General features: G+C 61.1%; 76 protein-coding genes and 2 pseudogenes (1 of these 78 only partly in view). 47 read left to right on the top strand and 31 right to left on the bottom strand.

The genetic code is table 11. The annotated features are described in order from the left end of the window. The 3 genes and pseudogenes from G3N95_RS25135 to G3N95_RS25125 form a co-directional block, all read left to right on the top strand. Positions 1 to 137: pseudogene (locus tag G3N95_RS25135) on the top strand (succinate dehydrogenase assembly factor 2); the annotation flags it as partial. 287 nt (positions 138 to 424) lie between these two features. Further along, a complete protein-coding gene (locus G3N95_RS25130; protein ID WP_205972769.1) occupies positions 425 to 1,984 on the top strand; it encodes a methyl-accepting chemotaxis protein in 1,560 nt (519 codons plus the stop codon). Positions 1,985 to 2,537: 553 nt separating this feature from the next. After that, positions 2,538 to 3,866 (top strand): epoxide hydrolase, encoded by a 1,329-nt coding sequence (locus G3N95_RS25125; protein ID WP_205972768.1) that lies wholly within the window; start codon positions 2,538 to 2,540, stop codon positions 3,864 to 3,866. Positions 3,867 to 3,899: 33 nt separating this feature from the next. Here G3N95_RS25125 and G3N95_RS25120 read toward each other — a convergent pair whose 3' ends face one another. Continuing rightward, positions 3,900 to 4,247: a GFA family protein gene (locus G3N95_RS25120; RefSeq protein ID WP_205972767.1), complete on the bottom strand. Its 348-nt coding sequence runs from the start codon at positions 4,245 to 4,247 to the stop codon at positions 3,900 to 3,902. A 151-nt stretch (positions 4,248 to 4,398) separates the two neighbouring features. Between G3N95_RS25120 and G3N95_RS25115 the strand changes: the two genes are divergently transcribed. Continuing rightward, entirely contained in the window at positions 4,399 to 6,102 is a 1,704-nt protein-coding gene (locus G3N95_RS25115) for a methyl-accepting chemotaxis protein (RefSeq protein WP_205972766.1), read from the top strand. A gap of 109 nt (positions 6,103 to 6,211) precedes the next feature. Further along, entirely contained in the window at positions 6,212 to 6,679 is a 468-nt protein-coding gene (locus G3N95_RS25110) for a nucleoside deaminase (protein WP_205972765.1), read from the top strand. A gap of 7 nt (positions 6,680 to 6,686) precedes the next feature. Here the strand turns inward: G3N95_RS25110 and G3N95_RS25105 are convergent, their stop codons facing one another. Beyond that, positions 6,687 to 7,325 carry a GNAT family N-acetyltransferase gene (locus G3N95_RS25105; RefSeq protein WP_205972764.1) on the bottom strand — a complete coding sequence of 213 codons (639 nt, stop codon included), beginning with the start codon at positions 7,323 to 7,325 and terminating at the stop codon, positions 6,687 to 6,689. Between the two features lie 205 nt (positions 7,326 to 7,530). Continuing rightward, entirely contained in the window at positions 7,531 to 7,824 is a 294-nt protein-coding gene (locus tag G3N95_RS25100) for a hypothetical protein (protein ID WP_205972763.1), read from the bottom strand. 109 nt (positions 7,825 to 7,933) lie between these two features. Here G3N95_RS25100 and G3N95_RS25095 point away from each other — a divergent pair, with 109 nt between their 5' ends. Further along, positions 7,934 to 8,899, top strand: coding sequence for a helix-turn-helix domain-containing protein (locus G3N95_RS25095; RefSeq protein WP_205972762.1), 966 nt, complete (start codon positions 7,934 to 7,936; stop codon positions 8,897 to 8,899). 65 nt (positions 8,900 to 8,964) lie between these two features. On the opposite strand, the gene G3N95_RS25090 is transcribed toward G3N95_RS25095, so the two are convergent. The 4 genes from G3N95_RS25090 to G3N95_RS25075 all read right to left on the bottom strand — a co-directional run bounded on the left by G3N95_RS25090 (position 8,965) and on the right by G3N95_RS25075 (position 13,377). Beyond that, a complete protein-coding gene (locus G3N95_RS25090) occupies positions 8,965 to 9,906 on the bottom strand; it encodes an ABC transporter substrate-binding protein (protein WP_205972761.1) in 942 nt (313 codons plus the stop codon). A gap of 105 nt (positions 9,907 to 10,011) precedes the next feature. Further along, positions 10,012 to 11,037, bottom strand: a complete 1,026-nt coding sequence (locus G3N95_RS25085) for an ABC transporter permease (protein WP_205972760.1) — start codon at positions 11,035 to 11,037, stop codon at positions 10,012 to 10,014. A 19-nt stretch (positions 11,038 to 11,056) separates the two neighbouring features. After that, on the bottom strand, positions 11,057 to 12,568 hold the full coding sequence (locus tag G3N95_RS25080; protein ID WP_205972759.1) for a sugar ABC transporter ATP-binding protein: 1,512 nt from the start codon (positions 12,566 to 12,568) through the stop codon (positions 11,057 to 11,059). Between the two features lie 47 nt (positions 12,569 to 12,615). Continuing rightward, positions 12,616 to 13,377, bottom strand: a complete 762-nt coding sequence (locus G3N95_RS25075; protein ID WP_205972758.1) for a GntR family transcriptional regulator — start codon at positions 13,375 to 13,377, stop codon at positions 12,616 to 12,618. Positions 13,378 to 13,529: 152 nt separating this feature from the next. Between G3N95_RS25075 and G3N95_RS25070 the strand changes: the two genes are divergently transcribed. Together G3N95_RS25070 and G3N95_RS25065 are read left to right on the top strand one after the other, a co-directional pair. Next, on the top strand, positions 13,530 to 14,828 hold the full coding sequence (locus G3N95_RS25070; protein ID WP_205972757.1) for an L-fuconate dehydratase: 1,299 nt from the start codon (positions 13,530 to 13,532) through the stop codon (positions 14,826 to 14,828). 25 nt (positions 14,829 to 14,853) lie between these two features. Further along, entirely contained in the window at positions 14,854 to 15,576 is a 723-nt protein-coding gene (locus G3N95_RS25065; RefSeq protein WP_205972756.1) for a haloacid dehalogenase type II, read from the top strand. Between the two features lie 54 nt (positions 15,577 to 15,630). Here the strand turns inward: G3N95_RS25065 and G3N95_RS25060 are convergent, their stop codons facing one another. The 4 genes from G3N95_RS25060 to G3N95_RS25045 form a co-directional block, all read right to left on the bottom strand. Continuing rightward, on the bottom strand, positions 15,631 to 16,659 hold the full coding sequence (locus G3N95_RS25060; protein WP_205972755.1) for an alpha/beta hydrolase: 1,029 nt from the start codon (positions 16,657 to 16,659) through the stop codon (positions 15,631 to 15,633). 31 nt (positions 16,660 to 16,690) lie between these two features. Continuing rightward, positions 16,691 to 17,116 (bottom strand): organic hydroperoxide resistance protein, encoded by a 426-nt coding sequence (locus tag G3N95_RS25055; protein WP_205972754.1) that lies wholly within the window; start codon positions 17,114 to 17,116, stop codon positions 16,691 to 16,693. A 193-nt stretch (positions 17,117 to 17,309) separates the two neighbouring features. Then, entirely contained in the window at positions 17,310 to 17,876 is a 567-nt protein-coding gene (locus tag G3N95_RS25050) for a TetR/AcrR family transcriptional regulator (RefSeq protein ID WP_205972753.1), read from the bottom strand. A 79-nt stretch (positions 17,877 to 17,955) separates the two neighbouring features. Next, positions 17,956 to 18,879 carry a LysR family transcriptional regulator gene (locus G3N95_RS25045; RefSeq protein ID WP_205972752.1) on the bottom strand — a complete coding sequence of 308 codons (924 nt, stop codon included), beginning with the start codon at positions 18,877 to 18,879 and terminating at the stop codon, positions 17,956 to 17,958. A 72-nt stretch (positions 18,880 to 18,951) separates the two neighbouring features. On the opposite strand from G3N95_RS25045, the gene G3N95_RS25040 reads away from it, so the two are divergent. Further along, positions 18,952 to 19,692, top strand: coding sequence for a glucose 1-dehydrogenase (locus tag G3N95_RS25040; protein WP_205972751.1), 741 nt, complete (start codon positions 18,952 to 18,954; stop codon positions 19,690 to 19,692). A 20-nt stretch (positions 19,693 to 19,712) separates the two neighbouring features. On the opposite strand, the gene G3N95_RS25035 is transcribed toward G3N95_RS25040, so the two are convergent. Beyond that, positions 19,713 to 20,789, bottom strand: coding sequence for a substrate-binding domain-containing protein (locus G3N95_RS25035; RefSeq protein WP_205972750.1), 1,077 nt, complete (start codon positions 20,787 to 20,789; stop codon positions 19,713 to 19,715). A gap of 390 nt (positions 20,790 to 21,179) precedes the next feature. Between G3N95_RS25035 and G3N95_RS25030 the strand changes: the two genes are divergently transcribed. From G3N95_RS25030 to G3N95_RS24970, 13 genes are all read left to right on the top strand, one after another. Beyond that, positions 21,180 to 21,605: a RidA family protein gene (locus G3N95_RS25030; RefSeq protein WP_205972749.1), complete on the top strand. Its 426-nt coding sequence runs from the start codon at positions 21,180 to 21,182 to the stop codon at positions 21,603 to 21,605. Positions 21,606 to 21,666: 61 nt separating this feature from the next. Continuing rightward, positions 21,667 to 22,974: an MFS transporter gene (locus G3N95_RS25025; protein WP_241018900.1), complete on the top strand. Its 1,308-nt coding sequence runs from the start codon at positions 21,667 to 21,669 to the stop codon at positions 22,972 to 22,974. A gap of 42 nt (positions 22,975 to 23,016) precedes the next feature. Then, entirely contained in the window at positions 23,017 to 23,667 is a 651-nt protein-coding gene (locus tag G3N95_RS25020; RefSeq protein WP_205972748.1) for a flavin reductase family protein, read from the top strand. Between the two features lie 142 nt (positions 23,668 to 23,809). Further along, positions 23,810 to 24,973, top strand: a complete 1,164-nt coding sequence (locus tag G3N95_RS25015) for an acyl-CoA dehydrogenase (protein ID WP_205972747.1) — start codon at positions 23,810 to 23,812, stop codon at positions 24,971 to 24,973. Then, positions 24,963 to 26,495: an AMP-binding protein gene (locus G3N95_RS25010; RefSeq protein ID WP_205972746.1), complete on the top strand. Its 1,533-nt coding sequence runs from the start codon at positions 24,963 to 24,965 to the stop codon at positions 26,493 to 26,495. The genes G3N95_RS25015 and G3N95_RS25010 overlap by 11 nt, the downstream gene beginning before the upstream one ends. Before the next feature lie 15 nt (positions 26,496 to 26,510). Next, positions 26,511 to 27,305, top strand: coding sequence for a citryl-CoA lyase (locus G3N95_RS25005; protein ID WP_205972745.1), 795 nt, complete (start codon positions 26,511 to 26,513; stop codon positions 27,303 to 27,305). Beyond that, the gene (locus G3N95_RS25000; RefSeq protein WP_241018898.1) at positions 27,302 to 27,784 is read left to right on the top strand and encodes a thioesterase family protein; all 483 of its coding nucleotides are present in this window, start codon (positions 27,302 to 27,304) and stop codon (positions 27,782 to 27,784) included. The genes G3N95_RS25005 and G3N95_RS25000 overlap by 4 nt, the downstream gene beginning before the upstream one ends. Then, complete coding sequence (locus tag G3N95_RS24995; RefSeq protein WP_205972744.1) at positions 27,781 to 28,596, top strand: enoyl-CoA hydratase/isomerase family protein; 816 nt, start codon at positions 27,781 to 27,783, stop codon at positions 28,594 to 28,596. The genes G3N95_RS25000 and G3N95_RS24995 overlap by 4 nt, the downstream gene beginning before the upstream one ends. 1 nt (position 28,597) lies before the next feature. After that, positions 28,598 to 29,347 carry an electron transfer flavoprotein subunit beta/FixA family protein gene (locus tag G3N95_RS24990; protein WP_205972743.1) on the top strand — a complete coding sequence of 250 codons (750 nt, stop codon included), beginning with the start codon at positions 28,598 to 28,600 and terminating at the stop codon, positions 29,345 to 29,347. Positions 29,348 to 29,360: 13 nt separating this feature from the next. After that, positions 29,361 to 30,305, top strand: coding sequence for an electron transfer flavoprotein subunit alpha/FixB family protein (locus tag G3N95_RS24985; RefSeq protein WP_205972742.1), 945 nt, complete (start codon positions 29,361 to 29,363; stop codon positions 30,303 to 30,305). A gap of 30 nt (positions 30,306 to 30,335) precedes the next feature. Next, positions 30,336 to 30,617 carry a hypothetical protein gene (locus tag G3N95_RS24980; RefSeq protein ID WP_241018894.1) on the top strand — a complete coding sequence of 94 codons (282 nt, stop codon included), beginning with the start codon at positions 30,336 to 30,338 and terminating at the stop codon, positions 30,615 to 30,617. Further along, positions 30,614 to 31,984, top strand: a complete 1,371-nt coding sequence (locus tag G3N95_RS24975) for an NAD-dependent succinate-semialdehyde dehydrogenase (RefSeq protein ID WP_205972741.1) — start codon at positions 30,614 to 30,616, stop codon at positions 31,982 to 31,984. The genes G3N95_RS24980 and G3N95_RS24975 overlap by 4 nt, the downstream gene beginning before the upstream one ends. 29 nt (positions 31,985 to 32,013) lie before the next feature. Continuing rightward, the gene (locus tag G3N95_RS24970; RefSeq protein ID WP_205972740.1) at positions 32,014 to 32,421 is read left to right on the top strand and encodes a GFA family protein; all 408 of its coding nucleotides are present in this window, start codon (positions 32,014 to 32,016) and stop codon (positions 32,419 to 32,421) included. A gap of 33 nt (positions 32,422 to 32,454) precedes the next feature. Here G3N95_RS24970 and G3N95_RS24965 read toward each other — a convergent pair whose 3' ends face one another. Next, positions 32,455 to 33,105, bottom strand: a complete 651-nt coding sequence (locus G3N95_RS24965; protein ID WP_205972739.1) for an ureidoglycolate lyase — start codon at positions 33,103 to 33,105, stop codon at positions 32,455 to 32,457. 242 nt (positions 33,106 to 33,347) lie between these two features. On the opposite strand from G3N95_RS24965, the gene G3N95_RS24960 reads away from it, so the two are divergent. Continuing rightward, on the top strand, positions 33,348 to 33,548 hold the full coding sequence (locus tag G3N95_RS24960; RefSeq protein WP_205972738.1) for a hypothetical protein: 201 nt from the start codon (positions 33,348 to 33,350) through the stop codon (positions 33,546 to 33,548). Between the two features lie 538 nt (positions 33,549 to 34,086). Continuing rightward, on the top strand, positions 34,087 to 36,363 hold the full coding sequence (locus G3N95_RS24955; RefSeq protein WP_205972737.1) for a hypothetical protein: 2,277 nt from the start codon (positions 34,087 to 34,089) through the stop codon (positions 36,361 to 36,363). A 169-nt stretch (positions 36,364 to 36,532) separates the two neighbouring features. On the opposite strand, the gene G3N95_RS24950 is transcribed toward G3N95_RS24955, so the two are convergent. Continuing rightward, on the bottom strand, positions 36,533 to 38,242 hold the full coding sequence (locus tag G3N95_RS24950) for a hypothetical protein (RefSeq protein ID WP_205972736.1): 1,710 nt from the start codon (positions 38,240 to 38,242) through the stop codon (positions 36,533 to 36,535). Positions 38,243 to 38,711: 469 nt separating this feature from the next. On the opposite strand from G3N95_RS24950, the gene G3N95_RS24945 reads away from it, so the two are divergent. The 17 genes and pseudogenes from G3N95_RS24945 (at position 38,712) to G3N95_RS24870 (ending at position 60,471) form a co-directional block, all read left to right on the top strand. Next, the gene (locus tag G3N95_RS24945) at positions 38,712 to 41,495 is read left to right on the top strand and encodes a type VI secretion system Vgr family protein (protein WP_205972735.1); all 2,784 of its coding nucleotides are present in this window, start codon (positions 38,712 to 38,714) and stop codon (positions 41,493 to 41,495) included. Next, entirely contained in the window at positions 41,492 to 42,976 is a 1,485-nt protein-coding gene (locus G3N95_RS24940) for a hypothetical protein (RefSeq protein WP_205972734.1), read from the top strand. Before G3N95_RS24945 ends, G3N95_RS24940 begins: the two co-directional genes overlap by 4 nt. Before the next feature lie 35 nt (positions 42,977 to 43,011). Beyond that, positions 43,012 to 44,088 carry an Imm72 family immunity protein gene (locus G3N95_RS24935; protein ID WP_205972733.1) on the top strand — a complete coding sequence of 359 codons (1,077 nt, stop codon included), beginning with the start codon at positions 43,012 to 43,014 and terminating at the stop codon, positions 44,086 to 44,088. Between the two features lie 9 nt (positions 44,089 to 44,097). Next, complete coding sequence (locus tag G3N95_RS24930; RefSeq protein WP_205972732.1) at positions 44,098 to 44,958, top strand: Imm72 family immunity protein; 861 nt, start codon at positions 44,098 to 44,100, stop codon at positions 44,956 to 44,958. A 226-nt stretch (positions 44,959 to 45,184) separates the two neighbouring features. Further along, positions 45,185 to 46,123 (top strand): D-ribose ABC transporter substrate-binding protein, encoded by a 939-nt coding sequence (locus G3N95_RS24925; RefSeq protein WP_205972731.1) that lies wholly within the window; start codon positions 45,185 to 45,187, stop codon positions 46,121 to 46,123. Positions 46,124 to 46,239: 116 nt separating this feature from the next. Continuing rightward, positions 46,240 to 46,887: a DUF2291 domain-containing protein gene (locus G3N95_RS24920; protein WP_241018893.1), complete on the top strand. Its 648-nt coding sequence runs from the start codon at positions 46,240 to 46,242 to the stop codon at positions 46,885 to 46,887. Continuing rightward, positions 46,884 to 48,440, top strand: a complete 1,557-nt coding sequence (locus tag G3N95_RS24915) for a sugar ABC transporter ATP-binding protein (RefSeq protein WP_205972729.1) — start codon at positions 46,884 to 46,886, stop codon at positions 48,438 to 48,440. Before G3N95_RS24920 ends, G3N95_RS24915 begins: the two co-directional genes overlap by 4 nt. A gap of 57 nt (positions 48,441 to 48,497) precedes the next feature. Continuing rightward, positions 48,498 to 49,565: an ABC transporter permease gene (locus G3N95_RS24910; RefSeq protein ID WP_205972728.1), complete on the top strand. Its 1,068-nt coding sequence runs from the start codon at positions 48,498 to 48,500 to the stop codon at positions 49,563 to 49,565. A gap of 3 nt (positions 49,566 to 49,568) precedes the next feature. Continuing rightward, positions 49,569 to 50,657, top strand: coding sequence for a Gfo/Idh/MocA family oxidoreductase (locus G3N95_RS24905; protein ID WP_205972727.1), 1,089 nt, complete (start codon positions 49,569 to 49,571; stop codon positions 50,655 to 50,657). Then, positions 50,654 to 52,579, top strand: coding sequence for a hypothetical protein (locus G3N95_RS24900; RefSeq protein ID WP_205972726.1), 1,926 nt, complete (start codon positions 50,654 to 50,656; stop codon positions 52,577 to 52,579). Before G3N95_RS24905 ends, G3N95_RS24900 begins: the two co-directional genes overlap by 4 nt. Positions 52,580 to 52,710: 131 nt before the next feature. Further along, complete coding sequence (locus G3N95_RS24895) at positions 52,711 to 54,090, top strand: MFS transporter (RefSeq protein WP_205972725.1); 1,380 nt, start codon at positions 52,711 to 52,713, stop codon at positions 54,088 to 54,090. A gap of 51 nt (positions 54,091 to 54,141) precedes the next feature. Beyond that, positions 54,142 to 54,972 (top strand): phosphogluconate dehydrogenase C-terminal domain-containing protein, encoded by an 831-nt coding sequence (locus G3N95_RS24890; RefSeq protein ID WP_205972724.1) that lies wholly within the window; start codon positions 54,142 to 54,144, stop codon positions 54,970 to 54,972. Between the two features lie 48 nt (positions 54,973 to 55,020). Continuing rightward, complete coding sequence (locus tag G3N95_RS24885; RefSeq protein WP_205972723.1) at positions 55,021 to 56,265, top strand: ribulose-bisphosphate carboxylase large subunit family protein; 1,245 nt, start codon at positions 55,021 to 55,023, stop codon at positions 56,263 to 56,265. 7 nt (positions 56,266 to 56,272) lie between these two features. Then, the gene (oiaK, locus tag G3N95_RS24880) at positions 56,273 to 57,655 is read left to right on the top strand and encodes a 3-oxo-isoapionate kinase OiaK (protein ID WP_205972778.1); all 1,383 of its coding nucleotides are present in this window, start codon (positions 56,273 to 56,275) and stop codon (positions 57,653 to 57,655) included. A 113-nt stretch (positions 57,656 to 57,768) separates the two neighbouring features. Continuing rightward, on the top strand, positions 57,769 to 58,473 hold the full coding sequence (locus tag G3N95_RS24875; RefSeq protein WP_205972722.1) for a transcriptional regulator NanR: 705 nt from the start codon (positions 57,769 to 57,771) through the stop codon (positions 58,471 to 58,473). Between the two features lie 17 nt (positions 58,474 to 58,490). Continuing rightward, a pseudogene (locus G3N95_RS40630) lies at positions 58,491 to 58,589 on the top strand (ABC transporter substrate-binding protein); the annotation flags it as partial. Between the two features lie 424 nt (positions 58,590 to 59,013). After that, the gene (locus G3N95_RS24870; protein WP_205972721.1) at positions 59,014 to 60,471 is read left to right on the top strand and encodes a sensor histidine kinase; all 1,458 of its coding nucleotides are present in this window, start codon (positions 59,014 to 59,016) and stop codon (positions 60,469 to 60,471) included. Here G3N95_RS24870 and G3N95_RS24865 read toward each other — a convergent pair. Beyond that, positions 60,468 to 60,965 (bottom strand): thioesterase family protein, encoded by a 498-nt coding sequence (locus tag G3N95_RS24865; RefSeq protein ID WP_205972777.1) that lies wholly within the window; start codon positions 60,963 to 60,965, stop codon positions 60,468 to 60,470. The genes G3N95_RS24870 and G3N95_RS24865 overlap by 4 nt on opposite strands. Before the next feature lie 201 nt (positions 60,966 to 61,166). On the opposite strand from G3N95_RS24865, the gene G3N95_RS24860 reads away from it, so the two are divergent. Continuing rightward, on the top strand, positions 61,167 to 61,619 hold the full coding sequence (locus G3N95_RS24860; RefSeq protein ID WP_205972776.1) for a CBS domain-containing protein: 453 nt from the start codon (positions 61,167 to 61,169) through the stop codon (positions 61,617 to 61,619). 27 nt (positions 61,620 to 61,646) lie between these two features. Here G3N95_RS24860 and G3N95_RS24855 read toward each other — a convergent pair whose 3' ends face one another. The 4 genes from G3N95_RS24855 to G3N95_RS24840 all read right to left on the bottom strand — a co-directional run bounded on the left by G3N95_RS24855 (position 61,647) and on the right by G3N95_RS24840 (position 66,986). Continuing rightward, positions 61,647 to 62,159 carry a helix-turn-helix transcriptional regulator gene (locus G3N95_RS24855; RefSeq protein ID WP_205972720.1) on the bottom strand — a complete coding sequence of 171 codons (513 nt, stop codon included), beginning with the start codon at positions 62,157 to 62,159 and terminating at the stop codon, positions 61,647 to 61,649. Positions 62,160 to 62,741: 582 nt separating this feature from the next. After that, the gene (locus tag G3N95_RS24850; RefSeq protein ID WP_205972719.1) at positions 62,742 to 63,467 is read right to left on the bottom strand and encodes an aspartate/glutamate racemase family protein; all 726 of its coding nucleotides are present in this window, start codon (positions 63,465 to 63,467) and stop codon (positions 62,742 to 62,744) included. After that, entirely contained in the window at positions 63,464 to 64,681 is a 1,218-nt protein-coding gene (locus tag G3N95_RS24845; RefSeq protein WP_205972718.1) for a DUF917 domain-containing protein, read from the bottom strand. Before G3N95_RS24845 ends, G3N95_RS24850 begins: the two co-directional genes overlap by 4 nt. After that, entirely contained in the window at positions 64,671 to 66,986 is a 2,316-nt protein-coding gene (locus G3N95_RS24840; RefSeq protein WP_205972717.1) for a sigma 54-interacting transcriptional regulator, read from the bottom strand. The genes G3N95_RS24845 and G3N95_RS24840 overlap by 11 nt, the downstream gene beginning before the upstream one ends. 397 nt (positions 66,987 to 67,383) lie before the next feature. Between G3N95_RS24840 and G3N95_RS24835 the strand changes: the two genes are divergently transcribed. After that, entirely contained in the window at positions 67,384 to 67,521 is a 138-nt protein-coding gene (locus tag G3N95_RS24835) for a hypothetical protein (protein ID WP_205972782.1), read from the top strand. A 36-nt stretch (positions 67,522 to 67,557) separates the two neighbouring features. Here the strand turns inward: G3N95_RS24835 and G3N95_RS24830 are convergent, their stop codons facing one another. The 5 genes from G3N95_RS24830 to G3N95_RS24810 all read right to left on the bottom strand — a co-directional run bounded on the left by G3N95_RS24830 (position 67,558) and on the right by G3N95_RS24810 (position 73,584). Beyond that, a complete protein-coding gene (locus G3N95_RS24830; protein WP_205972716.1) occupies positions 67,558 to 68,841 on the bottom strand; it encodes a cystathionine gamma-synthase family protein in 1,284 nt (427 codons plus the stop codon). A 151-nt stretch (positions 68,842 to 68,992) separates the two neighbouring features. After that, a complete protein-coding gene (locus G3N95_RS24825) occupies positions 68,993 to 69,253 on the bottom strand; it encodes a hypothetical protein (protein WP_205972715.1) in 261 nt (86 codons plus the stop codon). An 84-nt stretch (positions 69,254 to 69,337) separates the two neighbouring features. Further along, on the bottom strand, positions 69,338 to 70,879 hold the full coding sequence (locus G3N95_RS24820) for an efflux transporter outer membrane subunit (RefSeq protein ID WP_205972714.1): 1,542 nt from the start codon (positions 70,877 to 70,879) through the stop codon (positions 69,338 to 69,340). Then, a complete protein-coding gene (locus G3N95_RS24815) occupies positions 70,876 to 71,952 on the bottom strand; it encodes an HlyD family secretion protein (RefSeq protein ID WP_205972713.1) in 1,077 nt (358 codons plus the stop codon). The genes G3N95_RS24820 and G3N95_RS24815 overlap by 4 nt, the downstream gene beginning before the upstream one ends. Before the next feature lie 12 nt (positions 71,953 to 71,964). Further along, on the bottom strand, positions 71,965 to 73,584 hold the full coding sequence (locus G3N95_RS24810) for an MFS transporter (protein WP_205972712.1): 1,620 nt from the start codon (positions 73,582 to 73,584) through the stop codon (positions 71,965 to 71,967). A gap of 501 nt (positions 73,585 to 74,085) precedes the next feature. On the opposite strand from G3N95_RS24810, the gene G3N95_RS24805 reads away from it, so the two are divergent. Beyond that, a complete protein-coding gene (locus tag G3N95_RS24805; protein WP_205972711.1) occupies positions 74,086 to 74,286 on the top strand; it encodes a copper chaperone in 201 nt (66 codons plus the stop codon). Positions 74,287 to 74,327: 41 nt separating this feature from the next. Here the strand turns inward: G3N95_RS24805 and G3N95_RS24800 are convergent, their stop codons facing one another. The 4 genes from G3N95_RS24800 to G3N95_RS24785 form a co-directional block, all read right to left on the bottom strand. Next, on the bottom strand, positions 74,328 to 74,519 hold the full coding sequence (locus G3N95_RS24800) for a DUF2964 family protein (RefSeq protein ID WP_205972710.1): 192 nt from the start codon (positions 74,517 to 74,519) through the stop codon (positions 74,328 to 74,330). 89 nt (positions 74,520 to 74,608) lie between these two features. Then, positions 74,609 to 75,283, bottom strand: a complete 675-nt coding sequence (locus tag G3N95_RS24795; protein WP_205972709.1) for an antibiotic biosynthesis monooxygenase — start codon at positions 75,281 to 75,283, stop codon at positions 74,609 to 74,611. Positions 75,284 to 75,542: 259 nt separating this feature from the next. Beyond that, positions 75,543 to 76,082 (bottom strand): G/U mismatch-specific DNA glycosylase, encoded by a 540-nt coding sequence (gene mug, locus G3N95_RS24790; protein WP_205972708.1) that lies wholly within the window; start codon positions 76,080 to 76,082, stop codon positions 75,543 to 75,545. A 28-nt stretch (positions 76,083 to 76,110) separates the two neighbouring features. Further along, on the bottom strand, positions 76,111 to 77,106 hold the full coding sequence (locus G3N95_RS24785; protein ID WP_205972707.1) for a GlxA family transcriptional regulator: 996 nt from the start codon (positions 77,104 to 77,106) through the stop codon (positions 76,111 to 76,113). A 463-nt stretch (positions 77,107 to 77,569) separates the two neighbouring features. On the opposite strand from G3N95_RS24785, the gene ilvB reads away from it, so the two are divergent. Together ilvB and G3N95_RS24775 are read left to right on the top strand one after the other, a co-directional pair. Next, positions 77,570 to 79,438 carry a biosynthetic-type acetolactate synthase large subunit gene (ilvB, locus tag G3N95_RS24780; RefSeq protein ID WP_205972706.1) on the top strand — a complete coding sequence of 623 codons (1,869 nt, stop codon included), beginning with the start codon at positions 77,570 to 77,572 and terminating at the stop codon, positions 79,436 to 79,438. Between the two features lie 16 nt (positions 79,439 to 79,454). Beyond that, positions 79,455 to 79,775 (top strand): helix-turn-helix transcriptional regulator, encoded by a 321-nt coding sequence (locus G3N95_RS24775; protein ID WP_205972705.1) that lies wholly within the window; start codon positions 79,455 to 79,457, stop codon positions 79,773 to 79,775. A gap of 80 nt (positions 79,776 to 79,855) precedes the next feature. Here the strand turns inward: G3N95_RS24775 and G3N95_RS24770 are convergent, their stop codons facing one another. The 3 genes from G3N95_RS24770 to G3N95_RS24760 all read right to left on the bottom strand — a co-directional run bounded on the left by G3N95_RS24770 (position 79,856) and on the right by G3N95_RS24760 (position 82,863). Then, positions 79,856 to 80,548 carry a phosphatase PAP2 family protein gene (locus G3N95_RS24770; protein ID WP_205972775.1) on the bottom strand — a complete coding sequence of 231 codons (693 nt, stop codon included), beginning with the start codon at positions 80,546 to 80,548 and terminating at the stop codon, positions 79,856 to 79,858. 337 nt (positions 80,549 to 80,885) lie between these two features. Beyond that, the gene (locus tag G3N95_RS24765; protein ID WP_241018891.1) at positions 80,886 to 82,496 is read right to left on the bottom strand and encodes an alkaline phosphatase family protein; all 1,611 of its coding nucleotides are present in this window, start codon (positions 82,494 to 82,496) and stop codon (positions 80,886 to 80,888) included. A gap of 145 nt (positions 82,497 to 82,641) precedes the next feature. Next, positions 82,642 to 82,863 (bottom strand): hypothetical protein, encoded by a 222-nt coding sequence (locus tag G3N95_RS24760; protein ID WP_241018889.1) that lies wholly within the window; start codon positions 82,861 to 82,863, stop codon positions 82,642 to 82,644. A gap of 371 nt (positions 82,864 to 83,234) precedes the next feature. Here G3N95_RS24760 and G3N95_RS24755 point away from each other — a divergent pair, with 371 nt between their 5' ends. Beyond that, positions 83,235 to 84,356, top strand: the 5' portion of a protein-coding gene (locus G3N95_RS24755; protein ID WP_241018887.1) for an ABC transporter substrate-binding protein. Its footprint extends 453 nt past the window's final position; the window shows 1,122 of its 1,575 coding nt (coding positions 1-1,122); the start codon lies at positions 83,235 to 83,237; its stop codon lies beyond the right edge, outside the window.

Genomic DNA, 84,356 nt, shown 5'->3' with positions numbered 1-84,356 from the left:
ACGTGGGCGCGCTCACGCGCCTGCTGGAACTGAGCGATAACGACCTGATGGACTTGCTGCTCGCACGCAAGGAACCGGAAGGCGACCTCGCCGACGCAGATGTCAGGCGGGTGCTGGAGATGCTGCGCACCGCGTGAACCGCAGTGCGCGCAGGCTGGTTCCAGCAAACAGCAGCGCCTCTCGTCTCTCATCTCGCGCTCGGGCGAGCCTGAACACTCAGCCCGACGCGAGATGCCTCTACTGTGCTTCGACGTTGCTCGTCGATTGCCACGCGTTTCCCCAGAAACCACCAGCGGTAAGCACGTGAAATGCATTTTTGTTGACGAGAGTCGGCAAAAAATGCCGCTAGCCTAAAGCGTCCCCCGATATTGCCGTTAAACCGGTTTAGTCAACTCATCGCCGGCGCAGGCTGGCATCGATCAGCATGCGCAACGTTACGGTACGGGCCAGCCTTCTTGCTTTGCTTGTGGTATTCGCGTCGATGATTCTGCTGGGCGGCGTGGTCGGCATCGGAGCGCTGAAGATCACCAACGGCAATGCGCAGAATCTGCGCGACATGGCGCGTCAGACGATTCTCGTCAACGATGCCTACAAGGACACGGCGCGCACGCGTTCGGCGCTGATGCGCGCTTACACGGCGCTGAAGGAACGCAACGACACGGCGACGCGCGATTCCGCGTTGCAAAGCGCACAACGCACGCTCGATCTGTCGGCGCGCGAGACGCAGGCCTTCGAGAAAGCGCCTGCATTCGACGGCATCGACGCCACGCTCAAGCAGCAGGTGCTCGAGTCGGCGGCTCAGCTCGCCACCGCGCTCAATCGTGCTTGCGACGCACTGCGCAGCGGCGACACGGCGGCATATGCAACGCTCAACGACAGCGACATCACGCTATCGGGTCAGATCTACTCTGCCAACGTGGAGAAATTCCAGAAGCTCGCAAACCAGCTTTCCGACGATGCGCTCGCGAACGGCAACCAGCGCTTTCAGTGGATCGTCGGCACGGTGATGCTCGGCATCGCGATCGCCGTCGGTCTGATCCTGCTCGCGTACCTCGCACTGCAGCGCACGGTGACCGGGCCGCTCGCGCAGGCTGCCGACGCGCTCGATCGCATCGCGTCGAACGATCTGACGGTGCGCGTGCCCGACGCGAGCAAGAGCGAGATCGGTCAGCTGTTTGCCGCGATGCACCGTATGCAGTCGAGCCTCACGCGCACGGTGTCGGGCGTGCGCGAAAGCTGCGAGGCCATCAACACGGCGGCGCGTGAAATTGCGGCGGGCAACCTCGATCTGTCGAGTCGCACTGAAGAGCAATCGGCATCGCTCGAAGAAACGGCCGCGAGCATGGAGGAACTCACGTCGACGGTGCGCCAGAATGCCGAGCACGCACGCGAGGCGAACAAGCTCGCGACCGATGCTGCCGATCTCGCGCAGCAGGGCGGCGAGGTCGTCGAGCGCGCGGTGCAGACGATGGCCGAGATCAGCGCGAGTTCGAGCAAGATCGCGGACATCATCGGCATGATCGACAGCATCGCGTTCCAGACCAACATTCTCGCGTTGAACGCGGCCGTCGAGTCGGCTCGCGCGGGCGAGCAGGGTCGGGGCTTCGCGGTCGTCGCAGGCGAAGTGCGCACGCTCGCACAGCGTAGCGCGGGCGCGGCGCGCGAGATCAAGGCGCTGATCGGTGCATCCATCGATCACGTCGAGAACGGCAACGGCCTCGTCACGAAGGCGGGCGCAACGATGACGGAAATCGTGCGTTCGGTGCGCAACGTCGCGGGCATCATGGGCGAAATCACCACGGCGACGTCCGAACAAAGCGACGGCATCGAGCAGGTCGGCCACGCGGTGAGCCAGATGGATCAGGTCACACAGCAGAACGCCGCGCTCGTCGAGCAGGCTGCTGCGGCTGCGAGTGCGCTGGAAAGCCAGGCGCAGACGATGCGCGAAGCCGTGTCGGCATTCAAGCTGGCGAAGTCGTTCTGATTCTTTTTGCTTCATAGAACCGATCTGTTTTTAGCGGGTATCGCTCTGGCAATAATCTGGAAGTTCTTTTTCGCGCCAGAAAAGATGCCCGCTCACTCTCTCTCGCTCATTCGAAGCCGGGAAAAGTTCCAACGCAACGCGTGATGCAGATTTGCCGTTCGAGCCAATGACATCAAGGTTCGGATGACATCGGCAAGATCTCTGAGATCGCGCGTGTGTCTATTGTGCATTTCATAGCACTACTGTATTTCACTTGACGCACAACCGGTCGTCACAAAACGTCAGACGATCTGAAGCATCGACTAAGAGTTGTTCGACACGATCACAAGTGTTGTTCTGCCGCTGGTATTTACGTGCTGCACCCGCTTTCACATAATCCGCTCAATTGCTGCGAACGGTTGTTCGCAGTGAAGCGGTGGCGGTATGCGCCTTGCCGGATGGCATGACGTGCGAACGCTTGAGATGGGCATTCATTAAGGCGGTATGCCCCGGATATCAAATCGCAGCAGCGATCATCGCTCCACCTAATCGTGCTTTGCCAACAGGAGCTTCCATGCAAAACGATATCCTTCCTCAAGCGCCGTCGCGTCGTCGCTTTATCAGCGTGGCTGCTGCTGCCGTCGCTAGCGCGTCGTTGAGCCGGCTCGCTTTTGCAGAAACGGATCAGGCCGTCACTGAAGTGGCGTCTGCGACGGGCGGCGGTGACAAGACGGCCATTCGCAAACTCCGCATTCATGTGCCGGAGTCACAACTGACTGATTTGCGCAGACGAATCAAGGCAACACGTTGGCCCGCACGCGAGACCGTCACGGACGCATCGCAAGGCGTGCGGCTCGCGACAATGCAGAAGCTCGCGCGCTACTGGGCGACGGACTACGACTGGCGCAAGGTCGAAGCAAGACTGAATGCGCTTCCGCAATACGTGACGGAAATCGACGGGCTCGACATTCATTTCATTCACGTACGCTCGAAGAGCAAAAATGCGCTGCCGATGATCGTCACGCATGGCTGGCCAGGTTCGATCATCGAGCAACTGAAGATCATCGAACCGTTGACCAATCCGACGGTGCACGGCGGGAATGCATCGGATTCATTCGACGTTGTGATTCCGTCGCTGCCTGGCTACGGTTTCTCAGGCAAGCCGACAGAGGCAGGGTGGGATCCACAGCGTATTGCACGCGCATGGATCGTGTTGATGAAGCGGTTGGGCTATACGCGTTACGTGGCGCAAGGCGGCGATTGGGGCAATGCCGTGACGGAGCAGATGGCGCTGCTTGCGCCGCCGGAACTGCTCGCCATTCACACCAACATGCCCGCCACCGTACCCGACGACATCGCGACTGCACTCAAGTACGGCAACCCCGCGCCCGCTGGACTTTCATCCGACGAACAGCACGCATTCGAACAACTGGATTACTTCTACAAACACGGTCTCGGTTATGCGCAAGAGATGGCGAACCGTCCGCAGACACTGTACGGCATCGAAGATTCGCCGATTGGTCTTGCTGCATGGATGCTCGATCACGACGCCGCGAGTCAGGCGATGATCGCGCGCGTGTTCGATGATCAACCGGAGGGACTTTCGCGCGATGACGTGCTCGACAACGTCACGCTGTATTGGGTGACGAATACGGGCATCTCTTCAGCGCGTTTGTATTGGGAAAACAAGCTGGTTTTCTTTGCGCCTAAGCATGTGGCTATCCCCGTCGCGGTCAGTGTGTTTCCCGACGAGATTTACGCTGCGCCGAAGAGCTGGACAGAAAAGGCGTATCCGAAGTTGATGCACTATAACCGCTTGCCCAAAGGCGGACACTTCGCAGCATGGGAGCAGCCGCAAGCGTTCACGGAAGAAGTTCGCGCGAGCTTTCGCCCGGTGCGTTGAATGCGAGCACGGCGGCTTCCGTCGCCGCCGCGCTCAATGCGATCGCCCGTCATAGTGCGTGACGGGCAGTGCATCGATATCGATATCTTCCAGACAGCGCACGTTGATGGCCGCCATCGCATGGCCGTCAGGCGCCGTGCCTTCGCCATGAGTATGTATGCCGCATACAGGGCAAAAGATATGACGGATCACATGCTTGTTGAAGGTGTACGTGCTGGTGTCGTGCGCGGGTGTCGACAGGTGCAGATGCTCGATGGGTACGAACCACATCAGCGAGCCTTTGCGCTGGCATATCGAACAATTGCAGGCCATGACGCTGGTCGGTTCGCCTTCGACTTCGAAAGCGATGCGTCCGCAATGACAGCTTCCCTTGTGCGTCATGGCAATCTCCTTATGCGTGGTTGGCGAGCGTGTCTCGCGTCGATGATAACGACGTACGAACGTTCCATTTGCAGTGTGACATAAAGTCATCTTCAGTCGGTCGTTGGCGTGCCGTAAACAAGTTGTAACCAACCAAAAAGGCACGACCGCAATGAAACTGAGCCAACTGAAGGTGTCGACGCGTCTGCTAGTCGGATTCGGACTGTTGACGGGTTTGCTGCTCGCTGTAGCGCTGATCAGTTTCTATGGTTTATCCGCGCTGAACGATAAGCTCGACGAAATTGCACGCGTCAATGGTACGCAAGCGCGTCTTGCCAACGAGTTACGCGCGTCGATTCAGGATCGCGCAATCGCGATGCGCAACGTCGTGCTCCACACGAGTGCCGCTGACAGGCGCGCCGAAGCCGAACGGATCGCGAAGCAGAACGAGTTGTATGCGGATGCGTATCAGAAGCTCGATCGTTCGTTCGCAGAAGAGGTTGGTACGGACCCGCGCGAGCGTGCGCTGATGGCGGCGCTCAAGCAGGATGAAGCCGCTGCCGTCGCGCCGATGAACAAGGTGATCGAACTCTGTCTGGCGAACGACACGATCGTCGCGACGCAACTCCTGCTTGAACAGGCGCGGCCGACGCAAAGGGTGTGGCTCGCGCGTGCAACGGAACTGGCGAACTTCGAGGATCAGGCGAATCAGGCCGCGCAGCAAGACGCCATTACGACCTACTCGCATATTCGAGTGCTGATTGCAGTGATCGTCGCAGCATCGATTGCGCTCGCGCTTGTCACGGCCACGTTCATCACGCGCAGCATCCTGCGGCAACTGGGCGGTGAGCCGGCCACTGCACAGGAAATCGCCGCGCAGATCGCGCAGGGCAATCTCGCCGTCAAGGTCGATCTTTCGAATAGCGATGCGGATAGCCTGATGGGATCGCTCGACACGATGCGGGGACGTCTCACGTCGATTGTCGCTGACATCAAGACGGCTGCGGAGTCGATTGCGATGGCGGCACGCGAAATCGCGCAAGGCAATACCGATCTGTCGCAGCGCACGGAAGAGCAGGCGGCGTCGCTGGAAGAAACGGCTGCGAGCATGGAAGAACTCACGTCGACTGTCCGGCAGAACACCGAGAACGCGCGCCAGGGCAGCACGCTCGCGGGCAATGCATCACAGACGGCGAGCACGGGCGGAGACGTTGTGCGCAAGGTCGTCGCAACGATGGACGACATCTCGTCGAGTTCATCGCGTGTGTCCGAGATCATTTCGGTAATCGAAGGCATTGCGTTCCAGACGAACATCCTCGCGCTCAATGCCGCCGTCGAAGCGGCGCGCGCGGGCGAAGAGGGACGCGGTTTCGCCGTCGTTGCGGGCGAGGTTCGCACGCTTGCGCAACGTAGCGCAGCGGCTGCGAAGGAAATCAAGGAACTGATCGAGACGTCGGTGTCGCATGTGACGACGGGCTCGACGCTCGTGCACGACGCAGGCGACACGATGGACGAAGTCGTGCGCTCCGTGAAGCGCGTGACGGACATCATGAGCGAGATCGCCGCGGCATCGACAGAACAGTCGACGGGTATCGAGCAGGTCAACACGGCTGTCGCGCAGATGGATCAGGTGACGCAGCAGAACGCCGCGCTCGTCGAGCAGGCGACGGCGGCTGCGCAGTCGATGGCCGATCAGGCGGACAGCCTCAAAGCGGCGGTGGCGATGTTCAGGCTCGAAGGCGGCGAGCCTGTCTCGCTCGCAACGAAGGCGCGTGCGATGCCCTCAAAGCAACAAGCGGTGTCTGCGAAGAAGGCCGTCGTGCAACGCACGGTTCGAAACGACGTGACGGCCGCAGTCGATTGGGAGACGTTCTGATTGGCCGGTTGTTGAGCGCTCGAATTATCGAGGTGTTGCGATGCGACCGCATATACTGCATGAGGAACGTGCGCAGAATAAGGCGCACCCGATAATTCAGGAGCAGCCCATGACCTCACAGCAACGTCATCTCGCCGAAGCCATCGAACTCGCGTATGCGAATGTCGAAAACGGTGGCCGTCCGTTCGGCGCGGTGATCGTCAAGGATGATGAAGTGATCGCGACGGGCGTGAACGAAATCCTACGCACCAACGATCCGACCTCGCACGCGGAATTGAACGCGATTCGTGCGGCGAGTCGGAAACTCGGTTCGCCGAGTCTCGCAGGCTGCACGGTGTATGCGAGCGGCCATCCCTGCCCGATGTGCCTCGCTGCGATGCGGATGGCGGGCGTCGGCGAAGTCGTCTATGCGTATTCCAATGAAGACGGCGCGCCTTATGGCCTCTCTACAGCGGCTGTTTATGCCGATCTGGCAAAGCCTTTCGCCGAGCAATCGATGAAGATCCATCACGAGCCGGTTCGTCTTGAATCACGCGCGGATCTTTTCGCTAGCTGGAAAGAGCGGCAGGGCGCGTAGCGTCTGTTCATGCAGCAAAGCGAACATAGCGCGCGCCCGGCAACGCGATCTGATGTGTCCATGCCGCCAGTGTGCGCGCGACGACGGGCGCCTTGCTGAGAATCGCGCTATCGTAGACTTTGCCTGCGAAGCGCAATGCATCGACGATACGGAATCCCTGCCCGCGATAGAAAGAAACGAGATGCGAAGCCGGGTAGGGTGTATCGAGTGCGAGTTCGGCATAGCCGCGCGTCGCTGCCCAGTGCTCGGCGAACGCGAGAAGTGATTTGCCGATGCCCCGATTTTGCCAGGACGGATCGATCGCAAGCTGGCGAATCGTCGCGACATCTCGCCGATGATAATGCTCGCAGGCCGATTCGCTGTCGCTCGCATAGAGCGTCATGGTGCCGATGATTTTCCCGCCACTGACCACTACGAAGCAGTCGCCGCCGAGAGCGCGACGCATCGTGACGGCCACATCCTGATCCACACACGTGCAATTCAGCCCCATCATGCCAAGACGCGCGAACGCGCGATGCAGCATGGTCGTGAGTTGCTCGTACGAGTCACGCGAAGGATCGAATCGCCGTAGCACGATGCGGCCGATACCACGCTCGATGCGAGCGAGGGGCGAGTGCGCGGCGAGTGTTGCGTGGCGCTTCGACATGATGTGTCTCCAGGCTTCCAGAATGAACTGAAGTCTAGAGTTGGCGTTTATGTGCCACAAGAAAAAATGTCGTAAAGAATTGCGCGTCATTGCGTTTCTTTTTGCACATCATTGGCCTGGTTTTACAGCATTTTTATTCTTGCTGTATCGGCGCCGGCGCGTTGAAGCGGATTCGCTTCAATCACTGAGCCGGCGCGTTTCGGCTTTACGTGTTCTGAATCAGCAGACCCAGCGGCGCCAGCGGACCGACGGGAATCAATTGATACTTCGCAAAGCCGCCGGCAGCGAGCGGCAGCGCATGAACCGCCACTTGCGCTTCGTCGACGGATTCGACGTTCATCAGAAAGATCACGCCCGGCGCATCCTGCCGGTACCAGAACTGTTCGATCTTGCCGTCGAGATATAGCTTGAGTGTAGCGGGCACTTCGTTGGGCATGATCTGCTGACGCTGCTCCGGCGTGAGCGGCTGGGTGATCGAGGCGATAGCGATGACTTTCATGAATCTCTCCTGGTTGGTGGCGCGCGATGTTGCGCGACGCAGTGCAATGTAGTCTTCGGGCGAGAAAACCTGTATCGTCGTATATGACAACTTTAGGGTCATTCACGCCATGCGCATCGCCGTGCTCGCACTCGATGGATTGTTCGATACGGGGCTCGCTGTGACGCTCGACTCGCTCGGCGCCGCCAACAAGCTCGCTGCCCGGCTACCGGGCGTCACACCGCGCTTCGACGTGACTGTGGTCGGCGTACGCAAGCGTGTGCGCTCCGGGCACGGCTTCGCGATTCCCGTGCAGCCGATCACGCCCGATTTGAAGCCGGATTGGGTGATCGTGCCCGCGCTCGGCGCGACGACGCCGGACCTGCTGATTCCCGCCCTCGCGCGTGCGGACGTCAAGCAGGCCACCGCACAATTGCAGACTTGGCACGCCGAAGGCGCGTTGATCGCAGCATCGTGCATCGGCACTTTTCTGGTCGCCGAAGCAGGTCTGCTCGATCACCGGGAAGCGACGTCGACGTGGTCGCTCGCGCCGCTCTTCAGGCAGCGCTATCCAAAGGTCGCGCTCGACGAATCGCGCATGCTGATCGCGTCCGACATCGGCGTGACGGCGGGCGCGGCGATGGGGCATCTCGATCTCGCGCTGTGGCTCATCCGCAAGACGAGTCCGGAACTGGCCACGCTCGTTTCGCGCTATCTGCTAGCCGATATCCGATCGCTGCAGGCGCCTTACATCATCCCGAATCATCTGGCGCAGGCGGACCCGCTCATGCAGCGTTTTGAACGCTGGGCGCGCGATCATCTGAAAGAAGGTTTCTCGCTACAGGAAGCGGCCAACGCGCTGGCGACCAGCGCACGCACGCTGCAGCGCCGTTGTCAGGAAGTGCTTGGAAAATCGCCGCTCGCGTACTTTCAGGACTTGCGGGTCGAGCGTGCGCAATCGCTGCTGCACGGCAGCGGCCTCGATCTCGAAGCGATTGCGGCGGAAGTTGGATATGTCGATGGTGCGACGCTGCGAACGCTGCTGCGTCAACGCCTGGGGCGGGGAGTGAGGGAACTACGCGCGGATTTGCGCTAGTCAAAAGATCCAGGCGACGCGCGATGAAGGAGGCAGTGCATACTTCCTCCTTCATCGCATCGTGCTTAGTCGTAAAGCACGGCAGAGATCTTCGGGTCGTTCATGTTCGACTTGTCGTACCAGTAAAAGCCGGTATCGACTTTCTTGGGCAGCTTCTCGCCTTTTAGCGCCTTCACGGCCGAATCGACGACGCACTTGCCGATGCCGATCGGGTTCTGCGTAATCGCGCCCGCCATCAGGCCGGACATGATGTCTTCCTTCTGCTCCTTGCCTGAGTCATAGCCGATCAGCACGAGCTTTTTGCCAGACTCTTTGACGCCGATCGCAGCGCCTTCCGCCGAACCTTCGTTGGCGCCGAAAATACCTTTGATGTTCGGATTGGCCTGAATCATCGCCTTGGCAATTTCCGCCGACTTCAGGTGGTCGCCCCCACCGTATTGCACGGAAACGATCTTGACGTTCGGATGCTTCGACTTCATTTCATTCAGGAAGCCGTCGCGCCGGTCGATACCCGTGCGGCTCGTCTGGTCGTGCACGATGACGCCGACTTCACCGGAATCGCCGATCATTCCGGCCATCTTGTCGGCGGCGAGTGCGGCGGCCGCGAGATTGTCCGTTGTGCAAGTAGTCAGCGGAATATCGCTGTCGACGCCCGAGTCGAACGCGATGACGGGAATCTTGCCGGACTGCGCGCGCTTGAGCAGGGGAATGGCCGCCTTGCTGTCGAGTGCCGCGATGCCGAGCGCCTGCGGCTTCTTGGCAAGCGCGGCCGACAGCATGTCGATCTGTTTATCGACCATTGCCTCCGTTTCCGGCCCTTCGAACGTGATGCGGACGTTGTGCTCCTTTGCGGATTGCTCCGCGCCAGATTTGACGGCTTGCCAGAACTGATGCTGGAAGCCTTTCGAAATGAGCGGAATGTAGGGCTCGTCAGCGTAAGTCAGACTGCTTGCGCCAGCGAGCGCCCCGACACCGATCGCGATACCGATTAGTCTTCTTTTCAACATGGGGTTTCTCCTCCTAAGGTGGGCTATCGACCTCCAGCCGTTGAGAGAGCCTTGCCGTACCTGCTTTACTCTCCTTTCTTTGATGTTCTACTCCCGCGATGACACTCAACGCTTCTTGCGCCGCAAGATATCGGCATACACGGCAAGAATGATGATGAGACCCGTCACCACGATCTGCCATTCCTGCGCGACCGACATGATGCGCAACCCGTTGGTCAACACACTCATGATGAAAGCGCCGATGATGGTGCCGAGTATCGTGCCCGAGCCGCCGCTGAGCGACGTGCCGCCGATCACCACGGCCGCGATCGCTTCGAGTTCATAGCCCTGGCCTAACGCCGGCTGTGCCGAATTCAGACGCGACGCGATCAGCAAACCGGCGACGCCGCAAATTGCGCCGCCCAGGCCGTAAATCGCAATCTTCCAGCGATCGACATTCACGCCGGACAGCCGCACGGCTTCTTCGTTGCTGCCGAGCGCGAAGGTATAGCGGCCAAGCGCAGTGCGATTGAGCGTGATCGAACTGACGATGGCGAGCACGAACAGAATCAGCACTGCGTTCGGCACGGGCACGCTCGGCAGGAAGTACGCGATCAGCGAGTCCTGCGAGATCATGTAGAAGTTCTCGGTATCCGTGAAATAGATGGGCTTGTCGACTGACACGACGAGGGACAACCCTTTGAGCAGCAGCATCATGCCCAGCGTCGCGATGAACGGCGGAATTTTCATTTTCGCCGTCAACGTACCTGAGATCGTGCCGCATAGCGCGCCTGTCGCGATTGCGGCGACCACGCCGATCCACATCGGCAGATGCCAGTACGTGAGAAATACACCGCAAATCACGGCGGTGAATGTCATCAACGTGCCGACGGAAAGATCGATGCCGCCAGTGATGATGACAAAAGTACTGGCAATAGCGAGCACGCCGTTGACGGCCGTAGCCTGCAGAATGCCGAGGATGTTGTCCATCTGCATGAATGCGGGCGACGCGAAGCTGAAAAAAACCAGCAGCAGAATCAGGCTCGTAAACGCGAGCATCTTTTGCAAAGCCGTCGGCGAAAAGAGCCGGGCTCTGAATCCCGACGTGCGTCTTTCGTTGGACAGCGCCGCGGTATCCGATTGCAGTGTCATTGCTCTGACCTCTCCAGGCTCATGCCGCTTTCAGGGTTTCGCGCTGCGTCGCGAGATGCATGATGCGCTCTTGCGTCGCGTCGCCGGCGGAGAGTTCGCCAGTGATACGGCCTTCGCACATCACCACGATACGGTCGCTCATGCGCAGGATTTCGGGTAATTCCGACGAGATCATCACGATCGCCTTGCCTTGCGCCGCGAGCGCGCGCAACAGCTTGTAGATTTCGCTTTTCGCGCCGACGTCGATGCCGCGCGTCGGCTCGTCGAAGAACAGTACGTCGCAATCGCGCTCCAGCCATTTCGCGATGACGATCTTCTGCTGGTTGCCGCCCGACAGCAGTCGCACCGGTTGGGTTGGCGAAGGTGTGCGGATCGCGAGCAGATTAATGAAGTGCGAAGCGCGCTTGCGTATCTGCATGCGGCGAAGAAAGATATTCAGCGACAGGAATTTGCCGAGGTCGGACATCACGATGTTCGATTCGACATCCATGCCCGTCGCAAGACCGAAGCGCTTGCGGTCCTCGGACAGATAGCCGATGCTGTGCGCGACCGCGTCGCTAGGCCGTTTGATCTGCGCCCTTGCGCCTTTTACGAAGATCTCGCCGGACTCGATGGGGTCCGCGCCGAACACGGCGCGCGCAACTTCCGTGCGGCCCGCGCCCATCAAACCCGCGAAGCCCAATATTTCGCCTTTGCGCAGCGTGAAGCTCACATTTCTCACGAGCGGGCCCGCGTTCAGGTTCTTCACTTCGAGCGCAACTCCGCCTGCGGTGTGCGTGTTCTGATGAGGCTCGACGTCGGCGAGTTTTCGTCCGACCATCATGCCGATGATCGCGGGCACGCTGCTCTCGGCCGTCCCGACGGTAGCCACATATTCGCCGTCGCGCAGCACGGTGACGCGGTCGGAAATCTGTTTGAGTTCATCCATCTTGTGCGAGATGTAGATGATGCCGACACGGCGTTCCTTCAGTTGCCGGATGATGCGAAAAAGCTCGGCGATTTCCGCGTCGTTGAGCGCGGAGGTCGGCTCGTCCATGATGAGTACGCGCGAATCGAACGACAAGGCCTTGGCGATTTCGACCATCTGCTGGCTGGCAACAGTGAGCGAACCGACGACCGTGCGCGGATCGAGATTCACATGCATGCGCGCGAGGATGTCGCGGGCCTGCGCATTCAGTTTGTCTTCATCGAGAAACAGACCGAGACGCCCGCGCGGCTCGCGGCCGATGAACATGTTCTGCGCGACGGTCAGATGATTCATCAGTTGAAGTTCCTGATGAATGATGCCGATACCCAGCGCCTGTGCTTCACGCGGGCTGGTGAAATCGACCGGCTTGCCGTCGTAGAGAATCTCGCCGGAGTCGCGCGTATAGACGCCCGCAAGAATCTTCATCAGCGTCGACTTGCCTGCGCCGTTTTCGCCCATCAGCGCATGCACCTCGCCCGCCATGAGTTCGAACTGCACTTCGTGCAGCGCCCTCACGCCGGGGAAGCTCTTGCTGAGGCGGTTGACGGAAATAAGCGGTGTCATGGCATGGCAGTCGCGCAAGGAAATAGCCGGAGACATTACGGAAGCCCTTATGGTGCAAAGATATCCGGTCGTTCTTTCGCGGACCGGTGCAGCTCGGCAACTACCTCGTCGAGATGGTCGTGCATGGCTTTTGCGGCGGTATCGGCGTTCCCTGCGCGAATGGCTGCGAAGATACGCTCGTGTTCGTCGAGCGTATGCACGAGCCGTTCGGGACTCGCCAGCAATTGCCTTGCGCGATCGAGTGCATTGCGCGACACGGCGACAATTTCTTTCACGCGCGGCAGATTCACCGCGTCGAGCATGATTTCGTGAAAAGCAAGATCGAGTACATGAAACGCGAGACGGTTGCCGTCCTCGAATACGCTGCGCTGCTCTTCGAGGTTGGCGGCGAGCGAGTCGATCGTCGCGCTGTCACGCATCAGCGCAACTGCGCGGACGGTCTCGACTTCGAGCGCGCTGCGTATGAACAGATGCTGACGTATGTCGTGTAGCGCAATGGGTTTAACGCGCGTGCCGCGCTGCGGAAGAACTTCGACGAGTCCGGCATGTTCGAGTCGCGCCAATGCGGCGGACACCGGAAAGCGCGATACGCCCATGCGCTCGCACACGGCCAGCTTGTCGATCATCATTCCGGGTTCCAGCAGCAATGTCACGATCGCTTCTCTCAGCGCCTGTTCCACCGCGTCGGTCAGGCTGCCGCGTTCGCTGCCTTTGACCTTTTGCAGTGCGACATAGGGATTGCTGGCGGCATTCGCTACATCTGACGAAGAGCTCACGGCACGCTTGATTTCCAGAAGACATGCTAGCATGCTAGGAAGCGGATTGAGCATTGTCAACGCGTGCTAACGCCTGGTATATCGCCTGGTACGTCTTATCAGGGTGTACCCGTATCGAGTTCGTGCCGGGCGGTTTGTCTTCGCAAAGCAGGTCAATGTCGATAGCCATCCCTGGAGGGTGTCAGATGACCACGATCACGAGGCTGTCCGTTCGCGACATTCGTTTTCCCACCTCTCGTTCTCTCGATGGCTCCGACGCAATGAATGCCGCGCCGGACTATTCCGCCACTTACGTCACGCTCGAAACCGATTCGCCGCAAGAGCTTATCGGTCACGGCCTCACTTTTACGATCGGGCGCGGAAATGAAATCTGCGTGACGGCGGTGAATGCGTTGGCGCCGCTCATCGTCGGCAGGAAGCTCGAAGATATCGCTGCGGATATGGGCGCATTCTGGCGCGCCTTCACATCCGACAGTCAATTGCGCTGGATCGGTCCCGACAAGGGCGCGATCCACCTCGCCACGGCTGCCGTCGTGAATGCTGTGTGGGACCTGTGGGCGAAATCCGTCGGCAAGCCTGTATGGAAGTTGCTCGTCGATATGAGCCCGGAAGAACTCGTGCGCTGTCTCGACTTTCGTTACGTGACGGATGCGATCACGCCTTACGAAGCGCTGGCAATGCTGCACCGCCATGCAAAAACCAAAGGCGCGCGCGAAAAGGAAATGCTGGCGCAGGGCTATCCGGCTTATACGACATCCGCGGGCTGGCTCGGTTACGACGATGACAAGATCCGCCGGCTTGCGCGCGAAGGCGTCGCGCAGGGATGGACGCATTTCAAGCAAAAGGTAGGTGGCAATCTGGAAGAAGACGTGCGGCGCGCGCGCATCCTGCGTGAAGAGATCGGCGAGAACCTCAAGCTGATGATGGACGCGAATCAGGTGTGGGACGTCGACGAAGCGGTGGCGAACATGCGGCGCCTGGCGGAATTCGATCCGTGGTGGATCGAAGAGCCGACCAGTCCCGACGATATCCTCGGTCATGCGGCCATACGCGAGCGACTGGGATCGATCGGCGTCGCGACGGGCGAGCATTGCCATAATCGCGTGATGTTCAAGCAACTGTTGCAGGCGCAGGCGATCGATTTCTGTCAGGTCGACAGCTGCCGCCTTGGCGGTTTGAATGAAGTGATCGTCGTGCTGCTGATGGCGGCCAAGTTCGGTGTGCCCGTGTGCCCGCATGCGGGCGGCGTCGGATTGTGCGAGTACGTCCAGCACATTTCGCTGTTCGACTACATTTGCGTGTCGGCGTCGCTGGAAAATCGCGTGCTCGAATATGTCGACCATCTTCACGAGCATTTCGTCGACCCCGTCGTCATTCGAAACGGTCGTTATATGCCGCCGAAGAAGCCGGGGTATAGCATTGAGATGAAGGCGGATTCGTTAGACATGCATGTCTTTCCTGAAGGCGAGGCATGGCAACCTTAAAGCCGTTGCGTAACCGATTCGAGTAATGTATACATCAAACGTTAAAGCCCTGGTGTTCGATGTTTTCGGCACGTTGGTCGACTGGCGCGGCGGCGTCGCGCGTGAAGCGGCCGTTTTTCTGCAGCGGCATGGGCGCAGCGCGCAGCAAGCCGATGCATTCGCGGATGCATGGCGTGCGCGCTATCAGCCGGCGATGGAAAAAGTCCGCAGCGGCGAACGTCCTTTCATGAAACTCGACCTGCTGCATCGCGAGAATCTCGATGAGGTCTTGAACGAATCGGGTATCGACCATACACAGGTGCCGGCGGTCGAACTCGACGATCTCAACCTGGCGTGGCATCGGCTGGACCCATGGCCGGATACCGTCGAAGGACTCACGCGGCTCAAGTCGCGCTACATCATTGCACCGCTGTCCAACGGCAACGTCAGGCTAATGATCGATATGGCGAAGCATGGCGGTTTGCCGTGGGACGCGATTCTCGGCGCAGAGGTTGCGCAAGCGTACAAGCCGACGCCGGAAGCCTATCTGCGCACAGTCGATGTGCTGATGCTGTCGCCCGGTGAGGTTTGCATGGTCGCTGCGCACAACAGCGATCTTGCAGCGGCGCAGAAATGCGGCTTGAGAACGGCCTTTATCCCGCGTCCGCATGAACACGGCGCGGCGCAAACAACGGACTTGAAGCCGGCGGGAAACTGGGATTGGGTCGCGCAGGATCTCGTGGATCTCGCGAAACAGCTCGGTGTTTGAATACAGCAAGGCATGATGGCGTCTGCACCATCATGCCTGCATACCTACTGCCGATTATTTCAGGCGCGTTTTGATTTCGTTTGCGAGCTGCTTCGTCGCTGCTTGCGTCGGTGCATCGGCGGCGAGTGCATTGAGAAGGCCGAAATCGTGGATCGTGCCGTTATAGCGCGTCGTCGTGACTTCGTTGCCCGCTGCATCGAGCTTGTGTCCGTACGCTTCACCTTCGTCGCGCAGCACGTCGAATTGCGCAACCTGAATCAGCGCGGGCGGCAGACCCTTCAGTTCATCCTCTGAAGCACGCAGCGGCGATGCGTAGATCTGGGCACGCTGTGCAGGGTCTTGCGTGTAGGCGTCCCAGAACCACTGCATCATCGCGCGGGTCAGGAAATGCTTGTCACGATACGCGAGATACGAGCCGTCGTTGAAGTTCGCATCGGTGACGGGCCACATCAAGCCCTGGAAGCGAATCTGCGGACCCTGCTTGTCCTTCGCCATCAGGCTGACGACGGCCGCCATGTTGCCGCCCACGCTGTTGCCGACCACGGCGAGCCGGCTGCCGTCCACGCCGATCTCATTGCCGTGTCCGGCAACCCATTTGGTCGCCGCATACGCCTGATTGATGGCGACGGGATAGCGGGCTTCGGGCGACGGCGTGTAGTTCACGAACACGGCCACTGCGCCTGATTGTACGACGAGATCGCGCACGAGCCGTTCGTGGGTCTGGAAATCGCCGAGAATCCACCCGCCGCCGTGGAAGAACATGAACACGGGTAGCGTGCCCGTCGCGCCCTGCGGACGCACGATGGTTACCGGCACGCTGATGCCGTCCTGTTCGATCGTGCGGTTCGATACGTCGATGCCCGACAGATCGACTTTCACGCTGTTCTGAGCGTCGATCAGCACCTGACGCGCCTTTACCGGCGGCAGTGTGTTGAGGGCAGGACCCGTACCGCTGTTGAGCGCTTTCAGGAAACCGGTGGTGACGCGATCCGGCGTCGGCTGCGCGGCGGGCGTAGCAGCGGAAGCGATCATGGCATTCGCAGCAAGAACGGCAGCAAGGACGAGGGGCTTGAGGGCTTTCATTTCAGTGCTCCAGTGTTCTAACGATGTTGTTTCAAACCAGCGTCAACGTGACGTCGATATTGCCGCGCGTTGCATTCGAGTACGGACACACGATGTGCGCCTTGTCGATCAGTGCCTGAGCGGCGTCGCGGGGCATGCCGGGCAGCGAAATCTGCAGTTCGACTTCGATGCCGAAGCCGTTCGGAATCGCGCCGATGCCGACATTGCCGTCGATGGATACGTCTGCGGGAATCGGCGTCTTGTCACGCGCCGCGACGAACTTCATCGCACCGAGGAAACAAGCGCTATAGCCGGCCGCGAACAGCTGCTCCGGGTTGGCGCCTTCGCCGCCTGTGCCGCCGAGTTCACGCGGCGTGACCAGCTTGAAATCAAGCTTGCCTTCGGGTACGACCGCGCGGCCGTCACGGCCTCCCGTGGCGTGAGCATGAGCGCGGTACAGAACTTTTTCGATCGACATGATGTAACTCCTGAAAAGCAATGATTGAATGAACCTGCAATAGGGTTTCTGTTTTGCTATCTACTACTAGATAGATATCGGTGCGAACCTTCGCACTGCATCGACATCCTGATTCGTGCCGCTGTTTATCTACTAGAAGATAGGCAACAACGCCCAACAAAAGGCGGTCGACAACAACCGCCTCCACGTACCGCTACTTCGAAACCTTCCATGAAGCCTCGACGTCTTCAAGCCGAGCCTTCGTCTTGAACAGACGGCTGGCCAGCACGCTACCCTGATAAGCGGCGTACAAAGCACGTGCCGCGTTTTCAGGCTTGCCGTTGACGTGCAATGTGCGCTCCTTCACGCCTTGCGCCAGCACCTTCGCGAGCCAGCTCTCGTTGGCCTTGAAGAATGCCTGCACGGCAGTGCGCACGTTATCGGGCAGTGCCTCGATATCGGCGGCGAGCATGCCGCACAGGCAGATCTGGTCGCCTTCGCCCAACGTTCTGCCGAACAGCTTCGTGTATTTGCCGAGCTTCTGATCGGCAGGAAGCGAAGCGTCGATGGAACTCAACGTGCCGAGTATTTCGGTGCTGTACTGATTGACCGCTTCGAGTACCAGGTCGTCTTTCGACGGGAAGTAATAGTGGATGCTCGAAGTCTTCACGCCGACCAGCTCCGACAGGTCGCGATAGCTAAAGCCGTTGTAGCCGCGCAGCATCATCAACGTGATGGCGTGCTCCAGAATCTGATCGCGGACGGTGTTTGTCGGTTCCATGTGCCGAACTTTATCTACTGCTAGATAGACAGTCAAGCACTTTTTTGCGGCCGACTCGAAGGATCGCGCTCCCGCGCCTTTACGACGAGCGCGCCTGCATGAAATCGATGAACGCGCGCAGCTTGCGCGGCACGTGCACGCGGCTCGAATAGTACACGTGGAAGCCCGGGAAACTGGGCCACCATGGCTCAAGAAGCGGAATCAGACGGCCGGTGCGGATATCGTCGGCGATCACGGCTTCGAGCGTGCAGCCGATACCCGCACCACTACGAATCGCGGAAAGCAGCAGATCGCCGTCGTTGGTGACGAGCGGCCCCGGTGTATCGACGGAAAATTCGCGGCCGTCCGTCTGATACGCCCATCGAAACAGGCCGTTCTGCAAGCGCACGTTGAGGCAGCGATGCGCTGCGAGATCGCCCGGTTCGCGCGGCATCGTGCGCCCGCTCAGATAGTGGGGCGCGGCGACCGTTGCGAGGCGTTGCGCGCCACCGAGCGGCACCGCCACCACGTCCTGCGACAGGTTCTCCGACAACCGGATACCCGCGTCGAAGCCGCCGCTCACGATGTCGATCAGCGCGTTGTCGCAATGCAGTTCGACGGTGATGTCGGGATATGCCTCAAGAAACGGCGTGAGATGCGGCATCACGAGAATCTCGGCAGCGATGCGCGATACGTTCAGACGCAGCATACCGGCAGGCTTGTCGCGCATGTCGTGCACGTCGTTCACGGCGCCGTGCAGTGCGGCCAGTGCAGGCTGCGCGCTTTGCAGGAAGCGCTGGCCCAGCTCCGTCAGCCCGACCTTGCGCGTCGAGCGTTCGAGCAGGCGCACGCCGAGGCGCGCTTCGAGCGTGCGCAGCGTTTGGGACAGCGCCGAGGTCGACACGCCAAGCTCATTCGCTGCACGCGTGAAGCTGCGGTGATGCGCGACCCGCGCGAACGCCGCTATGCCCGGAAGCAGATCCGGAAGACTTGCGGCATTGTGAAGCGTGTCTTCATGGTCCATCCTGTTCTGCCGCTTTATCGGGGATTGAGCGCAGCCTACCATACAGTCTGACTTCACAATTAGGAGCAACGGATGAATCGATTGGCAGGCAAGGTCGCGATCGTCACGGGATCGTCGAAGGGCATCGGGGCGGCCATCGCGGAGCGGCTCGCGGCGGACGGGGCGAAGGTCGTGGTCAACTACACGCGCGACGCGACGTTCGCGGATGCGGTCGTCGCGCGTATCGCGGCGTCGGGTGGCGAAGCGATCGCTGTGCGCGCGGATGTCGCGAAAGATGGCGAGCCGAGGGCGCTCGTCGAAGCGACGCTCGAAGCGTTCGGCAAGCTCGATGTGCTGGTGAACAATGCTGGCATCTACGACATCGATTCGCTCGACACGCTGACGGCCGAAAGCATCGACCGTCATTTCAGCGTGAACGTGCGCGGTCTGCTGCTGATGACTCAGGCGGCGGCGCGTGTGCTTCCCGCGGGCGGCGTCGTCGTGAACATCAGTTCCGGCGTCGCGAAGAGTCCGAACCCGATGGCGCATGCGTACTGCGCGACCAAGGGCGCCGTCGACGTGCTGACGCGTACGCTCGGCATGGAACTCGGCGCGCGGCGGATTCGCGTGGTCGGTATTGCGCCCGGATTCACGGAGACGGAAGGGAACCGCCACTTGCCGCGCGATCTCATCCAGCCGTTCATCGCGAAGACGCCGCTTGGCCGAGCAGGTCAGCCGAATGACATCGCGGCGGCTGTTTCGTTTGCCGCATCCGACGATGCGGGCTGGGTGACGGGATCGACAATCGACGTAGCGGGCGGTCTGGTTTTCTAGTTCGGTTTTGCCATGGCGGCTTACGCCTGAACAGTGCGCGTCCGTTTGGACGCACCCGATTTGCCCGGCGCGGAACCCGTATCCTGAACACGATGCGGGCCGTCGGACGAACGGATGATCAACTCGGGCGCCCACACTTCCTGCAGATCTTGCGCCGGCGTGCCCGCCAGCCGTGCGAGCAGCATCTCGGCCATGCGCTTGCCCGCGCGGTGCGTCTCTGCCGAAAAGGTTGTCAGCGCGGGCTGCACATAGCGCCCGATCGGATGATTGTCCCCACCGATGACACCGACGTCGCGCCCCGCCACGCGGCCCGTTTCAGCAATGCCGCGCAACACACCCAACGCAATCAGATCGTGTCCGCAAACGATCGCCGTAGGTGGATCGGGCAGGGCCAGCAAGCGGCGCGCGGCCTCCGCGCCGCCTTCTTCGGATATCGCCGCTTCGACGCAGAGCGACTTGTCGTAGCGGATCTTCGCGGCGCGCAACGCTTCCGCATATCCCTGATGCTCCAGGTGGCTGAACATCAGGTACTCGGGCGCATGAACCAGCGCAATGCGCCGATGCCCCAATGCGATGAAGCGCGCACAACCGGCGCGACCGACCACGTGATGATCGATATCGACATACGGGAAATCGCTGGACGTCTCGCTTCGGCCGAAAGCGACAAATGGAATATCGCGTTCGAGCAGATACGCAATGCGCTCGTCCTGCCTGCGTGTGCGCCCAAACAGCAACGCATCGACGCGCTGACGTTCGATGAGCCGCTTGAACACATCGAGTTCCGATTCGACGCTTCGTGCGGACGCGACGATGACCTGAAGGCCGCTGTTATCCATCGCGTCGTTCACGCCCATCAACATGTCGAGGAAGAACGGGTGCGCGAACGATGTTTGCGGCGGCGATACGACAAAAGCGACGGTGTCCGCCGATTGCCGGCGCAAGCGGCGCGCAGCCGGATCCGGCGAAAAGCCGTGAAGCTCGGCAGCTTCGAGGACGCGTTTGCGCGTCTCGGCACTGACGTCTTCCCTGCCGTTCAAGGCCTTCGATACCGTGCTGACGGAAAGCTTGAGCGAGGCCGCAAATTCTTGAATGTTCATACCAGCTTCTCTCTTCAGGTTCGCGCCTGCGAACTCGCCGAAAACGATGCTCGACATTCTACGCCGCATGCGGCGATGTGAAGAACGGCAAGCGTTGATCAGACAAAAAACGTTTTCGACAATTTATCGGCAACGCTTGCGAGTGAAGGGCGGTTTTCGCGTCGGTGTTTACCCCTTGTGCGGTTTGGTCGAAGGTTCACGAAAAGCGTTCGGATCATCGTCGACGGACTTGTGCGGTGGGGCTGTCCGGCGAATCGAGCGCAAGGTACTTCTCCAAAAACGTTTTCGGAGGAATTTTGCATCACTTGTATTCCTCCAGACCCGCTGCTATCTTTCGTTCGAAATCGTTTTCGAAACAAGCCGGAAATTGAACCGGACAACATCGACTGAATGGTGAATGTTTTGATTGAACATATTCTTACCCCGAGCGCCCCTTTGCCACGCGGACACTATGCGCAGGCAACCAGAGCGAACGGCTTCGTCTTCGTCTCGGGTCAGCTGCCGCTCATGAACGACCACGGCGACGTCGTCCTTGCAGAAGGACTCGATGCGCAGGTCCGCCAGGCGCTCTCGAATATGCGCGAAGTGCTGCGAGCGGCGGGAAGCGATATGCGACAGCTTTTGAGCGTCCAGGTCTATGTTGCCGACATCGAAGCGTGGCCCCGCGTGAATGAAATCTATCGGGAGTTCGTCGGCGATCCTGCGCCGGCCCGCACCGTCGTGCCATGCGGCGAGCTGCATTACGGCGCGCAGGTGGAAATCAGTGCGGTTGCCCTTTGTGGCGATTCGCACCTCACAGGCAGTGGAGGTGCGTAACGCAACAGTTCGAATCGATAGGGCAAACAGGAAAGCATTGCGATGTTCCAACGAGGAGGTCATGGTGCAGGTATTTGATTGGTATCGAGCGGCCGCCCCAGCAGAGCGGCGTACGTTCTGGGGATGCTTCTGCGGCTGGACGCTGGACAGCTTCGACAACCAGGTGTTGGCGTTTCTTCTGCCGACTCTGATGGCTGCGTGGCATTTTTCGAAAGGCGAAGCGGGGCTGATCGCGACGTCGTCGTTACTGGCCGCTTCGATCGGCGGATGGGTATCGGGAATCTTGAGCGATCGTCACGGACGCGTGCGCATTCTGACGGGCTCGATCATCTGGTTCACGGCGTTCAGCGTGATGGCGGGCTTCACGCATTCGTATCATCAGCTGCTGATCGTGCGCGCATTGCAGGGCCTGGGGTTCGGCGCCGAATGGGCCGTCGGCGCCGCGTTGATGGCGGAAGTCATCAATCCCGTGCATCGAGGCAAGGCGCTGGGCCTCGTTCAGAGCGGCTTCTCAGTGGGTTGGGCGATGGCCGCCGTGCTCACGGGCCTGCTTCTCGCCTATCTGCCTGCATCGGTTGCATGGAGGTCTGCGTTCTGGATCGGCGTGGTGCCCGCACTCGTAGTGCTGTTGATCCGCCGATACATTCCGGAGCCGGAACTGTTCCGCGAAATGAAGAAGGCGACGGGCGGCGCAGTCGTCGCGACGTGGCACTCGGCATTTCATAAGGACGTGCGGCGCGCGAGCTTCCTTGCTGCGCTGCTGGTTACGGGCCTTCAGGCAAGCAGCTACGCGATCATGATCTGGCTGCCCACGATGCTCGTTCAGGTCCGTCACTTGCCGGTGTCGACCGTCGCGATGATGGCGACGATGATGAGCATCGGTTCGTTCATCGGGCAAGTCGGTTTCGCGTATCTCAACGACTCGCTCGGCCGCCGCTCCACCGCGATCGCGTTCTGTCTGTTTTCCGCGCTGCTGACGGGCTGCTATCTGTTCTTGCCGCTGGATGCGTGGCTATTGGCGGCATTGGGACTGCCTGTCGGCATGGGCATCAACGGCGCATTTGCCGGTATGGGGCCGATGCTGTCGGAACTGTTCCCCACGCAAATCCGAACGACATGTATGGGCTTTTCGTACAACGTCGGCAAGTCGGTTGGTGCGTTGAGCGTCGCAGCGGTCGGCATCGTCGCGGAGCGCATGGGCATGGTGGGTGCGATTGCCGTGTTCTGTTTTATCGGCTATTTCTGCGCGCTGCTTGCGCTGAGCTTCCTGCCCGAGACGCGCGGCCGCGATCTCACGAACGTGGCACTTAGCGACGATTCATTCGATCGGCTGGATATGCTGGAGCAGGCAAGTCCGACGCGCCGCTAGCCGTTCAACCCGTTTGCACACGCCGCTTCAATGGAGACACGCATGAGTAGCGAATTGGGAGTCGAGACATTGGACTCCGAGTCGGATGTCGCGTTTTACGATCCCGCCGAAGGACACGGTTTGCCGCACGATCCGTTCAAGGCGATCGTCGCGCCGCGCCTGATCGGCTGGATATCGAGCCGATCGGCGAGTGGTCAGTCGAATCTCGCGCCATATAGCTTCTTTGGTGCATTTGCGAGTGTTCCGCCCATCATCGGCTTTTGCAGCGAGGGCCGTAAAGACAGTCTTCGCAATATCGAGGAGACGGGCGAGTTCGTCTGGAGTCTTGCGACGCGACCGCTGGCGGAGCAGATGAACCGCACGTCGGCTCCCGTTGCGCCCGACGTCGACGAGTTTCGGTTAGCTGATCTGACGCCCGTTGCGGGGCGCAATGTGTCGGCACCGCGTGTCGGTGAATCGCCCGCGGCGCTCGAATGCAAGCTGTTGCAAGTCATGCGTCTGCACGATCTGCGCAACAAACCAACCGACAACTGGCTCGTGCTTGGGCAGGTTGTCGGCGTGCATATCCAGAAGGCGTATCTGAAAGGCGGCCTGTTCGATACGCGTGCCGCGCAACCCATCATGCGCGCCGGCTATCTCGGCGATTACGCGCAGATCGGCGAGATGTTCCAGATGTTCCGTCCCACGATCTAGCTGCCGCGCGTCAGCGCGTTAATGCGAGTTCGCCCCAATGTTGTCGAAAACGATTTAGATAATTTCCCTTCGTAAACTTGACTTGATCCGACAAAGGTGAAAGCATTGTTCATCGAAATCGTTTTCGAAAAGTGAGAGCACCATGATCCAGATCGATAACGAAGTAGCCATGATTCGAGAAACCGCACGTCGTTTTGTGCGCAACCGGCTCGTTCCCCTCGAACAACAGATCGAAACCGATGACGACGTCAGCACGGAACTGCTCGCCCAGTTGCGCGCGGAAGTCGCGGCGCTGGGCCTGTATGGCTTCAACCTTCCTGACAGCATCGGCGGCCCTGGCCTGACTGCCGCCGCGAAAGTCGCGATTCTCGAAGAACTCACGCATACGTCCGTGCCGCTGAGCGAGGTATTCGGTCATTTGCCGCTGCAACTGACGCAGGCCGATGAGCGTCAGCGCGCCGAACTGCTGCCCGACATCCTGTCTGGCAAGAAGACCGTCACGTACGCGTTGACGGAGCCCAACGCGGGCTCGGATCTCGGCGGACTGCGCACGCGCGCGGAGAAGGTGACGGGCGGCTGGCGGCTGAACGGAAGCAAGCATTTCATCTCGCACGCCGAAACGGCCGACTACATCATCGTGCTGGCCGTGACGGAGCCGTCGGCGGCGTTGAAGAACAAGCTCACGACCTTTATCGTCCGTGGCGGCAATCCGGGTGTCGTCGGGATGACGCGCTACCGGAAGATGGGTTGGCGCGGTTACCACCTCAATGGCTTTACGCTCGAAAACTGCTTTGTTCCCGACGACGATCTGCTCGGCGAGCCCAATGCAGGTTTTCTCGGCATGATGCAGTCGATCAATCAGGACCGGCTGCTGTCGGCGAGCCGCTCTCTCGGTCTGTCGGCGCGCGCTCAGGCGATGGCCTGCGAATATGCGCTGGAACGCAAGGCTTTTGGTGCGCATCTCTCGCAGCACCAGGCCATCCAGTTCATGATCGCCGACAACGACGTGGAAATCGAAGCGGCGCGCATGCTGATTCGCGCAGCAGCGGAGATGATCGAAGCGAACGATCCGGGTGCGCATGTCGCGGCGTGTCGCGCGAAGCTTTACGCGAGTGAAATGGGGTGCCGCGTCACGGATCGCGTGCTGCAGATCTTCGGCGGCATGGGCTACATGACAGAACTGCCTATCGAACGCTTCTATCGCGACGCCCGCGCTTTCCGTATCGGCGAAGGCACTTCGGAAATGCAGCGCATCCAGATCGCGCGTGCCGCGTTTGCCACTGCGGGAGGCCGTCATGGCGTTTGATCTGCTCGAATCCGGCGACGCCGATCTCGTCGCATTGCATCACGGCGAACGAACGTTGACGCGCGGCGAACTCGCAATCGCAGCGCAACGTGCCGCGACGTTCCTGCATGACCTCGATGTGAAGCGCGGCGATTCGGTCGCAGTGTGGCTGCCTGATGGGGCCGTGTGGATGCAACTGTTCTTCGCGGCCGCGCAACTCGGCGTGTTGATGATCCCCGTCAGCACGCGCTTCAGGCTGCAAGAGGCGCTGCACGTCGTGAAGACCTCGAAGGCGCGCGTGCTCGTGGTGCCGCAGAACTTCCTGGATTTCGACTACGTCGGCGCCGCGAATGAAATCAAGGCGTCTTGCGATCTGTTGCAGCACGTCGTTGAAGTGGCGCAGTTCGATCTTCCCGAATGGAGTACGTGCGAACCGTATCCGGAGTGGGACGGCCGTGACACCGATCTGCTTTGCACGTTCATGACCTCGGGAACGACGGGCCAGCCGAAGCTCGCCGCGCATACAGCCGGCGGGATTGCGCGGCATGCGCGCAACATCGCGCACATCAACGATATGCGCGCGGGCGATGTGGTGCTGTGTGCATTGCCGCTGTACGGCGTGCTGGGATTCGTGCAGGCCATCGCGGCGCTCGCTTCGGGGGCGGCGTGTGTGCTCTTGCCCGTGTTCAAGGCTGAAGCAGCTGCCGCGGCGATCGAGCGCCGGCGCGTCACGCACTTCTTCGGTTCGGATGCCATGTTCGACATGGTGCTCAACGCCGGCAACTACTCGCTCGCTAGCTGGCGATGCGGTGCCTTCCCTGAGTATGCTGGCCTTGGCAAAAGCGTCATCGCCAAAGCGTGGACGGCTTGGGGCGTACGCTTGAGAGCCTTATACGGCATGTCGGAATGCTTCGCGATGACGGCGATGCGCGACGCCGAAGGCGATGCCGAACAACGAGGCATGCCGGGCGGTATCCCCGTTTCGACCGACATCGTCTTCCGGATCGTCGATCCTGCAAGCGGCGAGCAGTTGCCCGACAGGCAACAGGGCGAACTGCAGTTGCGCGGCTATAACGTGATGGCCGGCTATCTGAACAACCCGGTCGCGACGACGGCGGCCTTCACGCCGGACGGATGGTTCAGGACGGGCGATCTAGCCTATGCAGACGGCCACGCGTTCTTCTACGTAGGCCGCATCCGCGACAGTCTCCGTTTGCGAGGCTACCTGGTCGACCCCGGTGAAGTCGAGGTGTTTCTCGCAGAGCATCCGGCCGTGCTCGCGGCGCAGGTGGTCGGCGTGCACGTCGAAGGTGAAGGCGACGTGGCCGTCGCGTTCGTTCTCCGTTCGACGACTCCTGCAAGCGAAGACGAATTGCTTGCGTATTGCAAGCAGGGCATCGCCGGCTTCAAGGTTCCGCGCCGCATCGTCGCCGTCGATGCGTTTCCGCAGCGGGACGGTCCCAACGGCGTGAAGATCCTGAAGAACGTGTTGCGGGATATGGCCTCGCAATGTCTCGGGCTTGCTCACACCCCATCGCTTTAACACGGGAAATCGCACATGAAACAAGCTGAAATTCGCTCGGACATCGCGTGGGCCACGCCGAAGAAAGTCGTCGTTCATGGGCTCGATCTGTGTGAGGAGATCGTCGGCAAGATCGACTTTGGACAGATGACGTTTTTGCAATTGTTCGCCCGTCTGCCCGACGAGCGCGAATTGCGCATGTTCAACGCAATGATGGTCATCCTGGTCGAACATGGCGTCACGCCGTCATCGCTGGCGACGCGCATGACGTATGCCGGCGCACCCGAAGCAGTGCAGGCGGCTGTCGCTGCGGGTTTGCTGGGTCTGGGTTCGGTGTTCGTCGGATCGCTCGACAACGCGGCGCGGCTCTTGCAGGCGTCGCTGCCCGATCCGCACGATGTGCCGGATATCGACGCACTCGCGAACAGCATCGTCGACGACTACCGCGCGCGCAAGGAGATCGTGCCGGGCATCGGGCATCCGTTTCACAAGCCGATCGATCCGCGTGCGCCTGCGTTGTTCAAGGTCGCGCAGGAGACGGGGTACGACGGACCCTACATTCGACTGATGACGGCAATCGGCAAAGCCGCTGAAGAAAAACTCAAGCGCGCGTTGCCCGTGAACGTGACGGGCGCGATGGCGGCCGTCGCATCTGAAATGGGGATCCCATGGCAGATCTGCCGTGGCCTGGCGGTTGCCGCGCGATCGGTGGGACTGGTGGGACACATCCTCGAAGAAATGCGCCAGCCCATCGCGAACACGCTGTATCTGCGCACCGAACACGAGGCCACCGCGCATCTGATCCCACACGAGCATCGGGAAGAAGCATGACTACGCTCGAATCGAACGGGATGTCGTCGGCACGACGCATGAGCGCGCGGCGCGAAGACTTTCGTTTCTGGACGGAAGAGAAGTTGCGCAATGCCGATACGGATCAGTTCAGGCACGTCAACAACGCGGCAATCGCGACCTTCCTTGAAGCGGCGCGCATGGAGATCGTTGCGCCACCCGCCGTTCGCAAGTGGATGGACGGGGCGAATCTGGCGGTCGTCAGGTTGCTGATCGAGTTCGGTGCGGAATTGCGCTTCCCCGGATATGTGAGCGTGGGAAGCCGGGTTGTCGACGTGGGACGTACATCGTTCAGGGTCAGGCAAGGCCTGTTTCGCGGTGCCGATGGCAGCAGTTGCGCAGCAGCGGAAGCTGTGTGCGTGCTCGTACATGGCGAAACGGGCCGCCCTCATCCCGTCGCGCCTGAATTGCGCGCGTACCTGTTGGAGCAACACGACGACGCGACGGAGGCTTCCAGATGAATGGCAACACGGTTCTCTACGAACGGCGCGGAACGATTGCGCTCGTCACGCTCAATGATCCTGACCGTCGTAACGCGCTGTCGCGCGACATCGTGCGTGGCGTGTCGAGTGCGCTGGAGATGGCATTGCGCGATGGCGCGCGTGCAGTCGTGATCGCGGCGGCAGGCACGGCATTTTGCGCGGGCGCCAATATCGACGATCTTCGCAACGGCTGGATGGAATCGCCGGATCCGGCCGACGATCCCGCTGTGATGTTCAGGCGCATCGCCGAATTCGATCGGCCGGTGATCGCGGCCGTTCAGGGCGCTGCCGTCGGCGGCGGAATGGAACTCACGCTCGCGTGCGATCTCGTCGTGGCAGCCGGACCGGCGTGGTTCGCGATGCCCGAACTCGGACACGGCGTAATTCCGAATACGGGCCTTGCGTTGCTCGCGCGTGTCGTCGGCATGCGCAGGGCTTTCGAAATCGTATTGACGCGCCGGCGTGTGTCGTCGGAAGAGTCGCTGAACATCGGTCTGGTCAATCGCGTGTTGCGTGCGAATGAACTGCTGGAGGGCGCGCTGTCGCTCGCTGGACAGATCGTGGAGTCCGTACCGCCCGGCGCGCTGAAAGCGGCGAGGCTCAATCTGCAAGCGCATGCGGCGATCGACTGGGGCCGCGTGCTGCGCTCGCCGCTCGACGTCCCCAGGCACGAGTGGCTGGAAGGACTCGATGCCTTCACGCAGAAAAGAGCGCCGGAATATGACCGCTTTTGGGAGCAGGACGACGGCAGCGCGCATACACCTGCGTTGCAGGGTGTCGAAGGAGAGTGACGTGAAAGTACTGGTAGCAGTGAAGCGATCGGTGGACGCCAATGTGAAGGTTCGCGTGAAGTCGGACCACACGGGTGTCGACATCGCCAACGTGAAGATGTCCATGAATCCGTTCGACGAAATCGCCGTGGAAGAAGCGGTGCGGTTGAAGGAAGCGGGCATTGTCAGTGAAGTGATCGCCGTGTCTTGCGGCGTCGCGCAATGTCAGGAAACGCTGCGTACGGCGCTGGCGATCGGCGCGGACCGCGCAGTTCTTGTCGAATCGAATGACGAGTTGCAGCCGCTCGCTGTTGCGAAGTTGCTGAAGGCGCTGGTGGATAAGGAGCAGCCTTCGCTCGTGATTCTCGGCAAGCAGGCGATCGACGACGATTCGAATCAGACCGGTCAGATGCTCGCTGCTTTGGCTGGCCTGCCGCAGGCGAGTTTCGCATCGAAGGTTGTCGTTGCAGACGGCAAAGCGACGGTGTCGCGCGAAGTGGATGGCGGCGCCGAAACGCTGTCGCTCAAGTTGCCCGCAGTCGTGACGACCGATCTGCGTCTGAACGAGCCGCGCTACGTGACGCTGCCCAACATCATGAAGGCGAAGAAGAGACCGCTGGAAACCGTGAAGCCGGAAGACCTGGGCGTCGATGTCACGCCGCGTCTGAAGACGCTGAAGGTCAGCGAGCCGCTTAAACGTAACGCTGGCGTGAAGCTTCCCGACGTGAAGACGCTGGTCGAGAAGCTCAAGACAGAAGCCAAAGTCTTGTGAAGCGAGGGACGAAATGACGATTCTGGTAATTGCTGAGCACGACAACGCGGCGCTGAAAGCAGCGATGCTGAACACGGTTGCCGCTGCGCAAAAGATTGGTGGTGACGTGCATGTGCTGATCGCGGGCCACCACGCGCAAGGCGCGGCTGATGCAGCTGCGAAGGTGACTGGCGTTGCGAAGGTGTTGCTTGCGGACGCACCGCAACTGGCCGAAGGCCTTGCAGAGAATGTCGAGGCGACAGTGCTGAACATCGCGAAGGACTACTCGCACATCCTCGCACCCGCTACGGCATACGGCAAGAACATCGCGCCGCGTATTGCCGCGAAGCTCGACGTTGCACAGATCAGCGAGATCACTGCGGTAGTCGGCGCCGATACTTTCGAACGCCCGATTTACGCGGGCAATGCAATCGCTACGGTTCAATCTCAAGATGCCATCAAGGTCATCACGGTTCGCGCGACGGGCTTCGATCCGGTTGCAGCCGAAGGTGGCAGGGCGTCGCTCGAGAAGATCGAAGCCGCAGCCGATGCAGGCGTTTCGCAGTTCGTGAGCCGTGAAGTGACGAAGCTCGACCGTCCGGAACTGACTGGCGCGAACATCATCGTCTCGGGCGGTCGAGGTCTGGGCAGCGGCGAGAACTACACAAAGGTACTGGAGCCTTTGGCCGACAAACTCGGCGCGGCAATGGGCGCATCACGCGCGGCTGTCGACGCGGGCTACGTGCCGAACGATTATCAGGTCGGTCAAACGGGCAAGATCGTCGCGCCGCAACTGTACATCGCGGTCGGCATCTCGGGCGCAATTCAGCACTTGGCTGGCATGAAGGACTCGAAGGTGATCGTCGCGATCAACAAGGACGAAGAAGCGCCGATCTTTAGCGTCGCAGACTACGGCGTGGTCGGCGATCTGTTCGACTGCGTTCCCTCACTCGTGCACGAACTGAACGTGCATCGATGAACGCATCGCTCTGTACAACGGGTACAGCCTTTGAATCCGATCGACATCGTCCGTTTGCAGGGACTTGCCGTTGCCAACACCGAGGACGCGTCCTTGTGGCGATGGTTCTCGCTGCTGCTGCAAGACTCGCGCATCAGATGGTGTCTTGCGCACGGCAACTGGCTCGTGTCGATCGATCACCGGCACATGGCCACAGAACCGAGCTTCGACGAAGCAATGCGCGCTGCCAAGGCCCGATTCGATAGTCCACACAAATCCCGGCTCAATGCAGCCATTACCACTCGCACGTCAGAAAGGAGTAGAAAACGATGAGCTTCGTTACTGTCAATCCCGCGACGGGAAAAGTAGTCAAGGAATTTCCGCTGCAATCGGATGAACAGGTGTTCGCCGCACTGAGCGCGGCCGACAAGCGTTATCACGAAGACTGGAAATTCCGGCCGGTCGCCGAACGCGCCGCCATCGTGCGTCGCGCCGCGCGGATCCTGCGCGAGAAGCGCGATGAGTACGCGACGTATCCGACGCTGGAAATGGGCAAGATCGTCCGCTTCAGCTACATGGAAATCGATCTGGTCGCCGATATTCTCGATTACTACGCAGAGCACGGAGAGAAGTTTCTCGCGCCGCAACAAGTGCCGGGTGAACCGGGCGCGACGCTGGTCGCGGAGCCAATCGGCGTCATTCTCGCCATCGAGCCGTGGAATTTCCCGTTCTATCAACTGGTCCGCGTCGCCGCACCGCAACTCGTCGCGGGGAACGTGGTGCTGATGAAGCACGCTGAAAACGTCCCGCAATGCGCGCTCGCTTTCGCGCGACTCTTCGAGGAAGCCGGCGCGCCGGAAGGCGTGTATACGAATCTCTTTTGCAGCATCGAACAGATCGCCCGACTCGTCGACGACTTCCGCGTGCGCGGCGTCGCGTTGACGGGCAGCGAGCGTGCAGGGGCGTCCGTCGGCGAACGCGCGGGACGCAACTTGAAGAAGGCCATTCTGGAACTGGGCGGCAGCGATCCTGCGCTCATCCTTGAAGGTGCATCGCTCGATCTGGCCGTCGAGCAGTGCGTGATGGGCCGCACCTTCAACTCGGGACAGGGCTGCGTGAACATCAAGCGCGTGATCGTGGTCGGCAAGGAGCGCGGCGAGAAGATGCTCGCCGCGCTGAGAGAGCAGTTTGCGGCGATCAAGGTCGGCGATCCGACCGACGAAGCGACCACGCTCGGCCCGCTCGTCAGCGAACGTGCGCTGGAAGGTTTGCTCAGGCAGATCGACGAAGCGAAGGCGGCGGGCGCGCGCATCGTCTTCGGCGGCAAGCGTGTCGACCGCCCGGGTTTCTATCTGGAACCGACCATCATCACCGATATCGCCGAAGACAATCCGCTCTATCAGCAGGAAGCATTCGGACCCGTGCTGTCGTTCTATGTCGTGAACAGCGAGGAAGAAGCGATCAGGCTCGCCAACGCAACGAAGTATGGCCTCGGCGCCTTCGTCTTCGACACGGATGTCGAGCATGCGAAGCAGGTGGCGTCGCGTATCGAAGCGGGCATGGTGTACATCAACTCGTGCTTTGCGGACTCGCCGGGATTGCCGTTTGGCGGTATCAAGAATTCGGGCTTTGGACGCGAACTGTCGGAACTCGGTATCGGCGAGTTTCTCAATCGCAAGCTGGTGCGTGTCGCGCAGTAATCGCTACGCGTCTCACGGGAGAATCGATCATGCAGTACAGAAAGGGCGGCTGTCTGTGCGGGGCCGTGCGCTATGTGTTGAAAAGCGAACCGCAAGCGGCCGCGGTTTGTCATTGCACGCATTGTCAGAAGCAAAGCGGCAGTCTGTTTTCGTTCAATCTGTTCGTCAGCGAAGCCGACTATGAGCAGCAAGGCAAGACGCTCGTCTACGAAACCAGAGGCGATAGCGGTCATCCGTCGTATCGCCATTTCTGCGGAAATTGCGGGTCGCCGGTCATCACGAAGGTCGCGATGATGCCCGGTCAGGTGATCGTCAAGGCGGGCACGCTCGATAGTCTGGAAGGACTGCAGCCGCCTCAAACGGAGATTTACACCGACGGCGCAGCACAATGGCTAGAGCCCTTCGCAGGTGCGACGCGTTTTACGCGGAGCCCTTGACCGCGTTGATGCCTGGTCTTGAACGGCCAGGCATCAGCGATGCACGATGGGCGCTTCGAGCAGGCAGCCGAATTCATTCGCGAACTCGACGGACACGCGCGCATGAACGGCGCCCTGCTTGTCGAAGAAACGCTGGGTTCCTTCGAGCGTGAACACGCCTTCGTGCCAGATGTTCGGATGGATGTAGAGACCGTGCTGTCCATCGAAGCGGAAGCACACGAACTTCTCCGGCGTGATGTCGTCGCCGGGCAGCGCCAACGGCACGTAGAACGGACGTCCGTCGAGCGGGAAGAACAGTTGTCCGCCGTCGGGATGGTAGTTCGCGTGCCACAGCAGCATGCGCTCCGGCGGCATGGCGTGATGTTCGCGCGCTTCGTCCGGCTCCGTCGCATACGCAAGGACATAGTGGCCGCCGACAGCCTCGTTGCGGCCGTAGAGAATGTCGCCGCGCCATTCGCTCACGAACACGCCTTCCGTCGTGCCCGCCTCATCGCCCGTACCGGGATCGATGGGCCGCGTACCCCGTGCCGGCCACTGGACGATCTCGACCTTGCACTCGTCCGGATCGGCGACGAGCCTGCCATAGCCGTCTAGCGAAGCCGGCGTTGCATCGACGACGGGCATGGTCACCCGTTTGAGGTCGCGTGGAAGGTCGGGGTTGAGATAGTCGATCGGAGTGTACATCGTCGCAGTCTACGGCGTCTTCCTGGCTGCTGGTGGATAATCCCGCCCGGCTTTTCGGATTTTCGTTGAACGGGTGAATTTACCGATTAATACGCGAAGGTGGCGAGCGTGAGTGCGAACGCCGCTCTGCCAATGGATCGCGGATTTTCACAATATCGACTGATATTCCTGCTAGTGGTAATCCCGGATATTAAAATTAATCGTCCGCCACAAAGCTGAAACGCATAAATTCTTCGATTCGTATGACGAAAAAAAACCAAAAAAATAACCATATCGATCATAAATTTACTTTTTCTGACCGTGGGATGGTGAATCTTTCCTCATCGATACCGCTTCGTGGAAGCATATCTCAAAAATTTCCCGATATTACCGGCGACATCGCCTTTTCTGGTTCTGGCGGACAACGTTACACGAATGAAACGTTTATAATTCGTCTGCCTTGAAAGTTTCTGTAATTAATACTTTATCGGGGTACGAGTCGCAGTAATTAATACCTGTAGTGCTTGCGTATAGCAAGTTGCCGTTTCGTCTCTTTCGGGCGTGCGTTCGCAGTTTCCGCGTCGTTGCTGACCGCGGTATCGCGAAGCTCGGGGTGCGCCTGATTCATGGATGTGCATCGATTCGTCGAACCGAAAGGGTTCGCGGCGGCATGCTGCTGTCAAAAATCGCAAGCGGGTTGAGTACGCGTTAAGGATTCCTCATCGGCAGGAGTTTTGCGCGACTCACGCGACGCGAACATCCGATCCAACGCCAGATACATACGGACCCCTCCCACCAGAGCGCGAGGTTCCCGGACGTTCCTGGCAAGCGCATGCGAGATTGCATGAGTCAATGCTCTGCTCGTATGCGTATTCAATAGTAAGTAATCCGTAATAAATACATAACGCGGGTTGTATTCGATAACGCCACAGCGGGACGATTTGTGAACGATCTTGCTGGACACCTTCGGGGAAGACGGATTTTCAGCGAGATCAACGGACTATGATGAAATATTGGAAAGTAGTGGGGGTTGCATCGGCAACCGTGCTGACGTCGTTCGGTGCGCAACAGGCGCATGCTCAGGCAACGTCGATTACTGTCTCGGGGCAGACGTATACGCTGTGCGGCAAGGAAAACGGCAATTGCTCGTTCCTTGGAACGGGCTCCGTAGTTTTTGGCGCTGTGCCGCCTAACGCGCCGTCGGTGATGCTGACTGCGCCGCGCACGTTTACCAATGGCGTGGGCTGTTATGTGGGTGCGGTTTCATCGACCGACCCTGCATATGGATATGGAAAGGCATGCTGGGTGCGTGCGGTCGCGGCTACGCCGTCTGCTACGCCTACTCCGACGCCCACCCCGACGCCTACTCCGACTCCCACGCCTACGCCTACGCCTACGCCAACGCCAACGCCAACGCCAACGCCAACGCCCACGCCCACGCCAACGCCAACGCCAACGCCCACGCCGACTCCTACCCCGTCGCCCGCGCCGTCACCCTCGGCCAGTTCGACGCTGTCGTGCGGAACGCCGACGCAAACAGCGGGCGGCACGGCGAGCGGTCTGATCACGGCCGATACGCCGACCACCGACGGTCTGCGCGTTTTCCAGAACAACACACCGTTCAAAGTGACCGTCACGACGAACGCGCCGAACGCGGATACCGTGGTCTGGTCGATTGCGGATTCGAACGGCTCGATCAAGACGCAGGGCAGCTTCCCGGTGAGCGCCGGCGTGCAGACCAACAGCATCTCGTGCACGTCGACGTGGTCGGGCTATGGCGCGATCACGGCCACGCTGCGCGCGAGCGGCGGCACGCTGCCGAATCGCGGCACGCGTCCGACGGGCATCGCGACGTTCGGCGTGCTGCCGAATCTCGCTTCGGCGCTCGGCACGGTGACGTATGCACATCAGGACCAGCATCGCTTCGGCATGCAGGGCTTCAACGGCAACATCGCCGCGCTGCATGCACTCGGCATTACGTGGACGATCGACGATCGCCAGCAGTCGGTGATGGAGCCGAACGGTCCGAACACGTATACGCCGAATGTGAGCGACCTCGATCCGTTCTATAAGGCAAACCCGGACCAGATGCGTATTGTGCGTCTCGACGGCATTCCTGCATGGAACTCGAAGACGGGCCAGTTCACCGACAGCTACTACGCACCGAAGGATCTGAACGAGTTCCAGAACTTCATGGCGAAAGTCGGCACGGACACGAGCCTGATCCGCGCGGCAAACTATCCGAACCAGCAGAACAACTACTATCAGGTCACGTGGGAGCCTAGCCTCGCATGGGCCGATAGCGATGCGAACTTCGTCGCGATGTACAAGGCTGCGTATCAAGGCATCCATTCGACGGATCCGAACGCGATCGTGATGGGCACGGGCAATCCGTTCGCCGCGAACTGCGATACCTGCACGGCAGGCTATCTGAAGAAGTTCGGTGCGCTCGGCCTGTGGAATTACATCGACGCTGTGTCGACACACGGTTACTGGAACGCGGGTACGTACCCGGCGCATCCGCCTGAGCAGTACGATTCGGACCCGAGCGCGGCCAACCAGGCCAACGCACTCGACAACCAGATCGCACAGCTGCGTCAGGTGATGCAAGCCGGCAAGCCGAACATGAAGCTGTTCTTCACGGAAGCGGGCACGAGCTACGACCCGGGTCTCGCCTACGGTCCGACGGTGCCGTCGCAGAACCAGCTGTTCGCGCATGCGGCAGTGGGCGTCCGCTCGCACATCATCACGTTGGGCAGCGGTGCGCAGTTGACGACGCTGTTCTACGGTGCCGACTATCCGGGCGAAGTGGGCTACGGTTCGTTCTTCGACCTGAACAACGCGCAAGGCTCGTACGGTGCGTCGAATCTGTCGCCGAAGCCTGAAGCCATGGCATTCGCAACGATGACGCGTGTGCTCGACGGCACGAACACGCTCGGCCCCATCAAGAGCGCGCCTTCGGGTGTCTTTGCCTACGGCTTCCAGCAACTCGGCAACGGCAAGGTCGTGACGGCAGCATGGACGCACAATAACAGCCAATGGCCCGCCAACGGCACGTATAGCCAGACCTACTCGCAGGCCTATTCGCTGCAGGTGGACAATCCTGGCACGTCTGGCAACGTGACGAAGATCGACGGCTATGGCAACGTCAGCACGGTTGCGTACTCGAACGGTCAGGTGTCGCTGACGCTGACGGAAGTGCCGCAGTACATCGTGTCGAACAACGCAACGGTGGCGAAGAGCAATTCGACCGTGCCTGTTGGTTACACGGGGCAGTAAGCGTTCTATGCGGTAAGCGTCGATAACCCCCGGTTATCACGTTCATGCGCCATCCCTTTTGCGACGATCCGTTGTACTCGCGTACAACGGCGTCGGCGAGGGATGGCGCATTTTTCATTTGAGGCGCACGTTCGCGACATAAACCCCAGCAGCGATGCGGGGTTTGCGTTTACGACCTCAGCGCAAGCCCCGACTTGATTTTGCCTTCCGCGTCCTTGACGGTATCGGCCGGCTTGAGAGTCGGCTCGCCGATGATGTCCGCGATCTTCGTGCGTTCTTCGTCGCGCGTCAGAGGCTTGGCATCGTCGCTGGCCTTCGCAGGTGCACTGCTGCTTTCGTTGCGCGCAGCCAGCGAGTGCTCGCTCATTTTCGACATCAGCATGGCGGCCTCGCCTTTGGGAATGCCTGTATCCGTCAACAGCGTGTGGACGGCTTTCAAATCCGCGTCGCCGCTGATGTGTTCCAACGCGCGCTTCTCGCGCTGCGACCTCGTGAGCCCCAGTTCTTTGTCGACGTTGCCGAGCCGTGCCAGGCTGCCATCGTTCGCCCGCTTCATGCCGTTCTGCACGATGCCGCTGATGTGCTTGTTCGCGAGTTCCTGAGCGTCTGATTTGACCGTCGCGGATTTCCTGTCGTCGATCATGCTGCCGGGGATCCTGAAGCCGAAATTGTTCTGCTGCGCGACGTTGCGGCGCGCGTTCTCATAAGCCACGGCATAGGCGCCGGCTTTGACTCCGATCGGTGCGTCTTCGGGTAATGGCGGCAATCCGTCCATGCGTCGATTGACGTGACGCAGTACTTCGTCGCTCTTCTCGTTACGCATCTCTTGCCGTGCTTCGACAAAGGGCTTCTTCAGTTCGAGCGTTTCCTTGCCACCGAGTCCCGCATGTCCGGCGACCAGCGCAGGCGTGATCGCGCCATGCGTTCCGACGATCTGCGCTGTAGTCGCGGCCACGCCGATCCCCGAGCCCAGCGTCGCCAGCGCGGCGCCGCGTCGCTGTTTGCCCTTGTTCTCCGCGATGCTCATCGTCGCGAGGACATCGCGTGCGTGCGTCGAGTCGGGATGTGAAGTGTCTTTGGCAATCCGGGTGAGTTTTGCCTTGTCGTATTGCCAGTTGCCTTGGGCGTCTTTGGTGATAAGCTGATTTTCGGGGATCGACGGATTGCGCTTGAACGCGAGTTGTTGCGCGGGCGTCAGGTTCTTGTGGTCGACAAGACCTTGATTGAGCGACGCGGCAGGTGTGCCCGCTTTGCTGCTGGCCGTATGAAAGCGCGCCACGTCTCCGGCCAGCATGTCGTCGACCTTGTTTCCATAGCGCTTGCTGATGTTGTGCGCAGCGATCGCGGTGGAACCCGACGCGGCGGCGTTGACCAGTTCGGTCGCGGGCGCGGCATCGTAGGCAAACTTGCCGTGCTCGTTGGATGACGCGGCATTCAAGACGTTATTCATCGGCTTCTTGCCTGCGAGACCGACCGCGTGAACGCCTTTTCTGTTTGCGCCAAGCATGTTGGCAAAGCGGGCGAAGCCGCCACCCGATTCGGCTTTGGGCGGGACGAATGAATGGACGTCGCCGGGCTTGCCGGGAACGGCGGGCAGCGGCTTGGCGGGACGTTGCGCGGAAGCGTCGGCGGCAGGCGGATTGTGCGCCGGCTCTTCGGGAGGGACAGGCGGCAGCGGTTTGTCCGTCCGCCGTGGTGTCGACGACGAAGAGGCGTCGCCTGGCCCCGGCCTCGGCGTCGACGGTCGCTTGCCCAGCGCGTCGAATTGCTGCGACGAGCGCTGGGACAGCCTGCTTTCGCCAGACTTCGAGGTCGAGGCTCCCGGCGTGCTTGAGGGCAAATCGACGGGCGAGTGCGACTTGATTCTGATAGGGGCCATGACTTGGGTTCCGTGATTGAAGTTTCGGAAGCGGCGCTGCTACTTCGGCAGTGGCGATGGCTTGCGGGCAGTCCCGTGCTTGCCTGCGAATTGTTGTGCTCAATACTCACGTGGAAGCAGGTCGGGCCGAAACGACGCTGACTGAACCGAAGCTGGCTGAATGAATATTTGGTGAACACGAATGGCACCCGATGATGGCTCGTGCCGTTCTCGGGCTTCATGCTTCACGGCGGCGTGAGTTCCCGTCAATCAACGGAAGCGCGCCGCGGTTTGAAGAGGCTTTAAAAAAGCACAGCGATAATTGTTAAATGGACGGATAATTTATTCCGCCAGTATGCGAATGGCATTTCTTAATCCGGCAATTACGACCTGATACATATCGCCTTTAAAATACGATTGCGATTAACGTCTTCAATTCTGTAATATCGCGCGGTAGCGCGTGGGCGCAATCGGATTAAAAAGAGGCGGTATGGGGGCGCAGGACATAATCGGGGCGATCACGGGCGCAGTCGTGCAGACCGACCGGGTGCTGAGGCTGGACACGCCGCTGGGCGCCAATGTGCTGGTGCCGCAGCGCGCGCTCGGCCATGCAGCGCTGGGCCGCGACAGCGCCTTTATCGTCGATGTCATTTCATCGCGCGAGGGCATCGAACTCAAATCGCTGATTGCACAGCCCGTTACGCTCTGGATCCAGCAGGAAAATCGGACTTATCGTCCGCATCACGGTTATGTGCATACGGCGCGGCGCCTCGGTTCCGACAGTGCGCTGACGAGTTATCAGATCGGCTTGACTTCGTGGCTGCATTTTCTGTGCTTCAGAAAGGATGCCCGCATCTGGCAGGATAAAACCGCCGACGCCATTCTCACCGACGTATTCAACGCCCATCCGCAGGCACAGGGTGCATTTCGATTCATATTGAGCCAGCCGCTCGCACAGCGCTCGTTCTGCGTGCAATACGAAGACGACTGGAATTTCTGCCACCGGCTGATGGAAGCCGAGGGCCTTTTCAGTTACGTCGAGCAGGCCGATGACGGCAAATCGCATACGCTCGTCATCAGCGACGACATTGGCACGTTGAAACCGATGAGCCCGCAGACGGTGAACTTCTACCGCGCCGGCACGAACAGCGAAACCGATGGGTTCGTGCAATGGAGCGGCACGCGCACGCTGCAAAGCACGACGCTGACCACGCGTACGTTCGACTACAAGTCGCCGGCAAGCGCAGCGAATCCGAAGGGCACTTCGCTGCCGACGATGGCCGGCCAGGGCGATCTGCCTGCGCAGGCAGAGGTCTATGAATATACGGGCGCTTACACGTACGGTGCTCAGGACCATGGCGACCATCTGTCGAAAGTGCGCATGGAAGCGTGGGAATCGCGTGCGCGCCGCTTCGATGGCGTGGGCGCGGTGCGCGGTATCGATGCGGGGCGCTGGTTCGAACTGGCGAATCATCAGGAGCACAGCGCGCGTGCAGAGCAGGAACGGCAGTTTGCGGTTATCGCCGTGGAATGGTTGATCGAGAACAATCTGCCCGTCTCGGCGGGCACGACGGATTTCCCGCACAGCCTGAGCGGTTTGGTCGCGGCGGCACGCGCGCAGCATGGTGCGCAATCGCTGGCGGTGAAGGGCAGCGACGGCAGCGAAGGGTTCTTCATGGTGCGCGTCGAGGCGCAACGCAAGATCGTTCCGTATCGCAGTCCGTTCGAGCATCACAAGCCGGAGATGCGGCTGCAGACGGCAACTGTCGTCGGCCCGGCAAACGAAGAGGTTTATACCGACGAACTGAATCGCATCAAGGTGCGCTTCCACTGGGACCGGCTGAACCCGGGCGACGAGAATGCGTCGTGCTGGGTGCGTGTGGCAATGTCGGATACGGGCGATGGATATGGCAGCGTGCACGTACCGCGCATCGGCGAAGAAGTGGTGGTGAGCTGGCTCGACGGCGATTGCGACCGGCCCGTCGTGACGGGGCGCGTGTATAACGGCGCGAAGACGCCGCAGTGGCATTCGAATGGCATTCTCTCGGGCTACCGTTCGAAGGAGTATCAGGGCAGCGGCTACAACCAGATGGTGATGGACGACGCGACGGGGCAGAACCGCGTGCAGCTTTATAGCAGCAGCGCGAATTCATTCCTGCATCTGGGCTATCTGGTCGCGCAGAACGGCAACACGCGCGGTGCGTATCTGGGCAGCGGTTTCGATCTGAAATCGGATGCCTATGGCGCGGTGCGCGCGTCGCAGGGGATGTATGTATCGACGCATCCGTCGACCGGCACGGCAAGCCAGCCCCTCGACGCGAGCGCGGCACGCTCGCAGCTTGAGAATTCGCATAGCGTGATCGATATGATGTCGTCGGCAAGCGAGATGCACCAGGCCGAGTCGCTGAAAGACGGTACGGATGCACTCAAGGCATTCGGCGATGCGACGCAGAATAGCGTTTCCGGTTCGAGTGCCAGCGGCGGCAACACGGCCGGCGGCGGTACGGGCAACGCGAACTTTTTCAAGGAACCGGTCATGTTGTTCGCGACGCCTGCGGGACTCGCGATGTCGACGCAGCAGTCCGTTCACGTTGCATTGACACAGCACATGAATCTCGTCAGCGGGCACAGCACGCATATCGCCGCGGGCAAATCGCTGATTGCGAGCGTGAGCGAGAAGATCAGCCTGTTTGTGCAGAACGCGGGGATGAAGTTGTTCGCGGCGAAGGGCAAAGTGGAAGTGCAGGCGCATTCCGGCAACATCGAGTTAACCGCGCAAAAGTCGCTCAAGCTGATAGCGGCGACGGGCGACATAACGACTGCGGCCGCAAAAGAGATATTGCTGACGTCAGGCGGCGGGTATATCCGGCTCAAGGACGGCAACATCGAGATTCACGCGCCAGGCAACATCGACATCAAAGGGGCGCAGCATTCCTTTGCGGGGCCAGCGAGTACCGCGTATCCTCTGCCGCCGCTTCCGACGTCGAAGTACGAAGCGGCCATGCAGTATCTGTATCACGACAACGAGCCTGTGCAGGGTGCGAAGTACGTCGCGACGCTCGCAGATGGCAATGCGCGCGAAGGCGTATTGGATGCGCAGGGCAGAATGCATTTGCAGGACGTTCCCGTCGGCCCCGTCGAGGTCAAACTCGGACCGGACGCCCGTGCATACGCGCGCAAGAACGTGACGCAGAATCCGGACTTCAGGGGCGAGTTGCTGTCCGACAGCGACATCGATTCGCTGATCCAGAAGCATGGGGGGACGCAAGCTTGAGCTGGAGCCTCGACGACTTCAAGAAGACCTCCCTCGAAGTGGGGCAGTGGTGCTGGGGAACAATGCAGGGCGCGTTCAACGAGAAGCAGACCATCAGCCAGATCATCACCGATGCCGCCATCGGCGTGATTCCCGTGGTCGGCGACGTGACGGCCGTGCGCGATCTGCTGGCCGTCAGCATCGGTATGTGCCGCGACCCGCGCAAGCGCGAAGAGGTCATGGAATGGGTGCTGCTCGTGATTCTCGTGTTCGCGCTGATTCCCGTGGTGGGTGGCGTGATCAAAGGTGTCGGCCGCCTTGCGCTTCGCGTCGCAGGAGATGCGGCAAAGGACGAAAAGCTGCTGCAGGAAGTGGTGGCGTACCTCAATCGGGTAGGACATGGCGACGCGCCTCAATGGCTGCGTTCGCTCGACGTCAGGTCTTACCAGACACAGATCGTCGCGAAGCTCAAGAACTTCTGTTCGACAGTTCGACGCGCAATCCAGAAGACGCTTGAATCGCACGTGGGTACGCTGTTGCCGCAGCAGTGGCACGGCCAGTTGCAGATGGTCGCGGATGGGTTCGGTGCGCTGCCCGAAGCGGCGGATAAGATGGTGCCAAAGGCGCTGGATGAGCTCGATAGCAAGATCCGGGTGTTGCAGAATGCGGCTTATGATGGGGAGAAGCGCTCGATCGCGACGGGCGGCGTGCCGAAAGTCGAGAGAGAATCGGAGGCAGTACTCCGGGAGGAAGTTCGGTTACGAAAGCTGCCGCAGGGCGAGTTCAGCGCAATTCCCGCGTTCGTTGAAAACGAACGGCAGGTGGAGAAGCTTCGGGCAAAGTTCAGCGCATGGATATCGGAAGGATGGCCAGATCTCTTTCGTGGCAGAGGGACAATGCCGGTCTTTGGCGACAGACAGGTTTTCACAAGCATCGCTTCGTTTCACGGGGAAATTGCGGCATGGGATGCCGCGAAGCTGGCAGGTAAGAAGGTGTTTCGCGTCTTCGGTAAAGCCGGCACGATCGGAACTGAATCGTACGCGGGCGGCATGTATTGGGGGTTGGGTAAGGCGCCTGAAACTGCGAAGGAATGGCGCGAACTATGTGCGGTGCTCGATAAATTCAATGCCAATGGTTATATCGTGACTGGGCATCTGCCAGACAATCTTCGTCAACTATGGCCGGACGCCAAGGCATGGAAGGGCAAGGTGGCGGAACAATATGGCAGCGGTGAACCCCTTCAGTATCTGGAAGGCGGCGGCGAGCAATTGTTCGCAAGTTTCGGCAGCGATATCAACCAGCGCATTACACACATTGGTGATTTGATGAAGAAGGGTGACTTGCCTGACGTTCACACGGAAGAAATCAGTGGAGTGGTTTTCCGGTTCTACAAGACGAACTGGGAAAACGTAGAAAAGCTTTTCGGCTATGGAAAAACAGCCGAAGACACGAGCGCGGCTACGACCCGGAAGCTGGCCGGCAATGAAATCCGCGACAAGTGATGAACGGAAGAGTGCAACAGCAAAATTGATCCGAGATGAACAGATACGACATGCGGGACGACCTCACACGTCGCCAGGTTTTCTGGCTGCTCCAGCGGCTGACCAGCTGGTCGCTCTGGAACACGAAGCGTGAAGCCTTCAAGGTATTTGCCGATGCCTATGAGACAGCAATCAAAACGTGGCCCCCGAAAGATCCTGAAGCTCCGGAGGCAGACCATCTGAGCGCGATCTATGAAATCCTGACCTGCTACGACAGCGGACTCGCCGAACTCTCCAGGGGACATCGATTCGTCTGGCGCGCCGACCAGGTGTTCAAGGCGGCGGCCAGACGATTCAACGCGCTCGACCGCTACTTCTACCGCAACCCGAATTACTGGGAGCACGGAAGCCAGTTCGCGCCATATCCGCCGAAGGTTGACGCGCTTTATCAGCTCATGCACGCATCCGAGTTTCAGATGGACTATGCGCCGCTCGAAGTATGGACGGAAGACAACATCGCGAATCTGGAAAGCCCTGGTTCGTTGCTGGATCCCGCGCACTACAGGCACGGCTTCTATGATCTGGCGTACCCGACGATACCCGGCGTCTTGCAGCCGGTGCCTGACACATCCGGGCCGGTGATTCAGTCCGGCCAGGCAGTACCGTGCGACGGCATCTGGGAGCCAGTGACAATCAGGCGCAATCGCGTGCTCGACCTAAGCTCGACTGAAGGGGGGTTGTTCGAAAACGATGGTTGTTTCAACTATCTGGTAGCGGGCACGGAAGCCCCCAATCTGTCCGATGTCGATGATCAGGCGTTGGATATCACTCCGCGATCAACGCACTGGCGTCTGTTGTGGGAAGACACGCGCTACCAGGATGGCGTGATCCCGGATGAGTCGCAGTATTTCCTCAAGTCACCTGAAACCTCGCCTGCGTTCGATCCGAAGACCGTGAGGCCGGCCCGTACCGGCGATATCTGCCCCGTGGCCGGCGAATGGCGCACGGAGGAGTACGGCGGCAGGACCGTACATATAGCGGCAGGTAAATCGATGCCGGATGTCATGGTCGAAGACAGCTTGGGCGAGCGAAAGATGCACTGGGTCACCTGGCATCTGATGCGAGGCGCGTGAGTGTGGAGGATGCAAGACGACGTCACACGACGGAAGGTGTTCTGGTTACTGCAGCGCTTGACGAGCCTTTCGCTCTGGAGGGCGAAGCAGCGTGCCTTCAAGGTATTCGCATCGGCATATGAGACGGCAGCAAGGACGTGGCCGTCGACTGATCCAGTACCGCTGTCCGCGGATCATCTGACGACGATCTATACAATCCTGGACCTTTACGATCAAGGGCTCAACGAACTGGCGAACGGGCATCGCTTTGTCTGGCGCCAGGGACAGCCACTTGCGCTCGCGATCAGGGAGTTCAATTCGCTGGCCAGTCATTTCTATCGACACCCGGACTACTGGGATCGTGGTAGTCAGGTTGCGCCGTATCCCCCCCGGATCGACGCGCTGGTCAGCTTGTTGCGTGCGTCCGAGTACAGGATGGAGCAGGCGCCTGTGGAGGTTTGGGACACTGATCACAACTTCTCGCAGTTACAGTCGGTCTCTGCGTTGCTGAACCCGTCGAAATACAACTACCGGTTCTATGACCTCGCCTATCCTGTCTTTCCGGATGTCTTGCCCGAGGTACCCAACCCTTCCGGTCCCGTGATTCAATCCGGAGGCAATGTTCCTTTCGACGGAATCTGGGAGACTGTCTCAGTCGAGCAGACGCGAGTGCTTGGCGCGATACCTCCCGGCGTGAAATTGTTCAGGAATAACGGTTGTTTTAACTACTTTGTGAAGGACACCGCTGCTCCCAATCTGATGGCTGCCGATCCGATGACATCTGACGTGGTGGCCAAGCCTGTCCACTGGCGCCTGTTGTGGGAAGACACACGCTACCAGGATGGCGCCATCCCCGACGAGTCGCAGTACTTCCTTGCATCACCCGCATAGCCGGGGACGGTTCCGCACCAACCTCCACTCCGCACAACCCCCATAAACGACAGACCCGTCGGGCCAAACCCGCTAGGCGAAAACCCTGGCCCGATTCTCCTTGTAGCCAAGTCGCTAGCTGGTATGATGACCTCATGACGGCACATGTGATGAGTAGGCGATAACGACGACCGTCGACTGGTTTTAGGCAGTGCACAAGGCGTTTAACCAGACTGGAGACAAGACGATGAAAGCATCGAAGCGGTGGCTCGCGCTTGCGTTGACCACTTTGGCGGTCGTTGGCACAAGCAGCGCCGCGCAGGCGGCGAATCTGATCGCCATCATCACCCCCTCGCACGACAACCCGTTCTTCAAGGCCGAAGCCGACACCGCAAACGCGCGTGCCAAGTCGCTCGGTTATGACACGATCGTCCTCGTCCACGACGACGACGCGAACAAGCAATCGAATCTCGTCGATACGGCCATCGCGCGCGGCGCGAAGGCGATCATTCTCGACAACGCAGGCTCTGAAGCGTCGATTGCCGCGGTCAAGAAGGCGAAGGCGGCGGGCATTCCGTCGTTCCTGATCGACCGCGAAATCAACGCGACGGGTATTGCCGTCTCGCAGATCGTGTCGAACAACTATCAGGGCGCGCAGCTCGGCGGCCGCGCGTTCGTCAAGGCGCTGGGCGAGAAGGGCAACTATGTCGAGCTCGTCGGGCGTGAAGCGGACATCAATGCCGGCATCCGCTCGAAGGGCTATCACGATGTGATCGACCAGTTCTCGGGCATGAAGATGGTCGAGCGGCAGTCGGCGAACTGGAGCCAGACGGAAGCGTATCGCGTGATGGAAACCATTCTGCAGAGCCACCCGGACATCAAGGGTGTGATTGCGGGCAACGACACGATGGCGATGGGCGCATCGGCGGCGCTGAAGGCCGCGAAGCGCAGCGACGTGATCGTGGTCGGCTTCGACGGCAGCAACGACGTGCGCGACGCCATCATGCGCAACGACATTCGCGCGACCGTCCTGCAGCCGGCCGCGCAGGCCGCGACGGAAGCCGTCGATCAGGCCGACAAGTACATGAAGACCGGCTCGACGGGCAAACCGGAAAAACAGTTGATCAACTGCTCGCTGATCACGAAAGCGAACGCCGGCAAGCTCGACATGTTCGCACTGCGCTAGCGCGCGACGTCATCGCGAGGAGATATCGCACGCTTCTCCTCGCGTTGCATCATCGATCTGCGTCACACATCAGTTTTCTCATTCGACGTACCGAGAGGTCTTCCATGAGAGGTTGCATGTACGCGGCGATCGTGTTGATCGCCGCGAGCGGGACGTTGCAAGGCTGCAAGCTGGTCAAACACGACGCGCAGGCGTCGAAGAATCCGCGCAACGCGTACGCATCGGCGGGCTACGATCCGAACGCGATGGTCGCGTCGATGTGGAGCACGAAGATCGTGCCCGATGTCGAAAAGCGCGCAACCGATTACGCGACATTGCGCGACGCGATCAAGGCGGACCCCGACGCGGCGGGCAAGCAATACGGCTATCGCGGCAAGGACGACGGCGCGCCGTGGAATTTCCCGACGAAGCTGCACGGCACGATCGTCGACGTCGACACGCAATCGAGCCAGGGCACTGTGGGTGTCGATATCGATGGAGACGGCAAGGCCGATGTGATCGTCGATATCGGTCCGACCGTGCTCGGCACGACGTTGCGCGATACGCTCGACTTCATCTCGTTCACGAGTTTCCGCAATCAGATCGAATACGCGCAGTTCGGCACCGCGCTGAACAGCTATGCGGCCACGCATGTGATGAAGCCGCTGCCGCGCGATACGCTCAAGGGCAAGCAGGTCACCGTGACGGGCGCGTTCTCGTACGATTCATCGGCGGAACAACCTGAAATCGTGCCGCTCGCAGTCGCGCTCGGAGGCAAGTCATGAGCGAAGCCAACGAAGTGGACGACGTGATTTTGCACGTCGAAGGCGTGACGAAGGTGTATCCGGGCACGGTCGCGCTGAAAGAGGTCAACTTCGCGGTGCGGCGCGCGGCTGTGAACGTGCTGGTCGGCGAGAACGGCGCGGGCAAGTCGACGCTGATGAAGATCATCGCGGGCGCGGAACAGCCGAGCACGGGGCGTTTGCTGCTCGACGGCAAGCCTGTTGAACTGGCGAGCAGCGCGGAAGCACTGAAGCATGGCATCGGCATCGTGTTTCAGGAGCTGAATCTGTTCCCGAATCTGTCGATTGCCGAGAACGTGTTCATCGCGCATGAAATCACGCGCGCAGGCATCGACATCGATGCCGACGCGCAGCGGCGCAAGGTGCGTGAACTGCTCAAGCGACTCGAACTGGATGTGAGTCCCGACACGCTGGTCGAAGATCTGCGCATCGGCCAGCAGCAACTCGTCGAGATCGCGAAGGCGCTCGCGCACGATGCGCGCGTGCTGATTCTCGACGAGCCCACTTCTGCGCTGAGCGCGGCTGAAGTCGAAGTGCTGTTTCAGGTGATCGCCGATCTCAAGGCACATGGCGTCGCGATCGTCTATATCTCGCACCGGCTCGAAGAGCTGATTCGCATCGGCGACTACATCACCGTGTTGCGCGACGGAAGGATCACCGGCAACCAGCCGATGGCGCAAGTGGACGTGCCGTGGATCGTGCGTCAGATGGTCGGCCGCGAGACGAAAGATTTTTCGCGGCCCATCGGTCACGAGCGCGGCGCCGAAGTACTGACGGTGCGCGACGTGTGTCTGCCGCGCAAGGGAAGCGGACTGCTGGTCGATCACGTGTCGCTGTCGCTGCATGCGGGTGAGATCGTCGGCATTTACGGGCTGATGGGCGCGGGGCGTTCCGAGCTGTTCGAGTGCATACTCGGCTGCCATCCGCTCGCGACGGGTGACATCGTACTGGACGGAAAGCCGCTTGCGGGCAAGCCGATTGCACGGCGCGTCGCGCAGGGTCTTGCGCTGATTCCCGAAGACCGCAAGGCCGATGCGCTGCTGCCGATTCTCTCGATCGGCGACAACATGACGATCTCCAGTCTCTCTGAGTTCGCTCGCGCGTTTCATATCAGCACGCAGCGCGAGCAGCGCTCCGTTGCGCAATACATCCGCGATCTCGCGATCAAGGTTGCGGACTGGCGGCTGCCCGTCAGTTCGCTGTCGGGCGGCAACCAGCAGAAGGTGATCATCGCGCGCGCGTTGATGACTACGCCCAAAGTGCTGCTGATGGACGAACCGAGCCGCGGCATCGACGTCGGCGCGAAGGCCGACATCTTCAAGGTGATGCGCGATCTCGCCGTGAAGGGCCTCGGCATTCTGTTCGTGACCTCCGACCTCGAAGAAGTGATGGCGCTGTCGGACCGCATTCTGGTGATGTCGAACGGACGCGTGACGGCCGAATTCGACGCCGCCGAAGCGACCCAGGATGCGCTCGTCGCGGCCTCGGCTGTCGGCCACCGTACGGCACTCCCCGAACAACGCGCCGCAGCGTGATCGTTGCCTCGCGCGGCTGATTTCAAAGCTGATCCAGCAACACACTGGAGACTATTCATGACGATGGCTATCAAGGGCGAAGCACCGGGCGCGAGCATCGGCGAGGCACCGCTTCTGCTGTTGCTCAAACTGCGGACGTTCATCGCGCTCTTTGCCGTTGCGATCTTTTTCTCGTTCGCGGCGCACAACTTTTTGAGCATCGAAAACCTGCTGATCATGTCGCGGCACGTTGCGCTGAATGCGTTCCTCGCGATCGGCATGACGTTCGTGATCGTGGCGGGCGGCATCGATCTTTCGGTGGGTTCGATCGTCGGGCTGTCGGGCATGGTGGCAGGCGGGCTGATTCTGCACGGCATCCCGATCGGCGATCAATACACGCTCTATCTGAGCGTGCCCGAAACGATCGTCGCCGCGCTGCTGACGGGTGTGGCCGTCGGCGCGATCAACGGGCTGCTGATCACGCGCCTCAATGTCGCGCCGTTCATCGCGACGCTCGGCACCTTGTATATTGCACGCGGCGCGGCGTTGCTGTCGTCGGGCGGCGAGACGTTCCCGAACCTGACGGGCAATCCCGATTACGGCACCACGGGCTTCCCGATTCTCGGCAGCGCGACGATACTCGGCATTCCGTTGACGATCTGGCTGCTGGTGCTGGTCGGCGCGGTTGCCGCGTATATCGCGGGACGCACGCCGCTCGGGCGGCAGATCTACGCGATCGGCAGCAACGAGCGCGCGGCGCAGTTGTCCGGCGTGCGCGTGAATCGCGTGAAGATGTTCGTCTACATGTTCTCGGGGCTGTGCGCGGCGATCGTCGGGCTGATCATTTCGTCGGAACTGGTCGCGTCGCATCCGATGAGCGGCGAGACCTTCGAACTCAACGCGATCGCGGCGGCCGTGCTCGGCGGCACGTCGATGTCGGGCGGGCGCGGCAAGATCGGCGGCACGATCATCGGCGCCTTCGTGATCGGCATTCTCTCCGACGGGCTCGTGATGATGGGCGTCAGCGCGTTCTGGCAGACGGTCATCAAGGGCGTGGTGATCGTGGCCGCGGTGGTCGTCGATCAGATCCAGCGCCGCGTGCAGCAACGCTTCGCGTTGCAGAAGCAGGCCGCGACGGGAGCGTGAGCGATGAGCGCATCGACGCTTCAGGATCGCAACACTTATAACGGCGCGCTGATCGGTTGCGGGTTCTTCGCGCGCAATCATCTGCACGCGTGGCGCGACATCGAGGGCGCGCAGATCGTCGCGCTATGCGATGCAGACGAAGCGCGCCTGCATGCCGCCGGACGCGAGTTCGGCATCGAGCGTCTGTACACCGATGCCGCCGCGATGCTGCGCGCAGAACGACTCGATTTCGTCGATATCGCGACGACGGTTACGAGCCATCGCGCGTTGGTTGAAATGGCTGCGGCAGCCCGAGTCGCGACGATCTGCCAGAAGCCGTTCGCACGCACGCTCGACGATGCCCGCGCGATGGTGTCCGCCTGCAAGGAAGCCAACGTGCCGCTGATGGTGCACGAAAACTTCCGCTGGCAAAGCGCGATTCAGGCCGTCGGCGCGGCGTTGCAGGCAGGCGAAATCGGCACGCCGTTCTGGGGCCGGGTATCGTTTCGCTCGGCCTTCGATGTATTCAGCGGTCAGCCTTATCTGGCCGAAGGCGAGCGTTTCATCGTCGAAGACCTCGGCATTCATGTTCTCGATATCGCGCGTTTTTTGTTCGGCGACGCGACACGTGTGGCGGCGAATACGTCGCGCGTGAATCCCGCGATCAAGGGCGAAGACGTCGCGACGATCATGCTATGTCATGAAAGCGGTGTGAACAGCATCGTCGATTGCAGCTATGCTACGCGTTTGCCGCAAGAGCTGTTTCCGCAGACGCTGATCGAAGTGGATGGCTCGGCGGGCACGTTGCGCCTGATGGCCGACTACCACTTGCAGATTCATACGGGCACCGGCACCGAGGTGCGCGATGCGACGCCTTCGATGCTGCCGTGGATGAGTTCACCATGGGAAGCGATTCAGGGCAGCGTGCTGAATATTCAGTCGCACTGGATCGACTGTCTGCGCAGCGGGCGCGAACCGGCGACGAGCGGTCGCGACAATCTGCGCACGCTGGCGCTCGTCGAGGCGACGTATCTGTCCGCGCGCGAAGGGCGCAGTGTGGACTTGCGTGAACTGGAACATGAGCATGCGCCGAAAGTGAAGGTCGCGCGATGACCGCGAATCTCGCGGAGCTTTACTACGGCACGAGCCAACCCGTTGAGGACGCGCAGTGTCTGCAAGCGGGGCGATGGTCCGCGCTGTTGATCGATGGTGCGCTGCAACAGATTCGTTACCGCGACATCGAAGTGATCCGCGCGGTTGCGTTCCTCGTGCGCGACGAGGATTGGGGCACTTGCCGGCCTGCGCTGAGCGGCATCCGGATCGATCAGACGGAAAGCGGTTTTCGCGTCGTGTACCGTGCGCAATGCGCGAATCCCGATGGACACGCATTGAGTTACGTGTTGTCGATTCAATGCGACGGCGAGGGTGCGCTTTCATTCAGCGCGGACGTGACCGCGCACGATGCGTTTCTGACGGCGCGCTGTGGCTTTTGCGTGCTGCATCCTTTAGATGGCGTAGCGGGTTCGCCGGCGCGCGTCGAACATGGCGACGGCACGCAAGAAAGCGCGGCGTTTCCCGCGCTGATCGATCCGTGGCAGCCGTTCAAGGATATCCGCTCGATCGAACACGACATGCCATGCGGACTCACCGTGCATTGTGTGTTCACAGGCGATGTGTTCGAGATGGAGGACCAGCGCAACTGGTCGGATGCATCCTTCAAGACGTATTCACGACCGCTGGAATTGCCGTGGCCTTTCACGCTCGACGCAGGCGCGACGATGATGCAGACCGTGACCCTTCGCATCGAAGAGCGGGCGTTTGCGGAACGCGCGCCGCTTGCATCGCGAGAATGCGAAGAGCGCATCGTTACCTTCGAAAGCACGGATGAAGCGATGCCCGCGCTCGGTATCGCCGTTGCAGCGGATGAAATCGAAACCGCGCTCGAACACCTGCCTCTGCTGAGCGAAGTTGCGCCTCAGCAACTGACGCTCAGCTTCGATCCAATAGCAGGCCAGGGACTGCACGAACTCGAACGCTTCGCGGTGTTGCAGCGACGAAGCGGGATCCCCAGCGTGCTCGAATACGCGCTGCCCGGCGTCGATGCGCCGCGTGTGGAACTCGCCGCGCTCGCTTCCATGATCGCGGCGTCGGGGATCGAACTGACGGGCATCGTCGTGAGCCCGTCTGTGCATCGGCAGTCGAATCCGCCCGGCAGCATCAGTCCGCCGTGCCCCGCGCTCGACGAGGTGTATCGCGAAGCACGCCGTGCGTTTCCGCAGCTACGGATCGGCGGCGGCATGCTCAGCTACTTCACCGAACTCAACCGCAAGCGTCCGCCGCTCGAACTCGTCGACTGGACGACGCACGCGACCTGTCCCATCGTCCACGCCGCCGACGACCGCAGCGTGATGCAGACGCTCGAAGCCATCGAGCACATCACCCGCTCATGCCGTGCGTTGATCGGCGCGCAGCAGCCTTATTCGATCGGTCCCGTGTCGATCGGGATGCGCCAGAACCCGTACGGCTCGCGCACGATGCCGAATCCGCACGGCGAACGCATCGCGATGGCCGCCGGCGATCCGCGCCAGCGCGCGCTGTTCGGCGGCGCGTGGCTCGCCGGTTATGCAGCGGCGCTGGCGGGCGCGCGCATCGACACGCTGACGCTCGGCGCGCTGACCGGCGCGCGCGGCCTCGCCGATGTCAGCGACGGCGTGCGGCGCTATCCGATGCTCGACGTCGCAAAGGCGCTTGCCCGCATGGCGGGCGCGACGCGGCTCGCGTGCGCGGGCGTGAATCCCCGCGAGATCGCCTGCGTGGCGGCGCGCAATGCGCGTGGGCAGATACATCTGGTGATCGCGAATCTGACCGGTTCGACCTGCTTCGTGCGGCTGGATCTTTACGGCGATCCGCTGCACGTGGCGATGATCGACGCAATGTCGCTGCAACACGGGAACAACACGCCGTTACGCCTGCACGGTGCCGAGCCTATTGCGCTGCGACCGTTTGCCTGCGTGATCGCGTCGACGGACAAATAAGCTGACGAAACCTCTCGGTAGTAAACCCAGTGCCTATTTTTCGATCAAGATGGTCTACTCATCATACCAGCACAGCACATGAGTGATCTGTGAGATGGCGCAGAGTCGCGAGACCTATTGAAGGAGACGCAATGCAAGCTGCCCCACACGCCGACAAGGCAAGCCCGAGCGAGCTGGAGCGCTCGACCATACGCAAGGTTTCGCTGCGCCTCGTGCCGTTCGTCGCGCTGATGTTCTTCATCAACTTCCTCGACCGCACGGCGATTTCGTTTGCCGGCCCGAACGGCATGACGAAGGATCTCGGCCTGGACGCCGCGCAGTTCGGCTTCGCGGCGGGCGTGTTCTTCATCGGCTATATCTTTCTCGAAGTGCCGAGCAACCTCGCGTTGCACAAGTTCGGCGCACGCCGCTGGCTTGCACGGATCATGGTGACGTGGGGCATCGTCGCGCTGCTCTTCACGTGGGTGAGCAGCGTGCCCGGCCTGTACGGGCTGCGCTTCGCGCTTGGCGTGGCCGAGGCGGGCTTCTTTCCCGGCGCGATCCTGTTTCTGAGCATGTGGGTGCCGCAGCGCCATCGCAACCATATCCTCGCGCTGTTCTATCTCGCTCAGCCGCTGACGATCGTGATCGGCGCGCCGTTCGCCGCGTTGCTGATCGAAGCGCACGGTCTCTTCGGGCTCGCCGGCTGGCGCGTGATGTTCCTCGGCGTGGCCGTGCCCGCGATCGTTATCGGCATCGTCGCGTGGTTCTATCTGAGCGACCGGCCGTCGCAGGCGCGCTGGCTCACGTCCGCCGAACAGGCGTGGCTCACGGCGGAACTCGAAGCGGAGCAGCGTCAGCGCGGCGCGAACGGCGCGCAGCATCGCCATCGCGCGAGCGCCGCCATGACCAGCGGCCGCGTGTGGATGTTCTCGCTGATGTACTTCGGTTTGATCTACGGCCTGTATGCGCTCGCGTTCTTCCTGCCGACCATCATCGGCGGCTTCGAGACGCAGTTCGGCTCGCACTTCAATGTGTTCCAGAAAGGGCTGATCACCGCGATTCCGTATCTGCCCGCCGCGATCGTGCTGTTCCTCTGGAGCCGCAGCGCGACGAAGCACGGCGTGCGCGCCTGGCACATCGGCATTCCCGCTCTCGTCGGCGCACTCAGCATTCCGCTCGCGCTCTTCATGAAGTCGCCGGCCACGAGCGTCGCCGTCATCACGATCACGGCCTGCGCGATCTTCTCCGCGTTGCCGAACTTCTGGGCGCTGCCCGCGCGCTTCCTGTCGGGCGCGGCGGCCGCTGCGGGCATCGCGCTGATCAACACGATCGGCAATCTGGCGGGCTTCGTTGCGCCGTATGTGACGGGCGCGCTGAAAGACGCAACAGGCTCGTATCACGCGCCGATGTTCGTCGTCGGCGTCTTCATGCTGCTGAGCGCCGTGCTCGCGTTCGCGTTCTGCAGCGAGCGCCGCACGCGTGGCCAGGACGAACACGCAGCCGTCGCGCTGGATCCGCGCGCAAGCTGACGCGCAACGCACATTCATGAACATCACGTTTCCCTGCAAGGAGAGAGAACGATGAAAGAGAAAATCGCCCTGATCGGTGCCGGCGGAAAAATGGGCTTCCGTCTGTCGAGCAACCTGCTGAAGTCGGACTATCGCGTCGCGCACGTCGAAGTGAGCGAAGTGGGCCGCAAGCGCCTGAAAGACGAACTGAACGTGGAGTGTGTGTCAGTCGATGCCGCCATCGACGGCGCGCAGGTCGTGATCCTCGCCGTGCCCGACACGCTGATCGGCAAGCTCAGCCACGAAATCGCGCCGAAGCTGCCGGCGGGCACGATGGTGATGACGCTCGATGCCGCCGCGCCGTTCGCGGGCCATCTGCCCGACAGGCCGGACCTCACGTACTTCGTCGCGCATCCGTGTCACCCGATCATCTTCAACAACGACGACGATCCGAAAGCGCGCCGCGATTTCTTCGGCGGCGCGTATGCGAAGCAGTCGATCACGAGCGCGCTGATGCAAGGCCCCGAGTCTGCATTCGATCTCGGCGAAGACGTCGCGAAGACGATCTATCAACCGATCCTGCGTTCGTACCGTTTGACCGTCGAACAGATGGCGCTGCTGGAGCCGGGTTTGTCCGAGACGATCTGCGCGACGCTGCTGTACGTGATGCGCGAAGCGATGGACGAGACCGTCAAGCGCGGTGTGCCCGAACAGGCTGCGCGCGATTTCCTGCTCGGCCACATGAACATCCTGAGCGCGGTGATCTTCAACGAAATCCCCGGTGCATTCTCCGATGCGTGCAACAAGGCGATCGAGTTCGGCAAGCCGCGTCTGATGCGCGACGACTGGAAGGGCGTGTTCGAACGCGAAGAGATCGCGGAGAGCATCCGCCGCATTACGTGATGCACCGCGCGCGCTGAGACTTCTTTTGACTTCCAACAGGACTGCATCGTGAGCGAACGCATTCACGCTACTTACTGGCTCGAAACGGGCGACGATCCGCGCCGGGCCGCCGAGGTCATCGCCGGCGAACAGTCGAGCGGCACCTTCGTCGCGCTGCCCGGCGAGACGCCCGAACTGAAGGCGCGTTCGGGCGCGCGCGTCGAGCGGCTCGATATGCTCGACACCGTCGCGACGCCGAGCTTGCCCGGCGGCATGAAGTCGGACACGTACACGCGCTGCACGCTCGAACTGTCGTGGCCGATCGAAAACATGGGGCCGTCGCTGCCGAATCTGGTGTCGACGATCGCGGGCAATCTGTTCGAACTGCGCCAGGTATCGGGCCTGCGGCTCACCGGTTTGACGCTGCCGCCTTCGTTCGCGGCGGCGTACTCCGGTCCCGCGTTCGGTATCGACGGTACGCGCAAGCTCGCGGGCGTCACGCATGGACCGCTGATCGGCACGATCATCAAGCCGAGCGTCGGGTTGTCGCCGGAAGAAACGGCGCAGCAGGTGCGCGAACTGGTGGAAGGCGGCATCGACTTCATCAAGGACGACGAGTTGCAGGCCGACGGTCCGCATTGTCCGTTCGACGAACGCGTGAAGGCGGTGATGCGTGTCGTCAACGAACACGCGGAGCGCACCGGCAAGAAGGCGATGGTCGCGTTCAATCTGACGGGCGATCTCGACCAGATGCGCAGGCGTCACGATCTCGTGCTCGCGCAAGGCGGCACCTGCGTGATGGCGGTGCTGAATTCGATCGGCCTCGTCGGCATGCACGAGTTGCGCAAGCACGCGCAACTGCCGATTCATGCGCATCGCGCGGGCTGGGGTTATCTGTCGCGCAGTCCCGAACTCGGCTGGGACTACGCGCCGTGGCAAAAGATCTGGCGGCTCGCGGGCGCGGATCATTTGCACGTGAATGGCTTGCGCAACAAGTTCAGCGAACCGGACGACAGCGTGATCGCGGCAGCGCGTGCCGTGCTCGAACCCGTGATGCCCGGCGCGCCGATGACAGCGATGCCCGTGTTCAGCTCGGGGCAAACGGGTCTGCAAGCGGCGGACACCTATGCCGCGCTCGGCCGCGCCGATCTGATTCACACGGCGGGCGGCGGCATCTTCGGTCATCCGCAGGGTGTCGCGGCGGGCGTGGAAGCGCTGCGCGAGGCGTGGGTGGCCGCGATCGAAGGGGTGCCGCTCGCGAAGCACGCCGAGCGCAATCCGGCGCTGCGCGCGGCGCTTGGTTTCTGGAAGTGAGCACGTGATGACGGATTCAGCGCAAACGGAACTGCCGGCGGGACCGCTGCTCGCGTACTACGGCGACGACTTCACGGGATCGACGGATGCGATGGAGGCGATGACGGCGGCGGGCGTGCCGACGGTGTTGTGTCTCGACGCACCGACGCCCGAATTGCTCGCGCGCTTTCCGGGAGTCCGCTGCGTCGGGCTCGCGGGTTCGTCGCGCGGACGCAATCCGGCGTGGATGCGCGATGTGCTGCCGTCCGCGTTCGCGAGTCTCGCGGCGTTCGGCGCGCCCATTCTGCAATACAAGGTGTGCTCGACGTTCGACTCATCGCCTGAGGTTGGTTCGATCGGCGCGGCCATCGACATCGGCGTGAACGCGATGCGCGCGCGCTGGTCGCCAATGGTGATCGGCGCGCCGCGTCTGAAGCGTTATCAGATGTTCGGCAATCTGTTCGCCGCGGTGAACGGCATCGGCTATCGCCTCGACCGTCATCCGACGATGTCGCGTCATCCCGTCACGCCAATGGACGAAGCCGATTTGCGCGTGCATCTCGGAAGGCAGACGTCGCGCCGCATCGAACTGATCGACATGGTGCAGTTGCGCGGCGGCGAGGGCGCTGCGCGCGTCGCTACGCTCAGTGCCGACGACAAGCCCGTTGCGCTGATCGACGTGCTCGATGAGGAAACGCTGGTCGAAGCGGGGCGGCTCGTGTGGGAGCAGCGTGGCGAGGGTGTGTTCAGCGCGTCGTCGTCGGGGCTGCAATATGCGCTGGCCGCCTACTGGCGCTCGCGCGGCTGGTTGCCCGCGACGCCGTCGCTGCCCGTCGCCGGTCCCGTCGATGCGATCGCAGCGGTGAGCGGCAGTTGCTCGCCCGTCACGGCATCGCAGATTGCGTGGGCGCGTGCGCACGGCGTTCATGTCGAGCGGCTCGATTTGCGACGCGCGCTCGACTCGCAAGCAGGCGGCGCCGAGATCGAGCGCGCGGTCAGCGTTGCCGCCGATGCGCTGCGCCGTGGTGTCAGCGTCGTCGTGCACAGCGCGGAAGGTCCAGACGATCCGGCCGTGGTCGGCTTCGACGAGATCGCGCGTGATGCCGGCTTGACTCGACAGCAGGCGGCGCGCAATGTCGGCGGGGCGCTCGCGCAAGTGATGCGTGATCTGCTCGATCGGGTCGAGCTGAAGCGCGTGGTCGTGGCAGGCGGCGACAGTTCGGGCGAAGTGGCGAGCACGCTCGGTATCGACGCGCTCAATGTCGCGGCGGGTCTCGCGCCTGGCGCACCGCTGTGTCGTGCGTGGTCGAAGTCGGCGCGGCGCGACGGGCTGGAGATCGTGCTGAAGGGCGGGCAGATCGGCGGCGCTGCGTTTTTCGGCGCGGTCAAGGCGGGGCGTGAAGCGATGTGAAGGCAACGATGTCGGGGCGGCGTGGAGCGTGTCTGATCAGGCAAACGGTTCCACGCAAGGATCGATCGGTGTATGGTATTGTCATTACACCAGAAGCTTGTCGCATACATGTAATGGGCGAGATCATCCCGCGTCGGAAGCTGTACCAGGAAGTCGTGGACCGTTTGATGGAGCGCATCCGCTCGGGCGAAATCGCGCCCGGCGCACAGCTGCCGTCCGAGCGGGAACTGATGGAAATCTACGGCGTCGGGCGGCCTGCCGTGCGCGAAGCGCTGCAGACGCTCGAACGCTCGGGCATCGTCGAGATCGTACACGGCGAGCGCGCGCGCGTCGTCGTGCCGACAGCCGACCGGCTGATCGGCCAGATCGCGAGCGGCGCGATGCATCTGCTGCGCACGGACCCGGAGATGCTGGAGCATCTGAAGCACGCGCGCCTCTTCCTCGAAACGGGCACGGCGCGCATGGCCGCCGAACGCGCCACGGAAGAAGACGTCGCGCGGCTGCAATTGAGCGTCGCGCAGCATCGGGCGTCGATGGTCAATCTCGAAGAGTTCATCGAGCGCGACATGGCGTTCCACCGCGAGATCGCCAAGATCAGCGGCAATCCCATCTTTCCTTCGATCGTCGAGTCGCTGTTCCGTTGGGCAGGCGAGTACTATCGCCCGCTGGTTCGCGCGCCCGGCGCGGAAGAACTGACTCTGGCGGAACATCAGCGCATCGTCGATGCCATCGCGAAGCGTGACGGCGACGCGGCCGCCGAAGCCATGCATGCGCATTTGTCGCGCGCCAACGAGCTGTACCGCAAGCTGAGCAAGTAAGGCTGATGCAATCGGTGAAGCATCCCGATGAGGCGCGTGCGCCGCTGCAGTGCCTCGCTTCGCCTGCCGCGCAACCGGCCGTCGGCAAGACGGGCCTCGATCCCATCGCGCACTGAGCGACACCGCGCTTGTGTCGCCGATGTGCGTTCAAAGCGCGCATCGGCTGGCCGTCTTCAGGCTGCGGAGCGATCCGCACATGCCGCTTTCGCGCGCAGTGTCAATGGCCGAAAGGCGCATACGCATCTTCAGTGGCGCGGGGCGTGTTGCTCGCGGATCAGGTGGATTTGTTGCGCTAGAATCGTGGCACCGCGGGGGTGTTCACTACGAGCAGCAGCAGCCGAAAGACGCCCGACAGCCTGGCCCGAACACGATGGCCGGTGCGACTGAAGAACAACAACGCCGCTGTGCTGATGACGAACGCGAGTCGCTTGATTTCATCCGGCGCGAAAGGCTGTCCGCCGTTGCCGAACTTCCTGCCGCTCGTCCCTTCCGATTCTGCCTGCCGAGGGACAATCAGCGGCGAAACACATATAAGGCATCATGTATTCGACCTTGCCAGCGTTCGTATCCGCGCTGTTCCTGGGCTTCGGTGTGTACGTCCTGCTCACGGAGGGCGTGACGCGTCTGTCCGCGCCGTTTGCGTTGATGTGCATGACAACGTTTGCGTGGCAGGGCACGTGGGCGTTCCTGTTCCAGGCGACGAGTCCCGAAACCGCGGGGCTGCTGGTCAAGGCCGGCTACTTCTTCATCCTGTTTCTGCCCACTACCTTCTATCACTTCGTCATCGAACTCACCGAGCGGCGCGACGAGCGACCGCTGCTGATGGCGTCGTATGCGTTATGCGTGATCCTGGCCGTGCTGCTGATGACGAGCGACGAGGTAGTGGCCGGTTTCGGCAGCCATTTTTTCGGCGATTATCCGAAGGCCGGGCGACTGCATCCCGTGCATGTGCTGCAGACGGTGATGCTCGCCGGACGCAGCGGGTGGCTGCTGATCGTGTCGCGGCGTCAGGCGCGTGCGCGTCACCGCCGCCGTCTGCTCGGCCTCTGTCTCGTCAGCCTGTGTCTGTATTCCGTTGCGGCAGGCGACTACGCGGTCAATTACGGCTACATCTTCTATCCGCCCGGCGTGATCTTCATCGCCATCAGTCTGGGCATTCTCGCCGTCACCATCGTTCGACACGGCTTGATGCGGCAGTACTTCCTCGCCGCGACGGTCGCACAAGAGGTCGCGATGCCCCTCGAGGTGATCGGCATGCATGCCGACGAACTCGGTCACGCGCTGCCCGAACTCCTGCGCGGCTATCAGCTGGCCGTGAGGCATCAGTTGCTCGTGAATGGTCTTTATCCAGGCCAGTCGGAAAGACTGCCGACGCTCACGCGCGCGATTCGCAGGCAGATCGACAGCACGAGCACGGTCGTGGAAATGTCGCTGGCGTCACTCACGCTGGACCGGGTCGATCGCCGCAGCTTCGGTCCGCAATCTGTCCGGCATTGCGTCGATTCGGCACTGGATCGCTATCCGTTCCTGCCGGGCGAGCGCGGCCGCGTCTCCGTCATTCCTATCGATCCGCAGTTGCGGTTCTCAGGCATGGATTCGCTGTTCGTCTTCGTTCTGTTCGCCCTGTTGAAGAACGCGTTGTACGCGATCGAAGCGAGCGGCTCGGGCAACATCACGATCAGCGCAGGGCGCGACGGAGGCTTTTGCGTGATCCATTTCAACGATACCGGTCCGGGTATCGCGGCTGACGTGCTGCCGCATATCTTCGACCCGTTCTATTCGACCAAGCCGCACGGGCAGGGTGGCGGCATGGGACTCGAGTTCTGCCGGCGCGTGTGTGACGCGTTCGGCGGGACGATCTCGTGCGCGTCGACGCCGGGCGTGCTGACCACCTTCACGCTGCGGCTGCCGGAGCCGGGTTCGATGGCGGACCGCGCAGCGCACGATCCGCCGGTACGGTCCCGGCGCTCGCGCGCCGGGCAGGGCGAGATCAACTAGTTCGTGACGGGCGGCAGGACGACTTCATATTCCTTGACCCGCTCGATGATCCCTTCCGGGAAGCGCCGGATCCGCTTGTCCATCCCGGCAAACAGGATCTGCTGATAGCCGTGCGACACGGGACGCCCGTCGACGCAGAACCGGAACAGCAGATACGCCGAACATTGCCGAACCTGGAATGTGTTGAGGTAGCAGTCGACGCGCTGGAACGGAAACGTCTCCTGCACATATTCCTGATGCGCGCGTTTCGTAATAAAGGTGCCCCCTGCGGCCAGCAGATTGTTGTGAATGCACTCATGGAACCAGCGTTCCCGGCAGATGCCCTGCCATTCGAAATAGCGGGCGAAATAGGTATTCATGAAGGCATTGGAGTCCTTGAGATAAATATCGATGACGTGGTGAAAAGTCTTCTGTGGCGTTCCTTCGATCATGTCCGTCGACAGCAGTGCGGACGTACGTGACAGAACTTGAGGGATTGCTTCGCGAGTCAACATGCATTGCTCCTTGGGATAGCCGCTAGCGGCGGCTACGCATTCCTTCTGCATGAAGGAACGCCCCAATTCTGGCCCCTCGGTTTGAGTTTCCATCTTCGCTGCCGTTAAACGAGGAGTGGAAAAGTCGAAAGGCAGCACCGATTGGAATGACGCGCGCAGTGCCACGCGGCGCGCGTCACACGAGGAACAGAGAGTTCAATGATGAAAGTAGAAGATCTGATGACGACGCGCGTCGTGACGGTGGGCTTCGACGACACGCTCGAAACGGTCAAGGATATTTTCGAGCAGTCGGGGTTCCATCACCTGCTGGTCGTCGAAGACCGGGCATTGCAGGGCGTCGTGTCCGACCGCGATCTGTTGCGCGCGCTTAGCCCGTTCATCGACAGCGTGGTAGAGACGCAGCGCGATATCGGCACGTTGAGCCGGCGCGTGCATCAGATCATGAGCCGCAAGCCGATCACGCTGCGCCCTGACGCCGATGTGACGGAAGCGATCCAGCTGTTCCTCGCTCACCCGATCTCGTGTATTCCCATCGTCGATGGAGCATTCCGTCCGGTGGGCATCGTCAGCTGGCGCGATATTCTGAAGGTGTGTTCCGAAGTGCTGGGTGCGCCTCTAGCAGCAGATGCCGAGGCGGACGCGCGCGGCCAGTAGCAAGGCCGCTGAGCGGCGCGCGAGCGGTCAAGCCGGTTGCTGCGCCGGCGCGAGGCTGGGCATCGCTGCCTCTTCCTTGCCGCCGAGCGCGCGGTATTCCTGCGGCGCCATCCCATAGGCTCGCCGGAACGCGCGCGTGAACACCGACGCACTCTTGAAGCCGAGCCCGAAGGCAATATCCAGCACCAGCGCGTGTGGATAACGGACGAGGTCGTCGGCTGCATGGCGCAGCCTGAGGTGGCGGATGTAGGCGCCCAGTCCGCCTTCGTGCTGGAACAGCCGGTACAGCGTCGAGCGCGGCAGTTGCAGCGCGCTCAGCACGCTTTCCGGGGAGAGTTCGTCGTCGCACAGATGTGTCTGCACGTAGCGCTGCACCTGATCGACCATGTTCGCGCGCGGTTCGGAACCCGCCGTGTCGTCCGGGAAGCCGCTCAGGCCGGGCGTCGCGACATACCGGCTCGCGTACGCCGGCGTCCAGGCGGAATCGATCGCGTCTTGCGACAGGCAACGGATGTCAAATGTAGTGGCGCAATGATCCATGCGAAGTCTTCTTTGGGGAGCGCGGCAGGGGACTGTTCGAGCCATGCGGCCACACTCCTCGCTTGCCGGGCCGCCACTGCCTTTCCTCGGAGAATGGGCAGCGGCAGCCGGGTCACGAGGCGGTTCGCCTGGCGCAAGGCCGGACGATCACCGCCGTTTCGGGTAAAGCGACGCTCTTCTCTCTGGAAGCAATCGGTCGCCACGTATCGACATCGACGTCTACGGCAACAACCACAGCAACAGCACCACGGCCCTCTCTCAATCGGTATCAGCAGCTGGAAATCAACCGAACCCACTCAGCAAGCGTCGTGCCATTGAGCCGAACCTTGTCGGAACGGGAAAACCCCGACGTGCCGAATGTCGATATGGACGATTTCGACCAATGCATTTTGGTGGGCTGGACGGTTCCGGCCAACAGGCTGTTTTGGACGTGGCGATGCGTCGAATCCGTCCACTACGAAGCGAGCGGGAAGGGGAACGGATCGTGTGGTGAGGGGTGGTTTTCGCGCGCGGGCGAAGAGGCAAAGCCGGCGCGGCATGGGACGCCGCGCCGGATCAAGCGTAGAAGCAGCAGGGCGCTGCCTACGACTGCAGACTGACCTTGCTGTACGTCAGCCGGCTGGGCCGCACGCGCATGCGCACCAGCGACACCAGGAAGCTGAAGCCTGCCTGGTTCGGATCGATCACGGGCACATAGCTGCCTAGCGCCTCGCCGAGCAGCGTGGACACGCGGCTCGCGACGTCGACGAAACCCGTGCAGCCGAGCAGGATCGCCTGCGCGCCGTCGTCCTTGATCGCCTTCATCGCGGCCTCGAACGTGCGGACGACGACCACGTCGATGTTGTCGAGTTGTGCGACCGGGCAATCGATCGCGCGGATCGACGCGAACGTGTCCTGAATGCCGTAGGTTTGCGGATGAGCGCGCTGCATCGCGAGCGTGCTCTGCAGGATCGTGACGATCGAGAAGCGCTGGCTGAGCATCAGGGCCGCGAACGCCGAAGCGGGAAAGCCGCCGATGATCGGGATGTCGATCACCTCGCGCGCGGCCTCGACGCCGCACATGTCGAAGTCGGTCAGCCAGATGCCGTCGAAGCCGTCGTTGGCGATCGACTGCGCCAGTTCGACCACGGGCATGCCGTTCTGCAGCCAGTTCGTGCGGTTCTCGATATCGGGATGCCCGCTCGTGATGTTGCGGATCTCGACCTGCACGTCGGGCGGCACGACGGGCGTGATTGCCTTCAGGATGCGGTCGTTGTATTGCGACGTGGCGACGGGCACCAGCACACAGATGCGAATCGGCGCGGTCAAGATGCGTCTCCCTGATGAATGGATGCGAGCTTGTCGAGCGGCACGTACGGTCCGAGATAGCCGAGCGAGTTCAGCAACTGCACGAAGCTGTCGAGATTCAGCCCCGGCTTGCTGATCTCGGCTTCGGCGCGCCACGCGATCAGCGTGACGGGGCGCTTGCCGATGGCAGGATTCAGCGAGCCGTCGCTCTGCACGAGGTCGCCGTTGGTGAAGATCGACTGGCCTTCGCCGCCGACGTAGTACGCGATGCTGTCGGGCGCCAGCACGACGGGATGTGCACGCTTGCTGTCCCAGACGAGCAGCGACTCGTTCTGATAGATCACCGTGTAGGTGTGCGCCCCGGACTGAATGCGGATCTTGCCGACATCGAAGCCGCCTGCCGTATCCACTTCCGCCGAAACCAGCTCGCCGGGTTCCGAGATCGCGCGCGCGGCGAGCCCGCAGTGCTCCTTCAGATAACGGGTCATGTCCGGCACGCTGCCCAGCTGGCCGTTCTGCACGGCGCGGCCGAGTTCCAGCGCGCGCGTCAGCGTGCCCCGGATCGGCGTGGCGCGGCCGATGTCGGCGGGCGTCATCACCCACATCGCAAGGCCGCCGAACTGGCCGAATTCCGGATCGGCGACGACGGGCCGCATCATCTGCTCGACGATCGCCGACACGTCGCGCTGATGCGTCGGGCCGCCGTTGCTGCCGCTGCGCGGCGTGACGTCGAGTTCGACGCTCAGGCCGCCCTGACTCACGAGAAACGCCGGACGTGGATCGATTTCGGCGGCGGCGAAGGTGAGCATCGGCAGCGAGGGCACGGCGCGTCCGGCGCCGTCCGCGTCGATCACGGCGAGGCCGAGCTTCGCCGCGACGAGCGCCGCCACCGTGAAGCCGAGCGCGCCGCTTTCGGGCGGCATCACATACGCCAGCTTCGTGGATTGCGACGCGAGCCGCGCGACCACGTTCTGCACGGCCGTCACGGGTCCGATCGGATAGGTGGCGGTGTTGATCGCTTCCGGCGCGCCGAGATACGCGACCATGACGGCTGCGCCTTCCGTCGCTTCGTCGACGGACACGACTTTCACCGTGTCGGTCGGGTAGTAGTCGCCGGCGACGAAATGCGCAGCCAGATGCCGCGCCGATTCGATCGTGCCGCCGCCTCCGCTGCCAAAAAACGCTCCGCCCAGCAGCAGCGGTTCCAGATCTTCCTGGCGTATCTCATAGGCCATGTGCGATTCCTTCGTTGTCGTTGTCGAGAGAAACCTCTTGCCGGAGTTCAGCGAGCAAAGCCGCCGCGCTGGCGATCCGGGTGGTCGGGTCCGCTGGCAGCGCACGCAGTCCGCGCTCGAGCGTGTCGATCGCTTCGGCGTGGCGGCCGGTCGATCGGAGCAAAGTGGCGAGATAGCGCGCCGCATCCACTCGCGCCGGCACCGAGCCGAACGCGAGCGCCGTCGACAGCGCGGCGCGCAGTCCCTGTTCGGCAGCCGTCAGATCGCCGAGCGCCCATTGCGCGCGCGCCCGCGTGACCAGCAGTTCGCCGAGATACACGCGCTCCTGACGTGCGAGCGTTTCATCGACGGCCGAGGCGAGCATCGCTTCGCAGTGCTGCGCGCGGCCGGCGCGCAGCAGCAATTCCCCGTGCTGCCACGCCATGCACGAATAGAACAGCGCGCCGCCGTTACAGACGACATGATTGTCGTAGCCGTCGAGCATGATCGTTTCCGCTTCGTCGGAGTGGCCCTGCGAGCTGAGATGCGCGGCGCGGAAGATCTGTCCGACGCCCCGGTAAAACGCGAAGCCGTTCGCGATCGACACGGTTTCGAGTTCGCTCGCGAGACGCCCGAGGCGCTCGTCGTCGAACAGGGTGGCGAGCCACGAGGCGCCTTGCAGATTGACCGCATGCGCGAACGCGTGCGGGCCCGGCTCCGATGAGCGCGCGATCAGCATTTCCATCGCCTGCCGCGCCTGCGCGAATCCGCCGATCTGATACGCGGCGAGTCCTTCGAATGTCAACGCAAGGCTGGCGAGGTCGATGCCTTGCGAGCCGGTGCGCGTGTCATGGCGTCCGACGCCGAGCAGATTGCCGCGCGCGAGGCAGGCCAGCGCTTCTTCGCTGTCGCCGAGCCAGAACAGCGTGTTGGTCATCGCGACGTGGGCCTCGTCGAGCGACACGCGGTCGCCGCTGTTCTGCGCGCGTTGCAGCATGTCTTGCGCGGTGGCGCGCGCCTGCTTGAGTTGCAGCGTCGTCAGTTGCGTCGTCCAGACGCCGAACTGGATCGCGGCAATCTCCGTAGGCTCGCAGATGCCTTCGCCGATCGCCAGGGCAGCCGCGTAGCAGGCGGTCGCTTCGGCATAGAGCCAGCCGTGCACGCTGCGCAAACTCATGCCGAGCAGCCGGTAGGCGTCGAACTGCAGACGGCGCACCGAATCCTGTTCGTTGTTCGCCTGCAAGACGTCGAGGCAGCGGCGCAACGGAGGAATGGCTTCCGCGAAACGCGACTCGGCGACCAGCGCGGTCGCATGTTCGAGACACTTGTGGGCCTCGCGATGATGTTCTTCGCGCGACTTCAGGCGCCGCTCGATCGTCTTGCGGCCGACGCCGAGCAGCGCGGCGGCCGCGCTCTTGTTGCCCGACGTGCGTTCGAGCGCGCGGTCGATCAGCAGATCTTCGGCGGCAGCGAGTTTGTCGCGGCCGTCGAGTTGCAGCAGCATGTCCGCGAGGCTCGCGCGCGACACGGGACCGGCCGCTTCGTTGGCGAGGAACGGCTCCAGCGTGTCGACGTCGATCAGCGTGTTTTCGGCCAGCACGCTCAGCTGGCTGATCAGGTTGCGCAACTGCCGGATGTGTCCGGGCCACGCGTGCTGGCTGAGCCGCCGGACGGCGGCTGGCGAAAACTCCAGACTGCGCGGCTGCTGCGAAGCGAAATGCGTGACGAGCGCGGGGATGTCTTCGACGCGCTGTTCGAGTCCGGGTACGGCCAGCACGAAGACTGCGAGCCGATAGAACAGGTCTTCGCGGAAACGTCCTTCGCGCGACAGCTCGCGCAGGTCTCGGTGCGTCGAGGCGACGACGCGTCCTTCGAAACGCAGATTGGTCGACGAACCGATCGGACGGAAGGTACGCGTTTCAAGCACGCGCAACAGCTTCGGCTGCAATGCGAGCGGCAGTTCGCCGATTTCGTCGAGCAGCAGCGTGCCTTTGCCGACCTGCTGGAAAAGTCCCTGGCGATTTTCCGCGGCGCCCGTGAAGGCGCCTTTCACATGGCCGAACAGTTCGGCTTCGACGAGATGCTCGGGAATCGCGCCGCAGTTGACGTCGACGAACGGCTGGTCATGACGCAGGCTGCGCATGTGCACGCGGCGCGCGACGAGTTCCTTGCCCGAACCGGTCGGGCCGAAGATGAGCAATGCGTGATCGGTGGGCGCGACGCGGTCGATCAGACGGACCAGTTGACGAAACGCGGGTGCGGCGCCGACGAACGCGCCGGGGTTCGCCTTGTTTTGGGCGAACGGAATGACCGGGGTCGAACTCATTGCAAAGTGGGCTCCAGATAGACCCGCGCATTGCGCCACGCACCTGCGCCGTTTGAGTGCTTGGGGCGAGGGCTGTCCGTGGCAAAAGGTGAAAGTATGACGGGTTGTCGCCGACTTGATCCTTTGAAATAAAACGTTGCGCCTGACGCGGTGGGTCGAGTCGAAGGCGACGTCTCTACCGGCGATAACGGCATTTCATCGACGCTGCTTTAGCGGCTTGCATCGGTTTCGACCAGACCCGATGTTTCGATCGATTACGCAGCATTGCCGTTCGCGCCGTTAATGTTACGTTTTTATCATTTTATTCACATTAGGGCTGGGAAGGTTGTCAGAGCAAGCGTCGATCGCGCGTTCCCAACTACGGGCGTCATTCGCGGGATGGACGGCGACCGAATCCGTGTTCGAGAAAGGCTCACATCAGGTCGACGTTTTGCCGACCGGCGATTGCACGCATGCGCGCAACATGGACACCGGGCAGCCTCTGCCGCGCATTTCGCCGTTGCGCGCGATGGTCGGCATGCGCACGACGTTCTGACGTGCGACGCGAATGCGCATGCGTTTGTTCGCTGCGTTAGCAGTGTTCGAGCGCATTCGACAGGTCGGCAATGAGATCGTCGGGATGTTCCAGCCCGACCGACACGCGTATCAGGCCTTCTGAAACGCCTGCGGCAAGCCGGGCTTCAGCGGGCACACCTGAATGCGTCGTCGAGGCTGGATGGCAGATCAGCGATTCCGTACCGCCTAAGCTCACGGCCGACCTGAAGAGTGTCAACCCATCGATGAACCGGAAGGCCTGCTCGCGGCCGCCGTCGAGCACGAAAGCGAATGTCGAACCGGGACCGCTGCATTGCCGCCGATACACCGTCTGATAGGCGGGGTCGTCGATCAGTTCCGGGTGCAGCACCTTCACGGGCTTGAACGGATTGCTCGCGAGCCAGCGCGCGACCGCGCTACCGCTGCGCGCGGCGTGTTCCATGCGCAGCACGAGCGTCTCCATCGAGCGCGTGATCATCCAGCAAGAATGAGGATCGAGTTGCGAGCCGAGCGTGCTTCGAATCGCACGCACCCTGGTGATCAGTTCTTTGCTGCCCGTGACGCCGCCCGCGACGAGATCGCTGTGTCCGCCGATGTACTTCGTGAGCGAATACACGCTCAGGTCGATGCCCTGATGCACCGGCGTCTGAAACAGCGGGCCGAGCAACGTGTTGTCGCACACGGAAAGCGGCCGGTATCCATGACGTGTTTCGAACGCATCGATCTCCTGCCGCAGGCCTTCAAGATCGAATAGTGCATTGGTGGGGTTGGCGGGCGTCTCGACATAACACATGCGCACCTTGCCTCGTTGCGCAGCGGCTTCGAGTGCATCGCGAATCGCGTCGATCGACAGACCGTCTTCGATCACCTGTGCAGCGATGCCCCATTCTGGCAAGAACTTCGAAATCAGCGTTTCGGTTCCGCCGTAAAGCGGCGCCGATTGAACCACGCAGTCGCCGGGCCGTAAGAAGGTCAGCAGAATCGCCGCTATGGCGGCCATTCCGCTCGAAGTCACGACGGCCGCTTCCGAGTCGTCGAGCAGCGCAAGCCGATCTTCGACGATCTCCAGATTCGGATGATTGAAGCGGCTATACACGAGGCCCGCGCTTTCGCCTTCGGGCAGAGGCTTGCGGCCCGACACCCTATCGAAGAACTCAGCGCCGTCTTCGGCTGTGCGAAACGCGAACGTCGAGGTCAAAAAGACGGGAGTCTTGACCGATCCCTCCGACAGGAACGGATCGTAGCCATAGGACATCATCTGGGTTTCAGGGTGCAGGTCCCGGCCTGCGATCTTGCGCTTGTGGTAGTTGCGGTAGGGCATCCTTCGCTCCATGCAAGGCAGTGGGGGAAGGCCGGCTGTGGTCGCAATCGGCTTGCGCGAATTCTGTGCGCAAAGAGTATCGACGATCACGCCGGCGCCTCTTCATGCTACCGCATTGGGCGCGATAGCCGCGCCCTGGGTCAATACACGACTAGCTGCCGCCGAAGAAAATGCTGCAGTAGCTGATAGGGCCTGCGCAATTGTCGCCGCGCGTGCTGTCGCCGCGACGATGCAACAGACCGGTTCCCTTCTGCGAACCTGTCTGATCTTTTCCGCTCGCGGTACCGCCGTAACCCGAGGTCTGGACGTCGCTCTGCTGCGGCTGAGCGACAGGATTGCTCTGCTGCGCGTGCGAAAGGACGGGTGCGGCGAAAGCTGCCACGATGACAAGGGTGCGAACAATAGATTTCATGCCGATCTCCACAAACGAGGTGCCGCAGAACCTTTTCCACGGCGTTCAAAAAAACGGATACGAGGATGCGCGATGACCATTGCGTCAATGGGTGACGGCATCCGTGTTGGCGTACGTCGACTCCCACCCGCCGCCCAGCACCTTGCACAAGGTAATGAGGTTGGCTGCAGCGTCGGCTTTGCTTTGTTCGAGATTGCTCTGGGCGTCGAGCAACTGCTTCTGTACATTGAGCACGTCGAGAAAATCGACGGCCCCGGCCTTGTAACGCTGACGTGCAATCGAGAGCGCCCGCAGGTTCAGATCGACAACCGCTTCCAGCCGGTTGTGCCGCTGCTGCTCGGCGTCATAGACGATCAACGCATCGTCCACTTCACGCCAGGCCTGGAGCACGGTTCGCTTGTAGACGATGGCCGCTTCCTGTTGCTGCGCTTCGCGCAATTGAAGCGTTCCCTTGAGGCGTCCGCCTTCGAAGATCGGCATTGTGATCGACGGCCCCACGACAAACTGACCCGATGCCCAATCGGCGAGACTGGAGAGTTGCAGGCTCTGAAATCCCGCGCTGCCATTGAGCGAAATGCGCGGATAAAAATCGGCTTTCGCCATGCCGATAGCTGCCGTGGCCGCATGCAACTGCGCTTCTGCCTTGCGGATGTCGGGCCTGCGTTCCGCCAGTTCCGATGGAAAGCCAATCGGTACCTGCTCAGGGAGGCGAGGAACATCGCGCGGGTCGGCGAGCATCTGCGTTAGCGCACCGGGCTCCTTCGCGAGCAATACGCCAATCGCATTGATGGTGGTCTCTCTACGCGATTCGAGTGTCGGAATCAGACTTTCGATCGTTGCCACCTGAGCGGCCGCATTGGCTACGTCGAGATCGGTCGTCACGCCTTCGCGCACCCGCGTTTGCGTGAGTCTGGTTGCGTCGCGAGCGATCTCCAGGTTTTGTTGAGCGATCTGCAGCAGAGCCTGCGTGTCGCGCAACTGGATGTAGTCGCGCGCGAGTTCGGCACGCACGGACAACAGCACCGCGTTTCGCTCCTCCCAGGATGCGTCCGTCATCGCGGACGCGGCTTCTACGCTGCGTCGAACGCGGCCCCAGATGTCGATTTCCCACGAAGCGTCGAAGCCGAACTGATACAGATCGTAGGCAGGCGAGCCCTTCGAGCCCGGCATCGCCGACACGCCGAGTGGCGCGCTGCCCGATGCCGATTGCGATTGCGTGCCTGTCGGCGTGACGCCGAGCAAGGAAAGGATGCCGTTCTCGCTGCCGCGCTCGCGGTTATACGATGCCGCGCCCGTCAACGTCGGATATTCCGCGGCACCTGCCACGCGCTGATCGGCGCGGCTTTGGCGCAGGCGCGCCGAGGCCGCGGCCACATCGAGATTCGCATCCGCGAGCTGATTTTCCAGCGCATTCAGCGTGGGATCGTTGAAGAGTTCCCACCAGTCCGGATTGAACCCGGCTTCGACAGGCTTGCTCGGTGCCTGTGCCGTTTGCGTTCGATCGAAGACGTCGGGCGTCGATGCCGCCGGACGTTCGAAGTTCGGGCCTACCAGGCAGCCGCTCAGCGCCAGGCTAAGCAGTATCGCCAACGCGGGCGTTCGAAAGGACCATTCACTCGCATTCATTTCGTTTCCGCTCCCGCAATCGTTGCATCGCCAGGCTTGTTCACTGCGACCTCAGCTTCGACGGAGAGTCCCACGCTCAACGCGGATGCCGCCTGCTGACCCGGATCGATCGCGATCTTGACGGGCACGCGCTGAACGACCTTGGTGAAGTTGCCGGTGGCGTTGTCGGGCGCGATAGGTGCGAAGCTCACGCCCGTCGCAGGCGCCAGACTGTCGATGTGACCTCGGATTGCGACGCCCGGAAAACTGTCGACCGTGATGCGCACGCTCTCGCCAGGCCGCATCTTCGTGATCTGGTTCTCCTGGAAGTTCGCGACGACATAAGCGTCAGCAAGCGGAACGATGGCGAGAAGCGTCGCGCCAGACGTGACGAACGCGCCGACCCGCGCCGAGCGCCGCCCCACCTTGCCGTCGACGGGTGCGTGAATCTCGGTGTACGACAGGTTGAGCTTTGCCTGCTCCAGTACCGCTTGCGCGTGCGCCAGCGCGCCGGAGGCCTTGTCGCGCTGGGTGCGCAGGATGTCGAGATTCTGTTCGGTTGCGGCCAGGGCAGCGCGGTCGTGTGCCTGTTGCGCGAGCTGCTCGGCGAGCGCGCTCGCGGCGTGCTGCTGTTCCTGCGTCGTCCCAGCGCCGGCTTCCGACAGGTTCTGATAGCGCGCTGCATTCGCTCGCGCGAAATCGATGGATGCATCATCGGAACGCAGTGTGGCGCGTGCCTGATCGACGAGCGCAGGGTGACGTGCAATCTCGGCATCGTAGTTCGCTACCGCTGCCTGTGCTGCCGCGACATCGGCTTGCGCGCTCAGCAATGCCGCCTGATAGTCGCGATCGTCGATACGCACCATCAATTGGCCAGCCTTCACCTGCTGATTGTCGTCGACGAGTACTTCTGCAATCTGGCCGGCAACGCGCGGCGCTACCAGCGTGAAATCGGCGGCGACGTAGGCATCGTTCGTGGATTCGGCGCCGGGATGCGCAAGCAGCGTGGCGCATCCCCAGGCAGCGACGGCCAGCACGCCCACGGCGGCGGCGATGCGGATCAGTTTGGGCGAAGGTCGGGTGGCGGATGACATATCAATCGATCTCTAGCGAGTGGAAGGCGGTGTGCTCCAGGGCGGATAGATACGCACGGGCAGCACGGGAACGAGTAACAGGACGGCAATGGCGATCACTGCCATCACGCGATAGAGGTCGGCGGATGTGAGCACCACAGCCTGCTCGTGAATCCGGTGAGCGAGTTCGCCGAGACCATGAGTGGAGTCGATACTCTGGTTGGCGATCAACGCGTTGTTGCCCAGGTGATCGACCAGCACGCTCGAATGAAAATGTTCGCGAGTCGTGCCGAGACCATCGATCAGCGCCGTGGCTGCGACGCCCGTGAATGCCTTCAAGGAGTTGAACATCGCGGACGCGAACGGACCTTCCGTAGGCGGCAAGCCCGTCGTCACGCCCATCAGGATCGCGAGGATCACCATCGGTTGCGCGACGATCTGCAACGACTGGAGCCAGTAGAAGTTCTCGCGAATCCATTCCGAGGTCATGAAGCTGCCGAGGAAACAGGTCGTCGCGATGAGCGACAGACCGAACGCCATGACCCACCGCGAATCGACCCGGCGAATGTTCAGGAGAGCAGCCGTCAGCGGAAGGGTGATCAGCAGCGGAAGGGCAACCAGCAATGCCAGTGGCGCGGTTTGGAGCGGCCGGTAGGTATGCACCCTGGCGAGGAATTGAGCCGGAATCACAGCGACGCCGACCAGCAGCATCACGGCGCCCACCAGCGTCGACAGCCCATGCGAGAAGTTCCGGCGATACAGCAGTTGAAGCTTGAAGAACGGCAGCGGGTGATACCACTCGTTGATGAGGAACAGAGCGAAGAGCAGCGCTCCGCCCGCCAGCATCACGCAGATGAACGTGGAATTCAGCCAGTCGAGGCGATCGCCTTGCAGCAGACCCATGACGAGCATGGCGACGGCGGGAAAGCCCGTGAGCAAACCGGCCCAGTTGAACGAGCGGAATCGTTCGAGCTTCATGGGGTCTTGCGGCAAGCCATACTGGATCGCCGCGCAACTGATCAGACCCAAAGGCACGATTTGCCAGAACGTCATCTTCCAGCTGACGTACTCCGTCCATAAAGCGGCCAGAGGCGTGCCGATCGTGGGCCCGAAGGTTGCTGTGAGCGCATAGCCCGCGAGCCCGTACAGCTTGATCTTCGGAGGCAGGTAGCGCAGCGCCACGATGATCAGCATCGGAGGCAGACATCCGCCGGCGATGCCCTGAAGCACACGCAAGACGTAGAACGTCGACAGGTTCGGCGCAAAAGGACACAGCAAGCCGAATAGCATCGACGCCGCGACCGCCGCGAGCGTGAACCGCTTCAAGGTGAAGGTGATGCCGAACCATGGCGCGAAGATCATCGTGGCGACGTTGGCGGCCTCGAAGAGAACCGTGAGCCAACTGCCGTCGTCGTGTCCGATCGAGAGCGCACCGCGAATGTCGGTCATCGCGAGTGCGGTGACCTGTTCGTTGACGATCGCCAGCAGTGACGCCAGCAGCATCCCGATCAGACCCGTCGCGAGGCGAAGCGACAAAGCCGGCTGGGCGGCGGCGGTCGCCGGTGCAGGTGCTTCCGGTGCGGCCGACGGGGCGGGAGAGGCCCGCAGAGTCGTTCCGGTCGCTTCGGTCGTCAGGGTATTGGCAGTCGTCATAAGGGGCTCGGCTGATGATCCTCAACAAGACATCGCAGCCAGGAAAATCCATGCAAATGAACCTGGTGCCATTTACATGATCAATTGACCTGTATTTGCAAAGGCATTTCGCTGCGATGACGTGAGTAAGTCTACGATTCGGTCAGGGTTTATTAAAGCCGCTGTATGTGGCTTTTCAGGCCATTTAATTCGGAAATCTGGCCACGCCGGTTTTATTGACCGATTGAATGAGTCGGCGGAAATTGTGTTGTTCCATGCGCTCAATTCTGGAATGACGTCGAAAGATTGGTCGCGAATGTTTATGAGGAAAGGTCTCGAGGGCCTGCCCGCCGGACCTCTGGTTCAGCATGTGCCCACGTGCCCGGTGACGTGCCGGAATCTGAAACTCATAGTTGTTATACACGCATCGACGGAAAATACCGTAGTCGATAGAATCAAGGCGTGTTGAAGCATATTCGACAGGTTGAAATTGAGTTAATTATTATCGATTGGTGAGCGAACATGAGATTCTCGGTAAAGGAAACGATTCTTCCGGACGATATTTCAAGAATTGAACGTGCGATGAAGAGTGTCGACGTCGACGCAAAAGTCGATGTGAACGTGAGTGCGAATACGGTGAGTGTCGATTCCTGGCTGATGCCGGAAGAATTCTTTGTCGCCTTTTACGACGAAGAATATGACGTGGCGATTATCGAGGCATAGCGTGCGACGCGGCCGGCGGTGTTCGCTGCCGGCCCCATCGGTCAAATATCGTCGTTGCGCGCTGATTTCAGCAACAGGACGCAACTTGCCAGCGCGAGCACGCAGGCAGCCGCCGCATAGCGCGTGAGCGCTTCACCGCCAGAGAACATTCCACTGAATGCTCCCAATGGTGCGCCCACCGCGACAAACACACTGACCTTCAACAGAATAGACCTCAGTTTCAGCTGGAACATGCTGGCTCTCAATGTCAGGCGTCAAGCGATATCGGCCGGTTCGACTTGCAATGCGAGTCCCGGCCGAACTTCATATGCACCGGCAGACTTCACGCCTTGCGCTGCACCTCTGCGAAGTACTGCGGCGCCTCACGGCGGTCGTACATGCCGTACTCCCGCACAACCCGGATGTGTCGCAGACGTACACCATCCGGTAGCCGCACATCCCGTTCAAAAGCTGCTGCGGCTGCGAGGTCGTCCCAGGTCGCCACAGCGATCACGTCACCCGGCGTGAGCAGTGCATCGAACACGTCCCACGCGAGCAGGCCGGGCGCTGCAAGGTCGAGCCCGAGCGTTGCGGCGACAGACTCCGCGCCCGCCTGCTTGACCCATTCGGGCGCCGAATGCCCGTCGAGCAAGGTGACGGCTTTACCGAGTCCCGCTTCCGTTGCGTCGAGGCGCTGCTCGATTAGCGCATGGCCTTCGGGCACGCGCGTATCCGCGACGTTCTGGCCGATGCGCAGTCGGTAGTCGGCGAAAACACGATCGCGTGCCGCCTGTTGGATCTTGTAGTGGTTCGCGCTGGTGCGCCAGCGAACCAGCGACTTCTCGTCACGCCAGGTGGATAGCGACAGCAGCCAACCGTCACGCGTCAGGCTGGCGTAGCGCGTGTTGTCGATGAAGCCCTCGATCTGTTCGAGTTCAGGGCGCAACATCTTCGCCATCCCTAGATACGCGTTGAATTGTTCAGGGATCGGATTCACTTCGAGCATTGCGGAGAACATGGCAAATTCCTTCGATGGTTGAGTACCTGAACGGCAGCCGCACCGCGAGAGAAGATCTATTGCCGCGATTGCTGCTCAGTGGACGAACTCATTGTCGAAGAGGATCCCGCTTTCCAGAAGCGCGTACTTGTGGCGTTACGGGCCAATCAGTGCTCGATTTGCGCCACGCTGGATATGGGCGCAACGCGGCGTCATAGAATGAAACAGTGTGTTTTCCTGATGGATACCAATAGGGAGCGCCAACATTCTCGCAATCGGTTCAGACTTTCGTCTGCACTGACTCGACTGCGAGACGCAGTTCGCGATAGGCGGAGACCAGCGCTTCCAGACTGAATGCGCGGTTTAGGCCACTGGGATTCGGCAGTACCCAGGTCCTTGCCCCGCCGAAGGTAATCGATTGCAGTCCCCAATCGATGTCACGCGTGCCCGTGAGTTCGCAAACAGCCAGCTTGCCAAGGAAGGCAATGTAGCGCGGCGCGTAGCGTGCGATCTTCAACTCGAAATCAGCCGCAGCAGCCTTGATCTCGGATCGAGACAACTGGTCTGCGCGCGCCGTAGGACGGGGTACGGCCGTTGTCAGTCCGCACTCGTAACGCAGCAGATCGCGCCCGTCCTCCGGGCGCAACTGTTCGCGAGTAAAGCCCGCGAGATGAAGCGTCCGCCAGAACCGGTTGCCGCGTCCTGCGAAGTGGTGGCCTGTGGACGCTGCCCGCAGGCCCGGATTGATCCCGCAAAATATCACCGATAGACCCGGTTCGAGAATATCCGGAAGACCTTGAAGTGGCTCTGGGTGCGTCATGGAGATGGGATCAATTGGTGTGCGCCGCTCATTCGCCGAGTGCGTCGAGTGCGAGCGATTGCTCGCCCGTCACGCCGCGAAAACGGTCTCGATACTGTTTCGGCGTGACGTTGAGCCGTCGGGCGAACGTGGTCCGCATATGCGTCGCGCTATGGAAGCCGCACTTGAACGCAACGGTCTTGAGCGGCGCGTCGGTTTCTTCAAGCAGCTTTCTCGCAGTATCGACACGAACCTGTTCGACGAACGCCGATGGCGTCACCTTTGCATACCTGGCGAACAGGCGCGAAAAGGTGCGGCGGCTGACAGAGACCGCGCTCGCGAGTTGTTCGATGGACAGCACATCCGTGATGTGATCCATCACGTAGCGATGAACCTTGCCGATGATGGGATCTTCCTCCTTGCGCACGCCGACATACGGGCTGTATTGCGATTGCCCGCCCTCCCGCTGGATATAGACGACCAGCCGTTTCGCGACGCGCACGGCCAGCTCGTGTCCCCAGTCTTCGGCCACCAGCGACAGACACAGGTCGATGCCCGCCGTAACACCCGCGGAAGTAAAGAGGCGTCCGTCACGAATGAAAATCCTGTCGGGCTGCACGCATGCCTCTGGAAAGTCGTCCGCGAGCCGGTCTGCCTCAGCCCAGTGAGTGGTCACCTGCCGGCTATCGAGCAGGCCGGCGCGAGCGAGCACGAACGCTCCGTTGCAAACGGACCCATAACGGACCGCACCGTTCGCCTGACGCCTCAACCAGTCGAGGAAGTCGGCGGGTGGATGAAAGTCGGGCAGTTGGGGACCACCCGCGATCAGCAGCAGGTCGCATTGCGCGTCGCAATCGGCAAAGCTAAAAGGCACTGCCAGCTGCATGCCGTTGGAGGCAGACACCATACCCGCCTTGTAGCCTACACACGAGACCTGATATCGCTGATGTTCAGGCAGGAATGTGTTGGCTTCGGCGAACACGTCCAGTGGGCCTGCGACATCCAGAGCCTGCACTCCATCGAATATGACAACCGCGACTTTCATTTCGTAACCTTCATTGGCTGAATGCACGTCGACGGCTACATTCTGGCAACGCGCAGTCGTCCAGCTTATCGTAAGAATGCACTGAAAATGTATCGCGGCTGGCAAATGTTCGGCGCATTCTTTCCGGAATGCCAGGCTTGTATGGACACATGCTTCATCATCAGAAACTGCATAGTCAGGAATTCAGCATTGACTGGCCGATAACTGCACCAGTTTGGCCGGTTGAATACCTTCTTAGGCAATCGCACGCACCCGATGATCGTCAGAATGGCGTTGCAGCCCCTCGCAATTCTTCCAGTTGCACATCAAAAGCGTGCTGGACGGACTGGCGATGCACGGTGAACCCGTTATATCGATCGTCCGCAAACTGGTGTTGAACATACGCTGTTCTCGAGTTGGAAGGGATATCGGCCTTCAATTGAGTCGCTGAGACGATCGGCGACCTCCATCGTTCGAGATAGCCATGACCCGAAACCCTCACGTTGCTTCACAAGTCTTCGCGAAATGCGAGCATGCCGGCGAGTCGATGTCGGGCGCCGACATCATTTTGCGCGTCCTCAGCGAGCAGGGCGTCGATACGTTGTTTGGATACAGCGGCGGTGCAATTCTGCCGACATATGACGCCGTCTTCCGCTTCAACGAAATGCACGAGGCGAGCCCCGAGCGCCAGATCAGGCTCGTCGTTCCTGCGAATGAGCAGGCAGCCGGCTTCATGGCGGCCGGCTACGCGCGTGCTAGCGGAAAGGTCGGCGTGTTCATGGTGACGTCTGGCCCGGGCGCGACGAATGCCCTGACGCCGATCGCCGATTGCAACGGCGACTCGATTCCCGTCGTGCTCATTTGCGGGCAGGTGCCGCGGGCCGCAATCGGCAGCGATGCGTTTCAGGAAGCACCTGTTTTCAACATCATGTCGTCATGCGCGAAGCAGGTCTTTCTGGTCACCGATCCTGCAAAGCTGGAACAGACGTTGCGGACGGCATTCGAGGTTGCGCGGACGGGACGTCCGGGTCCCGTTGTCGTCGATGTGCCCAAGGACATCCAGAACTGGATCGGAACCTACGAGGGGCACGGTACCTTGCAGTTTCGAGGTTACTCGGATCGTCTTCGCATGGTGGCTCAAGGTGCTCAACTCGGCGACGACAAGCGCAACACGTTCTTCGAATTGCTGGCGCAGAGCCGGCGGCCACTGTTATACGTCGGCGGTGGCGTCATTACATCCGGTGCGACGGGCGAACTGCGCCGATTTGCCGAACGCTATCGTGTCCCCGTCGTAACGACACTGATGGGACTCGGCGCTCTATCCGTCAAACATGAGTTGTCGCTCGGCATGCTGGGTATGCACGGCAGCGCCTGCGCGAACTACGCCGTCGAAGATTGCGACTTCCTGATCGCGGTAGGTGCACGATTCGACGATCGCGTTGCGGGTGGCCGGCCGGAAGCGTTTGCTCCGAATGCGCGTTACGTCGCTCACGTCGATATCGACGAGGCGGAGATCAACAAGGTCAAACGTGCAGACTGGACGCACGTGGGCGATGCCCGCAGCACGCTTGATTCGCTGATGGAATCTGGCCTGGATGTGCAAGCGCCGTCTGACTGGCTTGTACAGGTGGCGGAACTCAAGCGAACGTATGGCATGAACTACGACAGGAGCAGTACTGCCATTCAACCGCAACGGGTGGTCGAACGGCTCAGTGCGATGACGGGAGGACGAGCCATCATCAGCACGGGAGTCGGTCAGCACCAGATGTGGGCTGCGCAGTACTTCGACTTCGTCGAGCCGAGAAGCTTGCTGACCTCGGGCAGCATGGGGACGATGGGTTTCGGATTACCCGCCGCAATCGGCGCTCAATTCGCGCGGCCGGATGCGCTCGTGATCGATATCGACGGCGACGGGAGTATCCGCATGAACGTCGGCGAACTCGAAACGGCCAGTACGTACGGCGTTCCTGTGAAGGTACTGCTGCTCAACAATCTCGGCGATGGAATGATCCGGCAGTGGCAGCATCTCTATTACGAAGGGCGCCTGTTCGTCAGCGACAAGACGCTTCATCGCAAAGACTTCGTGATGGCGGCACAGGCCGACGGATTTGGCTTCGCCTGTCGCGTCGAAGCCGTCAGCGAACTCGACGAGAAGCTTAGGGCATTTCTCGATTTCGACGGGCCCGCGTTTCTCGAAGTCATGATCGATCAGCATGCCGATGTCTATCCGATGGTCGGACCGGGGCAAAGCTACGCGACGATGATCACGGGGCCGTTCATTCCGTCGCGGACCAGGCCGCAGGCAGACGGCGGCAAGGATGCCGGGCGCCAGCCGGTCGTGGACATGTTTTAGCAACCTGAGCAGTCAGATGATTGACTTCGATGCAGTGATCAAGGCATTGGCCCATCCATTTCGCAGAAATGTACTGGAATGGCTTGCCGATCCCGAGAGGTACTTTAGCGAGCCGGAGTACGCCGCGTTTCGGTCCGTTTCTGCGGGCATGTTGCACACGCGAAGCGGCCTGTCGCAATCCACAGTGTCCGGCCATCTTTCGCAGCTTGAACGGGCAGGCCTGATCAACGCGAAAAAGGTCGGGCAGTGGACGTTCTTTTCGCGCAACGAAACCGCGATCCGTGAGTTTGCCGACCGCTGTTGTGTCGACGTTGCAAGGCTCGGCAAGCACCTGTAGAGGTCGTGTTTTCGGCTGTCGCCAGACGGGCGCTGCGTCACGCTGCTGAATGTCCCGCAAACACGCAACGAACCCGCTCGCTAAAGCGCCTTTGAAGCAGCACTCGCAAGCCTGCGAAGCTCATCGAATTGTGTAACGAGTTCGAAGCACAAAAGGAACGCGAATACGGAAGCAGGTCCTGGAAATCGTTCCATCCAATGCAACGTCGGCGTGGCATAACGTGTTCGAATCGGCGCGCGTGTCATCAGCCAGGTAATGACAATACCGATCGCCGCGCCCGCGATCAGATCCGTGGGGTGGTGAAAGCCAAGATAAGCGCGCGGAAAACATATGAACAATGCAGTATAGGCGATGGCCAGAATGCCTGCCGTGCGCCAGACAACGAAGATGCCTGTGGCGACGGCCATCCACAGCATTGCGTGATCGCTTGGGAATGAACTCCAGTTGGACAGTCTCGCATCGTTCGACGAACTGTTCGCAAAGTGCAGATGCAACTCGGGATCGTAGATCGGGCGCATCCTGAACGGTAGAAAATCCGCAAGCAGTCGTCCGACGAAAAGCGCCAGCAGGCCACTAACGACGGTTGCAATCACCACTTCGCGGTTCCAGTTCCGGCGTTCGCCTGGTTGAAACCAGATCCACCATAAGATGGGTATGAGCACGAGTCCCCGGAATGTGTACATGTCCGTGAGGGCTCGCATAATGAGGTTCGGCAAAGGGCCGAGATGAAGGTGCGTGAGATATGTCTCTATTGTTGTATCGAAGTTAGGCATGTATTTCAGTACCACCGGATTCAAAGCAATGACGAAAAAACGGCAGGCAGAACCCGGAGATCCTGGTGCACGCATATCAGCGATATGCACTGCGACTGGACCTCTACGAATAGCCCTGCTATCGCAAACCCGTCCGCTGCCTCGTTCCGCGAAGTAGCTATTTCTGTTCCCGAACGGCGGGTCGGGAATACGGATCAAAGGGTTGTATCGCGCCTCGTCTATATTCTCTTTTTTCTTGGGGGCGTCTATCGGGTGTGACACGCACACGCGCGCTGAAAAATAAAACGACGTGCGGCAAGCAGATGCCGCACGTCGATACGAATCAGGTCACTGGGACTTAGTCGTCAGTGTGAAGTCCGGGCAATGCGCGCGTACCTTCTACCTGCACCGAATGCAGTTCTTCCGGCGCGACGCCCAACGCACGCAGAATGGTCGGTGCGACCTGAGTCGTGGTCACGTGCCGTTCGACCGTCTTGCCATGATGGCGGCCGTCCGGGAACGAAACGATCAGCCCGAGGTGACTGTCGTCGGGCCCATTGCCGCCGTGCTCTTCATCCTTCTTCGTGCTGGACGTGTAGATGACGCCCGGATTCGGTTGCACGATGATGTCCGGCGTCCGGCCATTCGACGGATCGCCGAACATCGACGCGAGCCGTGCGCCCGAGAGAATGTACGCTTGTGGACCATCCGCACAAATGCCGGGTGCACCGCAAGTCAGGTTCGCGTTCAGCGTCGCGACGACTTGCGAAAGCTGGGACTGGTCGCGCAGCCAGATGAGGCCTACGTCGTCGGTTTGCACCATGCCCGTGCCGACGCGACCGGTACCGTCATTGAGTGCTTTGGTATTGTTGTTCTGACCGAAGTTGCCGTTCGGGTCGAGGTAGCTCTTCGACTCGAGCAGCGCCGTGAGCGTATCGCCGTTCTTGACGAGCTTCGAATGGTCCGTCGGTGACTGCCCATGCTTCGCCGTCACGATCACCATCGTCGAGCTGGCGAGATTGCGCGCCTTCAATTCCGCAACCATCTTGCCGATCGAATCGTCCACATATCCGATCGCTGCGGCCACCTGCTTGCCAGGCGTAAAGCTCGTATCGACGTAGCCGCCGTCTTTGGCGACAGGCGCCTTTTGCGCAACGCTCAGCGTCTGGAAGTTCGTGCCGAACAACGTCGGCACGGGGGCATTCCGTTTGCCCGTCGAATCCTTTCCATCGATCTCGCTGATGATCGACGCCACGTGGAAGTTGTCGAAGATCTCGGTATTCGTATAGAGATCCGTATAGTCGTTGCCCGTCGCCGGATTGATCGAATTGATCTCAGTGCGCGACAGATCGTCGACGCCTCGGCCCGACGGTCCGTTCAGCCAGTCGTAACCCCACGCGTGCTTGTCGGCCCACGCAGTACGCGCGTCGTGAATGTGTTCCTTCACGACCTCGAATATCGTGTTCGTCTTGATGTAGTCGTGCGGATAAACGGGCGTGCATTTGCCATTACGCTTTGCGCGCGGAATGGCGTCCGGATTAAAAGCACCGCCGCCGTCGAGATGAGTCAGCGCGCCGCCGCCTTGTGCATCGATGCCCGTCGTTTCATCGAATACGACGTTCCAGCCCTGCGTACCCGTACAACCCGTATCGGAAGGCGCGTATAGCGTGCGGTCGTAGGAGACGTCATAGAAGAGCCCCGCGGACTTCGGCGATCCACCCGTAACCAGCGCGGCGAGACCGGGGAACGAATCCGATAAGCCCGGCGTGTAAGCGTTCGTATAGGTCACGCCGGACTTCGCCAGCAGTGAGATATTCGGGCAGGTGTTCGCTCCGATGCAGCGCGCGACGTCCTGTTCATGCAGGCCATCGACACTGATCAGCAGCACATGCCTGATCGCGTTACCGTCGTTGTCGTGACCACGTCCTTGTCCGTCCTCCGCGTGCGCGATCGTTAGCGGGACAATCATCGAACCTGCTAACGCACCGGCTCCAACCCATCTGATCAGTCGACTCATTATTCACCTCACGTGTTGTCGCGTACCGATTACGAATTGTTACGGCAGCCGTAATGTGCGCGCTGAATGCGACCTCACGATGAAGCGGGGCTTTCGTTTAGCTCAAGATTTGCGAATGAAAATCAAGCGGAGTCGTAGGCGATTCATCCTGCCGGATATCGACGATCGCATCCCGCACGTCGACCTGTCGTGGAATCACGCGCTCGCGGTAAGCCAGATCCGCTGCGTCCTGCTGCGCGTTCACGACTTCATCGGTAAGCGGATAGTGAACGCCCCATTCGAGTCGCGGCAGCGCTCTCGACCAGACATCGAGTCGCACGCCTGTGCTCTGCGAGAGAAATTCAGCGGTGTGTGCAGGATGTGCAAGTTCTCTTCTATTGACCGCATAAAGCGACTCAAACGAACAAAGGCAGATATCGATATCACGCGTGGAGCGACGCATTGCTAAAGCTCTGAGTCACCGGATAAGCAGCACCGCATATAACGATGTGCGAATTAAATGGTGGCGGTATGCCAAAAGGCGCAGTGACAATCACCTCGATTCTCGCCGCGCGTCTTTGAACGCGCGAGCTTCCCGTGTGCTCCGCAACTTTTCCCATCGTGATGATTCTCCGAACGCTTCGTGACCGCGCACATTTCACGCGCTCTCTTTCTCGTCTTTCATGCGTGCTTGGCCTGGCCGCGCTTCAGATGGCAGGCTTCGCGGCGCTGTCCGCTCCGGCTCATGCGGCACCGTCCGGCACGCTCGTCTTTTGCTCCGAGGGCAGTCCGGCCGGTTTCGATCCGGGCCAGCATACGACCAGCACCGATTTCGACGCCAGCACCTACACGGTCTACAACGAACTGGTGCAATTCAAGCGCGGCACGCTCGATCCGGAGCCTGCGCTTGCAACCAGTTGGGACGTATCCGCCGATCAGCGCACGTACACGTTTCATTTGCGCAAGGGCGTGAAGTTCCAGACAACGGCATGGTTCAAACCGACGCGCGAGTTCAACGCTGACGACGTGCTGTTCACTTTCAACCGCATGCTGCACGCCGACGATCCATTCCGAAAGGCCTATCCGACCAGCTTTCCGTATTTCAGCGATCTCGGTTTCGACAAAAACATCGAGAACATCGAACGGGTAGACGACTACACGGTGCGCTTCCATTTGAAAGAACCCGACGTGATCTTCGTGCGCAATCTGGCAATGAGCTTCGCGTCGATTCTCTCCGCGCAATACGCGGCGAAGCTGGCCGACGCGCATCGCGAAGCCGACATCAATCAGTTACCGGTGGGCACAGGGCCGTTCGCGTTCCGCTCGTATCAGAAGGACGCGCTGATCCGCTATGATGCGAATCCCGACTACTGGCGTCCCGGCGACGTCAAGCTCGCGCATCTGGTGTTTTCGATCACGCCCGATCCGGCGGCGCGCATCCAGAAGCTCGCGAACGGCGAATGCCAGGTATCGGTGTTTCCACGGCCCGCGGATCTCGACGTGGTCAAGCGCAATCCGGCGCTGACGCTCGTGTCGGGTGTCGGCTTCAACGTCGGCTTCGTCGCGTACAACACGCAGCATGCGCCGTTGAACCGGCTCGAAGTGCGTCGTGCACTTGACATGGCCATCGACAAACCGGCCATCATTCAGGCCGTGTTTTCCGGCAACGCGACAGTCGCGACGAATCCGATGCCGCCTGCGCAATGGTCCTACGACAAGGACCTGAAGGATGCACCGCACGACCCGGCGAAGGCCAGGGCGCTGCTCGCACAGGCGGGCTTTCCGGACGGCTTCGATCTCACGCTATGGGCAATGCCCGTGCAGCGTCCCTAC

It is taken from the genome of Paraburkholderia sp. Tr-20389 (assembly GCF_017104565.1).
Taxonomy (GTDB): domain Bacteria; phylum Pseudomonadota; class Gammaproteobacteria; order Burkholderiales; family Burkholderiaceae; genus Paraburkholderia.
The sequence above is the reverse complement of the archived record's forward strand: the minus strand, read 5'-3'. Positions and strand labels throughout refer to the sequence as shown.

Bases quoted from the DNA above. Each gene is read 5' to 3' on its own strand.
- G3N95_RS25130 (WP_205972769.1), top strand. From the start codon at position 425: ATGCGCAACGTTACGGTACGGGCCAGCCTTCTTGCTTTGCTTGTGGTA.
- G3N95_RS25125 (WP_205972768.1), top strand. From the start codon at position 2,538: ATGCAAAACGATATCCTTCCTCAAGCGCCGTCGCGTCGTCGCTTTATC.
- G3N95_RS25120 (WP_205972767.1), bottom strand. From the start codon at position 4,247: ATGACGCACAAGGGAAGCTGTCATTGCGGACGCATCGCTTTCGAAGTC.
- G3N95_RS25115 (WP_205972766.1), top strand. From the start codon at position 4,399: ATGAAACTGAGCCAACTGAAGGTGTCGACGCGTCTGCTAGTCGGATTC.
- G3N95_RS25110 (WP_205972765.1), top strand. From the start codon at position 6,212: ATGACCTCACAGCAACGTCATCTCGCCGAAGCCATCGAACTCGCGTAT.
- G3N95_RS25105 (WP_205972764.1), bottom strand. From the start codon at position 7,325: ATGTCGAAGCGCCACGCAACACTCGCCGCGCACTCGCCCCTCGCTCGC.
- G3N95_RS25100 (WP_205972763.1), bottom strand. From the start codon at position 7,824: ATGAAAGTCATCGCTATCGCCTCGATCACCCAGCCGCTCACGCCGGAG.
- G3N95_RS25095 (WP_205972762.1), top strand. From the start codon at position 7,934: ATGCGCATCGCCGTGCTCGCACTCGATGGATTGTTCGATACGGGGCTC.
- G3N95_RS25090 (WP_205972761.1), bottom strand. From the start codon at position 9,906: ATGTTGAAAAGAAGACTAATCGGTATCGCGATCGGTGTCGGGGCGCTC.
- G3N95_RS25085 (WP_205972760.1), bottom strand. From the start codon at position 11,037: ATGACACTGCAATCGGATACCGCGGCGCTGTCCAACGAAAGACGCACG.
- G3N95_RS25080 (WP_205972759.1), bottom strand. From the start codon at position 12,568: ATGACACCGCTTATTTCCGTCAACCGCCTCAGCAAGAGCTTCCCCGGC.
- G3N95_RS25075 (WP_205972758.1), bottom strand. From the start codon at position 13,377: ATGCTAGCATGTCTTCTGGAAATCAAGCGTGCCGTGAGCTCTTCGTCA.
- G3N95_RS25070 (WP_205972757.1), top strand. From the start codon at position 13,530: ATGACCACGATCACGAGGCTGTCCGTTCGCGACATTCGTTTTCCCACC.
- G3N95_RS25065 (WP_205972756.1), top strand. From the start codon at position 14,854: ATGTATACATCAAACGTTAAAGCCCTGGTGTTCGATGTTTTCGGCACG.
- G3N95_RS25060 (WP_205972755.1), bottom strand. From the start codon at position 16,659: ATGAAAGCCCTCAAGCCCCTCGTCCTTGCTGCCGTTCTTGCTGCGAAT.
- G3N95_RS25055 (WP_205972754.1), bottom strand. From the start codon at position 17,116: ATGTCGATCGAAAAAGTTCTGTACCGCGCTCATGCTCACGCCACGGGA.
- G3N95_RS25050 (WP_205972753.1), bottom strand. From the start codon at position 17,876: ATGGAACCGACAAACACCGTCCGCGATCAGATTCTGGAGCACGCCATC.
- G3N95_RS25045 (WP_205972752.1), bottom strand. From the start codon at position 18,879: ATGGACCATGAAGACACGCTTCACAATGCCGCAAGTCTTCCGGATCTG.
- G3N95_RS25040 (WP_205972751.1), top strand. From the start codon at position 18,952: ATGAATCGATTGGCAGGCAAGGTCGCGATCGTCACGGGATCGTCGAAG.
- G3N95_RS25035 (WP_205972750.1), bottom strand. From the start codon at position 20,789: ATGAACATTCAAGAATTTGCGGCCTCGCTCAAGCTTTCCGTCAGCACG.
- G3N95_RS25030 (WP_205972749.1), top strand. From the start codon at position 21,180: ATGGTGAATGTTTTGATTGAACATATTCTTACCCCGAGCGCCCCTTTG.
- G3N95_RS25025 (WP_241018900.1), top strand. From the start codon at position 21,667: ATGGTGCAGGTATTTGATTGGTATCGAGCGGCCGCCCCAGCAGAGCGG.
- G3N95_RS25020 (WP_205972748.1), top strand. From the start codon at position 23,017: ATGAGTAGCGAATTGGGAGTCGAGACATTGGACTCCGAGTCGGATGTC.
- G3N95_RS25015 (WP_205972747.1), top strand. From the start codon at position 23,810: ATGATCCAGATCGATAACGAAGTAGCCATGATTCGAGAAACCGCACGT.
- G3N95_RS25010 (WP_205972746.1), top strand. From the start codon at position 24,963: ATGGCGTTTGATCTGCTCGAATCCGGCGACGCCGATCTCGTCGCATTG.
- G3N95_RS25005 (WP_205972745.1), top strand. From the start codon at position 26,511: ATGAAACAAGCTGAAATTCGCTCGGACATCGCGTGGGCCACGCCGAAG.
- G3N95_RS25000 (WP_241018898.1), top strand. From the start codon at position 27,302: ATGACTACGCTCGAATCGAACGGGATGTCGTCGGCACGACGCATGAGC.
- G3N95_RS24995 (WP_205972744.1), top strand. From the start codon at position 27,781: ATGAATGGCAACACGGTTCTCTACGAACGGCGCGGAACGATTGCGCTC.
- G3N95_RS24985 (WP_205972742.1), top strand. From the start codon at position 29,361: ATGACGATTCTGGTAATTGCTGAGCACGACAACGCGGCGCTGAAAGCA.
- G3N95_RS24975 (WP_205972741.1), top strand. From the start codon at position 30,614: ATGAGCTTCGTTACTGTCAATCCCGCGACGGGAAAAGTAGTCAAGGAA.
- G3N95_RS24970 (WP_205972740.1), top strand. From the start codon at position 32,014: ATGCAGTACAGAAAGGGCGGCTGTCTGTGCGGGGCCGTGCGCTATGTG.
- G3N95_RS24965 (WP_205972739.1), bottom strand. From the start codon at position 33,105: ATGTACACTCCGATCGACTATCTCAACCCCGACCTTCCACGCGACCTC.
- G3N95_RS24960 (WP_205972738.1), top strand. From the start codon at position 33,348: ATGACGAAAAAAAACCAAAAAAATAACCATATCGATCATAAATTTACT.
- G3N95_RS24955 (WP_205972737.1), top strand. From the start codon at position 34,087: ATGATGAAATATTGGAAAGTAGTGGGGGTTGCATCGGCAACCGTGCTG.
- G3N95_RS24950 (WP_205972736.1), bottom strand. From the start codon at position 38,242: ATGGCCCCTATCAGAATCAAGTCGCACTCGCCCGTCGATTTGCCCTCA.
- G3N95_RS24945 (WP_205972735.1), top strand. From the start codon at position 38,712: ATGGGGGCGCAGGACATAATCGGGGCGATCACGGGCGCAGTCGTGCAG.
- G3N95_RS24935 (WP_205972733.1), top strand. From the start codon at position 43,012: ATGAACAGATACGACATGCGGGACGACCTCACACGTCGCCAGGTTTTC.
- G3N95_RS24930 (WP_205972732.1), top strand. From the start codon at position 44,098: ATGCAAGACGACGTCACACGACGGAAGGTGTTCTGGTTACTGCAGCGC.
- G3N95_RS24925 (WP_205972731.1), top strand. From the start codon at position 45,185: ATGAAAGCATCGAAGCGGTGGCTCGCGCTTGCGTTGACCACTTTGGCG.
- G3N95_RS24920 (WP_241018893.1), top strand. From the start codon at position 46,240: ATGTACGCGGCGATCGTGTTGATCGCCGCGAGCGGGACGTTGCAAGGC.
- G3N95_RS24915 (WP_205972729.1), top strand. From the start codon at position 46,884: ATGAGCGAAGCCAACGAAGTGGACGACGTGATTTTGCACGTCGAAGGC.
- G3N95_RS24910 (WP_205972728.1), top strand. From the start codon at position 48,498: ATGACGATGGCTATCAAGGGCGAAGCACCGGGCGCGAGCATCGGCGAG.
- G3N95_RS24905 (WP_205972727.1), top strand. From the start codon at position 49,569: ATGAGCGCATCGACGCTTCAGGATCGCAACACTTATAACGGCGCGCTG.
- G3N95_RS24900 (WP_205972726.1), top strand. From the start codon at position 50,654: ATGACCGCGAATCTCGCGGAGCTTTACTACGGCACGAGCCAACCCGTT.
- G3N95_RS24895 (WP_205972725.1), top strand. From the start codon at position 52,711: ATGCAAGCTGCCCCACACGCCGACAAGGCAAGCCCGAGCGAGCTGGAG.
- G3N95_RS24890 (WP_205972724.1), top strand. From the start codon at position 54,142: ATGAAAGAGAAAATCGCCCTGATCGGTGCCGGCGGAAAAATGGGCTTC.
- oiaK (WP_205972778.1), top strand. From the start codon at position 56,273: ATGACGGATTCAGCGCAAACGGAACTGCCGGCGGGACCGCTGCTCGCG.
- G3N95_RS24875 (WP_205972722.1), top strand. From the start codon at position 57,769: ATGGGCGAGATCATCCCGCGTCGGAAGCTGTACCAGGAAGTCGTGGAC.
- G3N95_RS24870 (WP_205972721.1), top strand. From the start codon at position 59,014: ATGTATTCGACCTTGCCAGCGTTCGTATCCGCGCTGTTCCTGGGCTTC.
- G3N95_RS24865 (WP_205972777.1), bottom strand. From the start codon at position 60,965: ATGTTGACTCGCGAAGCAATCCCTCAAGTTCTGTCACGTACGTCCGCA.
- G3N95_RS24860 (WP_205972776.1), top strand. From the start codon at position 61,167: ATGAAAGTAGAAGATCTGATGACGACGCGCGTCGTGACGGTGGGCTTC.
- G3N95_RS24855 (WP_205972720.1), bottom strand. From the start codon at position 62,159: ATGGATCATTGCGCCACTACATTTGACATCCGTTGCCTGTCGCAAGAC.
- G3N95_RS24845 (WP_205972718.1), bottom strand. From the start codon at position 64,681: ATGGCCTATGAGATACGCCAGGAAGATCTGGAACCGCTGCTGCTGGGC.
- G3N95_RS24840 (WP_205972717.1), bottom strand. From the start codon at position 66,986: ATGAGTTCGACCCCGGTCATTCCGTTCGCCCAAAACAAGGCGAACCCC.
- G3N95_RS24830 (WP_205972716.1), bottom strand. From the start codon at position 68,841: ATGCCCTACCGCAACTACCACAAGCGCAAGATCGCAGGCCGGGACCTG.
- G3N95_RS24825 (WP_205972715.1), bottom strand. From the start codon at position 69,253: ATGAAATCTATTGTTCGCACCCTTGTCATCGTGGCAGCTTTCGCCGCA.
- G3N95_RS24820 (WP_205972714.1), bottom strand. From the start codon at position 70,879: ATGAATGCGAGTGAATGGTCCTTTCGAACGCCCGCGTTGGCGATACTG.
- G3N95_RS24815 (WP_205972713.1), bottom strand. From the start codon at position 71,952: ATGTCATCCGCCACCCGACCTTCGCCCAAACTGATCCGCATCGCCGCC.
- G3N95_RS24810 (WP_205972712.1), bottom strand. From the start codon at position 73,584: ATGACGACTGCCAATACCCTGACGACCGAAGCGACCGGAACGACTCTG.
- G3N95_RS24805 (WP_205972711.1), top strand. From the start codon at position 74,086: ATGAGATTCTCGGTAAAGGAAACGATTCTTCCGGACGATATTTCAAGA.
- G3N95_RS24800 (WP_205972710.1), bottom strand. From the start codon at position 74,519: ATGTTCCAGCTGAAACTGAGGTCTATTCTGTTGAAGGTCAGTGTGTTT.
- G3N95_RS24795 (WP_205972709.1), bottom strand. From the start codon at position 75,283: ATGTTCTCCGCAATGCTCGAAGTGAATCCGATCCCTGAACAATTCAAC.
- mug (WP_205972708.1), bottom strand. From the start codon at position 76,082: ATGACGCACCCAGAGCCACTTCAAGGTCTTCCGGATATTCTCGAACCG.
- G3N95_RS24785 (WP_205972707.1), bottom strand. From the start codon at position 77,106: ATGAAAGTCGCGGTTGTCATATTCGATGGAGTGCAGGCTCTGGATGTC.
- ilvB (WP_205972706.1), top strand. From the start codon at position 77,570: ATGACCCGAAACCCTCACGTTGCTTCACAAGTCTTCGCGAAATGCGAG.
- G3N95_RS24775 (WP_205972705.1), top strand. From the start codon at position 79,455: ATGATTGACTTCGATGCAGTGATCAAGGCATTGGCCCATCCATTTCGC.
- G3N95_RS24770 (WP_205972775.1), bottom strand. From the start codon at position 80,548: ATGCCTAACTTCGATACAACAATAGAGACATATCTCACGCACCTTCAT.
- G3N95_RS24765 (WP_241018891.1), bottom strand. From the start codon at position 82,496: ATGATTGTCCCGCTAACGATCGCGCACGCGGAGGACGGACAAGGACGT.